Below are 115343 nucleotides of genomic sequence, written 5' to 3' on the forward strand. Positions count from 1 at the left end.
GCAGGGGGTGGGGTGGGGTGGGGTGGGGTCAGTCGTGTAGGAAGGGGAGCAGGAGGGCGGTCAGCTTGGCCGGGCGCTCCTCGAAGAGCCAGTGGCCGCAGTCCTCGACCACCCGGGCCTCGACCCTGCGGGCGTACCGGCGCACCTGGTCGGCCACCTGCCCGCCGAGGCTGGCTGCGGCCCCGACGGCGAGCACCGGCATCGGCAGCGGTCGCTTCCGGTACGCCGCGTTGTCCACGACGTCATGCCCGAACGCCCGGAAGTAGGCGAAGCTGGCCCGCAGGTGCGCCGGGTCGGTCAGATGCCGGGCGTACTCCTCGATGTCGTCCGCGCCGATGCTGCCCTTGAGCACCATGATCGAGTCGGTGAAGCGGTCCACCCAGAGTGACTCCCGGCCGGCGACCAGCTCCTCCGGCAGGCCGTTGGTGAGGTTGAAGAAGCCGAAGTTCCACACCGCCGGCCCGGCGGCGGTCAACGCGGGAAACGCGTAGATGCTCTCGTCGGGGATCGGCGCCTCGGTCAGCACCAACCGGGACACCTGGCCGGGGTGCGCGGCGGCGTAGGCGTACGCGACCATGGTGCCGACGTCGTGGCCGACCAGCCGGATGTCGCCGGCCAGGCCCAGGCCGGTCAGCAGCCCGTGCAGGTCGGCGGCGACGCTCTTCTTGTCGTACCCGTCGGGCGGGGCGTCGCTGTCGCCGAAGCCGCGCAGGTCGGGGGCGATCACGTGGTACGAGTCGGCCAGCTCCGGCAGCAGCCCCCGCCACATCCGCCAGCACTGCGGGTAGCCGTGCAGCAGCACCAGGGTCGGCCCCCGGCCGCCCCGGACGTAGTTGATCGCCACCGCGCCGACCTGGGCCCGCTGCTCGGTGAAACCCGCCGGCACCCGTCCGTCGCCCATCGCCGCCCCCTCTCCCACCCCCGGCGGCCCGACCACCCGGCGCACCGCCACCCGATCCAACGAGCGCCGATCGGCTGGGGAGACGCCCACCGCCCGCTGACCGGGCTTGTTAACAGGGGGCCCTTCCTCTACGGAAAGCGTTAACAAGGGGCCCTTCCTTGCACCTCAGCACGGTGCGGGAGACTGGGGGCATGGCGGTTCGTGGGTTTCCGTACACCGATCTGAAGGACTTCCTCGCGGCCCTGGAGCGGGCGGGGGAGCTGCGCCGCGTCCGCGTCCCCGTGGACCCGACGTTGGAGATCAGCGAGATCGTCATCCGGACCGTGCGCGAGGGTGGCCCCGCGCTGCTGTTCGAGCGCCCCACCCGGGGCGAGCTGCCGGTGGCGATCAACCTGTTCGGCACCGAGAAGCGGATGGCGATGGCGCTGGGCGTCGACTCGCTCGACGAGATCGGCGCGCGGATCGGCGCGTTGATCAAGCCGGAGCTGCCCGTCGGCTGGTCCGGCATCCGCGAGGGCCTCGGCAAGGTCATGCAGCTCAAGTCGGTGCCGCCGCGCAAGGTCAAGACGGCCCCCTGCCAGCAGGTGGTCTACTCCGGCGACGACGTCGACCTCGGCCGGCTGCCCGGCCTCCAGGTCTGGCCCGGCGACGGCGGGATCTTCCACAACTACGGGCTCACCCACACCAAGCACCCCGAGACCGGCAAGCGCAACCTCGGCCTCTACCGGCTCCAGCAGCACTCCCGCAACACCCTCGGCATGCACTGGCAGATCCACAAGGACTCCACCGCCCACCACGCGGTCGCTGAGCGGCTCGGCCAGCGCCTGCCCGTCGCGGTCGCGATCGGCTGCGACCCGGTCGTCTCGTACGCGGCCAGCGCGCCGCTGCCCAGCGACATCGACGAGTACCTGTTCGCCGGGTTCCTGCGCGGCGAGCGGGTCGAGATGGTCGACTGCCTCACCGTCCCGCTCCAGGTCCCCGCGCACGCCCAGATCGTGCTGGAGGGCTACCTGGAGCCCGGGGAGCGCCTGCCCGAGGGGCCGTTCGGCGACCACACCGGCTTCTACACCCCGGTCGAGCCGTTCCCCGTGCTGCACATCGAGACGATGACCATGCAGCGCGACGCCGTCTACCACTCGATCGTCACCTCGAAGCCGCCGCAGGAGGACCACGGCCTCGGCAAGGCCACCGAGCGGATCTTCCAGCCGCTGCTGAAGCTGCTGATCCCCGACATCGTCGACTACGACCTGCCGGCCGCCGGGGTCTTCCACAACTGCGCGATCGTGTCGATCCGCAAGCGCTACCCGAAGCACGCCCAGAAGGTGATGAACGCCATCTGGGGCGCGCACCTGATGTCGCTGACCAAGCTGATCGTGATCGTCGACGAGGACTGCGACGTGCACGACTACCACGAGGTCGCGTTCCGGGCGTTCGGCAACGTCGACTACGCCCGCGACCTGCTGCTCACCGAGGGGCCCGTCGACCACCTCGACCACTCCTCCTACCAGCAGTTCTGGGGCGGCAAGGTCGGCGTCGACGCCACCCGCAAGCTGCCCACCGAGGGCTACACCCGGGGCTGGCCCGAGGAGATGACCATGGCACCGGAGGTCGTCTCCCTGGTCGACAAGCGCTGGAAGGAGTACGGGATCTGATGGCCACCGCCGCCGCTGCGCCCGCGCGGCCGGGCCGCGTCAAGTCCTTCCTCAAGCTCGTCGCGATCGAGCACTCCGTCTTCGCGCTGCCGTTCGCGTACCTGTCGGCGCTGACCGCGATGCAGGTCGACGGCGGCCGGGTGCGCTGGCTCGACCTGCTGCTGATCACCGTGGCGATGGTCGGGGCGCGGACGTTCGCCATGGCCGCCAACCGCATCCTCGACCGGCGGATCGATGCGCGGAACCCGCGTACCGCCGCCCGGGAACTGGTCACCGGGGCGGTGAGCGTGCGGACGGCCTGGACCGGCGCGGGCGTCGCGCTCGTGGTGTTCCTCGCCGCCGCCGCCCTGCTCAACCCGCTCTGCCTGGCGCTCGCGCCGCTGGCCGTCGTCCCGCTGGTCGTCTACCCGTACGGCAAGCGGTTCACCAACTGGCCGCACGCGATCCTCGCGGTCGCCCAGGCGGTCGGCCCGGTCGGCGCGTGGCTCGCCGTCACCGGCACCTTCGCCGGCTCGTGGCCGGCGTTTCTGCTCGGCGCGGCCGTCGGCCTGTGGATCGGCGGCTTCGACCTGATCTACGCCTGCCAGGACGCCGAGGTGGACCGCGAGATCGGCGTGCACAGCGTGCCCGCGCGGTACGGGCTGCGGTTCGCCCTGCACGCCTCCACCGTCGCGCACGTGGTGACGTTCGCGCTGTTCGTCTGGTTCGGGGCGCTCGTCGGGTTCGGCTGGCCGTGGTGGATCGGGCTGGCCCTCACCGCCGCCGCGTTCGGCTACCAGCACCTGGTGGTCAGCCCGACCGACCTGAGCAAGGTCAACCGGGCGTTCTTCACGGCGAACGGGTTCGTCGGCATCGCGCTGTTCGTGTTCGCGCTGGTCGACCTCGTGGCCAGACTGGGCCTGCGCCCCTGAGCGAGCCCTCGCCGCCGCCCCCGGCGTTGCTGCCCGCGTCGCTCCCGCCGCTGCCCAGCGTTGTTAAGAGGGGGCCCCTGCTCTACCGGAAGCGTTAAGAAGGGGCCCCTCCTTACCGCCATCGCCGCCTCCGTAGCGGGCGCTCTCCAGCGTCCAGTCGATCGTGCCCCGGACGGCGGCGGCGACCCCGTCGAGGTGGTCGGCGACCGCCTCGTCCAGCGCCGGCCCGAACGACGGCACGCCCGCGCGCAGCTCGACGAAGCGGCGCATCGCCGCCCGCCACCGCTCGGCGGCCGGGCCGAGCGCCGCCTCCACCCCGACGCCCCGCTCGGCGGCCAGCGCCAGCACCAGGTTGTGCCCGCCGGAGGTGGCCCGGTCCCGCTCCAGCGAGGCGATGTCGTTGTACCAGGAGAGCAGGTCGTTGCCGAGATCGCCGATCTCGCGCAGCCGCGGGTGGTGGTACACCGCGTCGGGCAGCGGCCGGCCCGTCACGAACTCGATCAGCGGATACGACACGTACGCCGCCGAGGTGGCCCGGCGCAGCTCGACGTACCGGGCGACGTCCGGCGGGCGGCCGGCCGCCTTCTCCACCGCCTCCAGCCACGCGCCGTGCAGGTGGTTACCGACCGCGTCCGTGAACCTCTCCCGCCAGCGCGCCGGCATCCGGCGGCGCGGTTCCCGCCACGCCCGCACCAGCAGCCGGCGCAGTGGGCCCGTGAGGCCCGGGTGCCGCCCCCGGGGCCCGTCGCGCAGCAGCCGGAGCGTCCCCTCCCGCAGGGCGAGGATCTGGTCGGGGCGCAGCCGGTCCGGTCGGTCGCAGGCGTCGTCGACCAGGAAGAACCAGGTGAACAGGGCCGCGATGGCGCGCAGGTCGGGCTCGGTGGCCTCCGGGTAGAGCCGGCCCGCGTACCGGGCGAACCGGGCGCGGGACAACCGGTCCAGGGCGGGGGAGTCCAACGGCAGGCCGACCCCGGGCAGCCGGTCGTCGAGCCAGCGTTGCACCCGGTCGGCGTACGGTGACAGCCGAGGCGGAATCGGGCAGTCGGCGCGCAGCGACCGGAGGATGTCGTCGGTCATCACCGATTCCCCCTGTGGGACGTGAATCGTTTTCGGCAGCATGGCAGGTCGACCCCGTGCGATGCCCCCCACCCTGCCCCGGGGTGGGGGCGGTCGGTGGACCATCCCCGTGACCAGGCAGGCTGGAGGGCATGCGGGAACCATGGGTGGTGGGAGTCTCCGGCGCATCGGGCACGCCGTACGCGGCGGCGGTCGTCCGGGGGCTGCTCGACGCCGGCGAACCGGTGGACCTGGTCGTCTCCCGGGCCGCCCGGCTGACCATCCTCGACGAGACCGGGCAGGCCTTCCGCGACGGGCACTGGGCCGAGGACCTCGCCGCCTGGCTCGGCCGCGACCTGGGCGACGCCGACGTGCGGCACTGGCCCGCCGGCGACCTCGCCGCCGGCCCCAGCAGCGGCTCCTACCGGGTACGCGGAATGGCGGTGGTGCCGGCCAGCACGGCGGCCTGCGCCGGCATCGCGATCGGCCTGTCGAAGGACCTGTTGCAGCGGGCCGCCGAGGTCAACCTCAAGGAGCGCCGGCCGGTGGTGGTCGTGCCCCGGGAGACACCGGTGACCCGCAGCCACCTGGAGCACCTGATCGCCCTGCACGACGCCGGGGCGGTGGTGTTGCCGGCCAGCCCCGGCTTCTACGGTGCCGGGGCGTCCGCCTCCGCGCAGCAGCTCGTCGACTTCGTGGCCGGGAAGGTGCTCGACGCGCTGGGCGTGCCGCACACGCTGTTCCGCCGCTGGTCCGGCGAGCTGGGCGCCACCCGCTCCTGAACCACGTCCGGGGCCGGTGGTCGGCCCTGCCGCTGCGGGCTTCCGACGCCGGGACCGGTGGCGGGACGCGGGCCGGACTGGCCGGCCCGTGCCCGTCAGCGCACCTGCTCAGTACATCCCGGCATTGGCCGGGCCAGGGCCGGTCGACGCGGCGGGGCCGACGTTACGGGCCTTCCCCATCTCGTCCGCCTCGTCCAGCATGCCCTCCCCCTCAAGCAGGGCCCGCACCTCGGATTCCCGAAACCGGCGATGCCCGCCTGGAGTCCGGATGCTGCCGATCCGGCCGGCCGCCGCCCAGCGCGTCACAGTTTTCGGGTCAACCCGAAACAGTGCGGCGACCTCACCCGGTGTCAGCAGGCGATCTCCAGTGTCCACAGCCCCCTCCTCGCGTCGACGAAGCCCCCGGCTGAACACACTGCCCCCGGCCGGTGCGAGCCCAGAGCCGTCATGAGGGACGTATGGCAATTACAGCACCAGCGACCTGGCCTGTCCGCCAAACGCGAAAAACGCACTGAGTGGGAAGTTAGTAAACTGGGGCGTCTCTGCTCTCCCTCGACCGAAGGTCTGCGGACACTCACCTACTGTCATGTGCAACGCATGCCGGGCGACCGGCGTTACGCCCCAACGACTAGGGTCACAGTCCGTGGACGCCATCGACCTGAGCCTCGTGGAGCTGTTGCAGGGCAACGCCCGACTCTCGTACGCCGAGCTGGCCCGCCAGGTCGGGCTCTCCGCCCCGGCCGTGCACGAGCGGGTCGGCAAGCTGGAGTCGAGCGGCGTCGTGCGGGCCTACCGGGCCGAGGTCGAGCCCGAGGCCATCGGCCTCGGCGTGACCGCGCTCATCGGCATCGTCGAGGACTCCGGCGGCGACACCGACGACGTGCTGGAGGCGTTCCGGCGGATGCCCGAGATCGAGTCCTGTTACTTCATGGCGGGAGTCGAGTCGTTCCTGCTCAAGGCCCGGGTCGGCACCATCGCCGAGCTGGAGCAGCTGATCGTGCGGCTGAACCGTACCCCCGGGGTGGCCTCCACCCGGACGGGCATCGCGCTGTCCACCAAGTGGGAGAACCGCCCGCAACCGCTCGCCCGCCCCGCGACCTGACCGGGCCACCCGGCGGCCTCGCCGGCCCCGACCGGCCGGCGACCAGGGCCGATCCGCTTGCTACGTTTCCGAACATGACTCATCTCGACCGGTGCGACGAGGCCAGCCGGCGCTGGGTGACCGAGGCGATCGCCACGGTCGAGGCCGACGCCAACCGGTCCGCTGACACCCACCTGCTGCCGTTCCCGCTGCCCCGCGAGTGGGGCATCGACCTCTATCTCAAGGACGAGTCGGTGCACCCCACCGGCTCGCTCAAGCACCGGCTCGCCCGCTCCCTGTTCCTGTACGGGCTCTGCAACGGCTGGATCGGCCCCGGGACGACGATCGTCGAGGCGTCCTCCGGCTCGACGGCGGTCTCCGAGGCGTACTTCGCCCGGATGCTGGGGCTGCCGTTCATCGCGGTCATGCCGGCGTCCACCTCGCCCGAGAAGATCACCCAGATCGAGTTCCAGGGCGGGCGCTGCCACCTCGTCGACGACCCGGCCAAGGTGGTGGTCGAGGCGCGTTGGCTCGCCGAGGACTCCGGCGGGCACTTCATGGACCAGTTCACGTACGCCGAGCGGGCCACCGACTGGCGGGGCAACAACAACATCGCCGAGTCGATCTACGCCCAGCTCGCGCTGGAGCGGCACCCGGTGCCGGCCTGGATCGTCGTCGGGGCCGGCACCGGCGGCACCAGCGCCACCATCGGCCGCTACACCCGGTTCCGGCGACTGCCCACCAAGCTCTGCGTCGTCGACCCGGAGAACTCGGCGTTCTACCCCGCCTGGCAGGCCGCCGACTGGTCGGTGTGCACCGGTCGGGGCTCGCGGATCGAGGGCATCGGCCGGCCCAGCGTGGAGGCGTCGTTCCTGCCCGCCGTGGTGGACCGGATGGTCCAGGTGCCCGACGCCGCGTCCCTGGCCGCCATGCGGGCCGGCTCCGCCCTGCTCGGCCGCCGCGTCGGCGGCTCCACCGGCACCAACCTGTGGGGCGCGTTCGGCCTGATCGCCGGCATGCTCGCGGAGGGCCGCACCGGCTCGGTGGTCACCCTGATCTGCGACCCGGGGGACCGGTACGCCGACACGTACTACGCCGACGACTGGGTGGCCGGGCAGGGCCTCGACCTCGCCCCGCACCTGGCCACCGTCGACCGCTTCCTGGCGACCGGCGCCTGGCCCGCATAAAGCGCAAGGAAGGGCCCCCTGTTAACGCATTCTGTTGTACAGGGGACCCCTGTTAACACGGAGCGCGCGGCCGTGGGCCCTCAGCGCGGGGCGATGCGTTCGGCCAGGCCCGGATAGCGCAGCACCCAGCCGCCCGGGTCGACGTCCAGCTCCGTGGTGAACGTCTCGCTGGCGAAGCGGACCCGGCCGGGCCCGAGCGCCGCGTAGACCTGCTCGGCGGGCAGCACCATCAGGCTGGGCACCTGCACCCACGCCACGGTGATGCGGTGCGCCGCCCCCGGCTCCGCCGCGCCCGGAGACGAGGTCGTGGTCGCGGCCGGGGCCAGCCCGAGCCGGCGTACCGGAAGGGTGTTGAACAGCGGCGAACCGCCCAGGTCGACGTCCACCGCGCCCGCCAGCCGGTCCGGATCGTCGAGGCCAGGCAGGCCGGCCGCCGGATGCCCGGCCGCCCGCAACGCCGCGTCCAGGTCGCCCTGCTCGGCGGCGGTCACCCGCCACCGGTCGCCCGCCGGCTCCAGGCGTACGCTCCGCTGCCAGCCCGCGCCCTCCGCCTCGACCTCCAGCCGGCTGGTCGCCCAGTCGGGCCCGACGGTCAGCCGGTACCGGCAGGTGTAGGGGATCGGGTCGACGGCGAGCACGACGCCCTGCGCGCCGAGCCCGGCACCGTCGTCGAACACCACGTGCTCGCTGCCGGCGGTGTCCGTCCGGGCCCAGAACAGCGACTTCGGCATTGTCGGCATGAACCGGACATTACGGCACGCCGGACCGGCCGGCAGCGCAAGCGGAAACGCCGCCGCGGAGCGTGGGCTCCGCAGCGGCGTTCCGGTCGTCGTCAGAATCAGTGGGTACGCGCCGGCGGTCGCCCGCCGAAGCCGCGCCGATCGTCACGGGGCCGGTCGTCCCGTCCGCGTCCCTCGGGGCGGAAGCCGCCCCGCCGGTCGCCGGTACGCGGGTCCCCGCCCCGCTCGCCGAAGCCCCGCTCGCCGAAGCGGCGCTCGCCCGTGGGGCGGTCACCGGTGGGGCGGTCACCGGTGGGGCGGTCGTCGTGGCGGCGGTCGCCGCCGGGCCGGTCGCCGTAGCGACGTTCCCCACCGGCGCGCTCGTCGAACCGACGCGGGCCGGCCGTCCGGTCGCCGAAGCGCCGCTCGCCCGTGGGGCGGTCACTGGTCGGGCGGTCGCCGAAGCGCCGCTCGCCGGTGGGCCGGTCGCCGGTCGGCCGGTCGCCGTAGCGCCGCTCGCCGGTCGGCCGGTCGCCGTAGCGGCGGTCGCCACCGGAGCGGTCGTCGAACCGTCGCTCGCCGAAGCCCCGGTCGCCCCGGTCGTCGTGGCGGCGCTCGCCCGTCGGGCGGTCACCGAACCGGCGGTCCCCGCCGACGCGCTGTTCCCGATCGCCGTGCCGCCGCTCGCCGTAGCCGCGTTCGCTGGTCGGCCGGTCGCCGTAGCCCCGGTCGCTGGTCGGCCGGTCGCTGTAGCGGCGCTCGCTGGTCGGCCGGTCGCTGGTCGGTCGGTCGCTGGTGGGCCGGTCGCCGTAGCGACGCTCGCCCCGGCCGTCCCGGTCGCCGTAGCGGCGTTCGCCCCGCTCCTCGAACCGGCGCGGACCGGCCGGACGGTCGCCGTGCCGGCGCGGGGCGGGCGGCTCGTCGCGGACCGGCACGCCGCTGGGCTCCTGGGCGCCGGTCAGCTCGGCCAGGGCCGGGTCGCCGGCCCGAACCCGGGTCTCCGCCGGCTCGACGCCGGCCTTCTGCAACATGGCGAGGGTGGTCCGGCGCTGCTTGGGCAGCACCAGCGTGGCCACCGCACCCGACTCGCCGGCCCGGGCGGTACGCCCCGCCCGGTGCAGGTAGTCCTTCGGGTCCTTCGGCGGGTCCACGTGCAGCACCAGGGAGACGCCGTCCACGTGGATGCCCCGGGCGGCGACGTCCGTGGCGACCAGCACACTCATCCGGCCCTCGCGGAACTCGGCCAGGGTCTTGGTGCGCATCCGCTGCGTCTTGCCCCCGTGCAGCCCACCGGCCCGTACGCCGACGGCGGCGAGCTGCTCGACGAGCCGGTCCACCCCGAGCTGGGTGCGGGCGAAGAGCATCGTCCGGCCGGACCGGGCGGCGATGGACGCCGCCACGGCGAACTTGTCGTGCGGCGGGATCAGCAGCAGGTGGTGGTCCATCGTGGACACGGCGGCGGTAGCCGGGGCCGTCGAGTGGGTGACCGGGTCGGTCATGAACCGCTTGACCAGCGAGTCCACGTCACCGTCCAGGGTGGCGGAGAAGAGCAGCCGCTGGCTGCCGGCCGGCGTCTTGGCCAGCAGCTCGGTGACCTCCGGCAGGAAGCCCATGTCGGCCATCTGGTCGGCCTCGTCGAGCACGGTCACCTCGACGTCGTCGAGGTGGCAGACGCCCCGGTTGATCAGGTCGCCCAGCCGGCCGGGGGTGGCCACGATGATCTCCACGCCCCGCCGGAGCGCGTCGATCTGCCGGTCGTACGGCACGCCGCCGACGGCGGTCTTCAGGAAGATCCCGACCGCCTTGCCGAGCGGCACGAGCGCGTCGTTGACCTGCATGGCCAGCTCCCGGGTGGGCACCAGCACCAGGGCCCGGGGGTGCAGCGGGCGGGCCCGGTTGCGCTTGGCGAGCCGGGCGATCACCGGCAGGCCGAAAGCGAGGGTCTTGCCGGAGCCGGTCTGGCCCCGACCGAGGACGTCGCGCCCGGCGAGGGCGTCGGGCACGGTGGCCCGCTGGATCGGGAACGGCGTGGTGATGCCCAGCCGGTCGAGCGCCTGGACCAGCGACTCGGGCAGGCCGAGCGCGCCGAAGTCCACGGCGACGTCGGACTCGGCGTCGGGTTCGCCGGCGTCGGCGTCGGCCTCGGCGGGTTCGTCGGCGGCGGCGGTTTCGAGCGCCGTGTCGTCGACGGCGGCGGTTTCGAGCGCCGTGTCGTCGTCGACGGTGTCGCGGGGGGCGGTCCCGGCGACGTCGGCGGAGCCGGTCTCGGCGGCGGGGGCGTCGGCCGGGTCGTTCGCCTCGGCCGTGGTGTCGAGGACGGACGGGAACGTGCTGGGGTCAGCAAACGTGGTCAAGAAATGCCTTTCGAGCGGGGCGCATCTTCGCGATGGCCTGCCGCAGCTGAACGCCGCCGGATCGCCCGCAAGATCGCCCATGGGCGCGCCTCACGCGCGCCGGGTCAAGGATCACGACAAGTGTACGGCGACAAGGCAAACCCGCCACCGTGCCACGAGACCGTAGTGGGCGGGCTCACCATCCCCGGCCGCTCAGCCGCCCTCCGGTCCGGCTCGGTGGCCTGTGCGGTCCGCTCAGGGCCGCCCACGCCCGCCGGGTCGTCTACCTGTCCGCGCGTGCCCCGCCGCCTGCTCAGCTGTTGAGGAGGCCGCCGACCAGCCCGTCCATCGCGTCGCCGGCCAGCAGCACGACGAGCACGCCGATCGCGACGAGCAGCCCGAGCGACGCCACCAGGACGATCAGCACCTTGGCGGTGCTGGATCGCGCGGCCGGGGCGTCCGTCCAGCCCTGGGCCAGGATGTGTCCGGTCAGCGAGCCGGAATTGTCCAGTTGGTTGCCGGTGGGCAGCGCGACCGTGGCGAAGCCCGGCCCGTCGGTGCCGTACGCGGTGCTGGCGAGGTCGGCCGTCCCCGGCTCCGGGCGAGGGGCGGGGCTGCCGACGGTGGCCCGGCCGCCGGGGGCCCCGCCCGGGGGCGCGGTAGGCGCGTCCGGGGGCGCCACCGGCCAGGCGGTGGTCGGGGCTGCGCCGTACAGGCCGGACGCCGGCCGACCTGCGGCCGGCGGCCCCGATGCGGGAGCACCCGACGCCGGGACGCCCGATGCGGGAGCTGCCGAGGCGGGGACGCCCGAGACCGGGGCGGCCGGTGCCGGCGTCCTTGCCACGCCGCCGGCGGCGGGCGTGCCGTCGCGCTGGGTGGCCGGGTTGGTCGGCGGCGGCCAGGCCGGGAGCGCCGGGGCCGGCACGACAGGGGACTGCGCGGCGGGCGGCGACGCCGGTTCCGTCGGGAACGGCGGTGCGGCGTGGCCCGCCGGCCAGCCCGCGGGGGCCCCGGACGACGGCGGAGCTGACGACGGCGCGGAGCCGGCCGGGCCGGCCGGTGGCCAGGTCGGGGTGGCCGGCGCGGTCAGTGGTGGTGGCGGGAACGGCGGTGCCGGCATCGGGCCGGGCGGCGGCGGGGACGGCGGCACGGCCGGACCGGGCGGGGGGATCGGCGGGCCCGGCACGGGCGGCACCGGTCCGGGCGGAGGCACGGGCCCAGGCGTCGGCGGCGGCACGGCCGGGCCGGGCGGCGGGACCGGGGCGGGCGGGTACGGCCCGGGGGCCGGCGGCGTCGGCTCGGGGACCGGCGGGTTCGGCGACGGCGGCGGGGGACCCGGCACGGGCGGCGTGGGCGGGTTCGGCCCCGGAACGGGCGTGGGTGCCGGGGCGGGCTCCGGCTCCGGTGGCGAGGGCGGCCCGGCCGGCTTCGGAGGCTCGGCCGGCTCCGGGGGCCGGGCGGGCTCGGGCGGCTCGGGGCTCACCGGGGCCGACCGGTAGACCTTGGCGCTGCCGGGCTTCGCCGCGCCGGCCGCCCCCGCCCCGCCGGCGCCTGCCGCCTCGTCGGCGGAGACCCGGTTCAGGCCGGGCACCGAGACGCTGGCCCGGGCGGACCCGCTGCCGCCGGCCCGCTGGCTCGGCACGCCAGCGCCGGTCCGGGCGCTGCCCGGGGCGGGTGCCACGCCGACGCCGGCGGCCGGTGTGGCACGGGCGTCCGGCGTGACGCCGCCGCCTTCGGCACCCGGTGTCGGCCCGGTGGCGGCGCCCCCGGTCGTCCCGCCGGGCGGCGTCGAAGGCCGTCCCGGGACGGAATCGAGCGCCGGGGCACCCGCGCGGTACGTGGTGCCGCTGCTGCCCGCGACCGGCAACGCGGAGCTGTCGGGCGGGACGGTCACGCCGGAGACGCTCACCCGGGCCCGCGCTGTCGCGGCGGGCACCGTCGCCCGGCCGGCCGACCCGGGCTGCGACCCGTCGGCCGGCGCGGTGCCGACCGGGGTGCGTGTGGAGCCGGCCGGGCCACCGCCCGGGGCGGGTGGGGATCCGGGGTCAAGCCGGGATCCGGGGTCGGTCGTTCCCGCCGGAACCTCTTGCTCGCCCATGGTCGTCCTCCGTGCCCACGCTCGCCTCCGGGCCCGAGGCGTCGGGCCGGAAGTGTATGGGTGTCACGGTGCCACATTCCCGCCCGGCAGCACAGCCGGAGTGGACGGATGCGCTCAGTCCGTCGTGCTCGTCGAGGGGTCCGGTGCGGCGCTGTCGCTCGGTGCCAGGCTGCTGGCCTGGGTGGTTGGCGCGGGCGACGGGGACGGGGTGTCCGACGGGCTCGGCGTCGGAGTCGGCGTCGGCGTCGGGCTCGCCGTCGTCGGCTTCGGCGACGGGGTCGTGGGCTTGGGCGACGGGGTGGTCGGCTTCGGCGTCGGAGAATTCGTCGGCTTGGGGGTGCTGGTGGGCTTCGGCGTGGTCGGAGCCGGGGTGGGGGTGGGCGTCGGGGCGGGCACCGCGCCGACCACGCGGGTCGCGGCGTAGAGCCGGGACCAACCCACCGTGCTGATCTTCACCGTCTGGCCCGTGGTGGGGGACTGCACCATCTTGCCGTTGCCGATGTACATCGCGACGTGGTGGATCGTCGTCCAGCTGCTGCCGGAGGCGAAGAACAGCAGGTCGCCGGGGAGCAGCGCGCTGCGGCTCACCGTGCGGCCCCGGGTCGCGTAGTACTGGTCGCGGGAGACCCGGGGCAGCTGGTTGTAGCCGGCCGACCGGTAGGCGGCCCACATCAGCCCGGAGCAGTCGAAGGCGTCCGGGCCCTCGGCGGCCCAGACGTACGGGTCGCCGAGCTGGGCCAGGGCGTAGCGGACGGCGGCCAGCGCGGTCGGGCTCGCGGTGAGGCCGTTGCTGCTCTGCCCGTCGACGTAGCCCGCGCCGAGCTGCTGCTCGAGGGCCTCCTGCTGGCGCTCCAGCTCGATGATCTGCGCGGCGTTGTCCTTGCGCAGCTTGAGCAGCTTCTTCTCCTGCTCGTGGAGGGACTTCTCCACGGCGGCGTACTGGTTTCGGACCGAACGCACCCGGGTGTCGGCGGCGAGCCACGCCTGGTAGGCGACCTGTTCGGCGGCGCGGGCGCGGGTCAGCTCGCCGGCTGCGGCGGTCGTCGCCCCCTCCGCCTCCTCGCCCCGGGTGATCTGCTGGAGCATGTTGAGCCCGTGCAGGTCCTCGGCGAACTCGCCGGGCGGCAGCGCGGCGGCGGCCTTGAGCGCGCCGGCCGCGGCGGCGTCGGCGCCCTCCTGGGCGCGGGCCAGGGCGTCGCGGGCCGCCTTCAGGTCCCGGTCGGCGGCGGCGAGCTGGGCCTCGGCGTCGGTGCGGGTCTGCCGCAGCCCGAGCAGTTGGTCGCCGAGGAGGCCCACCTGGGCCTCGGCCGCCGCGATGGCGGCGGCGAGCGGGCCGGTGCCGAGCGGCGTCACCGGCGCGCCGGCACCGGGGATGGCGGGGCTGTTCAGGCCGGGCACCGGGAGCCCGCCGACGGCGACGGGGCGGGAACCGGTGTCGGGCACGACGTTGGGCAGCGGCGGTTCGGCGTACGCGGGGGTGGCGAGCGCGGCCGTGGCCACGGCGCTGAGCAGGGCGGACCACAGCGCTGGCCGGAGCACCGGCGAGAACAGGGGCGCCCTCCGTCGCTGCCGTCGCTGTCGTCGCGTGCTCTGCACCATTCCGCTCCCCGTCCGGCGTGGGTGGGCGCCGCGCTCGGGTGGCGCGACGGCGGGGGCGGCCCCGAATGTGGCGCGCCCCACCCTGTCTTACCGCACCCGGGCAGTGATGTCGATGGCGTAACAGGTTACGAGCGGCTGAGAGTCCGGTGAGGTACGTCGCTGGGGTCGACCGCATCGGCGGTGGGTCGACGACCCGACGTAGGCTCGACGGGACCGCAGGTGGAAGGGACGTGGCTTTCGATGGACGCCGGACTCAAGCGCGAGCTCGAAGAGAAGGTGTACGCGGGCGAACGGTTGACCCGTGAGGACGGGATCGCCCTCTACGACAGCGACGACCTGACCTGGCTGGGCCGCCTGGCGCACCACCGGCGCACGGAGCTCAACGGCGACCGGGTGATGTTCAACGTCAACCGGCACCTCAACCTGACCAACGTGTGCAGCGCCTCCTGCGCGTACTGCTCGTTCCAGCGCAAGCCGGGCGAGAAGGACGCGTACACGATGCGCATCGACGAGGCGGTCCGCAAGGCCAAGGAGATGGAGGACGAGCAGCTCACCGAGCTGCACATCGTCAACGGCCTGCACCCGACGCTGCCCTGGCGCTACTACCCGAAGGTGCTGCGCGAGCTGAAGGCGGCGCTGCCGAAGGTCAACCTGAAGGCGTTCACCGCGACCGAGGTGCAGTGGTTCGAGAAGATCAGCGGCCTGGGCGCCGACGAGATCCTCGACGAGCTGATGGACGCCGGCCTGGAGTCGCTGACGGGCGGCGGCGCGGAGATCTTCGACTGGGAGGTCCGCCAGCACATCGTCGACCACGCCTGCCACTGGGAGGACTGGTCGCGGATCCACCGGCTGGCCCACTCGAAGGGCATGAAGACCCCGTCGACGATGCTCTACGGCCACATCGAGGAGCCCCGGCACCGGGTCGACCATGTGCTGCGGCTGCGCGAGCTGCAGGACGAGACGGGCGGCTTCCAGGTCTTCATCCCGCTGCGCTACCAGCACGACTTCGTCGACTCGGCGGACGGCAAGGTCCGCAACCGGATCCAGGCGCAGACCACGATGGCCTCGCCGGCCGAGTCGCTGAAGACGTTCGCGGTCTCCCGGCTGCTGTTCGACAACGTGCCGCACGTGAAGTGCTTCTGGGTGATGCACGGCCTGTCGGTGGCCCAGCTCTCGCTGAACTTCGGCGTGGACGACCTGGACGGCTCCGTCGTGGAATACAAGATCACCCACGACGCCGACTCGTACGGCACCCCGAACACCATGCACCGCGACGACCTGCTGCACCTGATCTGGGACGCGGGCTTCCGCCCGGTCGAGCGCAACACCCGCTACGAGATCGTCCGCGAGTACGACGGGCCCCCGTCGCTGGCGGAGCGCCGGTCCGAGCCGCAGCAGGTGTGGGCCTGAGCAGCCCGTACCCTCGTAGGTCATGAGCGAGTCGAGTCGGCAGGGTCAGGGCGGGTTCCCGCGGCGGGACGCCGACGGGCGGATCGTCGCCCTCGGTGACCTGCTGGGCATCAGCCTCGCCGGTCTGGTGATCGGCCTGCTCGCCCTGCTGCTGTTCGACTGGGGCTTCGCCACGGTGGGCGCGGGCGACTTCGGCCGGGCCAACGGCTGGCTGGCGATCATCCTGCCGGCCTGGCTCTACTGGGAGGACTTCCGGGCCTGGGAGTTCGGCGCGGCCCGCGTGGTGGCCGCGCTGGTGGCGGCCGGGCTGGCCGTGGTCGGTGGCCTGGTGGTGGCCGGGCTGGCCGACGGGCTGCCGCCGCTGCTGGGCGGCGGGCTCGGCGCGGCGGCCTTCACCGTGGTCTACGCGGTGGTCTGGTTTACCGGGGTCCACTGGCTGGCCCGCCGGACGGGCTGAACCCCGCCCGGCGGGGACAGCCGGGGCGAACCCTACGGCCGGCCCCGCCGGCGGAGAACGGAGTGCGACGTGAGCGCGGCGGTCAAGTACACGCTGGGCCGGATCGGTCTGTTCGTGGTGGTCGTCGCGGCGCTCTGGCCGGTCGACCTGAACATCTTCCTGAAGCTCATGCTGGCGTTGGCGTTCTCCGCCGCGCTCTCGTTCTTCCTGCTGCGAAGCTGGCGGGACGAGATGGCCGGGGAGATGGCCGGGGCCGCCGAGCGCCGCCGGGCCGAGAAGGAGCGGCTGCGCTCCGCCCTGGCCGGCGACGACGAGCGGCCCGGCGACAAGAGCTGACGACCCCGCCGGTCACCAGTTGGTCGAGCCCGGGACCACCGGCCACGGCTGGTCCGCCGGCTTGATCAGGTACGCGATGCCGCCCGAGCCGCTGGCCACCTTCCCGTCGGCGCGGTAGCGCTTGGTGCGCAGCCAGATCTGCTCGAACTGCTCCCGCTGGTAGACGTTGCGTACCTCCGCGTTCGACGACGACGCCGGGTCGTTGACGATCACGTCGCCGTCGGCGGTGAAGCCGACGACCACGAAGAGGTGCCCGGAGGTGCCGTAGTTGGACCCGTCCAGCTCGGTGTCGAGGAAGGACTGCGAGGTGATCACCGGGATGCCGGCGGCGACGAAGCGTTCCACCTCGTCGAGGGAGTGCAGCCGGGTCACCCGGGCGTCGATGTCGGGGAAGCTCGCGGCGTACGCGGTGTTGAACGGCCAGTTGCCCGCGCCCTCGTACTCGTAGTCCCAGGTCATCCGGGCGGCGTGGGCGACCTGCGGGTCGGTGTAGCCGGGGGTGACCCAGGCTAGGTCCTCGGCCGACGGGCCCCGGCCGTAGTACTCCAGCACCATCGTGGTCGACGTCGGGCTGCACCAGACCTGCCCGCCGCCGCCCCACTCGGGGTAGTTGCCCTTGTGGATCATCTGGGAGTGGGCGGGAACGGGCAGTTCCTTCCCCCAGGCGATCCCGCCCCGGCTCGGGGTGACGGTGAACCGGTCCGGCACGTTCGAGCTCATCGCGCCGAGCATCCGGACCCGGGGCGAGGCCGTCTGGCCGGGCTTGCGGTAGAGGCTGAGCCGCAGCTGGTACGACCGCAGCAGCACCCCGGCGTCGGCGTCGTCGATGGCGAACGTGTCCGTCCACACGCTCGACCACGGGTCGCCCTGACCGTCGAGGGTGGCCCGCTTGATGTCGGCGTCGCCGGAGGCCCACCGGCCCATGACGTACCAGGGGGTGCGGTCGCCGGTGTTGTACGTGCCCTGCAGCTCGACCTGGAGCCAGGTGCCCGCCGGGGTGTCGGCGTTCCACGAGGCGACCAGTTCGGTGGCGTCGAAGCCGATCCGGGTGGCCGGCGAGGTCCAGGTGGCGTACTCCCAGGTGCTGGTGGTGCCGGCGTGCTCGTCGGTGAACTCGGCCGTCCCGGCGGGTCGGCCGATGGTGATCCCGGCGCGGTGGCCGGGGACCGCCCGGGTGCCCCGGTGCGTGCCGGTACGCCAGTCGGGGTGGCGGGACCACTCCTGGAAGGTGATCTGCTCGTCGTGCTCGGCGGGCGGGTGGTGGCCGCCGGCGTGGGCGGGGACGGCCGTGCCGGCGAGGGCGAGGGTGGCGACGCCGGTGAGCGCGATCGCGCGTAGGGCAATGCTGGCCATGGGATCTCCGCGGGGTGAGGCGGGTCGGGGCATGCTTGCCGGTCACTATCCCGCCCGTCGGGAAGTTTCGCCAGATGTTCCCGCCAGGAAAATCCTTGCCGGCGTGAGGATGCGGTCGGGATGGATCGCATAGCGAAAGATATTGATCTGACCATGTGACAGGTGGTGAAGTGTTGACCACGAGACGGGATCTCCCCGTACCCCCAGGAGGTTGTCCATGGCCTTCCGCACCCCGACCCGCCTGCGTCGCGCACTGGTGCTCGCCACCGCCGCCGGCCTGGGCCTCACCGTCGCCACCGGGCCGGTCTCCGCGCGCCCCGCCCCGGAGCCCGCCGCCGAGCCGGCCGCCGCCGAATACGACGTGCTCGGCGTACGCACCCTGGCCGCCCGCACCGCCATCGCCCGCACCGGCGCCGCTGTCGACGCCGCCGAGCACGGCATCCTGCACGTCACGGCGACCGACGCCGAGGCGGCGGCGATCAGGCGGCTCGGCTACCAGGTGGAGAAGCAGGCCCCCGTCCACGCAGACGGCGTCGGCACCACCGGCTTCCCGTCGGCCGACTCCAACTACCACGACTACGCCGAGCTGACCGCCGTGGTGAACAAGGTGGTCGCCGACCACCCGACCCTCGCCCGCAAGATCAGCATCGGCAAGTCGTACGAGGGCCGCGACCTGATGGCCGTCAAGATCTCCGACAACGTGGCCACCGACGAGGCCGAGCCGGAGATCCTGTTCAACTCGCAGCAGCACGCCCGCGAGCACCTGACCGTCGAGATGGCGATCTACCTGCTCAACCTGTTCACCGACAGCTACGGCAGCGACTCCCGGATCACCAACATCGTCAACACCCGGGAGATCTGGATCGTCCCCACCGTCAACCCCGACGGCAGCGAGTACGACATCGCCACCGGCTCCTACCGGTCCTGGCGCAAGAACCGCCAGCCCAACAGCGGCGCGTCGGCGGTCGGCACCGACCTGAACCGCAACTGGGGCTACAACTGGGGCTGCTGCGGCGGGTCCTCCGGGCTGCCGTCGTCGTCGACCTACCGGGGACCGTCCGCCTTCTCCGCCCCCGAGACGAAGGCGCTGCGTGACTTCGTCAACAGCCGGGTCGTCGGCGGCGTCCAGCAGATCAAGGCCAACATCGACTGGCACACGTACTCGCAGCTCGTGCTCTGGCCCTTCGGCTACACGACGGCGAACACCACCACCGGCATGACGGCGGACCAGTACAACACCTTCGCCACGCTCGGCCAGCAGATGGCGGCCACCAACGGCTACACCCCCGAGCAGTCCAGCGACCTCTACATCACCGACGGCGACAGCCTCGACTGGATGTGGGCGACGCACGGCATCTGGGCGTACACCTTCGAGATGTACCCCGGCTCGTCCGGCGCCGGCGGCGGCTTCTACCCGCCCGACGAGGTCATCCCGGCCCAGACCTCGCGCAACAAGGAGGCGGTCCTGCTGCTCTCCGAGTACGCCGACTGCCCCTACCGGGTGATCGGCAAGCAGGCCCAGTACTGCGCCTGACCCGCCCGTGGTGCGGGGCCCCGTCCGGGGCCCCGCACCCGTGTCGGTGTCGTCACGCCGGGTCATAGTCCCTAGATCAACGAGGTGTCACCGGGGCGTGCGCTACGGTGGCACCGACCAAACCGCAGCGAAGCCGGTGCGAATCCGGCGCTGTCCCGCAACTGTGATGCCCCACCCGCGGCGTCCGGTCCTCCGGCCGCCGTCGACCCAGGCGTCGGCCGGCCGGCCGACGCCGACGTGTGTGGGGCGAGCCAGGTCGCCTGCGGCACGGTCGCGACACGCGCTCTCGAGGAAGGGCGCCTCGCGGACGGGCACCCCATCAGGCTCCTGTCGGCGAAGCACCACGCTCCTCGACCGACAGGAGGACCAGTGTTCCGACGTACCCCCCGGCTCTTCGCCGCGACCCTCGCGGTGGCCGCGCTCGCGCTCGGCGCGTGCGCCGAGAAGAGCCCCGACGAAGCCCCCACCCCCGGTGGCACCTCGGCCGCCGCCGCCTTCCCGGTCACCGTCGGCAAGCTCACGCTCGACAAGCGACCCGAGAAGATCGTCTCGCTCTCGCCGACCGCGACCGAGATGCTCTTCGCCATCGGCGCCGGCAAGCAGGTCACCGCCGTCGACGACCAGTCCAACTACCCGCCGGACGCGCCGAAGAGCGACCTGTCCGGTTTCCAGCCCAACGCCGAGGCCATCGCCGGCAAGAGCCCCGACCTGGTGGTGCTCTCCAACGACACCAACAAGATCGTCGATCAGCTCACCACGCTGAAGATCCCGGTGCTGCTCACCCCGGCGGCGACCACCCTGGAGGACACCTACCGGCAGATCATCGAGCTCGGCACGTTGACCGGCCACCCCAACGAGGCCGCCAGCGTCAACAACCGGATGAGGGACGACATCGCCAAGCTCACCAAGGACCTGCCGCAGCGGTCGGCGAAGCTGACCTACTACCACGAGCTGGGCCCGGAGCTGTACAGCGCGACCAGCAAGACCTTCATCGGCTCGATCTACGCCCTCGCCGGGCTGGAGAACATCGCCGACGCCTCCGACGCCGACGGCAAGAACGGCGGATACCCGCAGCTCTCCCAGGAGATCATCGTCAAGGCGAACCCCGACTTCGTCTTCCTGGCCGACACCAAGTGCTGCAAGCAGAGCCCGGAGACGGTCAAGGCGCGCAGCGGCTGGGCCGGCGTCACCGCCGTCAAGAACAACCAGGTCGTCGCGCTCGACGACGACATCGCCTCCCGCTGGGGCCCGCGGGTCGTCGACCTGCTCCGGGCCGTCGTCGACGCCGTCGCCAAGGTGCCGGCGTGACCCTCGCCGCAGGGCGTGTTGCGCGCGGTGCGGGGCGTGTTGCGCGCGGTGCGGGGCGTGTTGCGCGCGGTGCGGGGCGTGCGGGGCGTGCTGCGCGCGGTGCGGGGCGTTAAGAAGGGGCCCCTGCTATGCAGAAAGCGTTAACAAGGGGCCCCTCCTTCGCGCAGCGGCCGGCCGGGCTGCGGCCCGGCTGGCTCGCCGCGGGGGTCGCCGCCGTGCTCCTCGCGCTCGTCGCCGGAGTCTCCCTCGGCCCGGTCAGCCTGCCCCCCGGCAGCGTCGCCGCCGAACTGCTCAACCTGCTGCCCGGCGTACGCCTCGACAGCGGGCTGAGCGAACGCGAGATCGCCATCGTCACCGAGCTGCGGCTGCCCCGGGTCGTGCTCGGGCTGCTCGTCGGCGGCCTGCTCGCCCTGGCCGGCGGCTGCTACCAGGGCGTGTTCCGCAACCCGCTGGCCGACCCGTACCTGCTCGGGGTGGCGGCCGGGGCCGGGCTCGCCGTCACCGCCGTGATCTCCCTCGGGGCCGGGGCGGGCGGCGCGCTGACCGGGCTTCCGCTCACCATCCCCCTCGCCGCGTTCGTCGGCTCGCTCGGCGCGGTCGCCATGACGTACCTGCTCGGGGTGGCCGGCGGGCGGGGGCGCTCCACGGCCACGCTGATCCTGGCCGGGGTGGCCGTGTCCGCGTTCCTCTCCGCCGGGCAGACGTACCTGCTCCAGCGCAACTCCGACAGCATCCAGCAGGTCTACTCGTGGCTGCTCGGCCGGCTGGCCACCGCCGGCTGGCACGACGTCCGGCTCGTCCTGCCGTACTTCCTGCTCACCACCGTCGTGGTGCTGCTGCACCGGCGCGAGTTGGACGTCCTCTCCGTCGGCGACGACGAGGCCAGCAGCCTCGGCCTGCACCCGCAGCGCTCCCGCTACCTGCTGATCGCGGCCGCGTCGCTCGGCACCGCCGCCGCCGTCTCCGCGTCCGGGCTGATCGGCTTCGTCGGGATCATCGTCCCGCACACCGTGCGGCTGCTCGCCGGCTCCAGCTACCGGGTGATCCTGCCGCTGTCCCTGCTGTTCGGCGGGGCGTTCCTGGCGCTGACCGACGTGGTCGCCCGGACCGCCGCCGCCCCCGCCGAGGTGCCCATCGGCGTGGTCACCGCGCTGCTGGGCGGCCCGTTCTTCGTCCTGGTGCTGCGCACCGCCCGCCGGGTGCTCACGTGAGCGCCCCGTCGGCCGACGACCCGTCGCCGGGTGCCGCGCCCGCGGTCGAGGTGTGTGGCCTGCGGGTCAGCCTGGACGGCGCGCCGATCCTGGCCGGCGTCGACCTGACCGTCGAGCGGGGCGAGTGGGTCACCGTGATCGGCCCGAACGGCGCCGGCAAGTCGACCCTGCTGCGCGCGCTCGGCGGCCTGCTGCCCGCGCCGGGCGCGATCCGCATCTTCGGTACGCCGAGCGAGGCGCTGCGCCGCCGCGAGCGGGCCCGGGTGGTGGCCACCGTCGCGCAGTCCCCGGTCGTCCCGGCCGGCATGACCGTCTTCGACTACGTGCTCCTCGGCCGCAGCCCGTACGTCCCGCCGTTGGGCCGGGAGTCCGCCGCCGACCTGGCCGCCGTGCGGGACGTGCTGGACCGCCTCGACCTCGCCGGCTTCGGCCGCCGCGAGCTGGCCACCCTCTCCGGCGGCGAGCGGCAGCGGGTCTTCCTGGCCCGGGCGCTGGCGCAGGGGGCGACCCTGCTGCTGCTCGACGAGCCGACCAGCGCCCTCGACATCGGCCATCAGCAGGAGGTGCTCGAACTGGTCGACCAGCTCCGCCGCGAGCACGGCCTCACCGTCCTCGCCACCATGCACGACCTCTCCCTGGCCGGCGAGTACGCCGACCGGATGGTCCTGCTCGCGGCGGGCCGGGTGGCCGCCGCCGGCCCGCCGCGCGACGTGCTCACCGAGGACCTGCTGGCGACGCACTACCGCGCCTCCGTCCGCGTCCTGCCCGGCGAGCACGGCCCGCTGGTGGTCCCGGTCCGCCCCCGCTGAGTCGCAAGGAAGGGCCCCCTGTTAACGCTTTCTGTATAGGAAGGGGCCCCTGCAAACAAGCCGCTGGCCGTCAGCCGCGCGCGGGGCGGGCGATGACCGAGAACAACGCGCCCTCGGGGTCGCGCAGCGCGGCGAGGCGGCCCTGCGGGGTGTCGTGGGGCGGCACCAGGACGGAACCGCCCAGCTCGGCGGCCCGCGCGGCGGTGGCGTCGGCGTCGGCCACGGCGAAGTACACGGTCCAGTACGCCGGCAGGTCGGCCGGGAAGTCGTCGGCCAGCGGCGGCATCATCCCGCCGACGATCCGTTCGCCGCACCGCCAGCCGGTGTAGGGGGAGTCGCCGACCTCCGGCGGGACCGGCCCCGCCGGCTGTTCCTCCGGGTGCCAGCCGAAGACCAGCTCGTAGAAGACCTTCGCGCCCTCCGGGTCGGGGGTGACCAGCTCGTTCCAGCTCATCGCCCCGGGGGTGTCGAAGAGTTCCGCCCCGGGGTGGGCCATCGGCTGCCAGACGCTGAACACCGCGCCGGCCGGGTCGGCGAAGACCGCCATCCGGCCCTGGTCGAACACGTCGAACGGGGCGACCAGCACCTGCCCGCCGGCCGCCTCGACGCGGGTCGTGACCAGGTCCGCGTGGTCGGTCGCCACGTACGTCGACCAGATCGGCACCTGGTCCGGCGCGGCGGGCGGACCGGCCCCGGCCACGGCGCGCCCGTCGAGCAGGAACGTGGTGTAGCCGGCGGCCTCCGGCTGCGGGGCGATCCGGGTGGTCCAGCCGAACAGTTCCGGGTAGAAGCGCCGGGCGTCCGCCAGGCCCGGGGTGGCCAGGTCGGCCCAGCACGGCGTGCCCGGCGGGACGCTGCTCACGCTGACCCCTCTCCACAGGTGGCGCCCCGGCGGGACGCCCTGCCCGCATCCTGGCACCGCAACCCGATGGAACGGGCTCAAACGGGACGAATAACCCCAGCCGGGCGGCGCTCGCCGGCCCCGGCCCGCGCCCCACGGCCGATCGCCGACCCGAACAGCGCCCCACGGCGCGGGTCGTCAGCGGAAGCGACGGCCCTCGTCGCGCCGGTACGCCCAACCGGCGAGCGCCGCCAGCGCCACCACCCAGACGCCGAGCATCACCACCGACACCGGCGCGGGACGCCAGTCGCCGACCGCCGCCCACATCAGCTCGACCGCGCCCCGCGTCGGCAGGTACGGCGCGATCGCCCTGACGAAAGCGGGCGCGGCATCCGGCGCGGAGAGCAGGCCGCCCCCGAACGCCAGCGGGAAGAAGACGATCTGGGCCACCACGATCGCCGCCTTGCTCGGCAGCGCGTACCCGATGGCGAGGCCCATCAGCGTGAACGGCACGGAGATCAGCCCGACCACGACGACGGCCAGGACGAACGCCCCGGGGCTGATCCGGGCGTCGGTGAACAGCGCCGCGATCACCACCACCGGGAGCAGGGAGAGGAAGGTCAGCGCCAGGCCCGCGAGCACCCGTCCGGCGAAGGCCGGCGCCGCCCCGGCCGGCAGGGTCCGGGTGTACGGGTTCCAGGGCTGGTCGCGGTCCTCGGCGACGCCCACGCCGTACTGGAAGATGTTGGCGCTCATCACCGCGAACGTGACCATCGCGGCGGTGGCGTAGGTGGCGCCCGTCGGGTCGTCCCCGGCGAACGGGACCACGAAGAAGAGCATCGCCACGGCCGGGAAGAAGGCGCTGCCGAAGACCGCCACCGGGATGCGGAGCGTCTGCAACAGCTGGTAGCGGGCGTGCACGAGGGCGAGTCTCACGGGGATCGGTCTCCTCACGCGGCGGTGGCCTGCTGGCCCGGGACAGTGACGGTGTCCTGCCCGCCCGGGGCGGTGATGGCCAGGAACGCCTCCTCCAGCGAGGTGGGGCGCACCTCCAGGTCGCGGAAGGACACCCCGCTGGCCACCAGCTCCCGGACCAGCCGGTCGGCGTCGGTGGTGAGCAGGTGGGTGCGGTCGTCGACCTGCTCGACGCGGACCACGCCCGGCAGGTCCGGCAGGTCGCCCGCGACCAGGCTGACCCGGCGTACGCCGACCACCGAGCGGATCGCCGCCGTGGTGTCGTCGGCCAGCACCCGGCCCTGCCCGATCACCACCACCCGGTGCGCGAGCGCCTCCACCTCCTCCAGGTAGTGGCTGCTCAGCAGCACGGTGCCGCCGTCGGCGTGGAAGCCGCGGATCGCCTCCCACAGGGTGTGCCGGGCCTCGACGTCGAGCCCGGTGGTCGGCTCGTCGAGGAGCACCAGCCGGGGCCGGCCGACGAAGGCGAGCGCCACGGCCAGCCGCCGCCGCTGGCCGCCGGAGAGCCCGCCGGTCTGCCGGCGTACCTGATCGGTGAGGCCGAACCGGTCGAGCAGCTCGCCCCGGGGGACCGGGTCCGGGTAGTGCGCGGCGACGAAGTCGACCACCTCGCCGACCCGCAGGGTGGCCGGCAGCCCGGTCTCCTGCGGGGTCACCCCGACCTGCAGGCGGTGGGCGGGGTCGCGCGGGTCGCCGCCGAACAGCTCGACCCGCCCGGCGGTGGGCCGGCGCAGCCCGACGAGCAGGTTGAGCAGGGTGCTCTTGCCGGCGCCGTTCGGCCCGAGCAGGCCGACCAGCTCACCCGCGCGCACGTCGAGGTCGACCCGGTCGAGGGCGAGCACGTCGCCGTACCGGCGGGTGGCCTGGTCGGCGCGGGCGAGGATCATCGGTGCTCCTTTGGTCGGGCCGGCGGACACGGTCGGCCGTCCCCTTCGGTGTACTCCCCTCGCGCCACCGGGGGGCAGGGTCCATCGGCCGTATGGTGACCGCCGGAGTGACCGTGCCGGGCCGGCGCGGAGGTCAGCGGGGCAGGGGCCGGGTCAACGCCGGGCTCCCCGGCGCCGGGGTCGCCGGCAGCGGGGCCGGCAGCGGGGTCGCCGGGGTCGGCGTCCGGGTCGCGCCCGCCGACCGCGCGGTGACCGCACCGGACAGGGCGGTGACCAGGAACGCGCCGGTGGCGGCTCCGATCGGGTCGGGCTGGCCCGGCACCTGGTAATGGGTGACGTTCGTGCCGAGCGTCACCTGGCGGGAGCCGTCGGGGGCGTGCAGCGAGATCGTGGCGTGCCCGAAGACCGCCCCGTCGTGCCCCCAGAACCGGCCGCCGGGCAGCGCCAGCCACAGCAGGCCGAGGCCGTACCCGCCGGCCTCCGGCTGCGCCGGGTCCAGCGGCACGGTGGTCCGCATCCGGGCCAGCTCGGCCGGGCGCAGCAGCCGGCCCCCGAGCAGCGCGCGGAAGAACCGGTTGAGGTCGGCCGCCGTGGAGACCAGCGCGCCGGCCGTCCACGCCCACGACATGTTCGCCACGCTGAAGTCGCGGAGCTGGCCGTCGTACCAGGGCAGGTACGCCTCGCTGTGCGGCCCGGCGATCCGGGTCCGCCGCCCCGGGAAGTACGTCTGGTGCAGCCCCAGCGGCCGGATGACCCGCCGGTGCACCTCGTCGGCCGCGCCGCGGCCGGTCACCCGCTCGACGACTAGGCCGGCCAGGATGTAGTTGGTGTTCGAGTACGCGAACCCCGCCCCCGGCGCCCCGGTGCGGGGCTCGCCGAGCCCGATCCGGACGAGCTGGTCCGGGGTGAACGTGGTGAACCGGAGCCGCTCGACGTCGTATCCGCTGGTGAACAGCACGGTGTCGTAGTCGCCGATGCCGCTGGTGTGATTGAGCAGCATCTCGACGGTGACCCCGGGCACGGCGTACTCCGGGAGGTAGCGGCCGAGCGGGGCGTCCAGCGCCACCCGGCCCTCGCCGGCCAGGCGCAGCAGCGTGGCGGCCACGAACGTCTTCGTGATGCTGCCGACCCGGTGCTGGAGGCCGGGCCGCATCGGTCGCCCGGTGTCGAGATCGGCGATGCCGCTCGCGCCGCGCCACCGGTCCCGGCCGTCGCGGGCCTCGGCGAACACCCCCACCATGCCGGCGTCGGTGATCGCGCCGAGCCCGGCGTCGAGCGCGTCCGCCGGCAGCCGCCCCGCCGTCGCTCGCGGCCCGGTGGCCGGACCCGATCCGTCGGCTGCGGCCGACCCGCCGGGCGTGGTGGTCCCGGCGGGCGCGGCCGTCGCCGGGGCGGCGGCCAGCAGGGGCGTGGCCGCCAGCGAGGTGCCGGCCCCGGCGAGCAGGAGATCGCGGCGCGACAGGTGCATGCTGCCTCCCAAGTGGACGAGATGCACCCATCATCACCGATCGCCACAACTCCCGCCGATGGTGAACCGGCCGGTAAGAAGGGGACCCTTCTCGACCGTATGCGTTAACAGGGGGCCCTTCCTTACAGCGGGGCGGGGAGCGGGGCGGTGTGCAGCACCGTCAGGCGGGACACCGCCCGGGTCAGCACCACGTACAGCCGGTGCAGCCCGCGCGGCTCGGCCGCCACGATCGCCGCCGGCTCCACGGTCACCACGTGGTCGTACTCCAGGCCCTTGACCAGCGTCGCCGGGACCACCGTGACCCGCGCCGGGGCCGCCACGTCGTCGGCGGTCGCGGTGTCGATCCCGGCGTCGGCCAGCGCCGCCCGCAGCCCGCCGACCGCGTCGTCGGCGGCGATCACCCCGACCGAGCCGTCGTGGGCCAGCGCCGCCCGCACCTCGTCCACCGTCGCCACCACCAGGTCATCCACGGTACGCACGTCCAGCGCGCCGTCGCGGCGCAGCGACTCGGCCGGGGGTACGTCCACCGCGAGCGCCGGCAGCAGCCGGTTGGCGAACGCGACCACGGCGGCGGGCACCCGGAAGCCGACGCTCAGCGGCACCACCGTCGCGTCCGGCTTGCCCAGGTGGGCCAGGGACTCCCGCCAGTCGCGGGCGGCCCACGGGGCGGTGCCCTGCGCGAGGTCGCCGAGCAGCGTGATCGACCCGTGCTCGCTGCGGCGGGCGATGGCCCGGCACTGCATCGGGGAGAGGTCCTGCGCCTCGTCGACCACCACGTGCCCGAAGCCGGCGGGGCGCTCCAGCAGCCCGGCGGCCTCGTCGACGAGCACCGCGTCGGCGGCCGTCCACTTCGTCGCCTTCGGGGTGCGCGGCGGCTTCGCCCAGGTCAGCAGCGCCTGCTCGGCCTCGGTGAGGATGCCGTCGGCGGCTGCCGCGAGCGCCGCCGGGTCGGCGAGCAGCCCGTGCACCAGCCCCTCCGGGGTGAGCGCCGGCCAGGCCGCGTCGAGGAAGTCGGCGACCGGGCGGATCCTGCCCATCCGGCGCAGCCAGGCGTCGCCGGGCGACTCGGCGCGGCGGGCCTCGGCCTGGCGTTGCAGCAGGCCCACCACTCGGGCCCGCACCCGCTCCCGGCCGGTGGCGTACGGCAGCCCCTCCCGGCGGGTCTCCTCGACGACGCGGTGCAGCGGGTCGAGGCCGATCCGCCAGCGGAACGACCCGTCGGAGACCATGATCGGCTCGGTGGGGGCGGCGATCCGGGCCTCGACGGCCCGCCGCAGCACCTCGGCCATCCGCGCGTCGTGCTTGAGCGCCGCCACGGCCGGGTCCTCCACCGCCCGCACCGGCACCCGGGTTATCAGGTCCTCCACGGTCGCCTGCTCGACCTCGACCTCGCCGAGCGCCGGCAGCACCGCCGCGATGTACGACAGGAACGCCCGGTTCGGCCCCACGATCAGCACCCCGGACCGGCGCAGCCGCTCCCGGTGCAGATAGAGCAGGTACGCCGCCCGGTGCAGCCCGACGGCGGTCTTCCCGGTGCCGGGCGCGCCCTGTACGCAGATCGAGGCGGCCAGGTCGGCGCGGACCAGCTCGTCCTGCTCCGGCTGGATGGTGGCGACGATGTCGCGCATCGGGCCGACGCGGGGGCGCTCGATCTCGGCGGTGAGGATGCGGCTGGCGGTGCCCAGCTCCTCGCCCCGGTCCAGGTGCTCGTCCTCGAAGCTGGTCAGCGCGCCCGCGCTGAAGCCGAACCGGCGGCGCACGGTCACGCCCTGCGGGTCGCGGGCGCTGGCCCGGTAGAACGACCGGGAGACCGGGGCCCGCCAGTCGAGCACCATGGGCTCGCCGAGATCGTCGGTGACGTGCCGGCGGCCGATGTGGTGCTCCTCGTCGCCGAACGTGAGCCGGCCGAAGAACAGCGGGGTGTCGGGCTGGTCGGCCAGCTCGGCGACGCGGCGGGACAGGGTGCGCCCCAGGGTCTCCGCCGTGTACGCGTCGCCGGCGACGTTGTGGCCGGTGGCGAAGAGGGCCTCGGTGCGTTGGCGCATGCGGGTCAGCGCGGCGCGGGACGCGTCCAGGTGGGCCCGTTCGGCGGCCAGTTCGGTGTCCAGGGACATGGGGGCGTGCGGGGTCATCCGACCTACTCCTCGGCGCGGGGGACAACACTGCCGCTCGCGTTTCCGGCAACGATGGCCGGCGCGGGGACGTCCGCTGCGGTGCTGGACACCTCGGCCGTCGGCGGGGCCAAACAGTCTACTCCCCACCCACCCCACCCCCGCCCCGAGCCCGGTGATCAAGAGAAAAGCGTCAGAGTCGATCTCGCCGATGACGCAAACCTCTTGATCACCGGGCTGGGCGGTGGGGGTGGAGGGGCCAGGGGTGGAGGGACTGCAGGGCGGCGGCCGTGCGGACGAGCAGGTGTTCGTGGCGGTGGCGGGCGACGATCTGGAGGCCGACCGGGGTGCCGTCGGGGGCGAACCCGGCCGGGACGCTTGCGGCGGGGTGCCCGCTGAGGTTGAACGCCCAGGTCAGCGCCACGCTCATCCGGTCGCCCGGCCCGGCGTGGCCGTGCGCTGCGCCGGGGGTGGTGGGGGTGAGCAGCAGGTCGGCAAGGTCGAAGAGCCGCGCCAGGCGCGCGTCGTTGCCGGCCCGCAGGTCCGCGGCGGCGGCCCGGTCGCCGGGCGCTCGCAGGGCCCGCCACGCGGGCGCGGGATCGGCGAGCGTCAGGTCGTGCGCGACCAACCGGAGGAGACCCGCGTCGGCGAGCCGGTCGGCGGCGGCGCGGGCGGGCCCCGCGACGTCGGGGTCGACCTCGGCGTGGCCGAGCGTGGCCGACCAGACCGCCCGCAGCGGCCCGCCACCCGCCGGGCCGAGATGCCCGGCGAGCCGGGTGCCGAGAAGAGCGTCGAGGTACGCGGCGGCGTCGGCGACCGTACGGGCGAGCGGTCCCGGCGCGTTGAGCCCGGCGGCGTCGATGGCGGGCAGCCGCCCGTTGGTGAGCTTGATCCCGACGACCCCGCACCAGGCGGCGGGGATGCGCACCGAACCGGCCCCGTCGTTGCCGGTGGCCAGGGGCACGAGCCCGGCGGCGACGGCGGCTGCCGACCCGGCCGACGACCCGCCGGGCGTACGGTCGGTGCGCCAGGGGTTGGCGGTGGGGCCCCGGTCGGTGTGGCCCCACGTCTGCCAGGGCGTGCCCCGGGGGACGGCGGTGGCCCCGACCGGAATGCAGCCGGCGGCGACGAGCCGGCGGGTCTGGAGCGAGTCGACGCCCTCGGTGGCCTTGACGCCCAGCGGCACGCCGGCCAGCGGCAGCGGTCCGGCGGCGAGGGCGCGTTCCAGTTCGCGGGCGGCGTGCCGGGCCTGCTCCGGCCAGGTTTCGCGGAAGGCCCGCAGCGTGGCGTCGGCGGTGCCGATGCGGGCCAGGGTCGCCTCGACGACGTTGACGGGGCGGAGCCGGCCGGCGTTGACCAGCTCGGCGATCTCGACGGCGCTCCGGGGCGCGGCCGGATCGTCGGAGGCGACCGGGTCGCCTGGTGCGGTGGCTTCGTCGGGAGTTGCGGTGTCCATCGTGGGGGCCTCGCTCGGCACCGGGTCGGCGGTCGCGCTCTGCGCCGCCGTCGAGGTGCCGCCGCCGAGCGTAGCGGCGGGGTCGATGGCAGGCGCGGGTGGCGGGCGGGATCATGGGGGCATGAGCGAGGCACCGCCCGAGCGGCAGCGGGTGACGATCAGCGATCCGCAGGTGATGCGGGCCCTGGCCCACCCGGCGCGGCTCGCGATCATGGAACATCTCGCCTCGATCGAGTCCGGGGCCACCGCCACCGAGTGCGCGGAGATCGCCGGCCTGTCGCCGAGCGCGACCAGTTACCACCTGCGCGCGCTGGCGAAGTTCGGGCTGGTCGAGCAGGCCCCGAGCCGGGGGGACGCCCGGGAGCGGGTGTGGCGGGCGTTCAGTCCGTCGTACAACGTGGAGGCGGGGCAGACGGCCGGTTCCGAGGCGCGGGCGGCCGAGCTGGCCCTCGTGGAGGCGCACCTCGCCCGGGACGCGCAGCGTACCCGGGACTGGTTCCGCCGGGGGCCCGAGGAACCGCCGGAGTGGTACCGGGCCGGGTGGTTCAGCGACAGCGTGCTCCTGCTCACCGCCGAGGAGCTGCTGGCGCTCAACGAGGCGGTCCAGGACCTGATGGCGCCCTATCGGCGTCGGGTGCGGACCGACCCGCCGGACGGGGCACGTCCCGTGGCCGTCCAGTACCGGTCGGTGCCCGTGGACTGAACCGGTGGCGACGGGGGATTGCCCGGCCGAGGTGTGAAGGATTACTTTCGAAGTATGTCCTTCACACCTGGTCGGTCGCGTTGGCCCGACGTCTGGCTCGCCACCGCCGCCCGGGGCATCTCCAGCTGCGGTGACTTCCTGGCCGCGAGCACCCTCACCCTCGCCCTCCAGTCCGCCGGGGCCGGCGGCCCGGCCGTGGCGGGGCTGCTGATCGCCGCCAGCCTGCCGCTCGTCGCGCTCGCCCCGTTGACCGGCCGGCTCGCCGACCGGGTGGACTCCCGCACCCTGCTCGTCGCGGCCGGCATCGTGCAGGCGGCGATCTGCCTCGCCCTCGCGTACGCCGGACACCCGGCCCTGGCGATCGGCCTGGTGGCGCTGCTGGCCGCCGGCCTCGCGGTCACCCAGCCGGTGCTCGCCGCCCTCGTCCCGGCGATGGTCACGCCCGGGGACCTGCCCCGGGCCAGCGCGCTCAACCAGACGGCCGGCACCCTCGGCGCGCTGGCCGGCCCGGCGCTGGCCGGGCTGCTGGTGGGGCAGTTCGGCACCCGCGTGCCGCTGCTGTTGGACGCCGCCAGCTACCTCGCCCTGGTGGCCGCCGGCCTGCTGATCCGCACCCGCCGGGGCGGCGCCCGCCCGCCCGCCAGACCCCGCCCGGCCGACGACGCCCACTCGACGCCGACTCCCGACGGCCCGGCCCGGACTTGGCGGCTGCGCCCGGACCGGCTGCTGTTCGCGATGGTGGCCTCGCTCGCCGGGGTGGTCGGCGCGGTCGGGGCGATCAACGTGATCGAGGTGTTCTTCATCCGCGAGACGTTGGGCAGTTCCACCACCGTCTACGGGCTGGTCACCGGGGCCTGGCCGCTGGGCATCGTGGCCGGGGCGTGGGCGCTCGCCCCGCTGACCCGCCGGCTCACCGACGACGGTCGGCTGCTCGGCGTGGGGCTGCTCCTGCTCGGCGGGTGCTGCCTCGCGGTCCTGGTCTCCGCCGCCGTGCCGTCCGCCTGGTTGCTGGTGCCGATCTGGCTGCTCGGCGGCCTGCTCAACGGCGGCAACAACGTCGTCTGCAACGTGCTGCTCGCCCGCCGGGTGCCCGAGGCGGCGCGGGGCCGCGCGTACGCCGTCTTCGGCGCGGCCGTGCAGGGCGCGGGCATGGTCGGTCTCGCGGCCGGCGGCCTGCTGCTCGACCTGGCCGACCCCCGGCCGCTGGTGGCGGCGTGCGGCACGGTGGGGCTGCTCGCGGTGGCCGCGTTCGCCGTCCCCGTCGTCCGGGCGGCCCGCGCCGAACGGTCCGCGAACGGACCGGGGCAGCGGCGCGGGGCGGCCCGCGCGGCGGGGTCTACGCCGTGAGCAACTGCCGGATCCGCGCGTACTCGGCGGCCATCTCCGGCTCGGCCAGGAAGTCGTCGAGCGCGGCCGAGACCCGGTAGTCGACCTCCTCCAGGGAGCGGATGGCGAGCTCGTACAGCTCGCCGCGCCGGTGCTCCTCCAGGTAGGTGGTCCAGTGTTCGAGCGCGGTGAGGACGATCAGCAGGCCGGGGTCCATGTCGCCGTCGGCGAGGGTGCCCTCGTCGATGCGGTCCAGCAGGGCCCGCAGTTCGCTCGCGTCGGCCGTGGCGACGGTCTCCAGAGCGGTGGCCAGCGCCGCCTGGGCGTCCTCGTCGAGGTCGTCCTCGTCGGCCTCGTCCACCAGGTCGGCGGTGGTCAGGCGGGTGATGGTCGCCAATCCGAAGGCGTGCAGGTCGTCCTCGCCAGCGGCGTCGATCAGTTGCTGGATGGCCGTCTCGACCTCTTGGTATCGCACCGCCTCAGGGTAGTGGCCGGCGGTGGGGCACCCACGACCGGCTTGCTTGTGCCGCTCATCGGGGTCGGCACACGAAGCGGGCCACCCGGAGACCCGGATGGCCCGCTCGCCGTGCCGAGGTCAGAGGTTCAGGCTCCAACTGTTGAGGTAACCGGTGTCGAGGCTCGCCGCGTCCTGGACCCGCAGCCGCCAGCTCCCGTTCGCCACCTCCGAGGAGAGGTTCACGGTGTACGTCTGGTCGATGTTGTCGGTGCTGCCACCGGAGCGGCTCTGCAGCGTGTACACGCTGCCGTCCGGCGCGACGAGGCTGACCACGAGGTCACCGATGTAGGTGTGCACGATGTGCACCTCGACCTTGCTCGTGGTCGACGGGGTCGCCGCGCAGCCGCTGATCACGATGGTGCTCTCCACCGTCGAGTTGTCGGCGATCGCGACGTCGGTGCCGTTGCTGCCGGAGCAGCCCGGCAGCCCGTTCACCGTCAGGCTCAGCGTGGTCGTCCGGGCCACCGAGGGGGAGGTGCCCACCAGCGTGATCGCCACCGTGCCGCTGCCGGCGGTGGCGGCGGCGCTGACCGTGACCGTGGTCGACCCGCCGGCGGTGACCGACGACGGCGCGAACGACACGCTCACCCCGGCCGGCAGCGGGCCGGTCGTGAAGGTGACCTCCTCGGCGGTCCCCCGGATGACCGTGGTGCCGACCGTGGCGGTGCCCGAGGTGCCCGGGTCCAGGGTCAGCGCCGCCGGGGTGGCCGAGACGGTGAAGTCGTTGGCCGCGCACGACTCGGTGCCGGTGACGTTCACCGACGTCCAGGCCGCCATCACCGCCTTGTACTCGGTGCTGCAGAGGCCGTACAGGTCGGTGGCGGCCGACAGGGTGTGCAGCCGCGCGGTGTTGGTCGGCTGCGCGGTGTTCACGTAGCGGGTGTTCGACACGAAGTACGCGTCGAGCGCCCGGAACCAGATCTTCTCCGCCTTCTCCCGGCCGATTCCGGTCACCGGCGCGGCCGACCCGCACAGCGGCGAGGTGCCGTACGAGGTCGCCCCGGAGCCCTCGGCCAGGTTGAAGAAGAAGTGGTTGGCCACGCCCGAGGAGTAGTGCACGTCGAGGCCGTTGGTGCTGCTCGACCAGCAGCCGTGCGACTTGCCGTCCAGCGTCGGGTCGTACATGTAGCGCAGCGGGGTGCCGTTGCCGTTGATGTTGATCTTCTCGCCGACCTGGTAGTCGCCGGGGTCGACCGGGGTGTTCGCGTAGAACTCCACCATGTTGCCGAAGATGTCGCTGGTGGCCTCGTTCAGGCCGCCGGACTCACCGGAGTAGGTCAGGCCACCGGGGACCACGTTCTCGGTGACGCCGTGGGACATCTCGTGGCCGGCGACGTCGAGGGCGACCAGCGGCCGGGCGTTGCCCGCGCCGTCGCCGTAGGTCATCTGCGCGCCGTCCCAGAAGGCGTTGACGTACGCGTTGCCGTAGTGCACCCGGCTCGGCACGCCGGTGCCGTTGCCGAAGATGCCGTTGCGGCCGTGCACCTCGGTGAAGTAGTCGAAGGTCGTGGCCGCGCCGAAGTGCGCGTCGACCGCGGCGGACTGCCGGTTCGAGGCGGCGCCGGTGCCCCACACGTTGTCGGCGTCGGTGAAGGTCGTGCAGGTCGAGGTGCCGTTGTTCATGTCGCAGGTGCGCCCGTTGCCCCGGGTCGGGTCGATCATGTTGTACGTCGAGCCGGACAGGGTGGTGTCGATCGGGACCGGGCCGGCGTAGATGCTGTTGCCGGTGCCGACGACGGACTCGACCTCGTCGAAGGAGCCGATCCGGGCGCCGGTCAGCGCGTCGCTGATGACGTGCAGCTTCGAGGGGGTCTGCCCGTCCGGGGCCCAGCCGGTCACCACCGTCTCCCAGGCGAGCCGTCCGGTCCCGCTGCTCGCGTCGACGAACAGCTCCGCCGCGCCGGTGCCGGTGACCCGGCCGGAGAACTCGGCGATCGCCGCCTTGCGGGCCTTCGCGGCGCTGACCTTCGGGGCGGTGGCGAGGCTCAGCGGGGCGGCCAGGCCGACGGAACTACCCGCGTAGTCGCCGTCGGCCTCGGTGCGGATGACGACGTCCCCGCCGTAGACGCGGAGCCCGTCGTACGTGCGGGTGTAGCGGACCGTGCCCCGGCCCTCGGCGTCCCGCTTGCTGCTGTGCACCGCGTAGCGGTCCTTCGCCGAGGACCTGACGGCCCGGGAGTGCTCCTTCAGGGCGGTGTCGGCGGCGGCGACCAGCGCCGGCCCCGGGGTGGATGGCGGGGCGGCGGACGCGCTCGTGGTGGTGACCACGAGACCGCTGCCGACCAGCATGGTGACGCCGGCCAGCGCTAGGGCTGATCTCAACATGACCTCCCCAATACGAGATGCACTCGCATCTATCGATAGCGAGATCATCGTCCGCTGCGGGGATCCTGGGAAGACGAGCGTCGATGGATAAACATACCTACTTGTCCATCCTGGCGATGCTATTACCGGCGAGGCGCGCGAGGATGTTCCGTCCCTGTTACGAAAGGAACCCATTGACAACAATCGCCTCAATAGATGGCAACCTTCGATGGCTGTCCGATCCCTAGCGTGGTGGGCACGTCGAACCCGACGTACCACGAAGGCCCTCCGCCCCACACATCCCGTTGGCGCGGGAGGCCGCCGGTCGACGCCGTCGACCGGCCCAGGAAGGAGCAGCCCAGTGAGGCTCACCCCGTACGTCACCCGCCGTTGGATCGGCACCCTCGGCACCGCCGCCCTCGCCGGCGCGCTGCTGGCCACCGCCGGGGTCGACCCGGCAGCGGCGACCCCGGCCACCGGCACCGTCCTCGGTGCCGACCGGCCCACCGCCGTCGACGGCAGCTACCTCGTGGTGCTGAAGGAGGGCCAGCGGCCCGACCGGGCCCGCGCCGAGGCCATCACCTCGCGCTACGGCAACGGCCGGGTCGACCGGGTCTACGGCCGGACCGTCAACGGCTGGTCGGCCCACCTCACCGAGCGGGCGGCCCGCCGGCTGGCCGCCGATCCCGCCGTCGCCTACGTGGAGCAGGACCAGCGGGTGCGGGCCCTCGCCACCCAGACGAACCCGCCCTCGTGGGGGCTCGACCGCATCGACCAGCGCAACCTGCCGCTCAACCGGTCCTTCACCTACGGGCCGAGCAACGGGGTGCGCGTCTACGTCGTCGACACCGGCGTCCGGGTGACCCACCAGGACTTCGGCGGCCGGGCGGTGAGCGGGTACGACGCGGTGGACAACGACAACAACGCCGACGACGGCAACGGACACGGCACCTTCGTCGCCTCGGTCGCCGCCGGCACCGCGTACGGCGTGGCCAAGAACGCCACCGTCGTGGGCGTTCGGGTGCTCGACAACAGCGGCTCGGGCACCACGGCCGGCGTCATCGCCGGCATCGACTGGGTCACCGCGAACGCGACCCGTCCCGCCGTGGCCAACCTGAGCCTCGGCGGCGGTGCCAGCACCACTCTCGACGCGGCGGTCCGCCGGTCGATCGCCGCTGGCGTCACCTACAGCATCGCGGCCGGCAACTCCGGCGTACCGGCCACCGGCACCTCGCCGGCCCGGGTCACCGAGGCGCTGACCGTCGGCGCGACCGACCAGACCGACACCCGGGCGAGCTGGTCCAACTACGGCACCGCGCTCGACCTCTTCGCGCCCGGTGTCTCCATCACCGCCGCCTGGCGGACCAGCGACACCGCCACCTACACCGGCAGCGGCACCTCGTTCGCCGCACCGCACGTCGCCGGCGCCGCCGCGATCTACCTGCGGAACAACCCCACGGCCAGCCCCGCCACGGTCAACGCGGCGATCGTCGCCGCCGCCACGCCCAACGTGGTCGTCAACCCCGGCGCCGGCTCCCCGAACCGGCTGCTCTACGTCGGAAGCTGACCCGCCCGCACCACCCGCCCGCGCCGGGCCACCCCCGGCGCGGACGGCGGCCGGTGGCCCGCCGCCCCGCACGACTCGCCGGTGCGGTCACCCGGCTCGACCGCCGCCCCACCCGGGCGGCGGTCGAGCCGTTCGGGCCGCCCGGGCCCGGCGCACGGGCCCCGGGTGCGGGATTGGCCACTCCGGGGCCCGCCCGTTGAGACCGTGTCCCGCGGCGGGGATACGGTCGCAGCATGGCTGACCGCATCGCCCGTCCCCGGGTCGGACACATCCAGTTCCTGAACTGCCTGCCGATCTACTGGGGCCTGATGCGTTCCGGCGCGCTGATCGACGTCGACCTGCACAAGGACTCGCCGGACCGGCTGAGCGCCGCTCTGGTCGCCGGTGACCTGGACATCGGGCCGATCTCGCACGTCGAATACCTGCGCCACGCCGACGAGCTGCTGCTCCTGCCCGACCTGGCGGTCGGCAGCGACGGCCCGGTGCTCTCGGTCAACATGGTGTCCACGAAGCCCCTCGCCGAGCTGGGCGGCGGCCGGGTGGCCCTCGGTTCGACGTCGCGCACCGGCGTGCTGCTCGCCCGGCTGCTGCTCGGCGAGCGGTACGGCGTCCACCCCGACTACTTCCGCTGCCCGCCCGACCTGACGCAGATGCTGCTGGAGGCGGACGCCGGGGTGCTGATCGGCGACGTGGCGCTGCGGGCGCTGTACGAGGCCCCGCAGCGGGGGCTGGAGGTCACCGACCTCGGGCAGGCCTGGCGCGACTGGACCGGGCTGCCGATGGTCTTCGCCGTCTGGGCGGTGCGCCGGGACTTCGCCGCCGCCCACCCCGGCCTGGTCAAGGAGGTGCACGAGGCGTTCCTGCGCTCCCGCGACCTGTGCCTGGCCGAGCTGGACCAGGTCGCCGAGGCCGCCGCCCGGTGGGAGTCGTTCGACGCCGCGACCCTGGCCACGTACTTCCGGGCGCTGGACTTCTCGCTCGGCGAGCGGCAGGTGGCCGGGCTGCGCGAGTTCGCCCGCCGGGCCGCCGAGATCGGCGAGGCCCCGCCGCTGCCGGCGGACGGCCCCCGGTTCTTCGCCGGCTGAGGCCGACCACCAGACGTACGCCGTGACCGCCGCCGCCCGACGGCGGTCACGGGCACCCGTCAGGTGCCGGAGCGCAGCACCGCCTCGGTGATCTTCTGGCAGTTCTTCATGCCGTACTCGTAGCCCATGTTGATCGGGTAGCGGACCATCACGCCCATCGTCCAGTTGTCGCCGATGGCCAGGCAGTTGATGTGCATCTCCTGCTCGCGGGTCCGGTCGATCCAGCCGTTCTTGATGGCGATCTTCTTCTGCTCGGCCGCCGGGAACGCCTTGCGGATGCCGAAGTCACCGGAGCCGCGCACCAGCCGCATCTCGTTGATCAGCCACTTGGTCCACTCCGGCCCGGCCGCCCGGCCGTCCTTGATACACGCGCCGAGGCGCGCCGTGTCCCGGGGCGAGAGGTTCGTCCGGCTCCAGCCGCCGTCGGCGGCGGGGCTGCTGTCGGTGGTCTTGCAGATGGAGATCATCCGCTTGATCGACGCGGACCGGCCCACGGTGTTGTAGAACTGCTCGGCGCGGGTGTTGTCGCTGTCGCGGATGATCCGGGTGGCGTCGGCGAGCTTGGCGTCGCTGGGCTTCTGCCCCTGCTCGTCGGTGCGCCGCAGGTAGTCGGCGACGATCCAGGACTTGATCAGCGACGCGGTGGTGCTGGTCTCGTCCATGTTCTTCGAGCCGATGATCTTGCCGGTGCGGGTGTCCAGGACGCTCCAGGCGTACCAGCCCTCGATGTCGAGGTCGATCTGCTTGTCCGCGAACGGCAGCGGCTCCAGCGTCGGGGAGGGGCTGGGCGAGGCGGTGGGACGCGACTTGCGGTCCGAGGCCGCTCCGGCGGCGCGGTCGACGGGCGCGGACGCGTCGCCCCACTGGGCGGCGGCGGTCGACGCCATCGGCGAGCCGGGAAGCAGCCGCAGCGACACCAGCACCAGCCCGATCAGGACGGCCGCGATCGCGATCAGCCGCAGCGGCGACGTCTCGCCCCGCCCGGCACCTCCACCGCCGGCCCGGCGGCGGCTGCCCGCCATCAGAGCTTGCCGATCGGCTGCTGCGGTACCTTCAGGGCGGCGCCGGGCTGCGGGGTGACCAGCTGGGTGGCGACGCTGGCGCAGACCTTCGCGCCGTACGACAGCCCCTTCTTCTGCGGGTAGCGCAACATGACGGCGAGGCTCCACTTCTCGGTGACCGCAAGACAGTTCACGTGCCAGTTGCCGTCGTAGTTCAACGGCGTCCAGCCGTTCTTGATGCTGACCGGCCCCTGGGCCTTGATCTCGGCGGGCAGGCCGTCGACGATGCCCCACTTGCCGCCGCCGGACGTGGTGCGCTGCTCCTTGACGCTGCCGCGCACCTTGCTCATCTCGTCCAGCACCCACGTGGTCCACTTCGGCCCGGCCGCCTTGCCGCTGGCGATGCAGTCGCCGAGCCGGACGGCGTCGCGGGGGGACATCCGGGTGAAGCTCCAGTAGCCCACGTAGCCCGCGACGTTGCCGCGCTTGGTGTCGGTGAGGCCGCAGATGTCGACGGCCCGCTTGAGCACCGGGTTCAGCTGGCCGTTCGGATACACCCTGTACGAGCCGCCCGCCGCACCCCACACCGCGTCCGCGGCGCCGTCGTTGCTGTCCCGGATGGCCAGGCTCGCCATCTGCTTCATCCTGGGCGAGGGTTCCTTGTCGCCGAGCTGCCGCAGGTAGTCGGCGACGATCCAGGCCTTGATCATCGACTCGGTCGAGCTGGTCGACGCCAGGTTCTTCGAGCCGGAGATGCTGCCGCTCTCGCGGTCCAGCAGGGCCCAGGAGAAGAACTCGCCGGAGAAGTTCACCGAGACGGGGGCGGCGGCGAGCGTCGGCGGCGGCGGGGCGGTCGGCTCGGGGGCCGCCACGATCTGCATGCCGCTCCCGCCGGATCCGCCGTCGTCGTCGCCGGAGAGCTTGGCGTACGCGGCGGGCACCAGCATGGCGCTGCCGAGGAGGATCGCCGCGACGGCGAACACCATGGCCACGCGAGGTCGCATGAGTGGATGAGCTCCAGATGTCAGGGGCCGGGGGACCGACTGCTTTCCGAACTGGTTCGTCCTGATCGCTGGGGGCCGGGGGAAGTGGCCCGCGTCATACGCCCGGCGGTCGTCCGCAGCCGGTCGGTGTGACCGGGAAAGTCTACGTCCGGATGGCCGACACGCCAGGAACCGACGCCTGTCAAGTCGCTATGAAGGCGGGATTGTGGCCTGTTATGCCAGCCTTGGGGGGATTCATCTCCGCTTAGTGAGCCATGTCATACCTGCGCCCTGGCCTGCGGCAATACGAAAAGGGGTCGACTCGTGACGGAAGGTGCTTTCGGAAACCTGTGACACCCTCTGGTGTGGGCTGGCGCGAGCTGTAACACTTGTCGGCATGTATGGCAACGACTTCTCCGCCCCGGAGGACGCGCCCGGCGGTGGCCTGCTCGGCGAGGTGGCGGCGGCGGAGGCGGCGCTGCGCGCGGCGGCGACCCGGCAGCGCGGCGGCGGCCCCGGCCCGGACGCCGACCTGGAGGCATACTTCGCCGACGTCATCGACGCCGACCAGAAGATCGAGCCCCGCGACTGGATGCCCGAGGCGTACCGGAAGACGCTGATCCGGCAGATCGCCCAGCACGCGCACTCCGAGATCATCGGGATGCAGCCGGAGGGCAACTGGATCAGCCGCGCCCCCTCGCTCAAGCGCAAGGCCATCCTGCTGGCCAAGGTCCAGGACGAGGCCGGACACGGCCTCTATCTGTACGCCGCCGCCGAGACCCTCGGCGTCAGCCGGGACGAGCTGGTGCAGCTCCTGCTCGACGGGCGGCAGAAATACAGCTCGATCTTCAACTACCCGACCCTGAGCTGGGCCGACGTGGGGGTGATCGGCTGGCTGGTCGACGGCGCGGCGATCGTCAACCAGGTGCCGCTGTGCCGCTGCTCGTACGGCCCGTACGCGCGGGCCATGATCCGGGTCTGCAAGGAGGAGTCGTTCCACCAGCGCCAGGGCTACGAGATCCTGCACACCCTGGCCCACGGCACCCCGGAGCAGAAGGCCATGGCCCAGGACGCGGTGGACCGCTGGTGGTACCCGTCGCTGGCCATGTTCGGCCCGCCCGACGGCGACTCCACCCACTCCGCCCGCTCGATGGCCTGGAAGATCAAGCGGTTCTCCAACGACGAGCTGCGCCAGCGCTTCGTCGACATGTGCGTGCAGCAGGCGGAGATCCTCGGCCTCACCCTGCCCGACCCCGACCTGCGCTGGAACGAGCAGCGCCAGGCGTACGACTTCACCGAGCCGGACTACGCCGAGCTGATGCGGGTGATCTCCGGCGAGGGCCCGTGCAACCGGCAGCGGATGGAGCACCGTCGCCGCGCCCACGCCGAGGGCGCGTGGGTCCGCGAGGCCGCCGCCGCGTACGCCGCGAAGCGGTCGACTGCGCGAGAGGCGGTTGCGGCATGAGCGGCACCGACAGCACGTCCCCCCTGTGGGAGGTCTTCGTGCGGGCCCGGCGCGGGCTGGCGCACACCCACGTCGGCAGCCTGCACGCCCCCGACGCCGAGTTGGCCCTGCGCAACGCCCGGGACCTCTACACCCGCCGCCAGGAGGGCGTGTCGATCTGGGTGGTGCCGGCCGCCGCGATCACCGCGTCCAGCCCCGACGAGAAGGACGCCTTCTTCGACCCGGCGGCCGACAAGGTCTACCGCCACCCCACCTTCTACGACGTGCCGGACGGGGTGGCCCACCTGTGAGGAGTCCCTTCGACTTCGCCCTCGCCCTCGGCGACGACGCGCTGGTCGCCGCGCAGCGCCTCGGCGAGTGGACCAGCCGCGCCCCGGAGATGGAGGAGGACGTCGCGCTGGCCAACATCGCCCTCGACCAGCTCGGCGCGGCCCGGCTCCTGCTCACCTACGCGGGCGAGCTGGAGGGCGCCGGCCGCGACGAGGACGCGCTGGCGTACCTGCGCGACGACCGGGAGTTCCGCAACTGCCTGCTGGTCGAGCTGCCCAACGGCGACTTCGCGGTGACCATGGCGAAGCTGCTGTTCCTGTCGGCCTACCAGCTCCCGCTCTACTCCGCGCTGGCCGGGTGCGCCGACGAGCGGCTCGCCGCGATCGGGGCGAAGGCGCGCAAGGAGTCCGCGTACCACCGGGACCACGCCGCGCTGTGGGTGCGCCGGCTCGGCGACGGCACCGCCGAGTCGCACCGCCGCATGCAGGCCGCCGTCGACCAGGTCTGGCCGTACGCGCACGAGCTGTTCGCGCCGTGGCCGGGCGCGCCGGTCGACCCGGCCGGCCTGCGCGGCGACTTCGACGCGTACGTCGGGCCGGTGCTGGCCGAGGCGACCCTGACCCGGCCGGCGGACGGCTGGGCCCCGGCCGGCGGGCGGGACGGCGTGCACACCGAGCACCTGTCGTACCTGCTGGCGGAGATGCAGGTGCTGCACCGCGCCCACCCGGGGGCGACGTGGTAGACCCGAGGGACGCCGTGGCGGCGGTGGTGGACCCGGAGATCCGGGTGATCACCATCGACGAGCTGGGCATCCTGCGGGCGGTCGACCGGGACGCGGCCACCGGCCGGGTCACCGTGACCATCACCCCCACCTACACGGGCTGCCCGGCGATGGACGTGATCCGGGCCGACATCCGGCGGGCGCTGGCCGCCGCCGGGCACCCCGACGCCGACGTCCGCACGGTCTACAGCCCGGCGTGGAGCACCGACTGGATCTCCGCCGCCGGCCGGGCCAAGCTGGCCGCCGCCGGCATCGCCCCGCCGCCGGCCACCCGGGACGCCGGCACCGCCCCGGCGACCCGGGCCGGCACGGTCGTGCCGCTGACCCTCGCCGTCCGCTGCCCGCTCTGCGGGTCGGCGGAGACCGAGCAGGTCAGCCGGTTCGGCTCCACCGCGTGCAAGGCCCTGTGGCGCTGCCGCGCCTGCCGTGAACCCTTCGACCACCTGAAGGCGCTGTGACTGTCACGATCACCCGCCCGGTCCGCCGCCGGCCGGCCTTCCACCCGCTGCCCGTCGCCGCCGTCGACCGGCTCACCGCCGACGCCGTGGCGATCACCTTCGCCGTGCCGGAGGAGCTGCGGGCGCTCTTCGCGTTCTCCGCCGGCCAGCACCTCACCGTGCGCCTGCCCGCCGGCACCGGCCCTGCGGATGCCGACGTGCGGCGGTCGTACTCGATCTGCTCGACGCCCGACGACCTGGCCCGGCACGGCCGGCTGCGGATCGGGGTGCGGGAGATCCCCGGCGGCGCGTTCTCGGCCTACGCCTGCTCGGTGCTGCGGCACGGCGACACCGTCGAGGTGCTGCCCCCGCTCGGGCACTTCACCACGACGTTCGACCCGGGCCGGGCCCGCCGCTACGGCGCGGTCGCCGCCGGCTCCGGCATCACCCCGGTGCTCGCGCTGGTCGCCACCGCCCTGGCCGTCGAGCCGGCCAGCACCTTCACCCTGGTGTACGGCAACCGCACGGCGAACTCGGTGATGTTCGCCGAGGAGTTGGCCGACCTGAAGGACCGCTACCCGACGCGGCTGCACCTGGTGCACGTGCTGTCCCGGGAGCCGGGCGAGTCGCCGCTGCTGTCGGGGCGGATCGACGCCGACCGGCTGGGCCGCCTGCTGGGCACGATCGTGCCGGGCGACGCGATCGAGGAGTGGTTCCTCTGCGGCCCGTACGGCATGGTGGTCGACGCGAAGGCGGTGCTCGCCGCGCGGGGCCTGCCGGAGTCGGCGGTGCACGCGGAGCTGTTCCACGTCGACGACACGCCCGCCCCGGCGCAGCGCCGCCCCGCCGGGCCGACCGGGGACGCCGAGGTGACGATCGTGCTCGACGGCCGGGCGTCGACGTTCCCGATGGGCCGCGAGGAGCGGGTCCTCGACGCGGCGCTGCGGGTGCGCGGCGAGCTGCCGTACGCGTGCAAGGGCGGGGTCTGCTCGACCTGCCGGGCGAAGGTGGTCTCCGGCGCGGTGACGATGGCCCGCAACTATGCCCTGGAGCCGGACGAGGTCGCCGCCGGGTACGTGCTGACCTGCCAGTCCACCCCCACCACCGACACCCTCACGGTCGACTACGACGCGTAGCCGGCGCGGCGGGGCCGCTGGCGGCTTCGTGGAGTGAGCGCCGTGCTGGTATGACAGGCGGCGTGGACAAGCAGCGGGCCATCGTGGTCGGTAACAGTGACGGCATCGGGTTGGCGGTCACCCGCCGCCTGTTGGACGACGGCTGGACGGTGGCGGGCCTGTCGCGCAGCAGCAGCCCGTTGACGTCCAGCGGCTACGAGCACCACCGCGCCGACGTCACCGATGCCGGCTACCGCGAGGTCCTCGCCGGGGCGCTGGACACCCTCGGCGGCGTCGAGGTCTGCATCTACGCCGCCGGCATCGGTGACTTCTTCGACGTGGCGGACCTGGCCGCGCAGACCAGGGCGTTGGAGGTCAACCTCGTCGGCGCCGCGCGCACCATGGAGGTGGTGGTGCCGTCCATGGTGCGCGCCCGGGCGGGGCACGTGGTCGGCCTGTCGAGCCTCGCCGACGTGGCCCCCTCGGCCGAGGCGCCCGGCTACGCCGCGGGCAAGGCCGGGATGTCGTCGTACCTGCTGGGGCTGGGCGGGGCCCTGCGGGCACACGGGGTGCGGGTCAGCGTCGTCCGGTTCGGCTTCGTGGACACCAAGATGGCCAAGGCGCGGGTCAAGCCGATGATGCTCTCGGTGGACCAGGCTGCCGACGTGGTGCTGGACTGCCTGCGTACCCGCGCGGCGGTCGTCTCACGGCCTCGACGGATGGCGGCGCTGGCGCGTACCGCCGGGGTGCTGCTGAACGTGCGGGCGCGACGGTGAGGTCGGCCGCGCCGGCGACTTGCCGGGTTTTGTTACGGTCGCGGCAGCAGCGCCGGCCGGAGTGGGAGCAATGATGGAGAAGAGGCACGTCGGCACGTTGGTCGTCGTACTGGCCGTCGTGGCGGTCGTCGGCGCGGTCGGCGGCACCTACCTGGCCACCCGGGGCGACGGTGCGACGGCGGACCGCACCGTGGACGCCGGCAGCACCGTTGATGCGGGCGGGGACGCGGGCCGGCAGACGGGCGGCCCCGAGGCCACCGGGGGAGCCGACCCGGCCGACCGGCCGGCGCGTCCGTCGTCCGGCGCTCCCACGGTCTCGTCGGGTTCCTCCGGCTCCTCGGATGGGGGGTCGCGGACGTACCGGCTCGACCGGACCTTCTACGACCAGGCGTCGATGACGGTCACCCTGGTCAGCGCCGAGGTCACCGGGAGCAAGCTGCGGCTGAACGTTCGCTACCGCAACGGCTCGGCGACCCCCTGGGCGCTGGAGTGCTCGCCCGTCGCCGAGGACCGCGAGCTGGTGCTGCTCACCCTCGCCGACGGCAGGACGGTGCGCCCGGAGAGCACCTACTGCTCCACCCGGCCCGGCGAGTCGATCGAACTCGCGCCCGGCCGCGAGCTGGCCAGCTGGGCCGTGTTCCCGGTGGCGCCGCAGGCCGGATCGTCGCTCGACCTGTCCTGGTACGACTTCCCCGCCACCGACCTCACCCTCCGCTGACGCGCTACCCGGCACCAGACGGGCGCGACTATGCCTGATCTCGGGCAGCTGCTGCACCCCGACCACCGACACCTTCACGATCGACTGTGCTGCCTGGCCCATTTCCTTGTCCGGAAGCTTCGGCCGAAGGTAAGCTGTGCCTGCCAGGGGCAGTAGCCTCTGGAAGTGGACCCGGCAGCCTTCCGGACGGTGGGTGGGCCGGGTTTCGCGTTTCCTGACCCTGTCAGACCTGCCGCAACTCACTGATCATGTGTCGGACGGAGCTTCTCCATCGTCCGCCCTTGGCCCAGCACCAAGCCAACGCATCGGGAACGGCGAGCAGGCATTCCTCATGCGCTCGCATCTGTTCATAGCGAAACGTGCCCGCTATGCCTGCCCTTCTGACCTGCTCGAAGAGCAGGCGCTGATCGGCCAGGAAGGTTGAATCGTCCCGTTCCAGGATGAGCCGGGCAGCATTGATCTTCGCGGAATGTTCCACAAGCTCGACGAGGCAGGCTTCGCGAGCCGCCCTGGCATTGGTGTGGCGCTTGGCGTCGAACATGACAGCTTGGGCGGAGAGCGTGTCGATGGCGTCGATGATCTGCCGTCGCCTGTCGTCTCGCTCTTTGTGGAAGTGGATTCGTCGCTGTCCGGGCAGTATGAGGCTGCGAATCGTCCGGCGGGCAGCGGTCAGGTCCGACGGGAGCACGGCGACGGCGACAACGAGGAGGCCTCGCTCCTTCGTCTCGTCTACAAAGATGTGCCCGTTCACCGGGTCAGGCCTTTCCCTGCATGGGCCGACAATCTCGGTTCAGGCGTTGACGATGTCTCGGATCCTTTCCAGCTTCTGCCGAGGGGTCAGCCCCGCCAGGTTCTTGGTGCCGAGGGCTTCAAGTTCTCCTCGAACGTCGCAGTCGTCAGGCTGAAGCACGGCATCGATCATTCGTGCCCGTGGTCCGCCATCGCGGTCGTAGATCCAGACCGTCTGCCACTGACGTGGCTCGGTATTCAGTTCTGCTCTGAGCCGGTCTGGCGGGAAGAAGCCGAGACCGGTCGTCCTGAGCGTCTCGGCGATCTCCGCCAGTACCCAACGGCCGAGCTTTCGGTAGCCAAGTTCGTCCCGTAACTCGCCGAGGGTGGCCTCCGTTAGTCCGCCGTTGGCCCGGCAACGGGCAGCAATGCCCGAAGCGGTCTCCTCGCTCATGCCTTCCTCCCCAGCGACGTATCACCGCATCATGTTGGCGAGCCGCTAACAACGTGTCAAATCATGAAGGATGTCATATCCCGATCTTGCGAATGTGGTTCCGATGTTTCATGCAGGCCGAGGATGGCCAGTGGTCGAGGACCATCAGTGCCGGTACGGGTCGGTGATCTCCCGGGGCTGGAGCGCGGGGACGGCGAGTTCGCGCAACTGGTCGATGCGACGTAGTACCTGCCGCGCGTCTGACCGTTCTGCCGAAGGAATCCCGCTCTCACGAGAGCGCGAAGGTCACGAACTGCCTGGTCGTCGGTCAGGGCCTCGTCGCGCTGGTAGACGGTGCGGCGGACCCGGCCGCCGGTCGCCGCGAGTTGTAGGGCGCTCACCACACGCTCGGGGAGCCCGCCCTGACGAGCCCGGTCGTCGAGCAGTTCCCACAGGCGGGCGGCCTGGTCGAGGCGCTGCCGGACCAACTGCGCCTGCTGGTGGTGGGCGCTCAGGCAGAACCTGATCCACGGCCCGGTGTCGTTGGCCGGCTGCCAGCTCGGACCGCCCACCTCGGCCAGCACGTCGTAGTAGGCGTAGGTGTTCCGCCCGTTGCCCAACCACTCCTCGATGGAAGAGAACTCGGGGGCCAGGACGCCGTCGCGGGCCAGGACCAGGGTGTGCAGGCACCGCGACATGCGCCCGTTCCCGTCGCGCCATGGATGGATCTTGACCAGATTCAGGTGCGCCATCGATGCGCGCACGAGGAGTGGGCTCTCGGGCTCTCCGTCGGCGAGCCAGTCGACCAGCTCGGAGACCAGGGCTGGCACCTCGTCGGCGTCGGGCCCCGTGTAAACGCGTCGGCCAGTGTGGGCCTCGTCGACGTAGATGTCGCCGGGGCGGTACCGACCCGGCCACTTGGCCAGCTCGTTGCGCATCATCATGAAGTGCAGGGCGTTGAGGAGCATGTGATGCCAGGCGAACTCCCGGGAATGCCCCAGTTGCTGCACGTAGGTGAGGGCGTCCCGGTATCCGGTGATGACGTCCCAGGTGCCCGGACTGGTCTCCATCGGGTCTTCCCCGGTCACCGCGGCTACGGCGTCGTCCAGGCCGACCTGGTAGCCCTCGATCGAGTTGGACCCCTGGATGGCGTGGGCGATCAGGGACCTGCTCAGGTGCCTGATCCGCCGGCGTGGCTCGGCGGCCCGGCAGCTAAGGGCCTCCCGCATTGTCTCCAGCTCGGCTAAGACGCGGTGGTCCTCGCTGGTCAGCCTCGGCGTCGCGTACAGCATGCAGGAATCATGGAGGCGTTTCAGGCTGCGGGTGGTCAGGCGCCTTCGCGTATGTGTGCCGTCCAGTAGGTGAGGTTGGAGTGGTGCCCTGTGGGGACGACCGGCTCGCCGCTCGAACTGTCCTGGTACGACTTCCCCATCACCGCCCTGACCCGACGCCGGGCGTGGCTCTCCGAATCTTGGACAGTTGCTGCGAGGAGCTGACCGCAAGTGTCCAAGGTCTGGACGGTGCGGCCGGCCCGTGCCCGGCCCGTGCCGCGCCCCGGGCCAGGGCCGGGGCTGGGGCCGGGGCCGGGGTGAATCTTGGAAGATTCCGGCCCCTGGAGGGGCCTCATTCTTCCAAGATCTCCTCTTTTCGAGGGGTGCGACGCGGGCTTCAACCCTTGCGTACGTGTGCCGTCCAGTAGGTGAGGTCCGAGTGGTGCTCCGTGAGGACGACCGGCTCGCCGCAGGCCTCCCCGATCATCTTGGCCGCGTCGTCCAGGTGCGCCGGCTGGTGATCCCAGTCGTCGTCGCAGAACAGGTGCAGGCCGACCTCGCCTCGGTCGTCGCCGAGCGCCTCGGCCGCAGCGGGCGGCACCAGCACCACCGTGTAGCGGGCGGCCTCCCGCTCCGCCTCGGTGGGCGGCTCCGGCTCGTCCCGCCGCCGTCGGCGGAAGCGTTCGATCACCGACGGGATGGGGCCGGGCGAGTCCGCCGGATCGTACGGCCGCAGCCAGGTGGGAGGAGGTGGGGCGGGCCTGGTGCCGAGTGTGTCCACTTCGAGAGTCCTTCGCAATCGGTCGCAAATTGCTCACTCGAATCGCAATTTGCGATTATGATGGTTCGCGTAGGGTCCCGTGTCAATAGCTCTCAGTAAGGGGTGTCGGTGGCGAAGCAGAGCGTGCCGTCGGTGGCCGGACGCGGGTTGAGCGGCGAGTTGCGGCAGCTACGTCGGGGGAGGCGGCTGAAGGGGGCGTCGGTGGCTGTCCAACTTGGCTGGCAGCCGTCGAAGCTCTCCCGGATCGAGACCGGCCAGCAGGGCGTTCGGGTGGAGGAGGTCGCCGCGCTGCTGGCCGTCTACGGCGTGGTCGGGGAGGAGCGCGAGCGGTTGCTGGCGATGGCTGAGCGATCCCGTGACAAGGGCTGGTGGGAGACCCATGGGACGGGTCTGACCGCCTGGTCGCGCACCTTCAACCTGTTCGAAGCCGAGGCGACGCGGGTCGTGAGCTGGCAGCCGCTGCTGGTGCCGGGGTTGCTCCAGCTACCCGAGTACACCATCGCCCTGATGAAGGGTTGCGACGTCGGTGCGGCGGAGGTGGAGACACGCGTGGCTGCCCGGCTGGCGCGTCAGGCGATCCTCGCCCGGGACGATCCGCCAGAGCTGCACATGATCATCGATGAGACCGTGCTGCGCCGGCCGCTCGGCGGTCATCAGCTGATGACTCGTCAGCTTCGACACCTCATCGAGCTGTCCGAGCGGCCCAACCTCAGCCTTCAGGTGGTGCCCCTCGCGTGCGGCGGACACACCGGCCTGGATGGCGGTTCTGTCCTGTTCGATTTCCACCGTCATCCATCCGTGGTGCACTTGGAGCACAAGATCTCGGGCGTCTTCCTGGAGGAGCCCGATCAGGTGGCCGTGTTCCGCCGAGCGGCGGACGCCTTGGCTGCGGTCGCCCTGAGCCCAGCCGATTCGAAGGACATCGTCGCGCGGATCGCGGCGGAGCACGAGCGAGAGGGAGTCTCCGATGACGACGCCTGACCCCTGCGGAGCGACGTGGCGCAAGTCGTCCCGCAGCGGATCCGACAGTGACTGTGTGGAGGTGGCGACGGGCGCGCGGGCGGTGGACGTACGCGACTCGAAGGATCCGGCCGGGCCGGTGCTGGCCTTCGACCGGCGGGCCTGGACCACCTTCGTCGCCGGTCTGCCGGGCCGGGCCTGACCGACCGGCCCCGGCCGTCGCCCCGCTCGCGGAACCCCCTGGACCTTGGACAGTTCCCGTCCGGAGCTGACGGGAACTGTCCAAGATTGGCGTGGATCTCCGGCAGAGTCCGGGTGCGGGACGCGTCACGGCGGCGCGCACCCCTGCGGGCCTGAACGGCTGCCCGGCGTACGCTCGGAGGCGTGACGGTGAGCCGGGAGATCGACGACATCCTGCAACGCGGCGCGGACGGCGGGCGGATCACGCCCGAGGAGGCCCTGCTGCTCTACACCGAGGCGCCCTTCCACGCCCTCGGTGAGGCGGCCGACGCGGTGCGCCGGCGGCGCTACCCCGACAACATCGTCACCTACCTGATCGACCGCAACATCAACTACACGAACGTCTGCGTGACGGCGTGCAAGTTCTGCGCCTTCTACCGTGCGCCCAAGCACAAGGAGGGGTGGACCCACCCGACCGAGGAGATCCTGCGCCGCTGCGGCGAGGCGGTCGAGCTGGGCGCGACCCAGGTCATGCTCCAGGGCGGCCACCACCCCGACTACGGCGTGGAGTACTACGAGGAGCTGTTCTCCTCGGTCAAGCAGGCGTACCCGCAGCTCGCCATCCACTCCATCGGGCCGAGCGAGATCCTGCACATGGCCAAGGTGTCCGGCGTGAGCCTCGACGAGGCGATCGCGCGGATCAAGGCGGCCGGGCTCGACTCGATCGCCGGGGCCGGCGCGGAGATGCTGCCGGACCGGCCGCGCAAGGCGATCGCCCCGCTCAAGGAGTCCGGCGCGCGCTGGCTGGAGGTCATGGAGCTGGCCCACCGGCAGGGCCTGGAGTCGACCGCCACGATGATGATGGGCACCGGCGAGACGGCCGCCGAGCGGATCGAGCACCTGCGGATGATCCGCGACGTGCAGGACCGCACCAAGGGCTTCCGGGCGTTCATCCCGTGGACGTACCAGCCGGAGAACAACCACCTCAAGGGCCGCACCCAGGCGACGACGCTGGAATACCTGCGCCTGGTCGCGGTGTCCCGGCTTTTCTTCGAGACCGTGCCGCACCTGCAGGCGTCCTGGCTGACGACCGGCAAGGACGTCGGCCAGCTCGCCCTGCACATGGGCGTGGACGACCTCGGCTCGATCATGCTGGAGGAGAACGTGATCTCCTCGGCGGGCGCGCGGCACCGGTCCAACCTGCACGAGCTGATCGGCATGATCCGCTCGGCGGACCGCATCCCCGCCCAGCGGGACACCCTCTACCGCCGGCTCGCGGTGCACCACACCCCGGCCGACGACCCGACCGACGACCGGGTGGTCTCGCACTTCTCCTCGATCGCGCTGCCGGGCGGCGGGGTCGGCAAGGCCCTGCCGCTGGTCGACGCCCGCTGACGGGCGCTCCCGGGGGCGGCCCACCCCGGCAGGGGACGGCGAAAAAGGTACGTCGACCGCTAACGTGCGGTCGGCGTACCTTTCGCTCTTTCCACGGGGGAAACTCATGACCTTGCGTTACCGACGGCCGGCGCGGCTCGGCGTCGCCGCCCTGCTCGTGTCCGGCGCGCTCGCCGCCCTCGGCACCCCGGCCCGCGCCGAGGGCGCGGGCACGGACCTCTCGCTCGACGTCGCGGGCACCCGGGTCGCCGCCGGAGTCGAGGGCAAGACCGCCTACATCAAGGTCAGCAACAGGGGTACGAACCCGGCCGCCAACGTCACCGTGAAGGTGGACGTCTCCGACCTCGACCCGCTCGACGCCGAGGCGATCCCGAACGGCGAGGCGTGCGAGGAGATCGGCGAGGACCTCTGGTATTGCGCGCTGCTGGGCGACGACCTGCCGGCCCCCGGCCGGACCGTCGAGGTGCCCCTGCTGGTGTTCAAGAACAACGGCGGCGGCCCCCGCTCGGCTCCGGTCACCTTCACCCTCGCCTCGCCGGACGACACCACCCCGGAGAACAACACCAGGACCGTGCAGGTCGAGTTCACCGAGGAGAGCGGCGTCGACCTGGGCGTCCGCGTCCCGGACGTGACCCGGCACATCCGGCCCGACGAGTACGACCCCGACACCGAGGGTTTCCCCGCCCTGCAACCGGGCCAGACCACGGTGCTCGTCGGCGAGGTCGTCAACCAGGGCGACCTCGCCACGGACGGGCTCCGGCTCACCCTGCTCCTGCCCGAGGGGGTCACCTTCGCGGCCAGGTTCACCGACTGCGCGCACTCCGCCGGCAACCGGAAGGCGACCTGCGAGATCGAGGACCTGCGGCTCGCCGACGGCGGCGACGCCCTGAGCTTCGTGGTGCCGATCACGGTCGACGCCGGCGTGCGGGGGCCGGTCGCCCTCAAGCCCGGCACGGTGACGGCGGAGGCCCTGGGCCAGCTCACGCCGCAGCAGCAGCGCTCGCGCAGGGCGGCGACGCCGGCCCTGCCGTCCGGCCTGAGTCTGGTGCCGGCGCGCGAGGTCGACAGCAGTGACAACAGCGACGACTTCGCCGTGCTCGTCATCGCCCGCAGCGACGGCGGGGGTGGTGGCGACGGCGGCCTGCCGGTGACCGGCCCGCAGGCCGGTCTGATCGGCGGGGTGGGCGCGGCGGTGCTGGCCGTCGGCGGTGCGCTGCTCGTGCTGGCCCGTCGCCGCCGGTTGGTCCTGGTGGCCCCGACGGACGAACAGCGCAACGCCTGAGGACCTGCCGATCGGACCTCACACCGGGTCACCACCCCGGACCGCAGCGTGGCCGGCCGAAAGTCCCGTGACCGGTCGTCGGGAGGGCATTAGTGGTCGCCGTTCGGGGGACGCGCCGGGTTGCGGGCCCGCCCCACAAGCGGCCAATCCCGACAATCCCTGAAGGTGACCGAACGTATGGCCCGGGCATCGTCGGCGCGGGGGGTGGCGGCACCGCCCAGGGGCCGATAACGTGCGGCGCGCACCCTCCGACGCAGGTCGGAGCGGGTCGGCCGGGGTGGAACGGCCGGCGGGCCACATCCTCCATCGGCCCATGAGGGCCGTTCATATAACGCACCGCGGTGAGGGCGGGATGGGCGACCATCCCGCCCTCACTGTCGGTACGGGTCGTGGTCGAAGCGATGAACATCGCGCGCTGCGGCTGGCGCGAACGATCTACCTCGGATAACGTCCGCTCGATTCCGCAACCTCCCTCTTCCTGTCTCGGGGGATCAATGACCTCGTTCCACCGCTCGGCGCTGGCCCGCGTCGGTGCCGCGGCGCTGCTGGCCGCCGGTGGCCTCGCCACCGCCGCCGCCCCGGCGCAGGCGGCCGACCAGGCCGACCTGGCGCTCGTCCCGCTCAGCCAGAACCTGGCCCGGGGCGTGCAGGCGGCCAAGGCCAAGCCGTTCAAGTTCACCGTCGACAACACCCGCAGCTCGGCCGTGGCCCGCGACGTCCGGGTCACCGTGGAGACGAAGGGGCTGACCCAGCGGGTCGGCTTCGTCGTCCCGCAGGGCTGCGACGTCGCCGGCACCGCGTTCACCTGCCTGCTCGGCGACCTGGCCGGCGGCACCACGGAGGACTTCGGCATCCCGCTGTTCAGCGCGGGCCTCCGGGGCAAGGGCGGCGCGCTGAAGGTGACGGTCACCTCGGCGACCGCCGACCCGAACACCGACGACAACACCGAGACCGTCGACATCACCGTGACCCGCCCCGGCTACGACCTCACCTCCTGGGTGCAGGACGGGTACGCCAACGTCGTGGTCGACGGCGCGCAGAACAGCGAGCCGGACCTCAAGCCGATCCCGCGCGGCGGCACGGCCCCGCTGGACTGGGCGGTCTACAACGACGGCAGCCGCAGGGCGACGGGCATCTTCTACATGCTCACCTTGCCGGCCAAGGTCAGCTTCGCGAAGCTGCCCGAGAACTGCGTCGAGCAGGAGATCGGCGGGCTGGCCCAGGCGCTCTGCGAGGACTCCGGCGCGGTGGTGAAGCCGGGCCAGTACTACACCGACGACGTGCAGGTGAAGGTCGCCGACGACGCGGCCGAGCCGGTCCTGCGCCCCGGCGAGCTGTTCGCGTACGGGCTGGACGGGGCGGAGGGCGAGCCCGAGGAGGAGCCGCAGGTCGCCTCCTCGGCGCAGCGTCGCGCCTTCGCCGAGACGGACGACGTCGACAACCAGGCCGTGTTCGACGTGTTCGTGGACCTGTCGGCCCAGCCCAGCCCCACCCCCACCCCGAGCGGTGAGCCGAGCGCCACGCCGACCGCGTCGCCCTCCGGGCAGCCGAGCGTCACGCCCTCGCCGACCACCGGCGGTGGCGGCGGCGGGCTGCCGGTGACCGGCGTGCAGGCCGGCCTGATCGGTGGCGTCGGCGCGGCCGTGCTGCTGGCCGGCGGCGTGCTGCTGGTGCTGGCCCGCCGTCGCCGGGTGGTGCTGGTCACGCCGGGCGACGAGAAGTCGACCGACTGACCCGGAGCACGACAGCCGGTCGGCGGCGTTGCACGACGGTACGGGCGGGGTGGGCGACCACCCCGCCCGTACCGCGTCCGGGCGGCGGCTGGCAGAGTGGAGGGGTGAGCCGTACCCCGCAGGGCCAGCGCGCCAGCCTGGACAAGCAGCCGCACGAGGTCGCCGCGATGTTCGACGGGGTGGCGGCCCGCTACGACCTGACCAACACGGTCCTCTCCTTCGGGCAGGACCGCTCGTGGCGGCGGGCCACCCGGGCGGCCCTGGGGCTCGGCCCCGGCGACCGGGTGCTGGACGTGGGCGCGGGCACCGGCGTCTCCACGGAGGAGCTGTCCCAGTCCGGCGCGTACGCGGTCGGCGCCGACCTCTCCCTCGGCATGCTGCACGCCGGCAAGCGGTCCCGCCCGGCGGTGCCGCTGCTGGCCGGGGACGCGCTGCGGCTGCCCTTCGCCGACGCCAGCTTCGACGCGGTGACCATCTCCTTCGCGCTGCGCAACGTGTCGGACACCGACGCCGCCCTGCGGGAGCTGGCCCGGGTCACCCGCCCCGGCGGCCGGCTGGTGGTCTGCGAGTTCAGCACCCCGGTCAACCCCGCGTTCCGGACGGTCTACCTGTCGTACCTGATGCGGTCGCTGCCGGCGGTGGCCCGCACGGTGTCGAGCAACCCGGAGGCGTACGTCTACCTGGCCGAGTCGATCCGGGCGTGGCCGGACCAGCCGGCCCTGGCCGGGCGGATCGGCGCGACCGGCTGGGAGCGGGTGGCGTGGCGCAACCTCACGGGCGGCGTCGTGGCGCTGCACCGCGCGACCCGCCGCGCCTGACCCGAGTCGCCCACACCTTTCCCAATTGTGGGGAAATAGTCCACTTTGCCGCTTAGGCTCGCGGCATGACCGGAGCGGATCAGGCAGGCGACGCGCCGCCGGACGACGACGCGGCGGAGTTGGTCGCCCAGCTCCGGGACCTGGCCGGTGCCGATCCCGCCGACGTGCGCCGCGTGGTGGCCGAGGTGCTGGCCGCGCTCGACCGGGTGGCCGGCGGCGCGCTGCGCGACCACCTGCCCGAGTCGATCCGGGCCGACGCCGGACTGGACGACGCGGCCGACACCCGGCTGGACGACACGGTCCCCGCCCCGCGCTGACGACCGAAGTGGACCTTGGTGGCCCTCACCTCGGCAAGTTAGGGCCACCTAACCGGGCGCGCGTGTTACGCCGGTCATAGACTCCACCCGACTGGCTTGTGAAGCATTTCACGAGCATGGGGAGGAGGCGCAGATGACCGCGGTGGAGAACGACGCCGACGTGATCGTCGTGGGCGCCGGTCCCGGCGGCTCGGCGACGGCATATCACCTGGCGCGGCACGGCGTGCGGGTGCTGCTGCTGGAGAAGACCGAGTTCCCCCGGGAGAAGGTCTGCGGCGACGGGCTGACCCCGCGCGCGGTCCGGCAGCTCATCCGGATGGGCGTGGACACCTCGACCGAGGCAGGCTGGCTGCACAACCGGGGCCTGCGCGTGATCGGCGGCGGCGTCCGACTGGAGCTGGACTGGCCCGACCTGGCCAGCTTCCCCAACTACGGCCTGGTCCGCACCCGGCTCGACTTCGACGACCTGCTCGCCCAGCGCGCCGTCTCGGCCGGGGCGAAGCTGCGCACCAGCGTGAACGTGACCGGCCCGGTGCTCGACGCCGACGACCGGGTGATCGGCGTGGTGGCCGAGGTCGGCCCGGAGAAGGAGCCCGCCACCTTCCGCGCGCCGCTGGTGGTCGCCGCCGACGGCGTCTCCGGCCGCTTCCCGCTCGCCCTCGGGCTGGCCAAGCGCGAGGACCGGCCGATCGGCGTGGCCGTCCGGCGCTACTACCGCTCGCCCGCCAAGCACGACGACGACTACCTGGAGTCGTGGCTGGAGCTGCGCGGCAAGGGCAACGGCGAGCTGCTGCCCGGCTACGGCTGGATCTTCGGCCTCGGCGACGGGCGGGTCAACGCCGGCCTGGGCATCCTCAACTCCTCCACCGCCTTCGGCAAGACCAACTACCGGCGGCTGCTGACCGACTGGCTGGCCAACACCCCCGAGGAGTGGGGGCTGACCGACGAGACGAACGCCGAGGGGCCGATCCTCGGCGCGGCGCTGCCGATGGGCTTCAACCGGGTGCCGCACTACACCCGGGGCGTCCTGCTGGTCGGCGACTCCGGCGGCATGGTCAACCCGTTCAACGGCGAGGGCATCGCCTACGCGATGGAGTCCGGCGAACTGGCCGCCGAGGTCGCGGTGCAGGCCCTCGCCCGGCCGGCCGGCGCCGAGCGGGAGCGGGCCCTGCTGGCATACCCGCAGGAGCTGAAGGCCCGCTTCGGCGGCTACTACCGGCTCGGCGGCATCTTCGTGAAGCTGATCGGCCGCCCGGAGATCATGCGGGTCGCCACGAAGCACGGCATGCCGCACCCCGCCCTCATGCGCTTCGTGCTCAAGCTGCTGGCCAACCTGACCGACCCGCGCGGCGGGGACGCGATGGACCGGGTCATCAACGCGATGACGAAGGCGGCACCCGCCGTGTGAGCCGTCGGGCCGAGGTCGACGAGGACACCGGCCAGGCAGAGATCGACCCCCGCCGACAGCCGTCGTGAGGGACGTGAATAGTGTGATTTTGGCCCACCACCGCCGAGGGCAGGGAAGGACGAGCAGGAGACCACGATGACGCTCTCGCCTTACGCACCCATTATCGGGCTGTTCGCCCTCGCCGCGGCGTTCTCGCTGTTCTCCGTGGCCGCCGCCCGCTTCGCCGGCCCGCGCCGGTACAACAAGGCCAAGCTCGAGGCGTACGAGTGCGGCATCGAGCCCAGCCCGCAGCCCGTCGGGGGCGGCCGGTTCCCGATCAAGTTCTACCTGACGGCGATGCTCTTCATCGTCTTCGACATCGAGATCATCTTCCTCTACCCCTGGGCGGTCTCGTTCGACGCCCTGCCGATCTTCGGCTTCGTGGAGATGGTCCTGTTCATCGTCGCGGTCTTCGTCGCGTACGCCTATGTGTGGCGGCGCGGCGGCCTGGACTGGGACTGAGGGAGGTACGTCAGATGGGTATCGAGGAGAAGCTTCCCGCCGGCGTCCTGCTCACCTCCGTGGAGAAGCTGGTCAACTGGTCGCGGAAGTCGTCCGTCTGGGGCGCCACCTTCGGCCTGGCCTGCTGCGCCATCGAGATGATGGCCGCCGGTGGCCCGCACTACGACATGGGCCGCTGGGGCATGGAGGTGTTCCGCGCCTCGCCCCGCCAGGCGGACCTGATGATCGTCGCCGGCCGGGTGAGCCAGAAGATGGCCCCGGTCCTGCGCCAGATCTACGACCAGATGGCCGAGCCCCGCTGGGTGCTCTCGATGGGCGTCTGCGCCAGCAGCGGCGGCATGTTCAACAACTACGCCATCGTGCAGGGCGTCGACCACATCGTCCCGGTCGACATGTACCTCCCGGGCTGCCCGCCCCGGCCGGAGATGCTCATCGACGCGATCCTCAAGCTCCGCGAGAAGATCATGTATGAGCCGCTGGGCCCGAACGGCCGCAAGATGCTCCAGGCCCGCCAGGAGCGCGGCGACGTCCCCGTCGTGCCGTACGGCTCGATGCCCTCGTCGTACCGCAACGACAAGGCCCGGCGCGCCGAGTGGACCCGGGCGGTCCGCGAGGGGCGCGAGGAGCAGCTGCGGATCGAGAACTGGATGAACGCGCAGAACCACCTCCACCCGCACGGGGGCCCGAAGTGACCGCACCGAACGACAGGAACAGCACCGGCGGCGTGCCCGTGCCGGTGACGCCGGCCGGGGCCAGCAGCGGCGCGCCGGCCGAGCACCCGCCGTCCAGCCCGGCCGGGCGCGGCATGTTCGGCAACCAGGGCAGCGGCGACGTCTCCGGCTTCGGCGGCCTGGTCCGCCAGCAGCGGCCGATCGAGGAGACCCCCCGGCCGTACGGGGGCTACTTCGACGAGGTCCGCGACGCGCTGGAGGAGGCGTACCCGCACTTCGGCGACGCGATCGAGAAGGTCGTGGTCGACCGGGGTGAGCTGACCCTGCACGTGCGCCCGGAGCGCATCGCTGAGGTCTGCCAGGTGCTGCGCGACGACCTCGCGCTCCGCTTCGAGCTGTGCTCCTCGGTGTCCGGGGTGGACTACCTGGGCGCGGACGAGCGCCGGCTGCACGTGGTCTACCAGCTCACCTCGATGACCTACCGCCGCCGGCTGCGGCTGGAGGCCGCGGTCTCCGTCGAGGCCCCGCACCTGCCGAGCGTCACCGCCGTCTACCCGACCGCCGACTGGCAGGAGCGGGAGGCGTACGACATGTTCGGCATCGTCTTCGACGGCCACCCCAACCTGACCCGGATCCTCATGCCGGACGACTGGGAGGGGCACCCGCAGCGCAAGGACTACCCGCTCGGCGGCGTGCCCGTCGAGTACAAGGGCGCGGAGATCCCGCCGCCGGACCGACGGAGGTCGTACCAGTGACGACGTCGAACTACGCCACCGAGCGCGAGACGACCGAGGGCAAGGTCTTCACCGTCACCGGTGGGGACTGGGACCAGGTGGTCTCCGGCACGGACCCGATCAACGACGAGCGGATCGTCGTCAACATGGGTCCGCAGCACCCGTCGACCCACGGCGTGCTCCGGCTGATCCTGGAGCTGGAGGGCGAGACCGTCCGCGAGGCCCGGTCGGTCGTCGGCTACCTGCACACGGGCATCGAGAAGAACCTCGAATACCGCAACTGGGTGCAGGGTTCGACGTTCGTGACCCGGATGGACTACCTCTCCCCGATCTTCAACGAGACGGCGTACAGCCTCGCGGTGGAGAAGCTGCTCGGCATCACCGACGACGTGACCGAGCGGGCCACCACGATCCGGGTCCTGATGATGGAGCTCAACCGGATCTCGTCGCACCTGGTCTGGCTGGCCACCACCGGCATGGAGCTGGGCGCGATCTCGATCATGCTGTACGGCTTCCGCGAGCGGGAGTACATCCTCGACATCTTCGAGACCATCACCGGCCTGCGGATGAACCACGCGTACGTCCGGCCGGGCGGCGTGGCGCAGGACGTCCCGGACGACGCGATCCGCAAGATCCGCGACTTCCTGAAGATGATGCCGAAGAAGCTCAAGGAGTACGAGGACCTCCTCTCCGGCCAGCCGATCTGGACCGAGCGCACCAAGCACGTGGCGGTGCTCGACGTGACCGGCTGCCTGGCGCTGGGCGTCACCGGCCCCGTGCTGCGCTCCGCCGGCCTCGCCTGGGACCTGCGCAAGACGATGCCGTACTGCGGCTACGAGTCCTACGAGTTCGACGTGCCCACCCACCCGGACGGCGACGTCTGGGGCCGCTACCTGGTGCGGCTGGCCGAGATCCGGGAGTCGCTGAAGCTCGTCGAGCAGGCGCTGGACCGGCTCAAGCCGGGCCCGGTGATGGTGGCCGACCGCAAGATCGCCTGGCCGGCGCAGCTCGCCATCGGCGTGGACGGCATGGGCAACTCGCTGGAGCACGTCGCCAAGATCATGGGCCAGTCGATGGAGTCCCTGATCCACCACTTCAAGCTCGTCACCGAGGGCTTCCGGGTTCCGCCGGGCCAGGTGTACGTCGGCATCGAGTCCCCCCGGGGCGAGCTGGGCGTGCACGCGGTCTCCGACGGCGGCACCCGGCCCTACCGGGTGCACTACCGGGAGCCGAGCTTCGTCAACCTCCAGGCCCTCCCGGCGATGGCCGAGGGCGGCCTGATCGCCGACGTGATCGCCGGCGGCGCCTCGCTGGACCCCGTGATGGGTGGTTGTGACCGATGACGACGACTTTCACTGAGCAGACGCGGGAGCGGGCGCGCGAGATCATCGCCCGCTATCCGGCCGACCGGTCCCGGTCGGCGCTGCTGCCGCTGCTGCACCTGGTGCAGTCGGAGGAGGGGTACGTCTCCCCGGCCGGCGTCGAGTTCTGCGCCGAGGTGCTCGGCCTGAACAAGGCCCAGGTCGGCGCGGTCGCCACCTTCTACACGATGTACAAGCGCCGGCCGACCGGTGACTACCTGGTCAGCGTCTGCACCAACACGATGTGCAACGTGCTGGGCGGGCAGCAGGTCTACGACACCCTCGCCGAGCACCTGGGCGTCGGGCACGACGAGACCACCGCCGACGGCAAGGTCACCCTGGAGCACGCCGAGTGCCTCGCGGCCTGCGACTACGGCCCCGTCATGACGGTCAACTACGACTTCTTCGACGGCGTCGACCCGCAGACCGCGGTCGGGGTGGTCGAGGAGCTGCGGGCCGGCGGCCGGCCGATGCCGACCCGGGGCGCGCGGCTCTGCACGCTGAAGGAGATGTCGGTGCAGCTCGCCGGCTTCGCCGACGAGCGCGAGGGCGCGGTCGCCGACGGCGGCCCGGGCGAGCCCACCCTGCGGGGCCTGCGGCTGGCCGAGCAGCACGGCATCTCGGTGCCGGGCTACGACCCGAGCACCCCGATCCGGAGCAAGGCCGAGGCCGACCGGGCCGCCGCCGAGGCGAAGGCCAAGGCGGACGCCGAGAAGGCGAAGGCCGACGCTGACAAGGCCGCCGCCGAGGCCAAGGCCCAGGCCGCGAAGCCGGCTCCGGCAGCCGAGCCCGAGCCCGCGCCGGCCGCGCCCGGGGTGGCGGTGCCGGTCGACGGGGCGCCCCCGGTCCCGCGCGACGCCCAGCAGGCCCAGGCCGCGGGCGCCGCCGCGAACCCGCCGGCCGGCGACCGCAAGCCCGCCGGCGACGACGCCGAAGCCCAGGAGCGCTCCCTCAAGGAAGCGGAGGCCCAGCAGTGACGACTCCCCGGCCGGAGACCCTGGCCAAGCTCACCCCCGTGCTCACCAAGCGTTGGCTGTCGCCGGACGCCTGGCGAATCGGCACCTACGAGAAGCTCGACGGCTACGCCGCCCTGCGCAAGGCGCTCAAGGCGCACCCGGACGACCTGATCCAGCTCATCAAGGACTCCGGGCTGCGCGGTCGCGGCGGCGCGGGCTTCCCGACCGGCCTGAAGTGGGGCTTCATCCCGCAGGGCGACGGCAAGCCGCACTACCTGGTGGTCAACGCCGACGAGGGCGAGCCGGGCACCTGCAAGGACCTGCCGCTGATGACCCACGACCCGCACTCGCTGGTCGAGGGCGTGATCATCGGGTCGTACGCGATCCGGGCCAGCCGGGCGTACATCTACATCCGGGGCGAGGCGGTGCACGCCGCGCGTCGGCTGCGCAGCGCCGTCCAGGAGGCGTACGCCAAGGGCTACCTCGGGCGCAACATCCTCGGCTCCGGGTTCGACCTGGACCTGGTGGTGCACTCGGGCGCGGGGGCGTACATCTGCGGCGAGGAGACCGCGCTGCTGGACTCGCTGGAGGGCTTCCGGGGCCAGCCCCGGCTGCGCCCGCCGTTCCCGGCGACCCACGGCCTGTACGCCAGCCCCACCGTGGTCAACAACGTCGGCACCATCGCCAGCGTGCCGTACATCGTGCTCGGCGGGGCCGACTGGTGGAAGACCATGGGCACGGAGAAGTCGTCCGGGCCGATGATCTACTCGCTCTCCGGCCGGGTCGCCAACCCCGGCCAGTACGAGTGCACGATGGGCGTCACGCTGCGCGAGCTGCTGGAGCTGGCTGGCGGGATGCAGCCGGGCCACAACCTGCGGTTCTGGACCCCGGGCGGCTCGTCCACCCCGCTGCTCACCGCCGAGCACCTGGACGTGCCGCTGGACTTCGAGGGGGTGGCGGCGGCCGGCTCGATCCTGGGCACCACGGCCACCCAGCTCTTCTCCGACCAGGACTGCCCGGTCTACGCGACCTACCGGTGGCTGGAGTTCTACCACCACGAGTCGTGCGGCAAGTGCACCCCGTGCCGCGAGGGCAACTACTGGATGGTCCGGGTCTACCGGCGGATCCTCGCCGGCCAGGGCACCCACGAGGACCTGGACACCCTGCTCGACACCTGCGACAACATCCTCGGCCGCTCGTTCTGCGGCCTGGGTGACGGTGCGACCAGCTCGGTGACCTCGTCGCTGAAGTACTTCAAGCAGGACTACCTCGACTACATCGAGGGACGTACCGCGCCGAAGCTGTCGGACAAGCAGCTGGTGGGAGCGCACTAATGACCGACGTAGCGAAGCAGACCGAGACCGTCACCCTCACGATCGACGGCGTCGAGGTCACCGCACCCAAGGGTGCGCTGCTGATCCGGGTCGCCGAGCAGCTGGGCACCGAGATCCCGCGCTTCTGCGACCACCCGCTGCTGGCCCCGGCCGGCGCGTGCCGACAGTGCCTGGTCGAGGTGGAGGGCCAGCGCAAGCCGGTGGCCTCCTGCACCCAGACCGTCGCCGAGGGCATGGTGGTGCGCACCCAGCTCACCTCGCCGGTCGCCAAGAAGGCGCAGGAGGGGGTCATGGAGCTGCTGCTCATGAACCACCCCCTCGACTGCCCGATGTGTGACAAGGGCGGCGAGTGCCCGCTGCAGAACCAGGCGATGTCCACCGGCCGCACGGACTCCCGGTTCCACGAGCACAAGCGGGAGTACCCCAAGCCGCTGCCGATCAGCACCCAGGTGCTGCTCGACCGCGAGCGCTGCGTGCTCTGCCAGCGCTGCACCCGGTTCTCCGAGGAGATCGCGGGCGACAAGTTCATCGACCTGATGGGCCGGTCGTCCGCCGAGGAGATCAACATCTACCGGGACGAGGAGTACGGCGCGGAGGCCGGCGAGGACAGCGGCGACGTCCCGTTCAACTCCTACTTCTCCGGCAACACCGTGCAGATCTGCCCGGTGGGCGCGCTCACCGGCGCGCAGTACCGGTTCCGGGCCCGCCCGTTCGACCTGGTCTCCAGCCCCAGCGTCTGCGAGCACTGCTCGGCCGGCTGCGCCCAGCGCACCGACTGGCGGCGTGGCAAGGTGCTGCGCCGGCTGGCCGGCGACGACCCGCAGGTCAACGAGGAGTGGAACTGCGACAAGGGCCGTTGGGGCTTCCAGTACACCCGCGCGTTCGACCGGATCACCAACCCGCTCGTGCGCGACGCCGAGACCGGTGAGCTGCGCGAGGCGTCGTGGAGCGAGGCGCTGACCGTCGCCGCCGAGGGGCTGGCCGCGGCCCGGGACTCCGCCCGGGGCACGGCGGTGCTGACCGGCGGCCGGCTCACCGTCGAGGACGCCTACGCGTACGCGAAGTTCGCCCGGGTCGCCCTGCACACCAACGACATCGACTTCCGGGCCCGGCCGGTCTCCCGTGAGGAGTCCGACTTCCTGGCCAGCTCCGTCGCCGGGCGCACCGACGTCACCTACGCGGACGTGGAGAACGCCCCGGCCGTGGTGCTCGTCGGCCTGGAGCCGGAGGAGGAGTGCCCGATCCTCTTCCTGCGGCTGCGCAAGGCGTACCTGAAGAAGAAGCTGACGGTGTACGCGATCGCGCCGTTCGCCACCCGCGGCCTGGAGAAGCTCGGGGCCAAGCTGGCCCGGGTGGTGCCGGGCGAGGAGGCGAGCGTGCTCGCCGAGCACGCCACGGTGGCCGAGGCGCTGAGCACCCCCGGCGCGATCCTGATCGTCGGCGAGCGGCTGGGCGAGGTGCCCGGCGGCCTGTCGGCGGCGGCGGACGTGGCCCGGCGTACGGGCGCGAAGCTGGCCTGGGTGCCGCGGCGCGCGGGCGACCGGGGCGCGGTCGACGCGGGCTGCCTGCCTAACCTGCTCCCCGGCGGCCGTCCGGTCACCGAGCCGGCCGCGCGGGCCGAGCTGGGCGAGGCGTGGGACATCCCGGCCGGCGTGATCCCGAGCCAGGCCGGCCGGGACACCGACGCCATCCTCGCGGCGGCGGCGGGCGACCAGCTCGGCGCGCTGGTGGTCGCCGGCGTCGACCCGGCCGACCTGGCCGACCCCCGGCTGGCCGAGCAGGCCCTGGACGCGGTGCCGTTCCTGGTCAGCCTGGAGCTGCGGATGAGCGCGGTGGCCCGCCGGGCCGACGTGGTCCTCCCGGTCGCCCCGGTGGTCGAGAAGGCCGGCAGTTTCCTGGACTGGGAGGGTCGCCTGCGGCCCTTCGAGGCGGTCCTGCACACCGCCGCGATGACCGACGGCCGGGTGCTCGACGCCCTCGCCGCGCTGCTCGACGTGCAGCTCGGCACCGGCGACGTGCTCAGCGTCCGCCGCGAGCTGGGCAGCCTGCCGCCGACCCGGGCCGACCGGCCGTCCACGCCGTCGGTGCAGCCGGCCACGGTGCCGCAGCCCGACGCCGGGGAGGCCGTGCTGGCCACCTGGCACCAGCTCGTCGACCTGGGCAGCCTGACCGACGGCGACGAGCACCTCGGCGGCACCGCCCGCCCGCCGGTGGCCCGGCTGGGCAAGGGCACCGCGGAGGCCCTCGGCGTCGCCGACGGCGACCCGGTGACGGTGGGCACCGACCGGGGGGCCATCACCCTGCCGGCGGCGATCACCGAGATGCCCGACGGCGTCGTCTGGCTGCCGACCAACTCACCCGGCTCCACCGTCCGGCGCGGCCTCGGCGCGACGTCCGGCACGGTGGTGCGGATCTCCGCCGCCACGGCGACCGGACCGGCCCCGGCCGGCGAGGTCGCCGCCGACGCGGCCGGCCGCCCGGGTCCCCTCCTCAACTCCGGGGGTGTTTCCCAGTGAACGCGGTCTACCTCGCGCAGGACCCGACGCTGGCCGACTTCGGCAAGGACCCGTGGTGGCTGGTCCTGATCAAGGTCCTGTTCGCCTTCGTCTTCGGCCTGCTGGCCACGCTGCTCGGCGTCTGGTTCGAGCGGCGGGTCGTCGGCTACATGCAGGTGCGGCCCGGCCCCAACCAGGTCGGCCCGTTCGGCCTGCTGCAGACCCTCGCCGACGGCCTGAAGATGGCCTTCAAGGAGGACATCCTCCCGAAGGCGGCGGACAAGGTCGTCTACTTCTTCGCCCCGGTCATCTCGGTGGTCTGCGCGGTCACCGCGCTGTCGGTGATCCCGTTCGGCCCGATGGTGAGCATCTTCGGCCACCGGACGCCGCTGCAGGTCACCGACGTGCCGGTGGCGGTGCTGGTGCTGCTGGCCTGCTCGTCGCTGGCCGTCTACGGCATCGTGCTCGGCGGCTGGGCGTCCGGGTCGACGTACCCGCTGCTCGGCGGCCTGCGCTCCAGCGCCCAGATGATCTCGTACGAGGTCGCGATGGGGCTGAGCATCGTGGCGGTGTTCATGACCGCCGGGACGATGTCGACCAGCGGAATCGTCGCCGCCCAGGGCGACGCCACCCGGTTCACCATCGCCGGCGTCGAGGTGCCGGCCCCCGGCTGGTACGCGATCCTGCTGCTGCCGAGCTTCATCATCTTCTTCATCGCCACCGTCGGCGAGACCAACCGGGCGCCGTTCGACCTCCCCGAGGCCGAGTCGGAGCTGGTCGCCGGCTTCATGACGGAATACAGCTCGCTGAAGTTCGCGCTCTTCATGCTCAGCGAGTACGTGGCGATGGTGACCATGTCCGCGGTCACCACGACGCTGTTCCTCGGCGGCTGGCGGGCCCCCTGGCCGATCACGCTGTGGGCGGACGCCAACACCGGCTGGTGGCCGATGCTCTGGTTCTTCGGCAAGGTCCTGGCGCTGGTCTTCGTCTTCGTCTGGCTGCGGGGCACCCTGCCCCGGCTCCGCTACGACCAGTTCATGCGGTTCGGCTGGAAGGTGCTGCTGCCGATCAACCTGGTCTGGATCCTGGTCCTGGCCGGCCTGCGCTCGATCGAGGGCTGGCAGACCCGGGACCGGCTGCTCGCCACGGGCCTCGGCGCGGGTGTGCTGCTGCTGGTGACGCTGCTGTGGCCGAGCCGTAAGAAGGAGCCGCGGCCGACGCTGCAGGAGCAGGTCAACAGCCGCCCGCACGGCAGCTTCCCGCTGCCACCGATGGACCTGCAAGTGCCACCGAGCCCGCGCACCAAGCGCGTGGTCGCCGAGCGGGAGCCGGCCAACATCGCCGCCGGCTCGGACTCCAGGGAGGTGTGACGTGGGCGCGATCACCGGAACGTTCAAGGGCTTCGGGGTCACCTTCTCGCACATGTTCAGGAAGGTCGTCACGACCGACTACCCGTTCAAGCCGCCGGTCTCGGCGCCGCGCTACCACGGGCGGCACATCCTCAACCGGCACCCGGACGGCCTGGAGAAGTGCATCGGCTGCGAGCTGTGCGCCTGGGCCTGCCCGGCCGACGCGATCTACGTCGAGGGCGGGGACAACACCGAAGAGAACCGGCTGTCCCCGGGTGAGCGGCACGCGTCGATCTACCAGATCAACTACGCCCGCTGCATCTTCTGCGGGCTCTGCATCGAGGCCTGCCCGACCCGGTCGCTCACCATGAGCAACGAGTACGAGCTGGCCCGGGACAACCGGCAGGACCTGATCTTCACGAAGGAGCAGCTGCTCGCGCCGCTGCTGCCGGGCATGGAGCAGCCGCCGCACCCGATGCGGCTCGGCGACAGCGAGAAGGACTACTACGTCGGCGCGCTGAGCAACCCGGGCACGTCGGCCGGTGCCGAGCACGCGGCGAACAGCCCGGGTCGCTACCAGGTCGAGGAGCACCCCGGGGTGACCTTCCCCGGCGCCGAGCAGCAGGCCCAGCGGGCGGCGGCGGGCAAGGGGGACGAGGCATGACCACGCAGACGGTGCTCGCCGCGGCGGGCGGGGTCTCCGGCGGCGAGGAGGTCACCTTCTGGATCCTCGCCCCGCTGGCGCTGCTCGGCGCGATCGGCATGATCGCGGCCCGCAACGCCGTGCACTCGGCGCTCTGGCTGGTGCTGACGATGCTCTGCCTGGGCGTCTTCTACGTCCTGCAGGCCGGGCCGTTCATCGGCATGGTGCAGATCATCGTCTACACCGGCGCGATCATGATGCTCTTCCTGTTCGTGCTGATGCTGGTCGGCCGGGACGCCTCGGACTCACTGATCGAGACCCTGCGCGGCCAGCGGGTCGCCGCCGTGGTGCTCGGGCTCGGCTTCGCCGGCCTGGTCGGCGGCGGCCTCTACCGGGGCCTCGGTGGCGTCTCGGCGGTCGGCCTGGAGCAGGCCAACGCCGAGGGCAACGTGCAGGGCATCGCCCGGCTGCTGTTCACCAAGTACGTCTTCGCCTTCGAGCTGACGTCGGCGCTGCTGATCACCGCGGCGGTCGGCGCGATGGTGCTGGCGCACATCGAGCGGCGGCGGGAGGACAAGATGGACCAGATCGCCACCATGAAGGCCCGCTTCGCCCCAGGCAACTACCCCGGCCCGAAGCCCGGCCCGGGTGTCTTCGCCACCTCGTCCTCGGTGGCCACGCCGGCCCGCCTGCCCGACGGCCGGCTGACCGAGCGCAGCATCCCGGAGATCCTGCCGGCCCGGGAGCTGACCGCCGAGGAGACCACGCTGAAGGGGACGGACCGATGACCCCGGACTACTACCTGGTGCTCGCCGCGGTGCTGTTCACCATCGGTGCGGTGGGGGTGCTCGTCCGCCGGAACGCGATCGTGCTGTTCATGTGCGTCGAGCTGATGCTGAACGCGGCCAACCTGACCCTGGTCACCTTCAGCCGGATCAACGGTGACCTGAACGGCCAGATCATGTCGTTCTTCGTGATGGTGGTGGCCGCGGCGGAGGTCGTGGTCGGCCTCGCGATCATCATGTCCATCTTCCGGACCCGGCGCTCGGCCAGCGTCGACGACGCCAACCTGCTGAAGTACTAAGGGGCCCTGCGGTGGGAACGATTCTGATGAACGCCCCGGCTGAGCCGGCAGGTGACGTCGCCTACGCTGCGGCGAGCGGCCTGCTGGGCAGCTTCTGGCTGCTGGTGGCGATTCCGCTGGCCAGCGCGGCGGTCCTGCTGCTGCTGGGCCGGCGGGCCGACCGGTGGGGGCACTGGCTCGGGGTGGCCGCGATCGGGGCCTCCTTCGTGCTCGGCCTGACCTACTTCTTCCAGCTCCGTGGCCTGGAGAACAAGTCGGCGGAGCTGAGCCTGTGGGACTTCATCGCCGTCGGTGACCTGCACGTGGACTTCGGCCTGCTGTTCGACCCGCTGGCCGCGGTCTTCGTCCTGCTGATCACCGGGGTGGGTTTCCTGATCCACCTGTACGCGGTCGAGTACATGGCGCACGACGAGGGTCGGCGGCGGTTCTTCGCCTACTTCAACCTCTTCGTCGCCGCGATGCTCCTGCTGGTGCTCGGCAACAACTACGTGATGCTCTACTTCGGCTGGGAGGGCGTCGGCCTGGCGTCGTACCTGCTGATCTCCTTCTGGTACGGCCGGCCGAGCGCGGCCACCGCCGGCAAGAAGGCGTTCCTGATGAACCGGGTCGGCGACGCCGGCCTGGCCATCGGCATCTTCATCATGTTCGCCACCCTAGGCACCACCCAGTACGACGAGGTGTTCAACGGGGTCGGCTCGCTGACCGGCACCACGGTGCTGGTGCTCGGCCTGCTGCTGCTGCTCGGCGCGGCCGGCAAGTCCGGCCAGTTCCCGCTGCAGGCGTGGCTGCCGGACGCGATGGAGGGCCCGACCCCGGTGTCGGCGCTCATCCACGCCGCCACCATGGTCACCGCCGGCGTCTACCTGATCGCCCGGTCCAACCCGGTCTTCTCGGCCAACTCGACGCTCCAGCTCGTGGTGGTCAGCGTCGGCGCGCTGACCCTGCTGCTCGGTTGCATCATCGGCGCGGCCAAGGACGACATCAAGCGGGTGCTGGCCTGGTCGACGGTCAGCCAGATCGGCTACATGTTCCTCGGCGTCGGCCTCGGCGGCGGGGCGTACGCCCTGGCGATCATCCACCTGCTGGCGCACGGCTTCTTCAAGGCCAACATGTTCCTCGGCGCCGGCTCGGTCATGCACGGCATGAACGACCAGGTGGACATCCGCCGCTTCGGCGGGCTGTCGAAGTACATGAAGGTCACCTGGATCACGTTCATGATGGGCTGGCTGGCCATCATCGGCCTGCCGCCGCTGTCCGGCTACTTCTCCAAGGAGCCGATCATCGTCGCCGCCTTCACGCGCGACGACTGGACGGCGTGGCTGTTCGGCGGCGCGGCGCTGCTCGGCGCGGGGCTCACCGCGTTCTACATGACCCGGCTGTTCGTCCTCACCTTCCACGGCCCGAAGCGGTGGACCGAGGACATCGAGCACCCGCACGAGTCGCCGAAGCTGATGACGATCCCGCTGATCCTGCTGGCGATCGGCTCGGTGGTCGCCGGTGGCCTGATGGTGTGGAACGACGGCCTGGCCTCCTGGCTGACGCCGGTGCTCGGCGAGGCCGGCGAGGAGCACCACGCCGTGCTGTCGCACACGGTGATCACGATCCTGTCGCTGGTCGTCACGATCGCCGGGGCCGGGCTCGCCTGGTCGCTGTTCCGCAACGGCACGGCCACCGAGCCGCAGCCGGCGGGTGTGCTGGTCACCGCCGCCCGGCGCAACCTCTACACCGACGCCTTCAACGAGGCGGTCTTCGAGAAGCCGGGGATCTTCCTCACCCGGGCGCTGGTCTTCCTCGACAACCGGGGCATCGACGGGCTGGTCAACGGCCTCGCCGCCGCCGTGGGCGGGGGCTCCGGCCGACTCCGGCGGCTGCAGACCGGCTTCGTCCGGTCGTACGCGACGTCCATCCTGACCGGCGCGCTGCTGGTGGTGGCGGCGTTCCTGGCCGTGCAGGCGGGGTGGCTGGCGTGATCGACCTCTCTACGGCCGCCCCCGCCGGCGGACCACGCAGTGACGACGGAGGTAAGGCCGCATAATGTCCAACTTCCCGTTCCTCTCGGTGCTGACCGTGGCGCCGCTGGTCGGCGCGCTGGTCGTGGCCGTCCTGCCGCGCCGCCGGCCGGAGCTGGCCAAGCAGGTGGCCTTCGGGTGGTCGCTGCTGGTGCTCGCGCTGTCCGTGGTCATGTGGCTGGCGTTCAAGACCGGCGGTGAGCGGCTCCAGTTCCGTGAGTCGTACACCTGGATCCCGCAGTGGGACGCCCGGTTCACCTTCGCCGCCGACGGCATCGCCCTGGTGATGCTGATGCTGATCGCGGTGCTGGTGCCGCTGGTGATCCTCGCGTCCTGGCACGACGCCGAGTCGTCGAAGCGCTCGATCCCGGTCTACTTCGCCCTGCTGCTCGTCCTCGAATCCACGATGATCGGCGTCTTCGCCGCCGCCGACGTCTTCCTGTTCTACGTGTTCTTCGAGGTCATGCTGGTGCCGATGTACTTCCTGATCGGCAGCTACGGCGGCCACCAGCGGCAGTACGCGGCCGTGAAGTTCTTCCTCTACTCGCTGGTCGGCGGCCTGTTCATGCTGGCCGCCGTGATCGGCCTGTGGGTCGTCGGCGGGAAGACCTTCGACTGGCAGGCGCTCACCCAGATCGACATCTCCACCGGGACCGAGCGCTGGCTGTTCCTCGGCTTCTTCCTCGCCTTCGCGATCAAGGCGCCGTTCTTCCCGTTCCACACCTGGCTGCCGGACGCCGGTGGGGCCGCCCCCGCCGGGGCCGCCGCGCTGCTCGTCGGCGTGCTGGACAAGGTCGGCACGTTCGGGATCCTGCGCTACTGCCTGCCGCTGTTCCCGGAGGCGTCGAAGTGGTTCGCCCCGTACGCGCTCGCGCTCGGGGTGATCGGCATCATCTACGCCGCGCTGCTGGCGGTCGGTCAGAACGACCTGAAGCGGCTGGTGTCGTACACCTCGATCGCGCACTTCGGGTTCATCGGGGTCGGCATCTTCGCCTTCACCACGCAGGCCGGCACGGGCGCGGTGCTCTACATGCTCAACCACGGCCTCGCCACCGGCCTGCTCTTCCTGGTGGTGGGCATGCTGGTGGCCCGGCGCGGCTCGGCCCTGATCAGTGACTTCGGCGGCGCGGGCAAGCTGGTGCCGCTGCTGGCCGGGGTGCTCTTCTTCGCCGGTCTCGCCTCGCTGGCCCTGCCCGGCACCGCGCCGTTCGTCTCCGAGTTCCTGGTGCTGATCGGCACCTTCACGGTGAACAAGCCGGTCGCGGTGATCGCCACGCTCGGCATCATCCTGGCCGCCGCGTACGTGCTGTGGATGGTGCAGCGGACGACCCAGGGCACCCTCAACCCGGCCCTGACCGAGGTCGAGCCGATGCGCCGCGACCTCAACCTGCGCGAGAAGGTCGTGGTCGCGCCGCTGATCGCGCTGATCGTGCTGCTCGGCTTCTATCCCAAGCCGGTCACCGATGTCATCAACCCCGCCGTCCGGGCCACCATGGAGGACGTCGGCAGGACCGATCCGGCCCCTGAGGTCGGCGGTGTCGTGCAGGAGGCCGCGAAGTGACCGAGCTCAAGTTGCCGTCGATCGACTACGCGGCGCTCGCTCCGATCCTGATCATGCTGGGCGCCGCCCTGCTGGGCGTGCTGGTCGAGGCCTTCGTGCCCCGCCGGCACCGCCACCTCGTGCAGCTCTCGCTGGGGCTGCTCGCGGTGCTCGCCGCGCTGGTGATGGTGATCTTCAATGCCGACGACCGGCTGATCACCGCCGGCGGGGCGCTCGCCGTGGACGGGCCGACCCTGTTCCTGCAGGGCGCGATCCTGGTCCTCGCCGCGATGTCGCTGCTGCTCATCGGCGAGCGTTCGGTGGAGCGGGGCGGGGCGTTCGTCGCCCAGGCCGCCGTCACCGCCGAGTCGGTGGAGGACCGGCGGCAGGCCGAGGGCAGCAACGGGGCGACCGAGGTCTACCCGCTGGCCAGCTTCGCCATCGGCGGCATGCTGATCTTCGTGGCGGCGAACGACCTGCTGACCATGTTCATCGCCCTGGAGGTCTTCTCCCTGCCGCTCTACCTGCTCTGCGCGCTGGCCCGTCGCCGGCGGCTGCTGAGCCAGGAGGCGGCGATGAAGTACTTCCTGCTCGGCGCGTACGCCTCGGCGTTCTTCCTGTTCGGTGTGGCCCTGGTGTACGGCTTCACCTCCGGCATCCCGGGCCGCCCGGCCGGCGTCGACTTCGCCACCATCCACGCGGCGGTCGGCGAGTCCCCGGCCAGCCAGGTGCTGCTCTTCGCCGGCATGGCGCTGCTCTCCATCGGCCTGCTGTTCAAGGCCGCCGCCGCCCCGTTCCACGTGTGGACCCCCGACGTCTACCAGGGCGCCCCGACGCCGGTCACCGGCTTCATGGCGGCCTGCACGAAGGTCGCCGCGTTCGGTGCCCTGCTGCGGGTCTTCCACGTGGCGTTCGCCGGCGCGGCGTGGGACTTCACCCCGGTCCTCGGCGCGGTGGCGGTGCTCACCATGCTGGTCGGCGCGGTGCTGGCGGTCACCCAGACCGACATCAAGCGGCTGCTGGCCTACTCGTCGATCGCCAACGCGGGCTACCTGCTGGTCGGGGTGCTCGCGCCGAGCCGGGACGGGCTCGCCGGCACGATGTTCTACCTCGCCGCGTACGGCTTCTCGGTGCTGGCCGCGTTCGCGGTGGTGACCCTGGTCCGCGACGCCGACGGGGAGGCCACCCACCTGTCCCGCTGGGCGGGGCTGGGGAAGCGCTCGCCGTTCTTCGCGGCGGTCTTCACCTTCATCCTGCTGGCCTTCGCCGGCATCCCGCTCACCAGCGGGTTCATGAGCAAGTTCGCCGTCTTCGCCCCGGCCCTGGACGCCGACCAGGCGTGGCTGGTGGTGGCCGGCGTGCTGACCAGCATGGTGCTCGCGTTCCCGTACCTGCGGGTCGTGGTCATGATGTGGCTGTCCGAGCCGGGGGAGTCCACCCCGACGGTGACGGTGCCGGGCGGCCTGACCTCGGCGGCGCTCATGATCGGCGTGCTGGCCACGCTGGTGCTGGGCGTCGTGCCGGGCCCGCTGCTCGACCTCGCCAACGGCGCCGCCGAATTCGTGCGATGACCGACGTTTCCCCGCGACGGGGCCGGTACGCGACAGCGTGCCGGCCCCGTCGCCGCATCCCCGCCCCGGAGCAGGTCGAACGGGTGTGGCATGGTGGATAGCGTGGTGAATCCGGCTGGCGAGCGTTCAGGTGCCACCGGCTCCGCTCGGCGGGGTCGGGAGAGCATGGGTCAGTTCGGCGCGCTCGGCCTGCACCTGGCCGATGCCCGCGTCGAGGCGTCCGTGTTGGGCCTGCTGGAGTCCGTCGAGGCGGAGCTGCGGGCCACCGTGACGAGCGCCGACCCGCTGGTGACCGAGGCCGCCCGGCACCTCGTGGACGCCGGCGGGAAGCGGTTCCGCCCGCTGCTGGTCTCGCTGGGCGCCCAGTTCGGCGATCCGGCCGACCCGCGGGTCGTCTCCGCCGCCGTGGTGATGGAGCTCACCCACCTGGCGACGCTCTACCACGACGACGTCATGGACGAGGCCGCCGTGCGGCGGGGCGCCCCGAGCGCCAACTCCCGCTGGACAAACTCGGTGGCGATCCTGGTCGGCGACTACCTCTTCGCCCGCGCCGCGGACCTCTCGGCCGATCTGGGCCCGGAGGCGGTGCGGCTGCAGGCGCGCACGTTCGCCCGCCTGGTGCATGGCCAGATCGCCGAGACGGTCGGCCCCCGGGACGGGCAGGACCCGGTGGCCCACTACCTCGGCGTGATCGCCGAGAAGACCGGCTCGCTGATCGCCACCTCGGCCCGCTTCGGCGGCCTGTTCTCCGGGGCGTCCGCCGCGCACACCGAGGCCCTGGCGGGGTACGGCGAGACGATCGGCGTCGCCTTCCAGCTCTCCGACGACCTGCTCGACATCGCCAGCGAGTCGGTGCAGTCGGGCAAGACCCCCGGCACGGACCTGCGCGAGGGCGTGCCGACCCTGCCGGTGCTCTACGCGCTCGCCTCCGACGACTCCGACGCCGCCTCGGTGCGGCTGCGGGAGATCCTGGCCACGGGCCCGCTCGTCGACGACGCCCTGCATGCCGAGGCCCTCGGCCTGCTCCGCGAGTCCCCGGCGCTCAAGCGCGCCCGGGAGACCGTCCGCAGCTACGCCGAGGAGGCCCGGGAGCAGCTCGCGCTGCTGCCGGAGACGTCGTCGCGCCGTGCGCTGGAGTCCCTCTGCGACTACATCGCCGACCGCACCGGCTGACCCTTTCCGGGTCCCGGTGCGGGTTCCGCGAACCCTTCGCGAGTCCGACTCGGACAACTCACCGTGTCGCTCGACGCACTGACCGTTTAGGATGATCTGGCAGCGTCGACCCGAACAGGCATTTCGCCGGACGCCTGGATTTCATATGGTGTAAGTCCCCGGCGGCGGAGGTGGTTGTGCGCGACCCCTTGGCGGAACCTTCGGACCTCATCCGGAGTGTCTCCCGCGCGCTACGCGTGCTCGAATCGGTCGGTCGCGCCCCGAAGGGGCTGACCGTCAAGCAGATCGCGCGGCGCTGCGAGCTGACCGTGGCCACCACCTACCACCTGGTCCGCACGCTGGCCTACGAGGGCTACGTGATCCGCCGGGAGGACGGCACGTACATCGTGGGGCTGGAGATCGCCGACCGCTACCGCGAGCTGGTCACCGCGTTCCGCGGCCCCGCGGCGGTCGGCGAGTGCCTGCGCCGCGCCGCCCTGGACACCGGCTACAGCCACTACCTGGGGCGCTTCGTCGGCGGCCAGGTCGCCGTGACCGCCGTGGCCGAGGGGCACCGCTCCCCGCACCTGGAGGACCTGGTCCCCGGGTTCGACGAGGGCGCGCACGCGACCGCGCTCGGCAAGGCGCTGCTGGCCACCCTCACCGCCGAGCAGCGCTTCCGCTACCTGCGGGAATACGGCATGCGCCCGTTCACCAACGCCACCCTCACCACCCCCGAGGCGTTCGAGGCTGACGTGGCGGCCGGCGACCGCCGGGGCATGCAGCTGGAGCTGGGGCAGTTCCGCCAGGGCGTCGCGTGCGCCGCCGTGCTCGTCGTCCCCGACAAGGACATGGAACGCCGGATGGTGCTGGCCTGCTCGCTGCCGGCCAGCGAGATGATGACCTCCGCCCGGGTGGTGCGGGCCAAGCTGCTCACCGCCGCCCGCGCCATCGCCGACGCCGTCGCCGCCGAAAACTGAGCCGGCACCGCCGAGAACTGAGCCGTCGTCGAGGACCGACGCCGTCGAGAGCCGAAACGGGACGGGCCCCCTCCCTGGTGGGGAGGGGGCCCGCCGCGACGCCCAGCGGGGTCAGCTGCCGATCGGGCCGCCGTCCAGCCGCCAGGTGACCACCACGCCGGGCTTGGCGTAGTCGCCGTCGGGCCACGTCGACGCCGGGTTCTCCACGGTCGCCCCGGTGATCTCACCCGGGTGCTGCACCGCCACGAACACCGAGCGGTTGTCGCCGGTGATGAACGGGCCGCAGGTCTCCGCGCCCAGCGGCACCGTGAGGAACTGCTTCAGGTGCCCCCGCTCCGGGCCCTCGACGGCGGTGGCGAACAGGCCGTCGTTGCTGCCCAGCGCGTTGCCGTCGGTCGAGATCCAGAGGTTGCCGGTGGCGTCGAAGGCGACGTTGTCCGGGCAGGAGATCGGGGAGACCTTCGCCTTGTCGTACCCGGCGAAGTGGGTCGACGGGTCGGTCGGGTCGCCGCAGACGATCGGCAGCGACCAGGCGAACGTCTCGGCGGCGTTGTTGTTGCCGTCCTCGACCAGCTCCAGGATCTGACCGTGCTTGTTGAGGTTGCGCGGGTTGGCCTCGTCGGCCGGGGCCTTGCCCGCCTTGCCGCGGTCGGTGTTGTTGGTCAGCGCCACGTACACCTTGCCGGTCAGCAGGCTCGGCTCGACGTCCTCCGGGCGGTCCATCTTGGTCGCGCCGACCTTGTCGCCGGCCAGCCGGGTGAAGGTGAGCACGTCCGCGGCGGTCATCCCGTCGACGTACGAGCGGTTGCCGCTGACCAGCTTGATCCAGCGGCCCCGGCCGTTGAACGCCCCGTCGGCGGGGAGCTTGCCGGAGCCGTCGATCTCGGCGGCCGAGTTGCCTTCGAGCTGCGCCACGTACAGGGTGCCCGACTCCAGCAGGGTCAGGTTGTGCTTGCGGGCCACCCACGAGTCGCCGGCCATGAACTTCTTGTCGGAGACGAACTTGTAGAGGTAGTCGAACCGCTCGTCGTCGCCCATGTAGGCCACCACGTGGCCGCTGCGGGCGACGATGACGTTCGCGCCCTCGTGCTTGAACCGGCCGAGCGCAGTGTGCTTGCGCGGCCGGCTCTCCGGGTCGAACGGGTCGATCTCGACGACCCAGCCGAAGCGGTGCGCCTCGTACGGGTTCTTCGCCAGGTCGAAGCGCTCGTCGGCGCGGTCCCACTTGCGGTTGCCGCTCGGGTACCGCTCGGTGGTGTTGATGCCGTAGCGGGCCAGCTTTGGCTTCAGCTCCTCCGGCGCGGCGTCCCCGCCGACGAAGTACTGGTTGAAGTTCTCCTCGCCGGAGAGCACCGTGCCCCACGGGGTGACGCCGCCCGCGCAGTTGTTCAGCGTGCCGACCACCGTCCGGCCCTTCGGGTCGGCGGCGGTACGCAGCCACGCCGAGCCGGCGGCCGGGCCGGTCAGCTCGAACTTCGTGGCCAGCGCGGTGACCCGCCGGTTGTACGGCCGCCGGCCGCTTTCGACCGGCCGCCACTGCCCGGTGCCGTCGACCCGCTCCAGCTCGACCACGGACATGCCGTGCGCCGCCATGGCGACCTTCACCTGCTCGACGGTGAGCGCGTCGAGGCTGGTGAAGCCGGGGAACATCAGGTCCTCGTTGGTGTACTCGTGGTTGACCACGAGCAGCGCCCGGCGGCCCCGCTTGTCCAGCGGCAGCACGCCGACGAAGTCGTTGTTGTAGCCGAACTGCTTGGCCTGCTTCGCGGCGGTCTGCGCGTGCACGTCGAACCCGGGCGTGCCCGGCACCACCGGGTCGCCCCAGCGGATCACGACACTGTGGTCGTACCCGTTGGGCACGACCAGGGTGTCGAGCTTGTTCGGCGGGATCGGCCGGAAGGTCAGCGCGCCGCTGCCCACCCCGCCGGCCGGGCGGCCGAACCCGGCGGCCTCCGGCACGACCGGGTCGGCCGGCGCGGCGGACGCGGCGCCGGCACCGGCCAGCGCCCCGGCGGCCGCGCCGCCGAAGCCCAGGACGAGCGCACCGACCGCGCCGGCCCGGACCACGCCGCGCCGGGACACCTCGGCGTCCACGATGTCGCCGAGGTACGGGTTGTCGGACGTGTTGGGCACCGGGTGGTCACAGGCGTTGCCGCACCGGTAGAGACAGGTCATGGCGTCACGGCTGCCGTGGCGGGTGGCGCCCAGCAGGGGGAGCAGCCGGGGTCGGTCGCTCATCGGGAGGTGCCTCCAAGGAAGTCGGTGCACGCCGGGGTCAGCCCTCCGACGTGCGTACCCGGCGGACGCTAGGAGGGCGCGGTGAGCGCGGGTCGGCCCGAACATGAACCGGATGTGAACACCTGCGCCTGACCTCCCCGTCGACCTGCGGATGAACCGATCGGCGGCACCGTACGTACTGTCCGGCGAACGCACCGCTGGACGCGTTCGACAGCGGGAGCCGCTGGACTCCGGCGACAGCGAGGAGGTCGTCATCAGCGACCACGACGCCCAACTGCTGCGCGCGCTGCACGACGAGCATGCGGACGCGCTCTACGCGCACGCCCTGCGGCTGGTCAACGGCGACCGGACCCGGGCCGAGGACCTGGTGCAGGAGACGCTGCTGCGGGCCTGGCGGCACCCGGAGTCGCTCGACCCGACGCGCGGGTCGGTGCGGGCGTGGCTGTTCACCACGGCCCGCAACCTGGCCATCGACGCGTGGCGGCGGCGCTCGACCCGGGTAGGCGAGATCTACACCGACGAGTTGCCCGAACCCCCGGAGACGATCGACGAGGCGGAGCGCGCAGTGGAGGCGTGGACGGTCGCCGAGGCGTTGAACCGGCTCAGCCCGACCCACCGCGAGGTGCTGATCGAGTGCTTCTACCAGGGGCGTTCGGTGTCCGAGGCGGCGGTCCGGCTGGGCGTGCCGACGGGGACGGTCAAGTCCCGTACCCACTACGCGCTGCGCTCACTGCGGTTGGCGCTGGCCGAGATGGGGGTGACGGGATGACCCGCTGCGAGTTCGCGCACGACGACGGCGCGTACGTGCTGGGCGCGCTCGCCCCCGCCGACCGGGCCGCCTACGAGCGGCACCTCGGCGGCTGCGCCTCCTGCCGGGACGCGGTGGCCGAGATCGCCGTGCTCCCCGGACTGCTCGGCCGGCTCGACCCGGCCGGGCTGGAGCAGTTCCTGGAGCCGCCCGCCGAGATCTCCCGGGTGCCCGCGCTGCTCGACGCCGCCCGTCGCCGCCGACGCCGCGAGCGGTCGGCCGCCCGCCGCCGGTACGCCCTGACCGCGCTGGCCGCCGCCGTCCTGGCGGTGCTCGCCGGGCTCGGCGCGGCCACCCTCCGGCCGCCCGTCGAGGTCGCGCCGAAGCCCACCCCGCAGATCGCGCTGGCGTCCATGCGGCCGATCGCCGGAACGGTGCCGGTGCGCGCCGAGGTGGCGCTGACCGGCACGCCGTGGGGCACCGAGGTCACCATGCGCTGCGGGTACGACCGGCGGGCCGGGCACCGCGAGGCGTACACCTTCCGGCTGATGGCGCACGGCCCGGACGGCGCGACGGAGCAGATCGGCTCCTGGCTGGCCGCCCCCGGCGACGAGCTGAGCCTCACCGCCACCACCCACTTCACCGACGGTGAGCTGGTCCGCCTGGAACTCCTGCGCGCCGACGGCACCCCGGTCCTCGCCTACGACGTCCGCTGAGCCCCGTCGGGGCTCCGCCGGGGGACTGTGCCCCCGCGCGGGGCGATGATCGTGCGCGTTGCTCGCCTCGGCGATGTTGCGGCGCGTAGTTGCCCTGCCCGACCGGGCCACCCCCGGATGCACCCCTTTGCTCTGCACCCATATACGCAACGGTCACGCGGCGCAACCGGCCGACGGGGTCGCCGCGAGCGCGTGATCCTCATGTTCCCAGCTCGCGGGTGGTGCTGCGTGGATGGGTGCAGAGCAAAGGGGGCGCGAGGTCCGTGGCGAGGTCGAGCGGTGGTGACTGACGGTCAGCCCGGTGGGGCGCCGCGATCGGCACCGCATCCCATCACGGAAAGCGACGGAAAGCGACGAGGTGCGGCGGCGGGCGCTCAGGGGGCCGTCGTCCCCTGCCCCACCGGCGACGGCGCGAGCGGCCGGGCGGCACCGGGGCGGCGGGCGCGGCGTGCGCGGCGGGAATGGCGCAGGGCGTCAGCGGTGAAGGTCAGCAGGGCCAGCCAGACCAGGGCGAAGCCGGCGAGCCGGGCCGGGGGCATCGGCTCGTGGAAGATCAGCACCCCGCAGCCGAGCTGGAGGATCGGGGCGAGGTACTGGAGCATGCCCAGCGCCGTCAGCGACAGCCGGTTCGCGGCACCGGCGAAGAGCAGCAGCGGGGTCGCGGTGGCCGCGCCGGCCAGCACCAGCAGCGCCGTGTGCCCGGCCGAGACGTGACCGAAGGCCAGGCCACCGGCGGCGGCGAGCCAGCCGAGATAGCCGAGGGCGGGCAGGGCGAGCACCGCCGACTCCACGAACAGCCCCTCCGCCGCCGGCAGCCCGAGGCGCTTCTTGACCAGCCCGTACGCGGCGAAGCTGACGGCCAGGACGAGCGCGAGCCAGGGCAGGTGGCCGTAGTCGACGGTGAGCACGGCCACCGCCGCCGTGCCGATGCCCAGCGCCAGCCACTGCCCGGGGCGCAGGCGCTCCCGCAGCACGGTCACCCCGAGCAGCACCGACACCAGCGGGGTGATGAAGTAGCCGAGGGCCGTCTCCACCACCCGCGCCGAGTTCACGCCGTAGATGTAGGTGCCCCAGTTGACCGCGATGAGCGCGGCGGCCACGGCGATGCCGGCCAGCGCCCGGGGCCGGCGCGCCAGCCGGCGCAGGAAGCCCACGTTGCGCAGCGCGGCGAGCAGCAGCGCCACGAAGAGCACCGACCAGACGATCCGGTGCGCCAGGATCTCCAGCGGGCCGGCCGGCTTGAGCGCCCTGAGGTAGAGCGGGAAGAACCCCCAGAGCAGGTACGCGCCGATGCCGTAGAGGTAGCCGAGGCGGAGCGGGCTCACGCCTGCCCCCGCCCGTCGTACTCCATCCAGCGCCCCGGGTCGACGGGGGTGAAGCCGATCTTCGCGTAGACCCCGTGCGCGTCGGAGGTGGCCAGCACGATCCGGCGTACGCCGAGCGTGGCCAGGTGGTCGCGGACCCCGCCGGCCAGCCAGGTGCCCAGCCCGCGACCCCGGGCCGACCGGTCCACGTAGACGTCGCAGAGCCAGGCGAACGTCGCGCCGTCGGTCACCACCCGGGCCACCGCCACCTGCCGACCGTCACCGGGGCGGTAGACCCCGTAGGGCAGCGAGCCGGCGAACGCCCGGCCGACGGTCTCCCGGTCCCGCCCCAGCGCCCAGTACGCGTCGGTGGAGAGCCAGTGGTGCACGAGGTCGAGGTCGAGCCGGGCGGGGTCGGTGCTGAGCTGGTGGCCGTCGTCGCGGGTCAGGGTGAACACCCTGCGACGCTAGCGTGCCCGCCCGGCCCCGCGCGCCGTGAATCCGCCCACCCCGCCCCGGCCGGGACCGCCCCCGCTCGCCTCAGTCGCGGTCGAGGACCGCGCCCAGCAGCCAGGTCACGACGCCGACGAACAGGGCGCCGAGCACCGCCTCCGGCCAGAAGCCGTCCACGTGGAACGGCAGCCCGGCCTCGCCCGCGATCCAACTCGTCAGCAGGAACAGCAGGCCGTTGACGACCAGGGCGATCAGGCCCAGCGTCAGCAGGTAGAAGCCGCAGCCCACGGTCTTGACGATCGGCTGGAGCACGGCGTTGACGACCCCGAAGATGACCGCCACGAGCAGCAGCGTGACGATCGCCTCGGTGGCCGAACCCGTGTCGAGCGTGATGCCCGGAATGAGCAGAGTGGCCAGCCAGAAGGCCACCGCCGTGCTGCCCAACCGGATCAGAAGACCCTTCAGGAAACCCATGGCCACGGATGGTGCCACGGACCCGCCACCGGCGGAACCCGCCGCGTCAACCCCGACCGGGTCGGCCGATCAGTTGCGACTCGATGGGGGTCGGCGACAGCAGCGCCCAGCGCAGCGCCCGGCGGTTCACCACCGCCACCATGTCCTCCCGGATGCGGGTCAGCCACTCGGCCGAGCCGCCGAGGCCGAGCGCGGCACCGGCCAACGCGGCCTCGGCGGGACGCAGCGGTTGCAGCACGACCAGGTCGGCGCGGCCCAGCTGGTCGACGTCGGACGTGGTCAGGCCGTCCCGGACCACCAGCGTGGAGCGCCAGGCCGACCCGGGATCGGCGTCGGCGGGCAGCGGGCCCGCGTCCACCACGAGCAGCATCGGACGCAGCGCCGAACCGGCCGCCGAACCCACCGCGCGGCCCGGCGGCAGCACCGGGATCGGCCCGTCGGGCGTGGCGACGCCCCGGACGAAGGGCTCCCACGCCCGGGGCCGGGTCGTCTGGACCGCCACCCGGGCGCCCAGCGCCAGCGCCCGCAGGGCCAGCAGTTGCGCGACGCGCACCCCGCCGACCAGCACCAACCGGGTGCCCTCCGGCCGGAACAGCCGGATCGTCACCGCCGCCCCGCGCCGGTTCGCGCCGACCATCAGCCCCGCGTCGCCGACCGGCAGTTCCAGCTCGTCGAGGACCGCCGGGTCGACCGCCGCGCCCGGAACGGCGAGGGCGAGGGGCAGTGTGCCCGCCAACGCGGGGAGTTGCTGGCCGTCGAGCCGGTCGACCTCCGCGCCCGCGCCGTCGGCCAGCCGCCGCAACGCCTGCGTCGCCGCCGCCAGCTCGGCCTGGGTCCAGGCGGCCAGGCGTACGGTCAGCTCGGCCGGCACGGTCACGCCGCCGGCACCGGCGCGCGGCCCCACGCACAGCGACACCGTGGTCGCGGCGGCCGGCAGGGTGAGCAGCCGGGGCACCAGCCGCCGCCCAGCGTCGGTGGCCGGGTCCGGCCCGCGCCGCACCCGGAAGGTGGTCTGGAGCAGCGCCCCCGTCCGCACGGTCGGCCAGGCTTCCACCATCGGCCCGCCGCCGTCGTGGTGGGCCAGCTCGGCGAGTACGCGGGGCGCGGCGTGCTCACCGAGCGGACGGGCGGTCACCGGCCCCAGCCGGCGCACGATCCGCCGGACCACCCCGGACAGGGCGGCCCGCAGGTCCTCGTCGGTCCACCCGTCCACCCGCAGCACCCGCACCGCCAGCAGCACCGAGTCGCGCCCGGCCAGCAGCCCGTCGGTGAGCTGCCGGTACGACGTCGCCACCGTGCTCCCCCCGACTGCGACGGCGGGTGCCGGAGAGCCGCTGAGCAGGAGCTGGAGCCGGACCGGGGGCAGCTCCGGGGAGACCGGCGGCAGCAGCGTCGACGGCGGGGGCAGCGCCCGGGGCCCGTCGCCGAGCAGGTCACCCGGGTCGCCGACCTCCAGCACGGCGGTCAGGCCCTCGGCGTCGTCGACCACGGCGGCCGGGCCGCCGGCCAGCTCCGCCGCGCGGACCACCGCGCCGGGGTCGAGCAGCCCCAGCAGCGCCCCCGGGCCGGTGGTCGCCGCCAGGGCCCGCCGGCGGGACAGGTGGCCGGCGGCGACGCCGAGCCAGGAGAACAGCCAGCGCCCCCGCACCCGCACCCAGGCGCCGGCCAGCAGCGGCGCGGCCACCGCGACGGCGGCCACGGTCGCGGCCGCGCCCCGGCCGACCCCGGCGGCGACCAGCGCCACCGCCGCCTGCGTGGCGACCACCTGACCGACCCGCACCCCGGCCGGGCCCCGCCGGGTGGTGGCCGGGATCCACTGTGGGGGCAGCGGCTGCCGGTGCGCCGGCTGGACCGGGGCCGTGGTCGTGCTGGCCGTCACCGCGCCTCCTCAACGCCCGCCCGGAACGCCGCCGTGGCCCGGGGCGTGACCGCGGGCGGTTCCGCAGCGTCATCGTATGGTTCCACCCCGAGATCACGGGAGCCGAGGTTGTCCACAGGGGAGCGGGGCGGGGTAGCAGAACCGCCACCGGGCCGCTACCGTCAGCGACGAATCGGCTGACCCTGTCCCGCCCCGGCGCGCCGCCGGGACAGGCGAGCGGCACGTCCGCCGCGGGCGCGTCCGACGGCCAGCCACGATCGAGGAGACGAGGTGACGTCCGGGGTGTCCCAGACCCAGGCAGAAGCCGCGGTGATGCAGCAGACCGCCGCGAAGTTCGAGCAGGTTGACCAGTCCCTGCAGGCCATGCTGACCGGCCTGCTGGCCGAGCTGGAGGTGTTGCAGCAGGCCTGGCGGGGTGCCGGCGGGCGCTCGTTCGAGCAGGTGAAGCGGCAGTGGTCGCAGGACCAGGCGGCGTTGCAGCGGGCCCTGCGGGAGACCGCCACCGCCATCCGCACCGCCGGCCAGCAGTACGACGTGTCCGACAACGAAGCCGCCAGCCGGGTCGCCGGCACCAACCGCGGCATCCAGCTGCCGCTGTAGCACCTCCCGGAAAGGGGATCATCCGATGGACCATGGGGTTCTGGTCGTCAACTTCGCCGCGCTGCAGCAGGCGGGCGCCGACATCCAGCGGGCGTTGAACACGCTGGACAGCCAGCTCGGCCAGCTCGAACGCGACGCCGCCCCGCTGGTGGCGAGCTGGGACGGCGAGGCCCGTCAGGCGTACGAGCAGCGGCAGGCCCGGTGGCGCTCCGCCTCGCAGGATCTCCAGGCGATGCTGCGCGACATCAAGCTCGCGGTCGACGACTCCGCGCACGACTACCTCGACACCGAGAAGCGGAACGTCAACCTGTTCCAGTGAGCGCGGCGGCCCGCTCCGGTGAGCGGCGGCGACGGCGGCGTTCGGCGGCAACGCCGGGCGCCGCCACCGCAGCCGGTCAGGCCGCCGGCCGCCAGCGGCGGCGACCGCCCCGGGGCAGCACCACCGCCAGCAGCACCGCGCTCGCCACGGCCGCCCCGGCGACGGCCGCGACGGCCACCGCCCGGTCCCGGGCCGCCGCCCGCCGGGCCTGACGGGCGACCAGCGCCGGGTCGACCTCGCCCGCCGGCAGGGCCACGGCCTGTCTACCCGGCCCCTGCGGGCCCGCCCACGTCTCGGTGACCGCCCGGTACGGGTTGAGCACCCCCGCGCCGTACCCGCCGCCGGTGCCGTTGCCGGGTGCCGGGTCGACCGTGGCGAGGATCTGCCGCGTCACCTGCCCAGCCGTCAACTCCGGCCGGTACTGCCGGACGAGGGCGGCGGTGGCCGCCACGAACGGGGCGGCGTAGCTGGTGCCCTCGGCCCGGCGGTGACCCTGCCCCGGGGCGGCCATCAGCACCTCGCCGCCCGGGGCGACCAGGTCGACGTACGGGCCGGTCTGCGAGAAGTCGGCCCGCCGGCCGTCGGCGCCGATCGCACCCACCCCCAGCACCCCGTCGTACGCCGCCGGGTACGGTCGCGGGTCGCCGTTGTCGTGCAGGTTGCCGGCGGCGGCCACCACGACCACGTCCCGCGCGACGGCATAGCCGACCGCCGACCGGACGGCCGGGTTGTCGGTGTAGAGCACGACGGAGAGGTTCACCACGTCGGCCCCGTGGTCGACCGCCCAGCGGATCGCCCGGGCGAAGTCGGCGGCGCTGACCGTGCGCCCCGACTCGCGCCCCTCGACCACCTGCTGCTCGCTGACGCGTACGGGCAGGATGCGGGCGCCCGGCGCGAGGCCCTGGAACGCGACGCCGGCGCGGGGCTCGGCCGCGATGATGCTCGCCACACCGGTGCCGTGTCCGGCGCAGTCGCCGCTGCCGTCGCCGCCGGGGTCGAGGAAGTCGGCCCCGGTGGCGACCCGCCCGGCCAGTTGCGGGTGCCGGCGGTCCACCCCCGAGTCGATCACCCCGACGGTGACGCCGGCCCCGCTGGCCAGCGCGGCGAGCCGCTGCGGGGCGTACCGTTGCTGCGGCCACGGGGTGGCCGCGACCGGCCGTGCCGGGGCCGGCGGGGTGGCGCAGCCGGGGGCCGCGCGATGCGCGCCGGCCGCCTGCGCCGGGGCGACGGGGAGGGCGGCCAACAGGGCCGCGGCCGCTGCAGCGAGGGCCGGACGCGCGGTGGGCCGGGGCATCACGCCTCCGTATCGTGTCGGCTTCGAAACCGGATGTTATCCGCATCCGGATTGTCCGGCGGGGCGTCCCCGGCCAGCCATTGTGATCTTGTTACCACCTTGTAGGTTGTACGCGATGGCTATGGCCTGATGGCGGGAGGAGAGGTGGCCGTGACCGACTGGGAGCCGGCTACCGAGGCCGAAGCGGCGATGCGGGACGCCCTCCGCGCCAACGACCAGGAGCTCTACTTCCGGATCCTGGCCCGCACCGACCTGCTGCTGCCGGTCTCCGCGGAGGCCCTGGCCGGGCAGGTCCCGATGGGGTGGGGCACCTGGACCACCGGCGGCCGGACGCACGTGCTGGCCTTCACGTCGCCCGCCGCGCTGCGGTCCTGCCTCGGCGGCAACCCCGCGCCCACCCGGCGCAGCGCGTACGCCGACCTCGCCGCCGAATGGCCCAACCACGAGTGGTGGCTGGCGGTCAACCCGGGGCTGCCCATCGAGGGCTACCTGCCCGCCTGGTTCGTCTCCCAGCTCTCCAGGGGCGACGTGCGGCTGCCGGGCCGCACCCTCGGTGCCCGCGCCCGCCTCGACCGCGTGGAGTCCGCCGCGAAGGCCCGGGCCACCGCGGTGGTCCCCGGCCGGGACGCGCCGGTGTCGCCCGCGCCCGGCGCGGCGGCCGTGGGCCCGCTGCCGGGCACACCGAACACCGGGCCCGCCGACGTCGCCGGCACGCCCACCACCCGGCTCACCGTGTCGCCGGCGGCCCCGCCCCGTCCACAGGGGGCCGACCTGCCCCCGGCCCCGCCGCGCCCGGACGGGCCGGGGGGCGGCCGGCCCCGCGACGCCGGCCCCGCTCCCGCCTCCGCCGCTCCCGCCGGTACGCCCGGCGGCGAGCCTGCGCCGGGCGGCTCGGCGTGGTTGAACGTCCCCCGGCGGCGGCCGCCCGTGGAGGTCCCGCCGGGCGAGGCGACGCCGACCGGCAACCCCCCACCCGCCGCCGCGCCGGGGCCACCCCCACAACCCAGCTCCTTCTTCGAACCGGCGTCCGGCCGCAGCCGCGCGGCCCGGGTGCTCGGCGAACCCCGCCGTCCCGCCGAGCGGCCCGCGCCGCAGTCCCGGGGATTCGGCGGCGGTGGCCAGCCGTTCCCCCGGCGGCGTCCCGCGTCGGACCCGCTCGCCGAGCAACCGACCCAGCCCTTCCGTCCGGCCCCGGCTCCGGCTCCCGCCCCGGAGCCGCCGACGGTGCCGATCTCCCGGGCCGGGGCGGCACCGGCGGCGTCGCCGACAGACGCGCCCGGCTCCGCTGCAGCCCACGACGAGCCGACCCGCCTCCTGCGTCCCGGTGGCGCCGTGCCGCCCGGGGTGCCGCCCCGGCCGTCGCCGGCGGAGGAGCCGACCAGGGCCTTCCGGGCCGTGCCGCCCGGCGACGAGCCGACCCGTCCCTTCGCGGCGGCGACCGGCGGCACGGCGGCCGGACTCTTCGGCCCGGCGGGTGGCGCGGGCGCGGACGAGCCGACCCGCGCCTTCGGCACGACCGGTGCCGGGGTGGCGGAGGACCTGCCGCGTCGCGGCCCCGCGCCGGCGGCCGAGCCGGCGTTCGTGCGCCCCCGCCCCGGTGCGGCCGACGAGGAGCCGACCCGGCCCCTGCGGGAGCGTCCCGGCCCCGCTCCGGTCGAGGAAGTGGTCGAGGAGGTGACCGCCTCGATCGCCGAGCCGGTCTCCGCGCCGCCCGCGCCCCGCCAGTCCTTCTCGCCGATCGTCATCGAGGGCACGATCATCGAGGCGCGCGACCTGCCCGCCGCGGAGCCGGCAGCCCTGCCGGACCCGGTGGCCCCGCCGGACGCGACGGTCTCCCTCGACGCGACGGTCTCGCTGGGCACCACGACTCCGCCGGACCTGACCGTGCCGTTGGGCACCACGGCTTCGCCGGATCTGACCGTTCCGTTGGGCACCACGGCTTCGCCCGACGCGACCGTCGCGTTGGGCGTGACGGTCCCGCCGGAGCCGACCGTTGCGCTGGGCACGACGGTGCCGACCGAGCCGGTCCCCGACCCGGTCGGGGTCGACCCGTCCGTCGCCGGGTCCGCCGACGGAGCGACCGCGCCCATCACCCTGGCCGGCTCCGCAGCCACCGCCCCGCCCGTCGGCACCGCCGACGCGGAGGCGACGGTGTCCCTGTTCACCCCGTCGAGGCGGCCCACGCCGGACCCGTCGGCCGGGTCCCTCTTCCAGCCGGGCGCCCCCACCGATCCGATCCCGGCCGCGCCTGACCTGCCGACGTCGACCGACGTGTCCGACGGTCCCGCTGCGGCCGACGGGCCCGCACCCACCGACGGGCCCCCGCCGGCCGACAGCGCCGCACCGGCCGGCGAGGCCACGACACCGAGCGGAGTCGTCGCCGATCCGGAGCAGGTGACTGAGCAGGATCCGGGCCCGGAGCCCGTCGCGTCGCCCGCCCCCGAGTTCCAGCCGGCGAACGAGGTCGAGGAGGACCTGCTCGCCGCCGCCGGCACCGGCAGCACCGACACCTTCCTCTCCACCCTGCTGCTGGCCCGGGTGCTGCTCCCGGTGGCACCGGACTCGGCCGACGGCAGCCGCCCCGGCGAGCCGGGCTTCGTCTGGCGGACCGAGCGGCTGGACGGCGAACGCTACGTCGTGGTCTACACCTCCGCCGAGCGGCTGGCCGACCACGCCGACGGTCCGGTGGAGACCGTGTCGGTCAAGTTCGCCCAGCTCATCCGCCGCTGGCCGGACGACGCCTGGTCGTTCGCGGTGAACCCCAACACCCCGGTGGGCGCGAAGCTGCCCGGGGAGCAGATCGTCGCGCTGGCGAACTGGGCCGCCGACGTGGGGCTCGGCGACGACGTCGAGAGCGAGCCGGAGCCGCAGCCGGCAGCCGCGCCGTCGGCCGGCGCGTCCCGGCAGGCGCCGCCGCCTGTCGACCCGAACCGGCCGGTGGTGATGCAGAAGGCCGTCGCCCCGAGCCAGCTCTCCTACTACCTGGAGCGCGGCTACGACCGGGTCTCCGGCTTCGTGCACCGGGCCAGCGAGCTGGCCCACCTGAACACCCCGGCCAAGCTGCACGACGCGCTCGGCCTGAGCCACCCGGGCTCGCCGTTCTCGCGGGACGCGGAGGAGATCTACGTCCTGCGCTGGCCCGCCCACCGGCCGAGCCTCTACCGCATCCCGTACGGCGGCCAGAACGAGGGCGCCATGCGGGCCATGGAGGGGTGGGTCATCGAGCGTCCACCGTTCCGGGGCAACGGTTTCGCACCGGGAGACAGCAGCGACGTGGTGGCCGAGTTCAAGGTGGACAGCGCCCGGCTGCCGCACGGTGCGCAGCTGTGGCGGATCGGGGCGGACGGCACCGAACGGGTGGTCGCGACCCTGGACACGGACGCGCTGCTGTGGCGTCGGGCCGGTGAGGACTGATGCGCGACGGCTACGTGGCCCGCTGGCGGGGCCGGGAATACCAGGCCAGCCCCGACGGCGACGACGTGCGGCTCTACCAGCCCGAGCCCGGCGAGGGGTTCGAGGAGATCCGCCCCGGCCGGTACGTCCGGGTGCTGCCCGCGTCCGAGGTGGAGGAGTTGGCGTACGTGCGGACCACCTGCACGTGGCAGGGCCAGCCGTTCATCGTCCTCGCCGAGCATGACGGCTGGCTGCGGGTCGAGTACACGGGTGGCCGGTGGCCGGTGGCGCAGGCGATGGGGCTGGAGGTCTTCGACTTCGGGGTCTATCAGGGCTGGGCCCCGGCCGGCGCGGTCGCCGACCTGCGCGAGCAGCGGCTCTGACCCGACCGGCGGCCAGGGTCGGGGCGGGAGCCGCTCAGGACTTCGCCCAGCGCAGGATCTCGCCGAGCACCACGTCCCGCGCCTCGACGTGCGGGAAGTGGCCCACGTCGTCCAGCAGCCGCCACTCGTAGGGGGCCGTCACGTAGCGGCCGGAGCCCTGGGCGGTGCGCGGCAGGGACGCGACGTCCAACGCGCCGTGCAGTTGGAGCGTCGGGGTGACCAGGGGCTTCTGCATCAGCCGCACGAACCGGTAGCCGTGCAGCCGCAGCACCGAGCGGAACGCCCAGCGGTAGCCCTCCAGCGCGCAGAACGCGGCCTGCGGGATCCGCATCGCCTCCCGGCAGCGCCGGGCGTACGCGTCGAAGTCGGGGCCGTCGACCCACCGGGGGCCGCCCCAGCGGCGCAGCATCTCCTCGACGGCCGCCGCGTCGTCGCGGGTGAGCACGTGCTCGTAGCGGGGAAGCTGGAACTTCAGGGCCGGGGTGGCGGCGGCGAACTGGCCGCGCGGATCGGCGAAGATCGCGGCCCGCAGCCGCAGGGGGTGGGGCGCGCCGAGCACGACGAGCCGGCGGACCAGCGACGGGTGGAACGAGGCGGCGGTCCAGCCGATCAGGCCGCCGGCACCGGTGCCGACGACGGTGGCGGAGCGCTCGCCGAGGCCCCGGATCAGGCCGGCGACGTCGGCGGCGAGGGTGTAGCCGTCGTACCCCCGGGGCGGCTTGTCGCTGGCCCCGTAGCCGCGCAGGTCGACCGCGACGGCCCGGAAACCGGCGTCGGCGACGGCCGGCAGCACGTCGTGCCAGGCCCACCAGTGCTCGGGGAAGCCGTGCAGGAGGAGGACCATCGGGCCGGTGCCGGCCTCGACGACGTGGAAGCGGCTGCCGTTGGCCCCGACGAACCGGTGCGTCCACGGCCCCTCGGTCAGGACGCAGGACTCGTCGACGGCCCCGCCGCGCTGCTCGGTCATGACCCCAGCCTAGGACCCCGGAGCACCGGGGCGGAAAGGGCGATGCCCGGGCAGGTGGCCTGCCCGGGCATCGCGGTGGAGCGGTCGATCAGCGCATGCCGATCAATGGATCAGCGCGTACTGATCAGCGGATCAGGAGAAGCGGACCTTGATCGAGGTGCCGTTCTGCTCCAGCACCTTGATCTTGGTGCCGGTGGCCGGGACCTTGACGCCGTGGTTCGGCAGCTCCGGGAACCAGTACTGCTTGGTGTCGTCGAACAGCGGCTGCGCGGCCTGACCCCGGATGTACTGGGCCTGCCCGTTGATGTGCAGCGTGAACGAGTCCGCCTTCTTCGTGCTGAACGGCGCGTCGTACACCTGGACGCGGGCCCGCCACGGGTTGCCGGTCAGGTTGTAGATCGGCTGCGGACGCGAGTCGATGATCATGTTACGACCCTCGCCCGGGTGCTCGAACGTGTCGTTGTCCGCGAACCGGAGGTTCCAGTACGAGATCAGCAGGCCCTCCTGGTACGCGTAGTGGTCCACGTAGTCCGGGCGGGTGTTGCCGTAGCCGAAGTAGTACGGGCCGGTCTTGAGGTACTGGTCGTACGAGACGTAGGACCGGTGGCCGGCGATGTAGTAGTTGTCGAAGAGCCGGGTGTAGGTCTCGTCGACGATGCTCCAGCCCTTGGCGGCCCAGTCGCCGGTGCCGCTCTCGGCGCCGTCGCTGGACAGCGTCTGGCCGTCGGCGGTCACGGTGATGTTGTCACCGAAGAAACCGCCCTCGGCCACGCCACCGTCGGTGATGTAGTGGAACCGGAACTGGATGCTCTTGCCGGTCAGGGCGTTGAGCGGGATGTTGATGTCGGTCCACGCGCCGTTGCTGCTGCCGCTGAGGCCCGGCGTCGGGTCGCTGCTGGACACCGGCGGGATCGGCTTGCCGTTCACGGTGCCGGGCAGCGCGTTCCAGGTGGAGCCGCCGTCGGTCGACGCCTCGAAGAAGAGGTAGTCGTAGCCGGACTCGATGTCGAACCGGCCCTTGAGCGACAGGGCCGCCGAGGTCTTCCCGGTCAGGTCGATCGTCCTGGTCAGGGTGTTGTCCAGGTCGTCGTCGTTGCCGGAGAAGAACTGCTTGCTGCCCTCGAACGGCGCGCCGTAGTCGAAGGTGTACTCCCGCTGCGGCAGGACCACCACGGCGGCCTGCGGCTTGGCCGTGTTGTATTCCTGTGGGCCGAGCTCCAGGGTCTTCTTCTGGCCGGCCTTGACCACCTCGTAGTCGAGCCAGCCGAGCTGGAGCTTGTTCCAGGCGCCGAGGTCGCCGCCGCGCTCGCCGATGCCGGCGTCGTTCTTGGCGGAGAGCCGGCTCTGGGCCATCAGGGTCCAGTGCTCGTTGTTGTTGTCGCCGCCGTTGAGGTTGTTGTAGTCGTCCGGCAGGCCCAGGTCGTGAGCGTACTCGTGGTAGAAGACGCTCCGGCCGCCGTTCTCCGGCTGGATGGTGTAGTCGCGGATCCAGACGCCGGTGTTGCCGATCTGGGTGCCACCGATCGGGAAGTTCGCCGGGCCGGTGCGCGAGGTGTTGTAAGCCGACCAGCGGTGGCTCCAGATGGCGTCCTCACCCTGGTGCGGGTCGCCGTCGGCCTGGTCGCCGCCGGAGTGGACGATCTGGAAGTGGTCGATGTAGCCGTCCGGCTCGTTGAAGTCGCCGTCGCCGTCGTAGTCGAACCGGTCCCACTGGTCGTAGGACTGCATGTCGGCCTTGATCTGGGCGTCGGTGCGGCCCTTGGCCTTCTGGTCGGCGACCCACTGGTTGGCGGCGTCGCGGACCAGGTCCCAGGTGTTCTGGCAGATGTTGTCCGCGCAGACCGCCGGGTCGTTGGCCGGGTTGTCGGTGTCGTCGTCCGCGATCGGGTCGTCCGAGCGGCCGTAGCGGGCCGCGTTGTACTTGACCTTCACCCAGTCGGTGACCATGCCGTCGACGGTGTAGCGCCCGGACGACTGGGCCTCGTAGTACTGCTTGAGCGACTCGTCGCCCTGCCCGGTGCCGAAGTACAGCTGGCGGAAGTAGTCCGCGCTGTAGTCGGCCTGCCAGACGGTCGAGTTGTCCACCGCCCGGTTGGGCTGGGGGATCTCGTTGTGCAGCGGCCCGTCGAAGGTGGTCGGCCCGGCGATGTTCGGGTTGGTGTCCTTGTCCGGGTACGCGGGGTCCCGCTCGTCGCCGAACTCGGCGAGGATGACGAAGATCTTGTCGGTGCGCTCCCGGGCCAGCTCGACGTACTGGTCCTTCTGGCCCTTCTTGGCGCTGCGCGCGCCGGCCGCGGAGGCCGCGCCGCCGGCGGTCTTGCCGACCTTGACGACGGTGCTGCCGTTGATCTTCTGGGCCTTGGCCCGGCCGGAGAGGACCTCGCTGAGGCCCTCCTGGCGGAGCGCGCGGCGCTTGTCCTCGAGCTTGTCCGGCAGATCGTGATCCGCTGGGGCCTTCTCGGCGGCCGACGGGGCGGCCGTCGGGAGCTTCGCGGTCGGCGCCGCGTTGGCGGTCGTGGCGACCACCAGACCCGTCGCCGTCAACGAAAGCCCGAGCAGACCCACTGCGACTTTCCGCACGTGGTACCTCCGGTGTGAGGGAACCGGCCCAACGGGGGTAGGAGCCGGTGAGTCGTCCCGACTGTGGGACCAATGGTGAACATAGAGTCTCGCGGGACGGGTGGGAAGACGCGTGCGTCGATTTGTTGCAAACTTTTGTTGAGAACGCTTTTCACCGTCACACCGATCGCCTTCGGCGGCAGGCTGAGCAGCGCGGACGCCCGACGGCGAATTGCAGCGACGAATCTCGATGGGTGTGGTCGGATAAATGCGGAAGGGGCCGGTGGCGTCGCCGCCACCGGCCCCTTCGTTGATCTTCCGATCAGTTGCCGCCCGTCGTCACGGGGTCGCCGCGGTCACCTTCACCGTGGCGACGGCGTTGTTCCACGCGGTCTTCTTCACCGTCAGCGAAACCCCGTACGCGGCGTTCGCGTCACCGGGGTTGCCGGTGCCCAGGACGATCGCCCCGCCACCCAGGGTGACCCCGTAGAACGAGGGCGCCGGGGTGCCGTCCGGGTTGACCACCCGGGTGGTGTACGGCACGTTGCCGCGCGACGGCAGCACCACGGAGGCGTCGCTGTCCCGCGCGTACGGCGAGCCGTCCCGGATCTCGATGCCCGGGTACCAGCCCTTGGAGTCGGTGAACTGCGGCACCGCCGGCTGCGCCGGGAAGCTCGTGCAGTACTCGCTGTACGGCTCGTCCGCCGCCTCCAGGCACTCCTTGAAGGAGTATGTCTTCTTCAGGCCGAACGCCGCGTTCGACGACTGGGGCCGGCTGGGCAGGTTGTCCAGCACCGACGGGTCCTTCTCGGCCGCCGTGCCCTGCCGCCGCAGCGGGTCGAAGTGCGAGTCGACGATCAGCAGGCCACCCTTGGCGCCGTAGCTCGGCAGGGCGGTCAGCTGCCCGGTGACGTGGTTGACGTCGCCGAGCGCCGTGTCGCGGTACCAGACCAGCATGCCCGGGGCGTTGTAGGAGATCCGGTCGACCTTCCACGCCTCGTGCGAGTACACCGTGTCGTACGCGTACTTCAGGCCCTTGTCGAAGCCGTCGAAGTTACGCCACTCGGCCAGGTAGTAGTGCGCCCGGACCTCGGTGCCCGAGTTGGTCTTCCAACCCGCGCCGGTGGTGTCGGTGAAGCTGCCGCCGGTGGGGGTCCAGCCGTTCGCCCCGCCCTCGACGTCGTCGCTCCAGGTGGTGGCGCCGCCGCCGGTGACCGAGAAGTCGTCGGCGAACCAGCCGCGCTCCACGAACGCCTCGTCGGTGGCCTGCCGCAGCCGCAGCTGCACGGTCTGCCCCGCGTACGCCGACAGGTCGACGTAGTCGTGCCGCCAGCCGCCGGACGAGCCGGTCAGGCCGTACTTCTTGCCGCCGAAGTCGGCCATCCGGCCGTTCGGGTCGGCGTAGTTGTCCGGCGTGGTGACGACGGTGCCGTCCGCGTCGTAGACCTTCTGCTCGGACCAGGTCGCCCCGCCGTCGGTGGAGAGCTCGACGAAGCCGTAGTCCCAGTCCTCCTCGATGATGTAGTTGTTCCACATCCAGAACTTGGCGTCGGCGGCCGAGGGGACGCTCACCGAACGGCTCAGCTTGACGTCCGCCCAGTTCTGGTCGGCGCCGCTGTGCCACATGTTCGACCCGCTGTGCGGGGTGGCCAGGGTGATCACCTTGTCCGGCAGGTCCACCTTGATGCCGTCGGCCGTGCCGACCGGCGTGCGGGAGGTCTGCCCGAGCTTGATGGTGCGCGGGGCGGAGCCGGGGGCGACCGTCACCGGGTCGGCCCAGCCGAGCACCCACTTGTCCCAGATGCCCATGTGGGTGGGCAGCGCCTGGAAGATCTCGCCGCTGTGCGACCCGGAGGCCATCAGGTCCCAGAAGTCCACGTCGGAGTCGGCGTTGCCGGACGTGTCGTAGAGGTCCGGCAGGCCCAGGTCGTGCCCGTACTCGTGGGCGAAGACGCCGACGCCGGCGTCCTCCGGCTGCACGATGTAGTTCGACACCTTCAGCTGCGTGCCGGGGATGGTGTAGCCGCCCGGAACGGTCGAGGAGTGCGCCCACACCGCGTACGTGCCCTCGGCGCCGCCGCCGCGGGACTTGCCCTGGCCGGCGTGCACCAGCACCAGGTGGTCGATCACGCCGTCGGGCTCGAAGAGGTTGCCGTCGCCGTCGCGGTCGCTCTGGTCCTCGATGTCGTAGTCGGCCCACGGGAAGCTCGGGTCCATGGCGGCCAGCGCGTCGATCGCGTCCGTGGCCAGCCGGCCCGCCCCGGCCGGGTTGTCCGGGTGGCCGTTCATGGCCTGCTCACGCCCGGCGACCCAGTCGCCGTTCTCGTCCTGGAAGCAGCGCGACGCCGCGTACCAGCCCTCCGAGTGCGGCACGGTGATCCACGGGCTGGCCTGCCCGTCCACCGTGTACGCGCCCTTGGACATCTCCAGGTACATGTTGTGCATGGTCCGGCCGGCGAGGCTGATGCCCTTCTTGCCGTCCGGGCCCTTCAGGTCCTTGCGGACCCGCTCGGTGATGCCCGTCTTCGTGTAGAGCATCTTGTCGAAGTGGGCCGGGGAGAAGTCCGGCACCCAGAACGAGTTGTTGTCCTTGTGCGGCAGGCTCGCCGGGTTCGGGATGTTGTTGTGCTTCGGCCCGTTCTGCACCGTGCCGGGGACGCACGTCCGGTCCTCGAAGACCGTCTTCGGCACCATCGTGCCGGTGAAGTCGTCGTTGGCCTGGTCGTTGAACTCCACCAGCAGGGTGAGCAGCTTCGCCTTCTGGGTGCTCGGGGCCTTCTTGATCCACCGGGGGCTCTTGCCGGAGCGGATCGACTGGGCCTCCAGCTTCGCCAGCTGCTTGGCGGTCGTCGGGTTGCCCGCGGCGTACTTGCGGTCGTAGGCCCGGGCCTCGTCCGCCGCCGTGGTGTACACGCCGTCGGCGCCCTTGACCTCCTTGCCGGCGGTGTCCGGCTGCACCTCGGGCTCGGCGTAGTTGATGTAGTGCTCGTCCGCCCCGATCGTGGCAGGAGCCGGGCCGGACGTCTGGGCCGACGCAGTCCCCGTCACGGTCAGTGACGTGGCCGCGAGGGCGATGGCGGGCAGCGCGACGAGTAGGCGTCGGCGTGACCGTCGTTGCGGAATCATGTGCATGCCGCTCCGTTTCTCGGGCATGGGCGTGGAGCCGGCCGGCGCGCACGGCAGAGACATCCGTCGAACCGACCGATGCGGCTGAACCTAAAGGAGAAAGAACCCTTCCGACAGGGGGTGGCGTCCCCTGTGTCCGTTCAGCCGGTGCCCCTCAACCGACCGACCGACACCCCTTCGTCACGCACCGTTCACAGGTCCAAACACGGAGGGTGGCGGCCCGCGCGGGGCCCGCCACCCTCCGAAAGGTACGTCCTACGTCAGTCCTCGTCGGACTTGCCGCCACCCATCCCCGAGGAGATCAGCTCCATCACCGAGGAGTCCTGCAGGGTCGTCACGTCGCCCAGCGACCGGTTCTCCGCGACGTCCCGCAGCAACCGGCGCATGATCTTGCCGGAGCGGGTCTTCGGCAGCTCCGGCACCAGCATGATCTGCCGCGGCTTGGCGATCGGGCCGAGCGTGCGCGCCACGTGGTTGCGCAGGTCCGCGATCAGCTGCTCGCCCGCCTCGCCGGCCGCGTCGACCGAGCCGCGCGGGATGGCGAACGCCACGATCGCCTGCCCCGTCGTCGGGTCGGTCGCGCCCACCACCGCCGCCTCCGCCACCGACGGGTGCGACACCAGCGCCGACTCCACCTCGGTCGTGGAGATGTTGTGGCCCGACACCAGCATCACGTCGTCCACCCGGCCCAGCAGCCAGATGTGCCCGTCGTCGTCCTTCTTCGCCCCGTCCCCGGCGAAGTACATGCCCTCGAACCGCGACCAGTACGTCTCGACGAACCGGTTGTCGTCGCCCCAGATCGTGCGCAGCATCGACGGCCACGGCTCGCGCAGCACCAGATAGCCGCCGCCGCCGTTCGGCACCGACTGGCCCTGGTCGTCCACCACGTCCGCCACGATGCCCGGCAGCGGGGTCATCGCCGAACCCGGCTTGGTCTCGGTGACCCCGGGCAGCGGTGAGATCATGATCGCGCCCGTCTCGGTCTGCCACCACGTGTCCACGATCGGCAGCTCACCCCGGCCCACGTGCTGCCTGTACCACATCCACGCCTCGGGGTTGATCGGCTCGCCGACGCTGCCCAGCAGCCGCAGCGAGGACAGGTCGTGCCCGGCGGGGATGTCGTCGCCCCACTTCATCATCGTGCGGATCAGCGTCGGCGCGGTGTACAGGATGCTCACCTGGTACCGGTCGACGATCTCCCAGAACCGGCCCTTGTGCGGGGTGTCCGGGGTGCCCTCGTACATGACCTGGGTGACGCCGTTGGCCAGCGGCCCGTACACGATGTAGGAGTGCCCCGTCACCCAGCCGATGTCGGCGGTGCACCAGTAGACGTCCGTCTCCGGCTTCAGGTCGAACACCGCGTGCGCCGTGTACGCCGCCTGCGTCAGGTAGCCGCCCGTCGTGTGCAGGATGCCCTTCGGCCGGGCCGTCGTGCCCGAGGTGTAGAGGATGAACAGCGGGTGCTCGGCGTCGAACGGCTGCGCGGTGTGCTCCGCCGACGCGGTCTCCACCGTCTCGTGCCACCAGTGGTCCTTCGCCGACCAGGCGACCTCCTCACCGGTGCGGCGGACCACCAGCACGTGCTCCACCGACGGGCACTTCGCCACCGCCTCGTCCACGGTCGGCTTCAACGCCGACGGCTTCCCCCGGCGGTACCCGCCGTCGGCGGTAATCACCACCTTGGCGGTGGCGTCGGAGATGCGGTTGCTCAGCGAGTCGGCGGAGAAACCGCCGAAGACCACGCTGTGCGTCGCGCCGATCCGGGCGCACGCCAGCATCGCCACCGCCGCCTCCGGCACCATCGGCAGGTAGATCGCCACCCGGTCACCGGCCACCACGCCCAGGTCGGTCAGCGCGTTCGCCGCCTGGCAGGTCATCCGGTGCAGGTCGGCGTACGTGATGGTGCGGGTGTCGCCCGGCTCGCCCTCCCAGTGGATGGCCACCCGGTCGCCGTTGCCCGCCTCCACGTGCCGGTCCAGGCAGTTGTACGCCACGTTCAGCCGGCCGCCCACGAACCACTTCGCGAACGGCGGGTTCGACCAGTCGAGCACCTGCTCCCACTGCTGCGCCCAGGCCAGCCGCCCGGCCTGCCGCTCCCAGAACGCCAGCCGGTCGGCGGCGGCCTCGGCGTACGCGTCGGCGGTCACGTTGGCGTGCGCGGCGAGTGCGGCCGGCGGCGGGAACTGCCGCGTCTCGTTCAGCAAGTTGGCCAGTGCCTCGCTCATGCCGTGACTCCCTCGTCGCTCGCGTGACCTGCGTCTCCTACCCCCGCAGAGGTTAGTCGGGGCGGCCGGAGGCCGCGACAGCTCCCCGAACCCACGCGCGCCGAGCGGCCCCCGCCACGCGCCGAGCTGTAAGGAAGGGCCCCCTGTTAACGCATACGGTAGAGAAGGGTCCCCTTCTTACCCGCCGTCCCCGCAGGTGGCTAGCGTGGCAGCGTGACCGCTGATCCGCTCGCGCCCCTGCTCGCGCTCGCCGACATCGCCCCCGCCGTCGAGCGGGCCCGCGACCGCGTCGACCAGGCGATGCGGCACCGCGCGCTGCGCCGGCACGGCGGCCAGGTCGCCGCCGAGGTCAGCCTCCGCTCCGCCGTGGCCAGCGCCGCCCTGGAGGGGTACGCCCACGACCGCGAGTCCGTCCGGGCCGGCACGGTCACCGACCCGGTGAGCCAGGGCGCGCTGCGGGTCGCCGGGGCGCTGCCCGGCCTGACCGAGCGCTGGCCGACGTCGCCCCGGCAGGTCCTCGCCCGGCTGCACGTGCTCGCCGCCCGGGACGTCGTACCCGAAAACGAGCTGGGGCGGCCGGTGGCCGACCCGGTCGTCGCCGCCCGGCTCGACGGCCTGGCCGGGCTCGTCGCCGGCGGCACCGCCGTGCCCCCGCTCGTGCTCGCCGCCGTCGTGCACGGCGAGCTGCTCAACCTGCGCCCGTTCGCCGGGCCGTCCGGCCTGGTGGCCCGGGGAGCCGCCCGGCTCGTCCTGATGTCCACCGGTTTCGACCCCCGCGGGCTCGTCTGTGTCGACGTCGGCCACCGCGAGCGCGAACCCGAATACGTCGGCGCGGCCGGGGCGTTCGCCACCGGCACCCCCGACGGGCTGCGCTCCTGGCTGCGGCACTACATGGCCGCCGTCGAGCTCGGCGCCGACCAGCTCACCGCCGTCGGCGACGAGATCCTCGCCGCCGCCTGACCCGGCTGGCTGACCCGGCTGGCCTGGCCGGGCCGCCCTGACCGCTCGTGGGGCTGCCGGTCAGGCCACGGGGGTGGTACGCGTGCGGCGGTGCCGGCCGTACCAGGCGATGCCGATCGCGACCCCGACCCCGACGCCCAGCGCCGCCGCGGCGACCGGCACCGCCGGGCGCTCCCGCAGCCGGCGGCCCAGCGGGATCGGGTGCCGGAACTCCAGCACCGGCCAGGCGTTCTCGGTGGCCAGCCTGCGCAGCGCCCGATCCGGGTTGACCACCGACGGATGCCCCACGCACTCCAGCAGCGGTCGGTCGCTCATCGAATCGGAATACGCGTACGAGTCGGCCAGGTCGTAGCCGCGCTGCCGGGCCAGCTCGCTGACCGCCTCGACCTTGCTCGGACCGGCCGCGTAGAACTCCACCTCGCCGCTGTACCGGCCGTTCGCCACCGCCATCCGCGTGGCGATCACGTCGGTGATCCCGAGCAGCTCGCCGATCGGCCGGACCATCTCCTCCCCGGAGGCGGAGACCAGCACGACGTCCCGCCCGGCGGCCTGGTGCTGCTCGATCAGGGCCGCCGCCTCGGCGTACACGTAGGGGTTGATCAGCTCGTGCAGTGTCTCCGCGACGATCTGGCGGACCTGTTCCACCTGCCAGCCCTTGCACAGCGCGGCCAGGTAGTCCCGGGTCTTGGCCATGGTCTGCTCGTCGGTGCCGCCCAGCCGGAACATCAGCTGCGCGTACGCCGACTTCACCACGTCCCGCCGGGTGATCAGCCCATCCCGGTAGAACGGCCGACCAAACGCCAAGGCGCTCGACTTGGCGATGACGGTCTTGTCCAGATCGAAAAAAGCGGCACTTCGGCCCACGGCGCGAAAGTCTAGCCGGATGGTCTATGGTCGGCGGGTGCCTGGGGTACGGACTCCGGCCCGGCCCCTACGGCGACCTCCTCCACCCCCTGCCGTCAGTGACGGCAGTCACACTCTCCGGCGATGATTTCGCAGGGAGTGGAGGCGACACCACTCGACGTATACCGGTTTGCTCAGGCATGCTTGTTCTTGCGACGCACATTCGCGTTGTCGTACGACAGCAGGCCCTCGGCGATCGCACCCCCCGTGACCGCCGAGCCGGTTCGGCTCAACCCCCCCGGAGCCGAACCTCCCGACGACCCCCGTCTCCCCCCGACGGGGGTCGTCCCTTTCCCCGTCCCGTTCCGGGCCAGGTGAAGGCGGGTTTCCCGGGGCGGCCGGGCCAGGCGACAGGCGGAAAGTCAGCGAATCGTCAGCGAACGGCAGCCGAACACGGTCGGCGTAGTCGTCGGGCGTGCGCTGATCCACTCGTGCTGATCGAAGCCGATCATGCGTCGTGTTCAGGTAGGTGTTCACCAGCCGGCCCGCTCGGCGGGAGCTTGCTGGCGCGTACCAGGATCTGCGTCTGCGCACCCCGGCGACCCGATCGGGAGAGCTTGACCCCTTCGACCCAGATCCACTCATCGTGGGGCGGGCGGTTGACCACCAGCCGGACCCCGGTCACCCACAACCGCACCGGCCCGTCCGACGGGAGAAGCCGGTCGTCCGCGTCGATGTCCAGTACGGCGCCGAGTCGTACCCGAATGTCAAACACCACGTCTCCTCACCACCGGGCCCGCGTTGGTGCGGGGCGGAGTGCTGTCGGGTTTGCGTCGTTGGATGTGGAGGCCGGCGATCTGTGCGTAGACCTCGCGCTTGGCCAGCGCGTTGCGGGTGGCCGGGTCGATGACGTAACCGGTGAGCCACACCCAGCCGTAGTACGTGGGCCGTTCGTCCACCGACGTGACCCGCAGCCACAGCGCCCGGTCGCCGTTGAACTGCACCGACGCCCGGCCGTCGATCAGGACCAGGTCGCCCGGTGTCGGCACGCCCAGTCGACTCGGCGCGGGTGCAGGCGTGCGGGGCACCGAGGCGGGAGGGCCATTCACGGGCCGTCGTTCGGGTCGCGGCCCCACGACAGCACCCACCCCGGGCCAGCCTCAGCACGCCGCCGAACGACCGGAACCCGCGCAGTCCAGGCAGGACCGTCGAGCAGGTGCGTCCTTCCAGCCCTCACCGAATCGGCAGGCGGTCGTTACGTTCAGTCTTGTCATGGACACAGGTTGTGGCGCGATCTGCCTGGTCACCCGGAAAATCCTTCCGGGGTCACGGTCGGTCGAGGGGAGATGGTGAACCGGTGCGCGGGAGAACCCACAACCTGACCATCGGCGAACGCGTCGCCTGGTACCGCTACCGACGCGGCCTGTCCCAGGAAGTCCTGGCCGGACTCATCGGCCGTACCGCCGACTGGTTGGGCAAGGTCGAGAACAACCGGATCGAACTGGACCGGCTCTCCGTCATCAAGTCCCTCGCCGAAGTCCTGGACGTATCCCTCGGCGACCTGCTCGGCGAACCCTCCCTGCTCGACTGGACCAGCGACAGCGGCACCGCCACCGTCCCCGCCCTACGCGCCGCCCTGATGAACTACCGCGCCCTCGGCCCGTTCGGCGGCGACCTGGGTGCGGAACCACCGAGCATCGCCGCGCTGAAGAAGGAGGTAGGCGAACTCTGGGACGCCTACCAGGACTCCCGATTCGGGTACGTCACCGGCCGCCTACCCGACCTGCTGCACCGTGCCCAGGCCGCCGCTGACCACCACGACGGCGACGACCAGGACCACGCCCGCCGGCTTCTCGGCCTCACGTACCAGCTTGCCGCGACCCAGCTCACCAAGCTGGGAGAGAGTGACCTCGCGTGGATCGCCGCAGACCGGGGCTTGGCCGCTGTCCGCCCGACCGGCGACCCGCTCATCACCGGTTCCCTGTTCCGGTCCGTCGGTCACGCCCTGCACGCCACCGGTCGTTACGCCGAAGCCGTACGCCTCACCGAGGACGCCGCCGGTTTCCTTGAGCCCCACCTGGAGAACGCCACGCCAGCGCTGCTCTCCGTCTACGGCACCTTGTTCCTGTCCGGCTCGATGGCCGCCGCCCGCGCCAACGACGCCGGTACCACCCGCACCTTCCTCGCCGCCGCCGACCAGGCCGCCGGCCAGCTCGGAGCCGACGCCAACCACCTCTGGACCGCGTTCGGCCCGACCAACGTCGCCATCCACCGCGTCGCCACCGCCGCCGAGCTGGGCGACCTGCAAGTCGCCATCGACCTCGGCCCCCGCCTCGACACCACCGGCCTACCGATGGAACGCCGGGTACGGCACGCCCTCGAAGTCGCCCGCGCCTACAGCTCCTGGAACCGCGTCGACGACGCCCAAGCCGCCCTGCTGGATGCCGAGCAGATGGCACCCGAACAGGTCCGCCACCACTTCCTCAGCCGACAACTCGCCCTCACCTGGATCCGCCGCCAGCGCGGAAAGCCCCCCGCTGAACTGGTCGGACTGGCCCAGCGGCTCAAGGTGCTCGACTGGACCCAGCCCATCTAGGCTGCCCTGGTGACGGCCAACGACATGCCACCCGTGGCAACCCCACGCGTCGCCGCCGGCGCACTCTTCTTCGACCACGAAGGCCGCGTGCTCCTCGTACGCCCCAGCTACAAGAACCACTGGGACATCCCCGGCGGCTACGTCGAACCCGGCGAGTCACCTCGGGCCGCATGTGTACGGGAGATCGGGGAAGAACTCGGCCTCACCACCGCTGTCGGCCGCATGCTCGTGGTCGACTGGGCACCCGCCGAGGGCGAAGGAGACAAGCTCCTCTTCATTTTCGACGCCGGTTCTCTCACCACGAAGCAGGAACAGGCCATCCGTTTCGTCGACGGAGAGCTCACCGAGTGGCGCTACGTGACACCGGAGGACCTGGACCGGTACGGACCGCCGCGCCTGGCTCGCAGGCTCCGTACGGCGATCGCAGCGCGCAACGGCAGCAACGCCACCTATGCGGAGCACGGCATTGCACCGTCGGGCACCACGTCGCCGAAATCTCAGTAGGGATCAAGACGCTCCGCGCGGCGCGGACCGGGGCGCGGCACCGGCTCCCACGGAGCCGCTGCCCCGGCGCTGACCTCGCCGGGGCGGAAAGTCAACCGGCCCGCAAACCACGCCCCGCCCCGCGTGTCACCCCTGGCTCCGTGAAGGAACCGGTGGCGAGTCCCTAAGTGACCGGAACCCATGCGACAGCTCACCCGTCGGTTTCTTCCAACCTCGTGAGCCCCTCACCGTGGACCGGTCGACGGTCGCTGGGGCGAGTTGCCGAACGGAACACGTCGGCCGCTCCTGAGCCCGGTGTGGAAAGGAGTGAAGGCGGGAGAGGAGCGAAGGGTGGGGGCGGGGTTGGGGGTAGGGCTGCCTCCGGCGGGGGCCGCACGACTTCGGGATGGAGTTGCCGAACGGCTGCGGTCCTCGGTGGTGGGGATGGCAAGTGCGGAGAGGTGGCGCGCGACGGGCAAACTCTTTGGACGACTCAGCTGTCCATCTGCCACCCTAGGCTGTGTTGATCTACAAGATCCTCTTGCCTGCCGAGTGGGCCGAGTTCGAGGCCACTGGGCGTTTCGACGGCTCGCCATTCGACTGCAGCAGCGGCTTTATCCACTGCTCCTCGCGCAAGCAGGTCGGTGCTACGGCCGCGCGGGTATTCGAGCAGGAGCCAGCGCTTGTGGTCGCGGCTCTCGACACACATAGTCTCGGAGAGTCCTTGCGCTGGGAGGACGCCCCCAATGGCGGGCCCTTTCCACATGTGTACTCGGCTCTGCCCCTCAGCGCTGTTGTCGCGGTATACCGGGTTTTTGGGGCGTCGTCGGTAGACGGGGCGCTACCGCAGAACTAGGTCCGTACAGCCTCCGTACAGCCAAGCCGGCCGGCGGACACCTCCCAGGGCCATCGGTGCGGAACCGGACGGCGACGAGGCTAGGGCGAGGCCCGGCCGCCGGCGATCTGCACGCCTCTTTTGTCGTCAAGCCCCGGCCGCGGTCAGCCGTCGAGCTAATGTGAACCTAGGGGAGTGGAAGAGACCGCACGTGGCAGGACCCTCCGTCTGATCGGCTATTGGGCTGGTTCGGACGAGCCAAGCTGGCCGCACGTCAACCAGTTCGTTGACGAGAGCCTGGACCCCAACGAAAGCGAGCGGGTAGCGCGCTACCTGTCGCCTGGAACCCCGTGGGTTGCGGCGGCAGGGCTTTCACAGTGTCGCCTGTGCGGCATTGATAACGGTTCAGCGGAGGTGACGGACGGGCGTCGCTTCATCTGGCCCGAAGGGCTTGCGCACTACGTCCGCGACCATCAGGTGAGGTTGCCTGCGCAGATCACGGAGGTCATGACCGGGGAGCCCGCACCGGTCGATGCGTTCAGATTCGAGCAGGAATTGGACTCCGGCGACCTCTTGATTGACGACGGGTGGTGGCGAGCCCTGGGTGAAACCCGCCCGGCTGCCGGCTGACCGGTTCAAAGTTTCTGTACGTCTATCAAGGCGGCCCTGAACGGGCCGCACGCGCCGCCGCCTGGGCGCGCGTCCGTCGCTCCGCTGGCGCTCCGACTCCGGCCACGCAACACGCCCGGCGGCTGGCGCGGAGGGCGGGTAGCCCGGTGGGCCGCCGCATGACGACAGGCCGTTGTCCGTTGGGGTGGTGGGCCGGCAGCCGGCCGGGCCGCGCGGCCAGCAGTCCGCGCGGCGTAGGGGAGCGCACGCCGTGCCCGTCGGCGGCTGCCGGGCCGGTGGCGGGGTTGCGGCTACTGCGCCTCCGGCGGGGGCGCTCCGGCTCCAGGATGGCCGGGGGTCCGTCGGCGGCTCGCGGTCCGTGGGTGGTTGCGGTGGGGAGCCATCCCGCCCGCCGTCGACCCGGGGCGAGCCGAGCAGACCACCGCCCGACCCGCCAGCGTCCGTACGGGCGTCAAGGCCGTCTTGACGTGGCGGGCCGGGCAGCGGCCTGCTCCACAGGAGTGCGGGTCGACGGCAGACGGGATGGCAGCCCCGATTAGTAGGTGGAATGTGCTGCGTATCACATAACTCCCCGGCGTGTCGCCGAAAAATCGGCATCGGGCCGCACTAGGCTCCGGCTAGCTACACTGCTCCACGAGTGCCGGAGCCTAGTGCGGCCCGATGCCCGTGACGTGAAGTGCCCACTACGCTGAGGCCGTCGCTACGCGATGCTTGGCACCCAACGGGCGGCCTCAGCGTAGTGGGCACTTCACGTTGCTGTGTCTGTCTCCCCAGGTTGAGCGTGCTGATGCGGCGAGGCTTGTCTACAGCACTGCTGTGCTTACCCAGCACTCTCCGCAGGTTGCGGCGGGGCCTTGGGCAAGAGAAAACCCGGCCCCTCGAGGGGAACCGGGTGGTATATGCGGTGAACTGTAGCGCAGCCTGGTCCGACCTGCAACTGAAACGAACTATAGAGTCTTACCAGCCAGAGGGGCGTGCGTAGGTCCCAGCGGGGCTAACTACTGGGTCGCTGAGTTGGCAGGTCTGGAAGTCCGCTGCCGTGAGCTGCTTCCACCAGTGGCTGCCCACACCCTCCCCCCGCTGCCCCTTCAGCGCCCCTGCCAGGTAGTTCCGCGAAGGATTGATCGTTCCGACAGGGACCTTCGTGCGCGCGTACGACACAGGAAACTGAAGATCGCTGTCGTTGGAGATCACTAGAGCTGCGTCGATCTGGGACGTGAGCACGTCGACAAGGAGGTGGGAAGCCACGTTGACATCGGAGCCCTTCTCCTCCCGATGGGCATACGACACCATGAACGTCGCGTCCGGCACCGGGTTGCCTTGTGCGTCCTGAACCATGATCGGCCATTGCGGGGTCACGAGCTGAGGTCTGGCGCTACGGCTCTGAGCCTTTACCGCAAGCGGGGCGTACTTCACCCGCGAGACGTAGCTGCCGTACTCGATCACGTCAACGCTGGATGATGCCACCAGAGCCTTCAGGTAGATGTCTTGATCGACAAAGCCTGAGGAGTTGCTAGCCGCGTCGATCACTGCGGTGCAGTAGACGATCCGATGCACCTGGGCACCCGTCCAGCTCGGCACATGAGCTAGCAGTCGACTGGCAAGAGCCCGAATGTCGAGCCAGCGCCAGCCGGGCGTTCCTTGGCCGCACAGCCCCCGCCCGCCGTAGTAGAGGTTGTACCCATCGACATACACACCAACGCGCACCGGCGAACGCTACCAGTAGAGACCAAGAGCGTTCGAGCCTGTCGTGCCCGTTGTGTGCCCGTTCAGGCGGTCAATAGAGGTCAAGACGCGACCAGGAACAAGGGATGGCAGCTCACGCTGGGCGGCTAAACAGGGCAAAAGCCCCACTTTCTGATTTACTTGACCCGATTCCCAAGCTGAGCGTGTAGATCCGACCGGTGTTTTGCGAGGCCGTGGTCTACTGCGGGCATGCATCGGCGACGGCTCGCGTATCTCCTTGTGGCAGCAGCGGGCGGGTTGGTGGCTGCCATCGGACTGGGCCTCCACCTGTACTCGTGGACGAGGAGTTGGCCTTGGTGGCCGTCTTGGTTGCCGCTGACCTTCGTTGGCGGCTGGCTGCTGAGCGTTGGTATCCGGGGTACCCGGCGGGTTCACGGCCACGCAGTGGACACAGGCGAGTGAAGCACCGGGCGTGCCTTCATGGCGACAGTCGGGGCACACACACGGGGCACAAGACGGTGTGGAACGCTGCCAATTAGCGAGCAGCAATGGCAGCCCCAAAGCTGTGTGAGCAGGTGTCGAGCGCCATTTTCGCTGGTGGGTCGATCGCGGCTCTAGGTTCCGCTTCAACTCTCCGCCATGCTGCTCTGGAGGTACCGCAGGCAGTTGCGGCCGAAGGGTGTCACAGCCCACGCAGCATTGTCGCCCAGAGCTTACAAGCGAGGGGTCAGCGACGAGGCAGCAAGAAGGCAGCACGAGCGATGACTCAGACCGCCCCCGAACGCGAACCGCCAACGCTCAGCGCCTGCTCGCCGATGCTGGTCGTTGCCCACTGGCAGCAGACGATAGTTGCGGACCGCATCCCCCCGACGGGGGTCGTCCCTTCCCCCGGGCGGCACGCGAAGCGCCAGCCGGCGGCGAGGTGGCAGCCTATGGCCGTGGCGAGAACCGAGCATTATCACGACCCGAACGCGCCGAAGGCCAACAGCATCGTCGTGGCCGTTTCCGTCTTCGTCCGTGACGAGGCCGGTCGGGTGCTGCTCATCCAGCGCACCGACAACGGCCTGTGGTCACTTCCCGGCGGCGGCCAGGAGATCGGCGAGCCGGTCGCGGGGACGGCGGTCCGGGAGACCCGGGAAGAGACCGGCGTACGGGTCGAGGTCACCGGGATGGTCGGCGTCTACTCCGACCCCGGCCACGTCATCGCCTACTCCAACGGCGAGGTGCGGCAGCAGTTCTCGCTCTGCCTGCGAGCCGTACCCGTCGGCGGCACTCTGACCCCGAGCGACGAATCAAGCGACGTCCGGTGGGTGGCCCGCGACGAGCTGGGCGCGCTCGACATCCACCCGTCGACCCTGCTCCGCATCACCCACGGCTACGAGGACCGCCCCGAGCCCCACATCGGCTGAGCGACGCTTGCGCCTTGCCGGCGTTCGGACGAAGAGTGCTCTGCTTCACCCGCTCGGTACGGTTGCTGACCATGCAGCGGATGGCGCTCTTCGATCTCGATAACACGCTTGTGGACCGTTCGGGAGCATTCCGACGCTGGGCAGTCGAGTTCTGCGCCGATCACGGGCTGCCAGACGACGCGCTGGCCTGGCTGATCGCGACTGATCAGGACGGTGTCGTACCCCGCGACTGGTTCTTTGGCGAGGTGACGGCCCGTTTCGGTCTGGCATCGGCGGGCACCACGTGGGGGCAGTACCGACGCCGGATGCCGGAACTGGTGAGTTGCCCCGAAGAGGTGCTGGGGTCGCTGAGGCTGCTGCGCGACGCTGGCTGGAGCGTCGCGATCGTGACCAACGGCCAGGCGGACAACCAGTTGGGCAAGATCAGGCGTACCGGGCTGGACCGGTGCGTCGACGCCTGGGCGGTGTCCGCAGAGGTGGGCGTCCGGAAGCCAGCACGCGAGATCTTCGAGGCGGCGGCCCGTGGGTGTGGTCTTGATCTGCGGGGTGGCGGCTGGGCGATCGGTGACAGCCCGGTGCTTGATGTCGAGGGTGGCCGCGCGGCAGGGCTTGCCACCCTATGGGTCAGCCGGGGGAAGGAGTGGCCGACGGAACTAGCCCCTCCTGATCGCACCGTCACGGATGTCGTGGCCGCTGTCGAGGTGCTGCTGAACGAGGACGCCGGGCGGTAGTTGTACCAGCTGTCCGCGCGGTCAAGCCGGCCGTCGGGCTCCGCGCAACGGCTTCGGCCGGGACGTCCACCCTCCCACGGTCCGAAAGCCGACTCTGCGGCGGCACCTGAGCATTCCGCCGCTGGTGGGAGGGCCTTTCCGCCCTCCGACGCCCTACGTAGCGGTCGCGCGACGGTGTGGCGTCACCCGAGGCGCGTTCGTACTCTGTCCGGGACGTCCCGTCGACCGTGGGGGAGGGCCGGACGCTGCTGGTTAACCGGAGCCTCGCCGACGTTCCCTCCGACCGGGTCGTCGCGTTGCCCGACGCGGACACCGACGCGCTGGCTATGCTGATCGCGCGGGACCACGCGGTGCTGGCCGCCGTGGTGCACCGCCCGGCCGCCCGGATCACGCTGCCGGTGGACTTCGTGCACGCCGCGTTGGACCGGCTCGAACAGGTCGCCGTCGAGTTGCTGCCCGCCTGGCTGCCCGAGGTTGCGGACGGCGTGCGCCCGGACACGTCCGGCCTGGCGGCGGTCCGGGCCGCCGCTGCGGCGCGGTCCCGCCGCGATCGTTATCCCGGTTCCTTCCTGCCCGACCTGGCCGTCTTCGCGGTGACGGCCCGGCGGCCGTCCGGCGCGCAGTTGCCGTTGCGCACCCGGGCGGCGGCACTGGCGCGGCTCGTCGCGGGGGCGTTCGGCCGGCGTCGGGTGGTGCTGCTCGTCGAGCCGGCCGCCGGCACCGGCGCGGTCTCCGCTGCGGGGGCCGCCTGGCTGGTGCAGCACGGCGGGCCGGTCACCTGGCTGCTCGGTGCCGGCGCGGCCGGTCTGGAGGCGGTGCCGGAGTTCTCGGTCGCGCTGCCGCCCGCGCCGCGCGCCGCGTCGCTCGCGCCGCCACACACCGTGCCACCCGCGCCGCCACGCACGGCGCGCGACGTGCCACCCGCGCCGCGCGGACTGTCGTCCGACGCGGGGGCGGTGGTGGGCCGGCCGCATCCGGCGAGCGACGCCGAGAAGAGGCTGGAGGCGGCGCTCGCCGCCGAGAGTTGGGCCGTTGGGCGGCGGTGGAACCAGAGCTACCGGTCGCACGATCTGGCCACGCCGATCCGGCTGGATCTAGTGTGGCCCGACGAACGGTGCGTGGTGGAGGTCGACGGGCCGGAGCACTGCCGTCCGGTCCACTTCGAGGCCGACCGGCAGCGCGACGTCCAGTTGCAACTGGATGGTTACGTCGTCCTGCGCTTCACCAACGCCCGGGTGACCCACGACGTCGGTGCCGTGGTCCGGCAGATCGGCACGTATCTGCGGGAGCGGCGGCGGGACATGGCGGAAGGACGGCAGCATGGCCGGCGATGATCTGACGGCATCCGAGAGCGCGATCCTCGTCGTGCTCATGGCCGAGGCGCGCGAGGTGCTGAACACCGAGCTCCGCGAGCGCTATAACCTCGACGTACGCAAGCCGCAGCGCGACAAGCTCACCCGCCTGCACTACGTCGCCAGCCGCAAGAGCGGATCGACGTACGCCCTCCAGCTCGACGACAAGGGCTGGGTGCGGATGCAGAGCGACCTCGACTTCGCGCTCCGGGGCGCGTCGGCGCTCGGCGCCGCCTTGACCGCCCTCCAGGCCAACCTGCGCGACCGCGTCCTGGCGCGCAGCGGCTGCGCCACGCTGGCCGAGCTGTTCGCCGTGACCGACGTACGCGCGTCGGCTCCCACGGCCGCCGCCGACCCGGCGGGCGCGCTGACGGCGCGCGTGGTCAGCGCGTACCGGGCGCTCGCCGACGCGCCGGGGGCGTGGGTGAGCCTGCGCCGCCTCCGCCCGTTCTTCGCCGACGTGCCGAGGGAGGACCTGGACGAGGCGCTGCGTCGGCTCAGCCGCTCCGAGGGCGTCGCCATCGCGCCGGAGTCGAACCAGAAGACGCTCACCGAGGCGGACATCGCGGCCGCGCTGCGCCTCGGCGGGCAGGACAACCATCTGCTGGCGATCGGCGTGTGATGGACGAGGCGGAGCGGAGCGCGCTGGCGGCCCTGCGGTTCGACTGGGCGCCGGTCCCCGACGACGTGTGGCGTCCGCTGCCCTTCCACGTCGAGGGCCTGCACGTCCCGGTCGTCCGGGAGGTGCTCGCCGGGGTGGACGAGGCCGCGTCGAACCCGCACGGCAGCCCGCTCGGCCTCGTCGTGCAGGGGCAGCGGGGGTCCGGCAAGACCCACCTGCTGGGCGTGGTCCGCCAGCGGGTGCAGGAGGCGGGCGGCTACTTCTTCCTGGTCGGCCTGCTCGACGCGGGCAGCTTCTGGGACAACGTCCTCGCCGCCCTGCTGGACGGCCTGGCCCGGCCGGTGCCCGGCAGCCCCGAGACGCAGCTCAAGCTGCTGCTGCGGCGGCTGTCGGCGCTGGTGGGCGCGCCCCGGACGGCCCGCCGGGCCGTGATGGGCGACACCGAGCTGACCCGGCCGGCGCTCGACGCCTTCCTCACGGGGCTCGGCGACTACGACCGGCACGCGGCCCGGACCTGCCAGGAGACCGCCCGCGCCCTCGCGCTGTCCGCCTCGGAGGACATCGCCCACCGCGACCTGGCGGAGAACTACTTCCTCTCCGGCGAGGAGGTGGTGGCCGGCGAACGCGCGGCCTGGGGGATGCGGCGCGTGCCCCGACCGGCCCAGCAGATCGTGCAGGACCTGTCTTGGCTGCTGGCGCTGACCGGTCCCTCGGTGGTGGCGATCGACCAGGTCGACACGCTGATCGCCCAGCTGGCGATCCAGAGCGACCCCGCCGTGGTGGGTGCCGCCGCGATGAGCCCGGACCAGTCGCTCATGCTGGCCCGGATGGCGGACGGCCTGATGTCGCTGCGGCAGGCGACGCGGCGCACGTTGACCGTCCTCGCCTGCATCCCGAACTCGTGGACGATCATCCGGTCCACCGCCGCCGACACCGTCGCCGACCGGTTCCGGGAGACCCCGGTCCTGCGCCGGATCGACGACGCCGACCTCGCGCGGGCGATCATCGAGAAGCGGTTCTCCGTCCGCTACGGCGAGGTCGGGTACGCGCCGCCGTACCCGTCGTGGCCGGTGTCCCCGCGCGCCTTCTCCGAGGCCAGGGCCTTCACCCCGCGCCAGCTGCTGATCGAGATCGACCGGCACATCCGGGGCTGCCTCGCCGCCGACGAGGTGCGGGAGATGACCACGTTGGGCGAGCCGGCCGCCGCCGAGCCCCGGGCACCCCGGCCCGCTGCCCCGGTCACGGCCACCGCCGATGAGATGGACCGCTACGACGCCCGCTTCGCCGAGTTGCGGGACGCCGCCGACGTCGCCGCCCCGCTCGGGCGGGCCTCGGAGGACGAGGCGATGCCGCCGCTGCTCGCCGCCGGGCTCACCGCCTGGATCCTGGAACGCGGCGACGCGGGTGCGGCGTTCAGCGTCGACCCGCCCCCGAGCACCGATCCGCCGCTGCACGCCCGGCTGCGCCTCACGCTCGACGAGCGCACCGAGGACCAGGCGCACTGGTGTTTCCGGGCGATCAGCGACGATCACCACGGCAACGCGGCGCTGGCCCGGCTCCGCAAGGCGAGTGTGGCGGCCGCCCTCGACACCGGCTCGGCCAAGCGCACGCTGTTCCTGCTGCGCAACCGCGGCTGGTCGACCAGCGCCGCCACCCGGAAGGCCGTCTCCGCGTTCACCGCGGCGGGCGGGCAGACCATCGGCGTCGACGAGGAGGACCTGCGGATCCTCTCGGCGCTGCGGGTCATGCTCGCCGAGGCCACGATGGACTTCCAGGGCTGGCTGGTCGACCGCCGCCCGACCCGGGACCTGAAGTTCCTCCAGCACGCGCTGGCCGACGTCGACCGTTGGACGACGGACGCCGCGCCGCCGCCGGTCACCCCGACCCCGGTCACTCCGGCCCCGGCCGCCAGCGAGCCGGCGCGGTCGGGTGAGCCGGCCCAGTCGGCCCCGGCTGCCGCCGTCCCGGCCGAGCCGGCGTTCGTCGTCGGGTACGGGTACGACGACGGCGCGCCCGTGCCGCTGGCCCTGGAGGCGCTCCGGAAGCACACCACGATCTTCGCCGGCTCGGGCTCGGGCAAGACGGTGCTCATCCGCCGCATCGTCGAGGAGTGCGCCCTCGCCGGTGTCTCCGCCATCGTGCTCGACCCGAACAACGACCTCGCTCGCCTCGGGGAGGAGTGGCCCGAGCATCCCGCAGGGTGGCGGCCGGGCGACGCGGCCCGGGCGAAGGACTATCTGACGTACACCGACGTGGTGGTCTGGACGCCGCGCCGCAACTCGGGCCGCCCGCTGAGCTTCCAGCCGCTGCCCGACTTCACCGGCGTGCGCGACGACCCGGACGAGTTCGGTGAGGCCGTCGAGGCGGCCGTGGCGGCCCTCGCGCCGCGCGCGATGGTCACCGGCCGGGCCACCAGGGCGCACCTGGGGCTGGCGGTGCTGCGCAAGGCCGTCGAGCACTACGGCCGGCGCGGCGGTTCCCGGCTGAGGGGCCTCGTCGACACGCTGGCCGACCTGCCGGACGGGATCATCGACCTCGACGACGCCGACAAGATCGGCCTCAGCCTGGCCCAGAACCTGACGGCGGCCATGGTCAACGATCCGCTCTTCGGGGGCGAGGGCACCCCGATGGATCCCGGCGTGCTGCTCACGCCCGCACCCGGCAAACGGGCCCGGGTGTCGGTGGTCAGCCTCGTGGGCCTGCCCTCCGACGACGTACGCCAGAGCTTCGTCAACCAGCTCCAGATGGCGCTGTTCGCCTGGATCAAGAGGAACCCGGCCGGCGACCGGCCGCTGCTGGGGCTGCTCGTCATGGACGAGGCGCAGACGTTCGCCCCGTCGGGGGCGATGACGGCCTGCACCCAGAGCACGCTGGCGTTGGTCGCCCAGGCGCGCAAGTACGGGCTCGGGCTGGTCTTCGCCACGCAGGCGCCGAAGGGGCTGCACAACCGCATCCCGGGGAACGCGGCGACGCAGTTGTACGGCCTGATGAACAGCCCGATCCAGATCGAGGCGGCCCGTGAGATGGCCCGCGCCAAGGGCGGGGACGTGCCGGACATCTCCCGGCTGACGGTGGGCGAGTTCTATCTCGCCGCCGAGGGCGCGGCACCGCGGAAGATCCGGACCCCGCTCTCGCTGACGCATCATCCCCGCAGCCCGCTCACCGTCGAGGAGGTGCTGGATCGGGCGCGCGGGACGGGCCGGTCCGGAGTGGCGGGCCCGTAGCTGAGAGTGATCTGGGGCGGTGTGCAAATTGCCCTGATGGGATTGTCACGCACCCTTCGCGCAGCGTCCCGTCGCCACTACTTTGTGCCGTACTGCCAGGTAAAAGGCTTGATCATTGATCTTCCCGAACATTGTGGACGCTGGGGCGTCTACAACCGCTGCCCGCCACGGATAGTAATTGTCGACCGAGAGGGGCAGGGGAACGATGAACGAAGCGCTGGCGGAACCGCTCACCGGATTCCAGGTGATGGCCGTGGCCGTCACCGTCGCGGGGGTACTGGCCGGCCTGGTGCGCGCCTGCGTCGCGTACCGGGCCCGGATACAGCAGGAACGGGAGCTGACGACACGTACGACAGCCCGGGTCACGTGGCTGACCAGGCTCGCGGAGGCCGACCACGACGTGGTGCGGATCGTGGAGCGCGACCGCGACGGGCACCGCGAGGTGGAGTTGAGCGGCCGTGGCGGGCCGAACTCCGAGGCCGCCAGGGAGGCGGCGTGATCGAGTTCGAGGGCACCGCCGCCCTGACGCCGGAGCAGGTCGACTGCGAGGCGACGCGCGAGGCGGAGGCCGCACGCATGAAGGCCGCGCACGACCAGGAGTTCGCCGCGTTCACCGAAGCCTCCTACCACCAGGTGGAGCGGATCCTCAGGTCGGCGTGCCGGGACCGCGAGGTGGTCGAGGACGCGCTCAACGAGGCGTACCTGCACGGGCGCGTCCAGTGGTCCAAGCTGCGCGTCCACGACCGGCCGATCGGCTGGATCATCGTCACGGCGCGCCACAAGATCCGCAAGGACCACCAGCGGCACCTGCGGGAGGCCGCGATGGCACCGGAGGACCTGCCGACGGCGCCGCACTCGAACATCGCCGACGTGTGGGAGGCGCAGGAACTGCTGCGGGGCTGGTTGCACCGGCTCCCGGCACGGCACGCCGAGGTGTTCCAGATGGCGCAGGAGGGCTTCTCCAACCAGGAGATCGCCCGCATTCTCGGGCTGACCGAGAACAGCGTCCGCTCCTACAAGGTCGCCGCGAGGCGAGGGCTGCGCGAGCTGGCCGAGGAGGCCGGCTACGTCGCCCCGGACGGCCACCGGCGGCAGGGAGCACGTCGTGGACCTCGATGACATCCTGGCGCTGGCCGAGACCAGGCCGAGCCCGCTGGAACTCGCCCGCGCGCGCCGCGTCGCGCGTGCGGCGCAGAGCCGGTACGACCTCTCGCTCGCCGAGGGCTACAAGATCATGGTCGACACCGCCCTCGTCGACCCGCTGACCTGGGACGTCGACGAGGCGACCAGGGTCGCGCGCGCCGCCCAGTCGGCGAAGTTGGGCACCATCACCTGGGTGGCCGGCGGGCGGGACGGCCTCGGCCGGCTCCACTGGTCGGACGAGATGGCGATGATCTTCGGGCAGGCACCGGGGACACTGCGCCTCACGCCCGAGACGCTGTTCGGGCTCGTCCATCCCGCCGACGCCGAGCGGGTCCGCCGGGCCGTCCGGACGGCGTGGACGCGGTGCCGGCCGGGCGAGGTCGGCTTCCGGGTGGTCCAGCCCGGCGGCAGCATCCGCCACGTGCACTGCCACCTGGAGATCACCACCCGCGAGGGCGAACCGTCGGGGATCATCGTGACCGGCGAAGACGTCACCGCGCTCGAACTCGCCCGGCAGGAACGCCGCCGGCTCGCCATCCGGAGCCAGATGCTCGGTGCCGACCTGGCCGTGCTGGACGGCCTCACCGGGCTGCCGAACCGCGGGTACGTCATCGACGAGGTCGACCGGGCCCGCCGTACCACCGGCGGAGCCCTGGTCGTGGTCGCGACCGAACCCGCCACCCGGCTGCCGGACGCGCTCACCGACGCCGACCGCGACCGCCTGACGGCGTCGGTCGCCCGGCTGCTGCGCACGGTCGTCGGCAACGACGTGACCGCAGGTCTGGTCGGCTCCGGACTGTGGGGGGTGCTTCTCGCGCCGGCCGACGGGCGCGCGGAGGCCGCCGAGAGCCTGGCGGCCCGGATCGTGGAGACGTTCCGGAACCACCTGTTCGGCATCCGGCAGAACACCCTGCGGCTCAACACCTCGGCGGGCGTGGTGC

General features: G+C 72.6%; 100 protein-coding genes and 1 pseudogene (1 of these 101 running past the window's edge). 66 read left to right on the forward strand and 35 right to left on the reverse strand.

Going from position 1 to position 115343, the window contains the following annotated elements; translation table 11 throughout:
- Window positions 1-28 precede the first annotated feature (28 nt).
- Window positions 29-901, reverse strand: coding sequence for an alpha/beta fold hydrolase (locus tag LPA42_RS08915; protein ID WP_077935623.1), 873 nt, complete (start codon window positions 899-901; stop codon window positions 29-31).
- 191 nt (window positions 902-1092) lie between these two features.
- Between LPA42_RS08915 and LPA42_RS08920 the strand changes: the two genes are divergently transcribed.
- Both LPA42_RS08920 and mqnP read left to right on the forward strand, forming a co-directional pair.
- Window positions 1093-2553 carry a menaquinone biosynthesis decarboxylase gene (locus tag LPA42_RS08920; RefSeq protein WP_077935624.1) on the forward strand — a complete coding sequence of 487 codons (1461 nt, stop codon included), beginning with the start codon at window positions 1093-1095 and terminating at the stop codon, window positions 2551-2553.
- Window positions 2553-3464, forward strand: coding sequence for a menaquinone biosynthesis prenyltransferase MqnP (mqnP, locus tag LPA42_RS08925; RefSeq protein ID WP_077935625.1), 912 nt, complete (start codon window positions 2553-2555; stop codon window positions 3462-3464). Before LPA42_RS08920 ends, mqnP begins: the two co-directional genes overlap by 1 nt.
- Before the next feature lie 63 nt (window positions 3465-3527).
- Here the strand turns inward: mqnP and LPA42_RS08930 are convergent, their stop codons facing one another.
- Complete coding sequence (locus tag LPA42_RS08930) at window positions 3528-4541, reverse strand: terpene synthase (protein WP_077935626.1); 1014 nt, start codon at window positions 4539-4541, stop codon at window positions 3528-3530.
- A 131-nt stretch (window positions 4542-4672) separates the two neighbouring features.
- Between LPA42_RS08930 and LPA42_RS08935 the strand changes: the two genes are divergently transcribed.
- Complete coding sequence (locus LPA42_RS08935; protein ID WP_077935627.1) at window positions 4673-5302, forward strand: UbiX family flavin prenyltransferase; 630 nt, start codon at window positions 4673-4675, stop codon at window positions 5300-5302.
- A 108-nt stretch (window positions 5303-5410) separates the two neighbouring features.
- On the opposite strand, the gene LPA42_RS08940 is transcribed toward LPA42_RS08935, so the two are convergent.
- Entirely contained in the window at window positions 5411-5677 is a 267-nt protein-coding gene (locus LPA42_RS08940) for a BldC family transcriptional regulator (RefSeq protein ID WP_043961351.1), read from the reverse strand.
- Between the two features lie 268 nt (window positions 5678-5945).
- On the opposite strand from LPA42_RS08940, the gene LPA42_RS08945 reads away from it, so the two are divergent.
- Together LPA42_RS08945 and LPA42_RS08950 are read left to right on the forward strand one after the other, a co-directional pair.
- Window positions 5946-6404: an Lrp/AsnC family transcriptional regulator gene (locus tag LPA42_RS08945; protein WP_043961353.1), complete on the forward strand. Its 459-nt coding sequence runs from the start codon at window positions 5946-5948 to the stop codon at window positions 6402-6404.
- Between the two features lie 74 nt (window positions 6405-6478).
- Window positions 6479-7570 (forward strand): PLP-dependent cysteine synthase family protein, encoded by a 1092-nt coding sequence (locus LPA42_RS08950; RefSeq protein WP_043961355.1) that lies wholly within the window; start codon window positions 6479-6481, stop codon window positions 7568-7570.
- Between the two features lie 80 nt (window positions 7571-7650).
- Here the strand turns inward: LPA42_RS08950 and LPA42_RS08955 are convergent, their stop codons facing one another.
- From LPA42_RS08955 to LPA42_RS08970, 4 genes are all read right to left on the reverse strand, one after another.
- Window positions 7651-8310 (reverse strand): putative glycolipid-binding domain-containing protein, encoded by a 660-nt coding sequence (locus LPA42_RS08955; RefSeq protein WP_228986476.1) that lies wholly within the window; start codon window positions 8308-8310, stop codon window positions 7651-7653.
- Between the two features lie 98 nt (window positions 8311-8408).
- Window positions 8409-10643, reverse strand: a complete 2235-nt coding sequence (locus tag LPA42_RS08960; protein WP_228986477.1) for a DEAD/DEAH box helicase — start codon at window positions 10641-10643, stop codon at window positions 8409-8411.
- Window positions 10644-10935: 292 nt separating this feature from the next.
- Complete coding sequence (locus tag LPA42_RS08965; protein WP_228986478.1) at window positions 10936-12516, reverse strand: hypothetical protein; 1581 nt, start codon at window positions 12514-12516, stop codon at window positions 10936-10938.
- Window positions 12517-12834: 318 nt separating this feature from the next.
- Window positions 12835-14319 carry a C40 family peptidase gene (locus tag LPA42_RS08970; protein WP_228986479.1) on the reverse strand — a complete coding sequence of 495 codons (1485 nt, stop codon included), beginning with the start codon at window positions 14317-14319 and terminating at the stop codon, window positions 12835-12837.
- 240 nt (window positions 14320-14559) lie between these two features.
- Here LPA42_RS08970 and mqnE point away from each other — a divergent pair, with 240 nt between their 5' ends.
- The 3 genes from mqnE to LPA42_RS08985 all read left to right on the forward strand — a co-directional run bounded on the left by mqnE (window position 14560) and on the right by LPA42_RS08985 (window position 16522).
- Entirely contained in the window at window positions 14560-15729 is a 1170-nt protein-coding gene (gene mqnE / locus LPA42_RS08975; RefSeq protein WP_077935631.1) for an aminofutalosine synthase MqnE, read from the forward strand.
- A 22-nt stretch (window positions 15730-15751) separates the two neighbouring features.
- Window positions 15752-16186, forward strand: coding sequence for a hypothetical protein (locus tag LPA42_RS08980; RefSeq protein WP_077935632.1), 435 nt, complete (start codon window positions 15752-15754; stop codon window positions 16184-16186).
- 69 nt (window positions 16187-16255) lie between these two features.
- Window positions 16256-16522, forward strand: a complete 267-nt coding sequence (locus LPA42_RS08985; RefSeq protein WP_077935633.1) for a DUF4229 domain-containing protein — start codon at window positions 16256-16258, stop codon at window positions 16520-16522.
- Between the two features lie 12 nt (window positions 16523-16534).
- Here the strand turns inward: LPA42_RS08985 and LPA42_RS08990 are convergent, their stop codons facing one another.
- Window positions 16535-17875, reverse strand: coding sequence for a peptidase C39 family protein (locus LPA42_RS08990; protein WP_077935634.1), 1341 nt, complete (start codon window positions 17873-17875; stop codon window positions 16535-16537).
- 217 nt (window positions 17876-18092) lie between these two features.
- Between LPA42_RS08990 and LPA42_RS08995 the strand changes: the two are divergent.
- From LPA42_RS08995 to LPA42_RS09010, 4 genes and pseudogenes are all read left to right on the forward strand, one after another.
- Window positions 18093-19403, forward strand: a pseudogene (locus tag LPA42_RS08995) (M14 family metallopeptidase); the annotation flags it as partial.
- 375 nt (window positions 19404-19778) lie between these two features.
- Window positions 19779-20717: an ABC transporter substrate-binding protein gene (locus LPA42_RS09000; protein WP_077935636.1), complete on the forward strand. Its 939-nt coding sequence runs from the start codon at window positions 19779-19781 to the stop codon at window positions 20715-20717.
- A 128-nt stretch (window positions 20718-20845) separates the two neighbouring features.
- Window positions 20846-21928, forward strand: coding sequence for an iron ABC transporter permease (locus tag LPA42_RS09005; protein ID WP_077935637.1), 1083 nt, complete (start codon window positions 20846-20848; stop codon window positions 21926-21928).
- Window positions 21925-22737 (forward strand): ABC transporter ATP-binding protein, encoded by an 813-nt coding sequence (locus LPA42_RS09010; protein WP_077935638.1) that lies wholly within the window; start codon window positions 21925-21927, stop codon window positions 22735-22737. Before LPA42_RS09005 ends, LPA42_RS09010 begins: the two co-directional genes overlap by 4 nt.
- A 70-nt stretch (window positions 22738-22807) precedes the next feature.
- On the opposite strand, the gene LPA42_RS09015 is transcribed toward LPA42_RS09010, so the two are convergent.
- The 6 genes from LPA42_RS09015 to LPA42_RS09040 form a co-directional block, all read right to left on the reverse strand.
- Window positions 22808-23599 (reverse strand): VOC family protein, encoded by a 792-nt coding sequence (locus LPA42_RS09015; RefSeq protein WP_077935639.1) that lies wholly within the window; start codon window positions 23597-23599, stop codon window positions 22808-22810.
- Between the two features lie 177 nt (window positions 23600-23776).
- Window positions 23777-24514 (reverse strand): ABC transporter permease, encoded by a 738-nt coding sequence (locus LPA42_RS09020; RefSeq protein WP_077935640.1) that lies wholly within the window; start codon window positions 24512-24514, stop codon window positions 23777-23779.
- Between the two features lie 14 nt (window positions 24515-24528).
- Window positions 24529-25440, reverse strand: a complete 912-nt coding sequence (locus tag LPA42_RS09025; RefSeq protein ID WP_077935641.1) for an ABC transporter ATP-binding protein — start codon at window positions 25438-25440, stop codon at window positions 24529-24531.
- A gap of 133 nt (window positions 25441-25573) precedes the next feature.
- Window positions 25574-26908: a serine hydrolase gene (locus tag LPA42_RS09030; RefSeq protein ID WP_077935642.1), complete on the reverse strand. Its 1335-nt coding sequence runs from the start codon at window positions 26906-26908 to the stop codon at window positions 25574-25576.
- Between the two features lie 122 nt (window positions 26909-27030).
- Window positions 27031-29040: an AAA family ATPase gene (locus LPA42_RS09035; RefSeq protein WP_077935643.1), complete on the reverse strand. Its 2010-nt coding sequence runs from the start codon at window positions 29038-29040 to the stop codon at window positions 27031-27033.
- Between the two features lie 208 nt (window positions 29041-29248).
- Window positions 29249-30475 (reverse strand): amidase, encoded by a 1227-nt coding sequence (locus LPA42_RS09040; RefSeq protein WP_228986480.1) that lies wholly within the window; start codon window positions 30473-30475, stop codon window positions 29249-29251.
- A 121-nt stretch (window positions 30476-30596) separates the two neighbouring features.
- On the opposite strand from LPA42_RS09040, the gene LPA42_RS09045 reads away from it, so the two are divergent.
- A complete protein-coding gene (locus tag LPA42_RS09045; RefSeq protein ID WP_077935644.1) occupies window positions 30597-31178 on the forward strand; it encodes a helix-turn-helix transcriptional regulator in 582 nt (193 codons plus the stop codon).
- A gap of 54 nt (window positions 31179-31232) precedes the next feature.
- Complete coding sequence (locus LPA42_RS09050) at window positions 31233-32525, forward strand: MFS transporter (RefSeq protein WP_077935645.1); 1293 nt, start codon at window positions 31233-31235, stop codon at window positions 32523-32525.
- On the opposite strand, the gene LPA42_RS09055 is transcribed toward LPA42_RS09050, so the two are convergent.
- A complete protein-coding gene (locus LPA42_RS09055) occupies window positions 32515-32979 on the reverse strand; it encodes a hypothetical protein (protein WP_077935646.1) in 465 nt (154 codons plus the stop codon). The two genes, LPA42_RS09050 and LPA42_RS09055, sit on opposite strands and share 11 nt — an antisense overlap.
- Window positions 32980-33099: 120 nt before the next feature.
- Window positions 33100-35343: a M4 family metallopeptidase gene (locus LPA42_RS09060; RefSeq protein ID WP_228986481.1), complete on the reverse strand. Its 2244-nt coding sequence runs from the start codon at window positions 35341-35343 to the stop codon at window positions 33100-33102.
- Window positions 35344-35686: 343 nt separating this feature from the next.
- On the opposite strand from LPA42_RS09060, the gene LPA42_RS09065 reads away from it, so the two are divergent.
- Both LPA42_RS09065 and LPA42_RS09070 read left to right on the forward strand, forming a co-directional pair.
- The gene (locus LPA42_RS09065) at window positions 35687-36892 is read left to right on the forward strand and encodes a S8 family peptidase (RefSeq protein WP_228986482.1); all 1206 of its coding nucleotides are present in this window, start codon (window positions 35687-35689) and stop codon (window positions 36890-36892) included.
- Window positions 36893-37125: 233 nt separating this feature from the next.
- Entirely contained in the window at window positions 37126-37977 is an 852-nt protein-coding gene (locus tag LPA42_RS09070; RefSeq protein ID WP_043961386.1) for a menaquinone biosynthetic enzyme MqnA/MqnD family protein, read from the forward strand.
- 59 nt (window positions 37978-38036) lie between these two features.
- Here the strand turns inward: LPA42_RS09070 and LPA42_RS09075 are convergent, their stop codons facing one another.
- A complete protein-coding gene (locus LPA42_RS09075) occupies window positions 38037-38999 on the reverse strand; it encodes a hypothetical protein (protein ID WP_077935649.1) in 963 nt (320 codons plus the stop codon).
- Window positions 38999-39982, reverse strand: coding sequence for a hypothetical protein (locus LPA42_RS09080; RefSeq protein WP_077935650.1), 984 nt, complete (start codon window positions 39980-39982; stop codon window positions 38999-39001). The genes LPA42_RS09075 and LPA42_RS09080 overlap by 1 nt, the downstream gene beginning before the upstream one ends.
- Before the next feature lie 376 nt (window positions 39983-40358).
- Here LPA42_RS09080 and paaA point away from each other — a divergent pair, with 376 nt between their 5' ends.
- The 7 genes from paaA to LPA42_RS09115 all read left to right on the forward strand — a co-directional run bounded on the left by paaA (window position 40359) and on the right by LPA42_RS09115 (window position 45523).
- Window positions 40359-41426 carry a 1,2-phenylacetyl-CoA epoxidase subunit PaaA gene (gene paaA, locus LPA42_RS09085; RefSeq protein ID WP_077935651.1) on the forward strand — a complete coding sequence of 356 codons (1068 nt, stop codon included), beginning with the start codon at window positions 40359-40361 and terminating at the stop codon, window positions 41424-41426.
- Window positions 41423-41716: a 1,2-phenylacetyl-CoA epoxidase subunit PaaB gene (gene paaB / locus LPA42_RS09090; RefSeq protein ID WP_077935652.1), complete on the forward strand. Its 294-nt coding sequence runs from the start codon at window positions 41423-41425 to the stop codon at window positions 41714-41716. Before paaA ends, paaB begins: the two co-directional genes overlap by 4 nt.
- On the forward strand, window positions 41713-42438 hold the full coding sequence (gene paaC, locus LPA42_RS09095; RefSeq protein WP_077935653.1) for a 1,2-phenylacetyl-CoA epoxidase subunit PaaC: 726 nt from the start codon (window positions 41713-41715) through the stop codon (window positions 42436-42438). The genes paaB and paaC overlap by 4 nt, the downstream gene beginning before the upstream one ends.
- Window positions 42432-42935, forward strand: coding sequence for a 1,2-phenylacetyl-CoA epoxidase subunit PaaD (gene paaD, locus LPA42_RS09100; RefSeq protein ID WP_077935654.1), 504 nt, complete (start codon window positions 42432-42434; stop codon window positions 42933-42935). Before paaC ends, paaD begins: the two co-directional genes overlap by 7 nt.
- Entirely contained in the window at window positions 42932-44050 is a 1119-nt protein-coding gene (paaE, locus tag LPA42_RS09105) for a 1,2-phenylacetyl-CoA epoxidase subunit PaaE (RefSeq protein WP_077935655.1), read from the forward strand. Before paaD ends, paaE begins: the two co-directional genes overlap by 4 nt.
- Window positions 44051-44112: 62 nt before the next feature.
- Window positions 44113-44805: an SDR family oxidoreductase gene (locus tag LPA42_RS09110; RefSeq protein WP_228986483.1), complete on the forward strand. Its 693-nt coding sequence runs from the start codon at window positions 44113-44115 to the stop codon at window positions 44803-44805.
- Between the two features lie 73 nt (window positions 44806-44878).
- Window positions 44879-45523: a hypothetical protein gene (locus tag LPA42_RS09115; RefSeq protein ID WP_144082517.1), complete on the forward strand. Its 645-nt coding sequence runs from the start codon at window positions 44879-44881 to the stop codon at window positions 45521-45523.
- A 223-nt stretch (window positions 45524-45746) separates the two neighbouring features.
- On the opposite strand, the gene LPA42_RS09120 is transcribed toward LPA42_RS09115, so the two are convergent.
- The 4 genes from LPA42_RS09120 to LPA42_RS09135 all read right to left on the reverse strand — a co-directional run bounded on the left by LPA42_RS09120 (window position 45747) and on the right by LPA42_RS09135 (window position 48737).
- Entirely contained in the window at window positions 45747-46274 is a 528-nt protein-coding gene (locus LPA42_RS09120; RefSeq protein WP_077935658.1) for a hypothetical protein, read from the reverse strand.
- 39 nt (window positions 46275-46313) lie between these two features.
- On the reverse strand, window positions 46314-46706 hold the full coding sequence (locus LPA42_RS09125; protein ID WP_077935659.1) for a hypothetical protein: 393 nt from the start codon (window positions 46704-46706) through the stop codon (window positions 46314-46316).
- Between the two features lie 56 nt (window positions 46707-46762).
- On the reverse strand, window positions 46763-47977 hold the full coding sequence (locus LPA42_RS09130) for a Fic family protein (RefSeq protein WP_144082518.1): 1215 nt from the start codon (window positions 47975-47977) through the stop codon (window positions 46763-46765).
- Between the two features lie 376 nt (window positions 47978-48353).
- Entirely contained in the window at window positions 48354-48737 is a 384-nt protein-coding gene (locus LPA42_RS09135; RefSeq protein WP_077935660.1) for a hypothetical protein, read from the reverse strand.
- A gap of 108 nt (window positions 48738-48845) precedes the next feature.
- Here LPA42_RS09135 and LPA42_RS09140 point away from each other — a divergent pair, with 108 nt between their 5' ends.
- From LPA42_RS09140 to LPA42_RS09255, 24 genes are all read left to right on the forward strand, one after another.
- Window positions 48846-49718: a helix-turn-helix transcriptional regulator gene (locus tag LPA42_RS09140; RefSeq protein ID WP_198956416.1), complete on the forward strand. Its 873-nt coding sequence runs from the start codon at window positions 48846-48848 to the stop codon at window positions 49716-49718.
- Window positions 49705-49899 carry a DUF397 domain-containing protein gene (locus tag LPA42_RS09145; RefSeq protein WP_077935662.1) on the forward strand — a complete coding sequence of 65 codons (195 nt, stop codon included), beginning with the start codon at window positions 49705-49707 and terminating at the stop codon, window positions 49897-49899. Before LPA42_RS09140 ends, LPA42_RS09145 begins: the two co-directional genes overlap by 14 nt.
- 182 nt (window positions 49900-50081) lie before the next feature.
- A complete protein-coding gene (gene mqnC / locus LPA42_RS09150) occupies window positions 50082-51272 on the forward strand; it encodes a cyclic dehypoxanthinyl futalosine synthase (protein WP_077935663.1) in 1191 nt (396 codons plus the stop codon).
- A gap of 106 nt (window positions 51273-51378) precedes the next feature.
- Window positions 51379-52554 carry a hypothetical protein gene (locus tag LPA42_RS09155; RefSeq protein WP_077935664.1) on the forward strand — a complete coding sequence of 392 codons (1176 nt, stop codon included), beginning with the start codon at window positions 51379-51381 and terminating at the stop codon, window positions 52552-52554.
- A 494-nt stretch (window positions 52555-53048) separates the two neighbouring features.
- Complete coding sequence (locus LPA42_RS09160) at window positions 53049-54287, forward strand: cell wall anchor protein (RefSeq protein WP_077935665.1); 1239 nt, start codon at window positions 53049-53051, stop codon at window positions 54285-54287.
- A 104-nt stretch (window positions 54288-54391) separates the two neighbouring features.
- The gene (locus LPA42_RS09165) at window positions 54392-55105 is read left to right on the forward strand and encodes a demethylmenaquinone methyltransferase (protein WP_077935666.1); all 714 of its coding nucleotides are present in this window, start codon (window positions 54392-54394) and stop codon (window positions 55103-55105) included.
- A gap of 65 nt (window positions 55106-55170) precedes the next feature.
- Window positions 55171-55422 carry a hypothetical protein gene (locus LPA42_RS09170; protein WP_077935667.1) on the forward strand — a complete coding sequence of 84 codons (252 nt, stop codon included), beginning with the start codon at window positions 55171-55173 and terminating at the stop codon, window positions 55420-55422.
- 133 nt (window positions 55423-55555) lie between these two features.
- Complete coding sequence (locus LPA42_RS09175; protein ID WP_077935668.1) at window positions 55556-56830, forward strand: geranylgeranyl reductase family protein; 1275 nt, start codon at window positions 55556-55558, stop codon at window positions 56828-56830.
- A 135-nt stretch (window positions 56831-56965) separates the two neighbouring features.
- Complete coding sequence (locus LPA42_RS09180; protein WP_043961418.1) at window positions 56966-57331, forward strand: NADH-quinone oxidoreductase subunit A; 366 nt, start codon at window positions 56966-56968, stop codon at window positions 57329-57331.
- A 14-nt stretch (window positions 57332-57345) separates the two neighbouring features.
- The gene (locus LPA42_RS09185; RefSeq protein ID WP_007074124.1) at window positions 57346-58023 is read left to right on the forward strand and encodes an NADH-quinone oxidoreductase subunit B family protein; all 678 of its coding nucleotides are present in this window, start codon (window positions 57346-57348) and stop codon (window positions 58021-58023) included.
- Window positions 58020-58757: an NADH-quinone oxidoreductase subunit C gene (locus LPA42_RS09190; RefSeq protein WP_077935669.1), complete on the forward strand. Its 738-nt coding sequence runs from the start codon at window positions 58020-58022 to the stop codon at window positions 58755-58757. The genes LPA42_RS09185 and LPA42_RS09190 overlap by 4 nt, the downstream gene beginning before the upstream one ends.
- Window positions 58754-60079 carry an NADH-quinone oxidoreductase subunit D gene (locus LPA42_RS09195; protein ID WP_077935670.1) on the forward strand — a complete coding sequence of 442 codons (1326 nt, stop codon included), beginning with the start codon at window positions 58754-58756 and terminating at the stop codon, window positions 60077-60079. The genes LPA42_RS09190 and LPA42_RS09195 overlap by 4 nt, the downstream gene beginning before the upstream one ends.
- Window positions 60076-61074, forward strand: a complete 999-nt coding sequence (gene nuoE, locus LPA42_RS09200) for an NADH-quinone oxidoreductase subunit NuoE (RefSeq protein ID WP_077935671.1) — start codon at window positions 60076-60078, stop codon at window positions 61072-61074. Before LPA42_RS09195 ends, nuoE begins: the two co-directional genes overlap by 4 nt.
- The gene (nuoF, locus tag LPA42_RS09205; protein WP_043961427.1) at window positions 61071-62387 is read left to right on the forward strand and encodes an NADH-quinone oxidoreductase subunit NuoF; all 1317 of its coding nucleotides are present in this window, start codon (window positions 61071-61073) and stop codon (window positions 62385-62387) included. Before nuoE ends, nuoF begins: the two co-directional genes overlap by 4 nt.
- Window positions 62387-64903: an NADH-quinone oxidoreductase subunit G gene (locus LPA42_RS09210; protein ID WP_077935672.1), complete on the forward strand. Its 2517-nt coding sequence runs from the start codon at window positions 62387-62389 to the stop codon at window positions 64901-64903. Before nuoF ends, LPA42_RS09210 begins: the two co-directional genes overlap by 1 nt.
- On the forward strand, window positions 64900-66252 hold the full coding sequence (gene nuoH, locus LPA42_RS09215) for an NADH-quinone oxidoreductase subunit NuoH (protein WP_077935673.1): 1353 nt from the start codon (window positions 64900-64902) through the stop codon (window positions 66250-66252). Before LPA42_RS09210 ends, nuoH begins: the two co-directional genes overlap by 4 nt.
- Before the next feature lies 1 nt (window position 66253).
- Window positions 66254-66895 carry an NADH-quinone oxidoreductase subunit NuoI gene (gene nuoI, locus LPA42_RS09220; RefSeq protein WP_074475428.1) on the forward strand — a complete coding sequence of 214 codons (642 nt, stop codon included), beginning with the start codon at window positions 66254-66256 and terminating at the stop codon, window positions 66893-66895.
- The gene (locus LPA42_RS09225; protein ID WP_077935674.1) at window positions 66892-67662 is read left to right on the forward strand and encodes an NADH-quinone oxidoreductase subunit J; all 771 of its coding nucleotides are present in this window, start codon (window positions 66892-66894) and stop codon (window positions 67660-67662) included. Before nuoI ends, LPA42_RS09225 begins: the two co-directional genes overlap by 4 nt.
- Entirely contained in the window at window positions 67659-67958 is a 300-nt protein-coding gene (gene nuoK, locus LPA42_RS09230; protein ID WP_007074133.1) for an NADH-quinone oxidoreductase subunit NuoK, read from the forward strand. Before LPA42_RS09225 ends, nuoK begins: the two co-directional genes overlap by 4 nt.
- Window positions 67959-67984: 26 nt before the next feature.
- Window positions 67985-69928, forward strand: coding sequence for an NADH-quinone oxidoreductase subunit L (nuoL, locus tag LPA42_RS09235; protein ID WP_077935675.1), 1944 nt, complete (start codon window positions 67985-67987; stop codon window positions 69926-69928).
- 64 nt (window positions 69929-69992) lie between these two features.
- A complete protein-coding gene (locus LPA42_RS09240; protein WP_043961437.1) occupies window positions 69993-71528 on the forward strand; it encodes an NADH-quinone oxidoreductase subunit M in 1536 nt (511 codons plus the stop codon).
- On the forward strand, window positions 71525-73078 hold the full coding sequence (gene nuoN / locus LPA42_RS09245; protein ID WP_077935676.1) for an NADH-quinone oxidoreductase subunit NuoN: 1554 nt from the start codon (window positions 71525-71527) through the stop codon (window positions 73076-73078). Before LPA42_RS09240 ends, nuoN begins: the two co-directional genes overlap by 4 nt.
- Before the next feature lie 90 nt (window positions 73079-73168).
- Window positions 73169-74251, forward strand: coding sequence for a polyprenyl synthetase family protein (locus LPA42_RS09250; protein WP_077935677.1), 1083 nt, complete (start codon window positions 73169-73171; stop codon window positions 74249-74251).
- Window positions 74252-74427: 176 nt separating this feature from the next.
- On the forward strand, window positions 74428-75210 hold the full coding sequence (locus LPA42_RS09255) for an IclR family transcriptional regulator (RefSeq protein ID WP_074475423.1): 783 nt from the start codon (window positions 74428-74430) through the stop codon (window positions 75208-75210).
- 111 nt (window positions 75211-75321) lie between these two features.
- On the opposite strand, the gene LPA42_RS09260 is transcribed toward LPA42_RS09255, so the two are convergent.
- Window positions 75322-77448, reverse strand: coding sequence for a PhoX family phosphatase (locus tag LPA42_RS09260; protein WP_077935678.1), 2127 nt, complete (start codon window positions 77446-77448; stop codon window positions 75322-75324).
- A gap of 151 nt (window positions 77449-77599) precedes the next feature.
- Between LPA42_RS09260 and LPA42_RS09265 the strand changes: the two genes are divergently transcribed.
- Together LPA42_RS09265 and LPA42_RS09270 are read left to right on the forward strand one after the other, a co-directional pair.
- A complete protein-coding gene (locus LPA42_RS09265; protein ID WP_255378715.1) occupies window positions 77600-78217 on the forward strand; it encodes a sigma-70 family RNA polymerase sigma factor in 618 nt (205 codons plus the stop codon).
- Window positions 78214-78912, forward strand: a complete 699-nt coding sequence (locus LPA42_RS09270) for an anti-sigma factor (protein WP_077935679.1) — start codon at window positions 78214-78216, stop codon at window positions 78910-78912. Before LPA42_RS09265 ends, LPA42_RS09270 begins: the two co-directional genes overlap by 4 nt.
- 374 nt (window positions 78913-79286) lie before the next feature.
- On the opposite strand, the gene rarD is transcribed toward LPA42_RS09270, so the two are convergent.
- The 4 genes from rarD to eccE all read right to left on the reverse strand — a co-directional run bounded on the left by rarD (window position 79287) and on the right by eccE (window position 83022).
- Entirely contained in the window at window positions 79287-80237 is a 951-nt protein-coding gene (gene rarD, locus LPA42_RS09275) for an EamA family transporter RarD (RefSeq protein ID WP_077935680.1), read from the reverse strand.
- A complete protein-coding gene (locus tag LPA42_RS09280) occupies window positions 80234-80674 on the reverse strand; it encodes a GNAT family N-acetyltransferase (RefSeq protein ID WP_077935681.1) in 441 nt (146 codons plus the stop codon). Before LPA42_RS09280 ends, rarD begins: the two co-directional genes overlap by 4 nt.
- 82 nt (window positions 80675-80756) lie before the next feature.
- Complete coding sequence (locus tag LPA42_RS09285; RefSeq protein ID WP_043961446.1) at window positions 80757-81143, reverse strand: phage holin family protein; 387 nt, start codon at window positions 81141-81143, stop codon at window positions 80757-80759.
- A 46-nt stretch (window positions 81144-81189) separates the two neighbouring features.
- A complete protein-coding gene (eccE, locus tag LPA42_RS09290; RefSeq protein ID WP_077935684.1) occupies window positions 81190-83022 on the reverse strand; it encodes a type VII secretion protein EccE in 1833 nt (610 codons plus the stop codon).
- A 282-nt stretch (window positions 83023-83304) separates the two neighbouring features.
- Between eccE and LPA42_RS09295 the strand changes: the two genes are divergently transcribed.
- Both LPA42_RS09295 and LPA42_RS09300 read left to right on the forward strand, forming a co-directional pair.
- On the forward strand, window positions 83305-83622 hold the full coding sequence (locus tag LPA42_RS09295; protein WP_043963744.1) for a WXG100 family type VII secretion target: 318 nt from the start codon (window positions 83305-83307) through the stop codon (window positions 83620-83622).
- Between the two features lie 25 nt (window positions 83623-83647).
- Entirely contained in the window at window positions 83648-83941 is a 294-nt protein-coding gene (locus LPA42_RS09300; protein ID WP_043961448.1) for a WXG100 family type VII secretion target, read from the forward strand.
- Window positions 83942-84017: 76 nt separating this feature from the next.
- Here the strand turns inward: LPA42_RS09300 and mycP are convergent, their stop codons facing one another.
- Window positions 84018-85235, reverse strand: coding sequence for a type VII secretion-associated serine protease mycosin (gene mycP, locus LPA42_RS09305; protein WP_077935685.1), 1218 nt, complete (start codon window positions 85233-85235; stop codon window positions 84018-84020).
- Window positions 85236-85385: 150 nt separating this feature from the next.
- Here mycP and LPA42_RS09310 point away from each other — a divergent pair, with 150 nt between their 5' ends.
- Together LPA42_RS09310 and LPA42_RS09315 are read left to right on the forward strand one after the other, a co-directional pair.
- Complete coding sequence (locus LPA42_RS09310) at window positions 85386-88649, forward strand: SseB family protein (RefSeq protein WP_228986484.1); 3264 nt, start codon at window positions 85386-85388, stop codon at window positions 88647-88649.
- Complete coding sequence (locus LPA42_RS09315; protein WP_043961450.1) at window positions 88646-89011, forward strand: hypothetical protein; 366 nt, start codon at window positions 88646-88648, stop codon at window positions 89009-89011. Before LPA42_RS09310 ends, LPA42_RS09315 begins: the two co-directional genes overlap by 4 nt.
- Before the next feature lie 34 nt (window positions 89012-89045).
- Here LPA42_RS09315 and LPA42_RS09320 read toward each other — a convergent pair whose 3' ends face one another.
- The 4 genes from LPA42_RS09320 to acs all read right to left on the reverse strand — a co-directional run bounded on the left by LPA42_RS09320 (window position 89046) and on the right by acs (window position 97888).
- Entirely contained in the window at window positions 89046-89978 is a 933-nt protein-coding gene (locus LPA42_RS09320; RefSeq protein ID WP_043961451.1) for an alpha/beta fold hydrolase, read from the reverse strand.
- Between the two features lie 132 nt (window positions 89979-90110).
- Window positions 90111-92543 (reverse strand): immune inhibitor A domain-containing protein, encoded by a 2433-nt coding sequence (locus LPA42_RS09325; RefSeq protein ID WP_077935686.1) that lies wholly within the window; start codon window positions 92541-92543, stop codon window positions 90111-90113.
- A 333-nt stretch (window positions 92544-92876) separates the two neighbouring features.
- Window positions 92877-95669 (reverse strand): immune inhibitor A domain-containing protein, encoded by a 2793-nt coding sequence (locus tag LPA42_RS09330; protein WP_228986485.1) that lies wholly within the window; start codon window positions 95667-95669, stop codon window positions 92877-92879.
- A 254-nt stretch (window positions 95670-95923) separates the two neighbouring features.
- Window positions 95924-97888 (reverse strand): acetate--CoA ligase, encoded by a 1965-nt coding sequence (acs, locus tag LPA42_RS09335; protein WP_077935687.1) that lies wholly within the window; start codon window positions 97886-97888, stop codon window positions 95924-95926.
- 213 nt (window positions 97889-98101) lie between these two features.
- Here acs and LPA42_RS09340 point away from each other — a divergent pair, with 213 nt between their 5' ends.
- Window positions 98102-98848 (forward strand): oxidoreductase, encoded by a 747-nt coding sequence (locus LPA42_RS09340; RefSeq protein ID WP_077935688.1) that lies wholly within the window; start codon window positions 98102-98104, stop codon window positions 98846-98848.
- Window positions 98849-98908: 60 nt separating this feature from the next.
- Here the strand turns inward: LPA42_RS09340 and LPA42_RS09345 are convergent, their stop codons facing one another.
- Together LPA42_RS09345 and LPA42_RS09350 are read right to left on the reverse strand one after the other, a co-directional pair.
- On the reverse strand, window positions 98909-99712 hold the full coding sequence (locus tag LPA42_RS09345) for an HAD family phosphatase (RefSeq protein ID WP_077935689.1): 804 nt from the start codon (window positions 99710-99712) through the stop codon (window positions 98909-98911).
- Between the two features lie 746 nt (window positions 99713-100458).
- Window positions 100459-100740, reverse strand: coding sequence for a hypothetical protein (locus LPA42_RS09350; protein WP_074475408.1), 282 nt, complete (start codon window positions 100738-100740; stop codon window positions 100459-100461).
- 308 nt (window positions 100741-101048) lie between these two features.
- Here LPA42_RS09350 and LPA42_RS09355 point away from each other — a divergent pair, with 308 nt between their 5' ends.
- The 4 genes from LPA42_RS09355 to LPA42_RS09370 all read left to right on the forward strand — a co-directional run bounded on the left by LPA42_RS09355 (window position 101049) and on the right by LPA42_RS09370 (window position 104235).
- Complete coding sequence (locus LPA42_RS09355; RefSeq protein ID WP_077935690.1) at window positions 101049-102287, forward strand: helix-turn-helix domain-containing protein; 1239 nt, start codon at window positions 101049-101051, stop codon at window positions 102285-102287.
- Between the two features lie 9 nt (window positions 102288-102296).
- Window positions 102297-102791 carry an NUDIX hydrolase gene (locus tag LPA42_RS09360; protein ID WP_228986486.1) on the forward strand — a complete coding sequence of 165 codons (495 nt, stop codon included), beginning with the start codon at window positions 102297-102299 and terminating at the stop codon, window positions 102789-102791.
- Window positions 102792-103290: 499 nt separating this feature from the next.
- On the forward strand, window positions 103291-103626 hold the full coding sequence (locus tag LPA42_RS09365; RefSeq protein WP_077935691.1) for a DUF952 domain-containing protein: 336 nt from the start codon (window positions 103291-103293) through the stop codon (window positions 103624-103626).
- A 174-nt stretch (window positions 103627-103800) separates the two neighbouring features.
- On the forward strand, window positions 103801-104235 hold the full coding sequence (locus LPA42_RS09370) for a hypothetical protein (RefSeq protein WP_144082519.1): 435 nt from the start codon (window positions 103801-103803) through the stop codon (window positions 104233-104235).
- 957 nt (window positions 104236-105192) lie between these two features.
- Here LPA42_RS09370 and LPA42_RS09375 read toward each other — a convergent pair.
- Window positions 105193-105942 carry an NYN domain-containing protein gene (locus LPA42_RS09375; RefSeq protein ID WP_077935692.1) on the reverse strand — a complete coding sequence of 250 codons (750 nt, stop codon included), beginning with the start codon at window positions 105940-105942 and terminating at the stop codon, window positions 105193-105195.
- A 917-nt stretch (window positions 105943-106859) separates the two neighbouring features.
- Here LPA42_RS09375 and LPA42_RS09380 point away from each other — a divergent pair.
- From LPA42_RS09380 to LPA42_RS09415, 8 genes are all read left to right on the forward strand, one after another.
- Window positions 106860-107330 carry an NUDIX domain-containing protein gene (locus LPA42_RS09380; protein WP_077935715.1) on the forward strand — a complete coding sequence of 157 codons (471 nt, stop codon included), beginning with the start codon at window positions 106860-106862 and terminating at the stop codon, window positions 107328-107330.
- Window positions 107331-107410: 80 nt separating this feature from the next.
- A complete protein-coding gene (locus LPA42_RS09385; protein WP_198956418.1) occupies window positions 107411-108061 on the forward strand; it encodes an HAD family hydrolase in 651 nt (216 codons plus the stop codon).
- Window positions 108062-108288: 227 nt separating this feature from the next.
- Entirely contained in the window at window positions 108289-109395 is a 1107-nt protein-coding gene (locus LPA42_RS09390) for an endonuclease domain-containing protein (protein WP_228986487.1), read from the forward strand.
- Window positions 109382-110035, forward strand: a complete 654-nt coding sequence (locus LPA42_RS09395; protein WP_077935693.1) for a hypothetical protein — start codon at window positions 109382-109384, stop codon at window positions 110033-110035. Before LPA42_RS09390 ends, LPA42_RS09395 begins: the two co-directional genes overlap by 14 nt.
- A complete protein-coding gene (locus LPA42_RS09400; RefSeq protein WP_077935694.1) occupies window positions 110035-113259 on the forward strand; it encodes a DUF87 domain-containing protein in 3225 nt (1074 codons plus the stop codon). The genes LPA42_RS09395 and LPA42_RS09400 overlap by 1 nt, the downstream gene beginning before the upstream one ends.
- A 205-nt stretch (window positions 113260-113464) precedes the next feature.
- Window positions 113465-113758 (forward strand): hypothetical protein, encoded by a 294-nt coding sequence (locus LPA42_RS09405; protein WP_077935695.1) that lies wholly within the window; start codon window positions 113465-113467, stop codon window positions 113756-113758.
- Window positions 113755-114378 (forward strand): RNA polymerase sigma factor, encoded by a 624-nt coding sequence (locus tag LPA42_RS09410; protein ID WP_228986488.1) that lies wholly within the window; start codon window positions 113755-113757, stop codon window positions 114376-114378. Before LPA42_RS09405 ends, LPA42_RS09410 begins: the two co-directional genes overlap by 4 nt.
- On the forward strand, window positions 114365-115343 hold the 5' portion of the coding sequence (locus LPA42_RS09415; RefSeq protein WP_077935696.1) for an EAL domain-containing protein. Its footprint extends 923 nt past the window's final position; the window shows 979 of its 1902 coding nt (coding positions 1-979); the start codon lies at window positions 114365-114367; the stop codon falls past the right edge of the window. Before LPA42_RS09410 ends, LPA42_RS09415 begins: the two co-directional genes overlap by 14 nt.

Origin of the sequence: Micromonospora sp. DH13 (assembly GCF_020873825.1) — a bacterium.
Taxonomy (GTDB): domain Bacteria; phylum Actinomycetota; class Actinomycetes; order Mycobacteriales; family Micromonosporaceae; genus Micromonospora; species Micromonospora haikouensis.

Bases quoted from the DNA above. Each gene is read 5' to 3' on its own strand.
- LPA42_RS08915 (WP_077935623.1), bottom strand. From the start codon at position 901: ATGGGCGACGGACGGGTGCCGGCGGGTTTCACCGAGCAGCGGGCCCAG.
- LPA42_RS08920 (WP_077935624.1), top strand. From the start codon at position 1,093: ATGGCGGTTCGTGGGTTTCCGTACACCGATCTGAAGGACTTCCTCGCG.
- mqnP (WP_077935625.1), top strand. From the start codon at position 2,553: ATGGCCACCGCCGCCGCTGCGCCCGCGCGGCCGGGCCGCGTCAAGTCC.
- LPA42_RS08930 (WP_077935626.1), bottom strand. From the start codon at position 4,541: ATGACCGACGACATCCTCCGGTCGCTGCGCGCCGACTGCCCGATTCCG.
- LPA42_RS08935 (WP_077935627.1), top strand. From the start codon at position 4,673: ATGCGGGAACCATGGGTGGTGGGAGTCTCCGGCGCATCGGGCACGCCG.
- LPA42_RS08950 (WP_043961355.1), top strand. From the start codon at position 6,479: ATGACTCATCTCGACCGGTGCGACGAGGCCAGCCGGCGCTGGGTGACC.
- LPA42_RS08955 (WP_228986476.1), bottom strand. From the start codon at position 8,310: ATGCCGACAATGCCGAAGTCGCTGTTCTGGGCCCGGACGGACACCGCC.
- LPA42_RS08970 (WP_228986479.1), bottom strand. From the start codon at position 14,319: ATGGTGCAGAGCACGCGACGACAGCGACGGCAGCGACGGAGGGCGCCC.
- mqnE (WP_077935631.1), top strand. From the start codon at position 14,560: ATGGACGCCGGACTCAAGCGCGAGCTCGAAGAGAAGGTGTACGCGGGC.
- LPA42_RS08980 (WP_077935632.1), top strand. From the start codon at position 15,752: ATGAGCGAGTCGAGTCGGCAGGGTCAGGGCGGGTTCCCGCGGCGGGAC.
- LPA42_RS08990 (WP_077935634.1), bottom strand. From the start codon at position 17,875: ATGGCCAGCATTGCCCTACGCGCGATCGCGCTCACCGGCGTCGCCACC.
- LPA42_RS09005 (WP_077935637.1), top strand. From the start codon at position 20,846: ATGCAGAAAGCGTTAACAAGGGGCCCCTCCTTCGCGCAGCGGCCGGCC.
- LPA42_RS09025 (WP_077935641.1), bottom strand. From the start codon at position 25,440: ATGATCCTCGCCCGCGCCGACCAGGCCACCCGCCGGTACGGCGACGTG.
- LPA42_RS09030 (WP_077935642.1), bottom strand. From the start codon at position 26,908: ATGCACCTGTCGCGCCGCGATCTCCTGCTCGCCGGGGCCGGCACCTCG.
- LPA42_RS09035 (WP_077935643.1), bottom strand. From the start codon at position 29,040: ATGACCCCGCACGCCCCCATGTCCCTGGACACCGAACTGGCCGCCGAA.
- LPA42_RS09040 (WP_228986480.1), bottom strand. From the start codon at position 30,475: ATGGACACCGCAACTCCCGACGAAGCCACCGCACCAGGCGACCCGGTC.
- LPA42_RS09045 (WP_077935644.1), top strand. From the start codon at position 30,597: ATGAGCGAGGCACCGCCCGAGCGGCAGCGGGTGACGATCAGCGATCCG.
- LPA42_RS09050 (WP_077935645.1), top strand. From the start codon at position 31,233: ATGTCCTTCACACCTGGTCGGTCGCGTTGGCCCGACGTCTGGCTCGCC.
- LPA42_RS09070 (WP_043961386.1), top strand. From the start codon at position 37,126: ATGGCTGACCGCATCGCCCGTCCCCGGGTCGGACACATCCAGTTCCTG.
- LPA42_RS09075 (WP_077935649.1), bottom strand. From the start codon at position 38,999: ATGGCGGGCAGCCGCCGCCGGGCCGGCGGTGGAGGTGCCGGGCGGGGC.
- LPA42_RS09080 (WP_077935650.1), bottom strand. From the start codon at position 39,982: ATGCGACCTCGCGTGGCCATGGTGTTCGCCGTCGCGGCGATCCTCCTC.
- paaA (WP_077935651.1), top strand. From the start codon at position 40,359: ATGTATGGCAACGACTTCTCCGCCCCGGAGGACGCGCCCGGCGGTGGC.
- paaB (WP_077935652.1), top strand. From the start codon at position 41,423: ATGAGCGGCACCGACAGCACGTCCCCCCTGTGGGAGGTCTTCGTGCGG.
- LPA42_RS09115 (WP_144082517.1), top strand. From the start codon at position 44,879: ATGGAGAAGAGGCACGTCGGCACGTTGGTCGTCGTACTGGCCGTCGTG.
- LPA42_RS09125 (WP_077935659.1), bottom strand. From the start codon at position 46,706: ATGAGCGAGGAGACCGCTTCGGGCATTGCTGCCCGTTGCCGGGCCAAC.
- LPA42_RS09130 (WP_144082518.1), bottom strand. From the start codon at position 47,977: ATGCTGTACGCGACGCCGAGGCTGACCAGCGAGGACCACCGCGTCTTA.
- LPA42_RS09145 (WP_077935662.1), top strand. From the start codon at position 49,705: ATGACGACGCCTGACCCCTGCGGAGCGACGTGGCGCAAGTCGTCCCGC.
- LPA42_RS09155 (WP_077935664.1), top strand. From the start codon at position 51,379: ATGACCTTGCGTTACCGACGGCCGGCGCGGCTCGGCGTCGCCGCCCTG.
- LPA42_RS09160 (WP_077935665.1), top strand. From the start codon at position 53,049: ATGACCTCGTTCCACCGCTCGGCGCTGGCCCGCGTCGGTGCCGCGGCG.
- LPA42_RS09170 (WP_077935667.1), top strand. From the start codon at position 55,171: ATGACCGGAGCGGATCAGGCAGGCGACGCGCCGCCGGACGACGACGCG.
- LPA42_RS09175 (WP_077935668.1), top strand. From the start codon at position 55,556: ATGACCGCGGTGGAGAACGACGCCGACGTGATCGTCGTGGGCGCCGGT.
- LPA42_RS09180 (WP_043961418.1), top strand. From the start codon at position 56,966: ATGACGCTCTCGCCTTACGCACCCATTATCGGGCTGTTCGCCCTCGCC.
- LPA42_RS09185 (WP_007074124.1), top strand. From the start codon at position 57,346: ATGGGTATCGAGGAGAAGCTTCCCGCCGGCGTCCTGCTCACCTCCGTG.
- nuoE (WP_077935671.1), top strand. From the start codon at position 60,076: ATGACGACGACTTTCACTGAGCAGACGCGGGAGCGGGCGCGCGAGATC.
- LPA42_RS09210 (WP_077935672.1), top strand. From the start codon at position 62,387: ATGACCGACGTAGCGAAGCAGACCGAGACCGTCACCCTCACGATCGAC.
- LPA42_RS09225 (WP_077935674.1), top strand. From the start codon at position 66,892: ATGACCACGCAGACGGTGCTCGCCGCGGCGGGCGGGGTCTCCGGCGGC.
- nuoK (WP_007074133.1), top strand. From the start codon at position 67,659: ATGACCCCGGACTACTACCTGGTGCTCGCCGCGGTGCTGTTCACCATC.
- nuoL (WP_077935675.1), top strand. From the start codon at position 67,985: ATGAACGCCCCGGCTGAGCCGGCAGGTGACGTCGCCTACGCTGCGGCG.
- LPA42_RS09240 (WP_043961437.1), top strand. From the start codon at position 69,993: ATGTCCAACTTCCCGTTCCTCTCGGTGCTGACCGTGGCGCCGCTGGTC.
- LPA42_RS09250 (WP_077935677.1), top strand. From the start codon at position 73,169: ATGGTGGATAGCGTGGTGAATCCGGCTGGCGAGCGTTCAGGTGCCACC.
- LPA42_RS09260 (WP_077935678.1), bottom strand. From the start codon at position 77,448: ATGAGCGACCGACCCCGGCTGCTCCCCCTGCTGGGCGCCACCCGCCAC.
- LPA42_RS09265 (WP_255378715.1), top strand. From the start codon at position 77,600: ATGAACCGATCGGCGGCACCGTACGTACTGTCCGGCGAACGCACCGCT.
- LPA42_RS09270 (WP_077935679.1), top strand. From the start codon at position 78,214: ATGACCCGCTGCGAGTTCGCGCACGACGACGGCGCGTACGTGCTGGGC.
- LPA42_RS09285 (WP_043961446.1), bottom strand. From the start codon at position 81,143: ATGGGTTTCCTGAAGGGTCTTCTGATCCGGTTGGGCAGCACGGCGGTG.
- LPA42_RS09300 (WP_043961448.1), top strand. From the start codon at position 83,648: ATGGACCATGGGGTTCTGGTCGTCAACTTCGCCGCGCTGCAGCAGGCG.
- mycP (WP_077935685.1), bottom strand. From the start codon at position 85,235: ATGCCCCGGCCCACCGCGCGTCCGGCCCTCGCTGCAGCGGCCGCGGCC.
- LPA42_RS09320 (WP_043961451.1), bottom strand. From the start codon at position 89,978: ATGACCGAGCAGCGCGGCGGGGCCGTCGACGAGTCCTGCGTCCTGACC.
- LPA42_RS09330 (WP_228986485.1), bottom strand. From the start codon at position 95,669: ATGCACATGATTCCGCAACGACGGTCACGCCGACGCCTACTCGTCGCG.
- acs (WP_077935687.1), bottom strand. From the start codon at position 97,888: ATGAGCGAGGCACTGGCCAACTTGCTGAACGAGACGCGGCAGTTCCCG.
- LPA42_RS09385 (WP_198956418.1), top strand. From the start codon at position 107,411: ATGGCGCTCTTCGATCTCGATAACACGCTTGTGGACCGTTCGGGAGCA.
- LPA42_RS09395 (WP_077935693.1), top strand. From the start codon at position 109,382: ATGGCCGGCGATGATCTGACGGCATCCGAGAGCGCGATCCTCGTCGTG.
- LPA42_RS09400 (WP_077935694.1), top strand. From the start codon at position 110,035: ATGGACGAGGCGGAGCGGAGCGCGCTGGCGGCCCTGCGGTTCGACTGG.
- LPA42_RS09405 (WP_077935695.1), top strand. From the start codon at position 113,465: ATGAACGAAGCGCTGGCGGAACCGCTCACCGGATTCCAGGTGATGGCC.